Below are 110,872 nucleotides of genomic sequence, written 5' to 3'. Positions count from 1 at the left end.
CTCGACGGCGACCGGCTGGGGCTTCGTATAGGTGGAAACCGGAACGGCGACGGCCGGCTCGCGGCGCACGGGCGTTTCGAAAGCGACCGGCTGCGGCACGACGGCGACCTTCTCCTCGACCGGCTTGACCGCCGGCGTCGCAGCGCCTTCATCCAGCGTGAAATCCGACAGATCGAGGTCGATATCGGAAAGGTCGAACTCCATGTTCTCGAAATCGAGTTCGGGTTCGGCGACCGGTGTTGCTGCCGCAACCGGCTCTCGGCGCGCTTCGACGACAGGCGTCTGCACGGCCTGCACCGGCGCGATCACGGGTTCGACGAAGGGCATCGCGACTTGCTCGACGGCCGGTTCGCGGTGGACCCGGGGCGTCGCGCGGCCGAAGATGGCCGAAATATTGGCCGGCGTGTTCCCGCGCACCGCCGCTGTGGCGGCCGCCGCAACCGTTGCGACCGCGAGCGGAGAGCGGGTCTCCGGCATGGGGAAGCTCTCGATTTCTGCAAGCAGGTCGTCGTGATCGTAGCTTTCGCCCTTTTCGATGGACTCGACCTGATAGACCGGCTCCGCCTCAAAGACGGGTTCGCTCGCCTGAACCTGCCAGGCGGCCTCGGCTTCGGCCGCGGAGCGGGCGCGCTCTTCCCGCGTCTCGTGCGGAAGGTCCGCTACGAATTGCGGCTCCTCTCCCGCATAAGCAGCAGGCTCGGCATGAAAAGGTTCCGCCTGTCCGATGCTGGCCGCGGCAGGAGTCCAGCTATCGAAACCCGGCTCGATGTGCGTCTCGACGGCCGCAACGGCAATCGGCAGCGGCTCGACGAAGGATGCGTCGGCCGGCAGATCGTCGGCAAAGCCGTCGCCGATGGAAAGTTCAAGCTCACGTTCCAGATCGAGGCCGATCTCGTCCGCAAAGCCTTCGTCCGCCGAAAGCGGCTGGAGACCGAGGAACGTCGGCTGCGGTTCGGCGGCATGGACGGGCTCGGCAAAATGCGGCTCGACGGCTGCGTCCTGGCGCACCGGCTCCTCGAAACGCGGCTCGAACCGGTCGGCGAAGACTTGGCCGGCATGGATGGCCGGCTCGACCTCGACCGAAGGAACATCGTGGATGGACGTTTCCAGCTCGTCGGCGAGAAGCAGCGCCGGATCGGCAACCGTTTCCGGCGCGGGATCAAAGGACGGTGCATCGGCGAAAGCCGGCTCGCGATGATACGGGCGGTCGGCGGAGAAATCCCGCGTCGGCGCCTCATCGATGACGAATGCCTGCTCCTGTACGACCGGCACCGGCGCCGGCGCTTCGAAGACCGGCTCGACATGAAGCGGCGCGGCCCTTTCGGCAACGACAGGCTCGACGGCGACGTAGCTCGAAGGCGCATCGTACTGTTCGAAGGCGCGGAGAAGTTCGTCCTCAAGGGCGAGGACGGGGTTCTCATGCCGGGGCGCAGGCTGCGCGCCCTCGGCAAAGGACCGGTCGACGCCCTGGACCGGGCGAGGCTCGAAGTTGACGAGACGGGCAAGCTCGCTCAACGGATCGTCGTCTGCCAAGAGATCCGTGTCAGCGGTTCCGCTTCGCGCGAAGTTCTTGTCTGCCATATTGCTTCCCACTCACAAGCTACAAAAACGCATTTGCCAGCTTATTGTGGGTAAATGGTGACGTTATCGCATTTCGTCCGGTGCTGCGGTGCCTGTAATGGACAGGCCCGACTTAAGAACAGACGCGACAGCGTGCACCAGCCCAAGTCTGGCGATACTCAATTCTCTATTTTTATCGTTAACAAACCGTAATTCCGGCTGCTCTTTACCCTTGTTCCAGTGTCCATGGAACGCGCTGGCAAGATCATAGAGATAAAACGCGATGCGATGAGGCTCCTGAGCCAGTGCAGCGCCTTCGACGACACGCGGATATTCTGCGAGCTTCGCCAGAAGCTGCAACTCGCTCGGATCCGAGATGTTTCCGGCGATCGCACCGGCAAGATCGAGCGAGGCGATATCAAGACCCGGGAAGGCTTCCGCGGCTTGACGGAACACCGACATGCAGCGCGCATGGGCATATTGCACGTAGAAGACCGGATTGTCCTTGGACTGCTCGGTTACCTTGGCGAAGTCGAAGTCGAGCGGCTCGCTGTTCTTGCGGTAGAGCATCATGAAGCGCACCGAATCGCGGCCGACTTCCTCGACTACGTCGCGCAGCGTGACGAAATCGCCGGAACGCTTCGACATCTTCACCGGCTCGCCGTTGCGGTAGAGCTTGACGAGCTGGCACAGCAGCACGGTCAGCTTCGCCTTCCCCTCGGAGACGGCGCGGGCGACGGCCTCCAGGCGCTTGACGTAACCGCCATGGTCCGCGCCGAGCACATAGATCATCTCGTCGAAGCCACGGTCGAACTTGTCCTTGAAGTAGGCGACGTCGGCGGCGAAGTACGTATAGGAACCGTCCGACTTGATCAGCGGGCGGTCGATATCGTCGCCCACCTCCGTCGAGCGGAAGAGCGTCTGCTCGCGGTCTTCCCAGTCTTCCGGAAGCTGCCCCTTCGGCGGCGGCAGCACGCCCTTGTAGACATGGCCCTTGAAGGTGAGGTCGTTGATGGCGGTGCGGATCGGCGCGCCGTTGCCGGCGTGCAGCGAGCGCTCAGAGAAGAAGATATCGTGGTGGACGTTGAGGGCGGCGAGATCCTCGCGGATCATCGCCATCATCATCGCGATGGTCTTTTCCTTGACGATCGGCATCCACTGCTGCTCGGGCATGGCGCGCAGCGACGTGCCATGCTCAGCCGCCAGCGCCTCGCCCACCGGGACCAGATAGTCGCCCGGATAGAGGCCCGACGGGATTTCGCCGATGGTCTCGCCCAGCGCCTCGCGGTAACGCAGGAAGGCGGAGCGGGCCAGCACGTCGATCTGCGAGCCGGCGTCGTTGATGTAGTATTCCTTCGTCACGTCATAGCCGGCGAAGGCGAGCAGGTTGGCAAGCGCATCGCCCACCACCGCGCCGCGGCAATGGCCGACATGCATCGGACCTGTCGGATTGGCCGAGACATATTCGACATTGACCTTGCGGCCTGCGCCGAGCGAGCCGCGCCCGTAGTCCGCGCCGGCCTTGACGACGGCGGCAAGCAGCTTCTGCCAGTAGGCGACCGAAAGACGGACATTGATGAAGCCCGGCCCGGCAACGCTCACGTCGGCGACTTCCGGGTCGTTCTTCAGTTCGGCGACGATGAGATCGGCGAGCGCGCGCGGGTTGAGGCCGAGGGGCTTTGCAAGAACCATCGCCGCATTGGTCGCGACGTCGCCATGGCTCTGGTCGCGCGGCGGTTCGACGCTGATGCGGCCGAAGTCGAGTTCGGATCGCTTTTCACGCACGATCTCGAGACTTTCGAGTACGGTTTTGATTCTGCTGTCGAAATCTGTAAAAAGGTTCATCTCATCCATCCGCGCGCAGCGGCCCCTTTGGGGGCCAGGCCTGCGAAGAAGTTCAGGTGGGCGGGTGACTATCGCAATTCGGGGGTATGGTCAAACAGACGGCGATGTGTGTTGATCGCGTAGTTGTCGGTCATTCCCGCAAGATAATCGCCGACATGGCGCGCGCGCGCCGATTCCGGCATGGTCGCGATGCGGTCCACCCAGTAGTGCCCCTGCATGAGCTGCGGGTCGTCCATATAGGCGTGATAGAGGTCCGTGAGGATCGAGGCGGCATTCGCCCTCACCCGCATCACCTCCGGGTGGCGATAGATGCGCGAGAACAACAGCTTCTTGATCTGCCTGTCCGTCACCGACATTTCCTCGGAAAACGTGGCAAGGCAGCGATGGGCCTTGCGCACGTCCTCGGCGCTTTCGGGACGCTCCTCACGGATCGCCTGCTGTGCATAGCTGATGACGTCCTCGACCATGGCCGTGATCTGCCGGCGCATGATCTCGTGGGTGAAGCGTGCATCCTCAAGCCCCGGATAGCGGTCGCGCACTTCCTTCATCAGCCTGGCGAGGAACGGCACTTCCTCCAGCATCTCGAAATCGAGGAAGCCGGAGCGCAGACCGTCGTCGATATCGTGCGTGTTGTAGGCAATATCGTCGGCGATGGCCGCCACCTGCGCCTCCAGGCTGGCAAAGCTGCCAAGCTCCAGGTCGTGCACAGCGCAATATTCGAGGATCGGCCGCGGCACGTCTTCCCCGTGCGTGCATTTTCCGGTCGGGCCGATCAGCGGTCCGTTGTGCTTGACGAGGCCTTCGAGACTTTCCCAGGTGAGGTTCAGCCCGTCGAAATCGGCGTAACGCCGCTCCAGCTTGGTGACGATGCGCAGCGATTGCGCATTGTGGTCGAAGCCGCCGAAGGGCTCCAGCACCTCATGCAGCGCATCCTCGCCGGTATGGCCGAAGGGCGTGTGGCCGAAATCGTGCACCAGCGCGACGCCCTCGGCCAGGTCCTCGTCGAGCTTCAGGGCGCGGGCCAGCGCGCGGGCGATCTGCGCCACCTCGATCGTATGGGTCAGGCGCGTGCGGTAATGATCGCCGTCGGCGGCGATGAAGACCTGCGTCTTGTGCTTGAGGCGGCGGAAGGCGGTGGTATGGACGATGCGATCGCGGTCGCGCTGGAAGTCCGAGCGCGTCGGGCTCTCCCCCTCCGGGAAAAGCCGACCGCGGGTCGCCCAGGGGTCGGAAGCATAGAGGGCGCGTTGTCCGGCGCCGAAGCCCAGCGCATGTCTGTCAAACGTCATTCGTCACCTGCATTCACGCCGCCCATTGACGCGGCCTCAATGCCTTCATACCTATAGTGTGCATAGCGGCAAGCCCGCCTGCAAGCTGCGCATGAAATGCAAGCCTTTTCAAGGTTTTGCCGGAAGCGTTTCGAGCAGAGCCGGGTTTGGGGCGCAAGGCTGGCCCACCGCAACAGGCAAGCGATTCTCTCCGGATCTTGACCCCGGCAGGAGGCAGACATGACCGACAAGTCCGTAACCATCTCCGACGCCGCCGCACGGCGCATCGCGTCCATCCTCGGCGCCGCGCCGGAAAAGCAGGCGCTGCGCGTTTCCGTCGAGGGCGGCGGCTGCTCCGGCTTTTCCTACAAGTTCGACCTCGTCGAAGACCGGCAGGACGACGACCTGCTTCTCGAAAAGGACGATGCCCGGGTGCTGATCGACCAGCTTTCCCTCGTCTACATGGACGGCTCGGAGATCGACTTCGTCGATAACCTGCTCGGCCAGTCCTTCCAGATCAGGAATCCGAACGCCGTCGCGAGCTGCGGCTGCGGCACCAGCTTCTCGATCTGACCGCAACCATCAGGAAGAAAACCCGCATGCCGATCAAGATCGCCACCTGGAACATCAACGGCGTGCGGGCACGCCTCGACAATCTGGTCGCCTGGCTGAAGGAATCCAATCCCGACATCGTCGGGCTGCAGGAGATCAAGACCGTCGACGAGGGCTTTCCGCGCGCCGAGATCGAAGCGCTCGGCTACCATGTCGAGACCCATGGCCAGAAAGGCTTCAACGGCGTCGCGCTCCTTTCGAAAATCCGCCCCGACGAGGTGAACCGCGGCCTTCCCGGCGGCGACGGCGACGAGCAGTCCCGCTTCATCGAGGGCGTTTTCTCCGTCGAGGGCGGCGTCATCCGTTTCTGCTGCCTCTATCTTCCGAACGGCAACCCGCCGGACGATCCGGTGAAATATCCCTACAAGCTCTCGTGGATGGACCGACTCGCCGCCTTCGCCGAGGACCGGCTCGCGCTGGAGGAACCGCTGATTCTCGCAGGCGACTACAATGTCATTCCCGAGCCGCACGACTGCTGGGACGTGAAGGTGTGGGAGAAGGACGCGCTCTACCTGCCGCCGACCCGCCAGGCCTTCCGCCGCCTCGAAAATCTCGGTTTCACCGATGCCGTGCGCGCTTCCACGGATGCCGCGCCGCTTTATACGTTCTGGGATTACCAGGCGGGGTGCTGGCCGAAGAACAACGGCATCCGCATCGACCATCTGATGCTGTCGGCCGAGGCCTCCGACCGCCTCGTCTCGACGGGCATCGAGAAGCATGTGCGCAACTGGGAAAAGCCGTCGGACCACGTTCCGGTGGTGGCGGTGCTGGATTTCGCGGCCTGAGGCCGGACAGGTCTTACAGAGCGCCGCCATCCTCGGCCTTGTGCAGGGTATCTATCGATACAGCGAAGAGCTGAGATGTTGCAGATGTTCGGGGCAGCCTCTCGACATGACGAAAGAGCCGACTGAAGCCCTGCCGCTCCACCGGCCGCCTGCGGGCAGGCTCTTTATTCCTCGGGATTGGCCCGGATATTCTGCGCGAGCGCGACGCCCTTGCGGCGATCCGCCTCGCTGGCGACGGAGAAGGCTTCTTCCTGATTGGCCTGCAGCCAGCCACAGTCCTTCGGCGGGCAATGGTCGAGAGCGGCCGTCATGAAAGCGAGGCCCCGGGCGGCGTCGCCCTCCTGGAAGATGATGTTGCCGAAGAGGCCCATCGCACCGGCATGGCCCTTGCTGCGCGCGCGGTTCAGCCACTTCTTGGCCTGATGCACGCTGACGGAGCCGCCCTCGCCCGTCAGCATCATGCGGCCGAGCTGGAATTGGGCTTCAGGAATGCCGAAGGCGGAGGCCGCCTGGAAATAGAGTTGGCGCGCCTGCGCAAGGTCGATCTTGACGGGGCTGTCGGGAATGCCGCGACGGTAGTAGCTGGCGAGAGCGATCAGCGCATTGGCGAAGTAGCCCGTATCCTCGGAACCCGGCTCGACGCCGGCCTGGGCGATCTCGCTGTAGATCTTGAAGGCCTCCAGATCGTTCTCCGGCACACCGTCGCCATCGGCATACATGTTGGCGAGCGCCCAGCGCGAGCCGGTATGGCCCTTTTCCGCCGCGTAGCGATAGGCCTCGACGGCATCGTCCTTGCGCCCCTCCTTGTAGGAGAAGAACCCAAACTTGAAGAGGTCGAACGGACCGCTCTCCTTGCTGACGCCGGACTGCGGATCGAATGCGAGGGCCTGGGGCGCCATCCAGGAGGACAGCGAAAGGCAAAGGCCCATTACCACTACTTTCATCGGCATCAACTCGGACTTGGGCATCAGGTCTACAATTCCGCGCCTTGCTTTCTTCCTTGCGCCGGGCCGGAAGCGCACGGGTCTCGTGCGATCGTCCGACAGTTCCGGCGGCAATGACATCGGCTGGCTCATCGTTTCCTTGGCGTGGCTCCACGCGTCTACATGTCCCTATCGCTGCGCCCCGTTTGTGGCGGGAAATGGACATTTGGACGCGCGCCCATGGGTGTAGCAAACTCTGGAAAACAATGTGTTGCGATTCCGTCACATATTTTCAGGCATCGCTGTGATTTCCCCATTCAAGGGGCCGGAAGGCAAGAAAACATTAACCAAGAAAAAGGGCCTGGCGATGACGCCAGGCCCGATTCCAATCCTTGTCAGCCTGTGCCGTTGATCAGAACTTGATCTTCAGCGAGGTCGAGATTGCGGTCACGAGGTCGTTGTCGAAGTCGTAGGACGCGCGCTGACCGTATGTACGACCGTCCCTGGTGGTCGCGCCGGACGAACCGCTCGTCAGCAGGCCGAGAGCACCGGCAAGGCGCAGTTCGATATTCTCGGTCGCGGCATAGGACACGCCGGCGCCAACGGTCCAGGTATCCGTATGCGTGCCGACACCCGTGCTCACGCCACGGTCCCAGGTGAGGCTGAGAGCGCCGCTCCACTGGTCGTTGAACTTGTGGCCAACGCCACCGCTAACCGTCCAGCCGTCACGATAGAGGAGGTCGATCGAGGTGAGTTCAGGATTCGATGAACCCGTTGGGAGGCCTGGAACGCAAGGCCCCGTTCCCTTGGCACAGAAGGGTATGCTCTGAAGCTGACTCCAATCAGTCCACTTGACCGAGCCGAAAGCCAGCCAATTGGGAGCGATACCAGTCTGGAACTTGAACTCAAGCGAATCCGGCAGGCTGACGGAACCGTAGACCGGAGTAATCTTGCCCGTAATAGGAGTCACCCCTGCCGGAAGCTGCGTCAAATTCAGGGTGCCGCTGAGATTATCCAGATCGACGGCGCTGTTATAGACGAGGCTTGTACGCAGCGCATATTCCTCGATTTCATAGGCTACGCCCGCACGCCAGCCCCAGCCATCACCTTTCATATCAAGGCGGCCAACGCCCGTGAGCGGACCAAGGCCAAGACCAATGGGATCAGCCACGAGGCGCTCTTGGAAGCCAGATACCTCCTGATAGAAACCACCACCGATCAGGCGCAATTGTCCTGGCCCGACATCGAAGGAGTAGGAGCAAGTCGCCGCATAGTTTTCGGTATCAATCTTGATTTCGATATTCTCGTTTGCGCCGGCCCAATTGGCTCCTTGGTTCAAGTGAGCGCCCCAAGGCTCGGAATAATCAGCCATGCAGTTGACGGCATCGCCGATCGAAGCCTTGAAACCGACCCGCGGAACCCAGTAACCTTCTGTCGCGCCAATGCCGTTGTTCGGGCGATTATTCAAGTTACCGCCACCTATGGGATTTAAACCGGTATCGCTGTCGCGAACGTTATTAAGCTTGCGCTGCGGATTAACATAGGTAACTGCCGCTTCCGCCGCATAGTCCGAGGGATCGAACAACAGATCGATATTGTAGCCGCCACGCTCCAGACCGCCGGCATGAGCGGACGTGGCCGCGAGCAGCGAGATCGCCGCCATCGCGCCGAGGCCAAGTTTATTCTTACGCATGAAATCCTCCCCTGCGAAATCCCGGCACAAACTACAGTTTCCTCGTCCTGCGCCTATCCGAAAAGGACTATCGAAGACCCGCGCCGCCTTGGCAAACCCCACTTCCCATCGATGATTTGCGGGAAGCAGTCATTAAATTACGTAAGATTTTTCTGAAGCCCCTCAACACTCAAGGCAACTGAAATAAAATTCCACGCAAGAACTACAAACAGGGAAAATTTAGAATTTTCTCGCGCACGGATACAATCGTGTCACATTTTGAACACAACCGAAATTTTGCATTCCCCTCCGCGAATAGAAAACCGCGCCGGGGCTTCCGGCGCGGTTTTCAGGTCTTCCAGTGGTGGGAGTGGAGAATCAACCCGCTTCGCTGACGCGGGCGAGCGCTACCGAGAGGCTTGCGAGCTGCTGGTCAAGCTCGGCCATGCGCTCACGCTCGGTCTCGACCACTTCAGGCTTGGCGTTGGCGACGAACTTTTCGTTCGACAGCTTGCCTTCGATGCGCGCGGCCTCCGCCTTCGCCTTGTCGATCGCCTTTTCGAGACGGGCCTTTTCGGCGGCAAGGTCGATCAGGCTGCCGAGCGGCAGGCAGGCGGTCGCCTCGCCGACGACGATCTGCGCAGCGCCCTTCGGGGCGGTATCCTCGAGACGAATGTCCTCGACGCGGGCAAGACGGCGGATCGCCGAATCGTGCGTGGCGAGCCGCGCCTTCGTCAGCGCGTTGGCGCCCACGACGACGAGGGGAGCCGTCGCGCTCGGCGGCACGTTCATCTCGGCGCGGACGGAACGGATGCCGGTGACAAGATCGACCAGCCAGTTGATCTCGTCGGCCGCCGCGTCGTCCGCATAGGCCGGCGTCGGCCAGGAAGCGTGGCAGATCATGCTGTCGCGCGTCACGCCCTCGCCCGCGGTATGCGCCCACAGCTCTTCCGTCATGAAGGGCATGAAGGGGTGGAGGAGCTTGTAGGTCTCTTCCAGCACATAGGCGGCGCAGGCCTGCGATTCCGCCTTGGCGGCCTCGTCCTCGCCGATGAACACCGGCTTCAGGAGTTCCAGGTACCAGTCGCAGAACTGGTTCCAGATGAAGCGGTAGAGCGTACCGGCCGCATCGTTGAAGCGGTAGGTCTCGATGGCCTCGGTGACGTCGCGCGCCGTGCGGGCAAGCTCGGTCAGGATCCAGCGGTTGATTGTCAGCGACGCCGTCTCCGGCACGAACTTCGGATCGGCCTTCACGCCGTTCATCTCGGCAAAGCGCGTGGCGTTCCACAGCTTGGTGCCGAAGTTGCGGTAGCCGGCGATGCGGGCCGGATCGAGCTTAACGTCGCGACCCTGCGCGGCCATGATGGCCAGCGTGAAGCGCAGCGCGTCCGCACCGTATTCGTCGATCAGCTCGAGCGGGTCGATGACGTTGCCCTTCGACTTCGACATCTTCTGCCCGTTCTTGTCGCGCACCAGCGCGTGAACATAGACAGTGTGGAACGGTTCGACCGGATTGCCGAACTCGTCCTTCATGAAGTGCAGGCCCATCATCATCATGCGGGCGACCCAGAAGAAGATGATGTCGAAGCCGGTGACGAGAACGTCGGTCTGGTAATATCTCTCCAGCTCCCTGGTCTGTTCCGGCCAGCCGAGCGTCGAGAACGGCCAGAGGGCCGAGGAAAACCAGGTGTCGAGCACGTCCTCGTCGCGCGTCAGGATCTCGCCCGGCGCAAAATTCTCCAGCTTCTCCTCGACCCAGGCCTTCCACGGGCCTTCATGGGCAATGTAGTGCTGGATGGCGGCGTGCAGCGCCTCCTCCTCGGTCTTCTCCACGAAGACCTGACCGTCCGGGCCGTACCAGGCAGGAATCTGGTGACCCCACCAGAGCTGGCGGGAGACGCACCACGGCTGGATGTTCTCCATCCACTCGTAATAGGTCTTTTCCCAGTTCTTCGGCACGAAGTTGGTGCGGCCCTCACGGACGGAGGCGATGGCCGGCTGGGCGAGCGTCTTGGCGTCGACATACCATTGCTCGGTCAGGCGCGGCTCGATCGGCACGCCACCGCGGTCGCCGTGGGGAACCGTATGCTTGTGCGGCTCGATCTTGTCGAGAAGGCCGGCCTCCTCGAAGATCGTGACGATGATCTTGCGCGCTTCGAAGCGGTCCTTGCCTTCAAGCTCGTCCCATGCGCCGTGCAGCGCTGCGGGATGATCGAGGCCTTCCAGGAAATCCTCGTTGTCCTTGATCGTGATCCTGCCGTCGATGGTCAGGACGTTGACCTGACGCAGATCGTGGCGCTTGCCGACGTCGAAGTCGTTGAAGTCGTGCGCGGGCGTCATCTTGACGGCGCCGGTGCCGGCGGTCGGATCCGGATACTCATCCGCGACGATCGGGATCTTGCGGCCGACGATGGGCAGGATGACATGCTTGCCGACGATGGACTTGTAGCGTTCGTCCTCCGGGTTCACCGCGATACCGGTGTCGCCCAGCATGGTTTCCGGACGGGTCGTGGCGACGACGAGATAATCGCGCGTCTCGAATTCCGTCGGCTTGCCGTCCTCGTCGAAGGCGACGGGATGCTGGTAGGTGACGCCCGGCTCCAGCGGGTAGCGCAAGTGCCATAGATTGCCGTTGACCTCGACCTGCTCGACTTCGAGGTCGGAGATCGCGGTCAGGAGCTTCGGGTCCCAGTTCACAAGACGCTTGTCCTTGTAGATCAGGCCTTCCTTGTAAAGCGAGACGAAGACTTCGAGAACGGCCTCGGAAAGCCCCTCATCCATGGTGAAGCGCTCGCGCGACCAGTCGCAGGAGGCGCCGAGGCGCTTCAGCTGGTTGAAGATCAGGCCGCCCGATTCCGCCTTCCACTCCCAGACCTTCTCGACGAAGGCCTCGCGGCCCATCTCGCGGCGGCCGGGAAGCTTTTCGGCGGCAAGCTTGCGCTCTACGACCATCTGGGTCGCGATGCCGGCATGGTCCATGCCCGGCTGCCACAGCACGTCCTTGCCGCGCATGCGCTCGAAGCGGACCATGATGTCCTGCAGTGTGTTGTTGAGCGCGTGGCCCATATGCAGGGAGCCGGTCACGTTCGGCGGCGGGATGACGATGGTGAAGGTCTCGGCGCCGGGCTTTGCCCCCTCGCCGGCGCGGAAGGCGTCCGCGTCGTCCCACATCTTGGCAATTCGCGGCTCGACCGCTGCGGAATCATAATTTTTTTCAAGCATTTTCGTGCGTGGCCTGCTGTTTGTCGGTGGGATTTGTAAACCGGATGGCCGGCGTGGAGTCAACAATACCAGAAGAAAAGCCGCGCCGGGGGTTCCGGCGCGGCTCAATTCATTTTTCCTTGAAGAACGGCGGCGTCGGTCAGCGGCGCGGGCCGCGCGCCACCCGTTCGATCTCTTCGCGCACCAGCCGCTCTACGAGCGTCGGCAAGTTATCATCGAGCCATTCCTGCAGCATCGGACGCAGCATGTCCTCGGCGATCTCGTCGAAGGAGCGGCGCGGGCCGGCGTCGATGGCCTCGGCCAGCGCGCCGAAGGACTGCGCGACACGCTCGCCGACCGCGGGCGAAACGAGGGCGGCGATATCGCGGCTCGGAGCCGCAGGCTCGGCAATCGCCAGAACAGGCTCGATGGTCACCGTCTCTTCCATGACAGGCTCCACCTTTTCGGCGGGAACAGGACGGCTCGCCTCGGTCAGGCCGGCGGCGACAAGCGGGCTTTCCTCGCGCACCGGTTCCGGCTCGATGGCGGCCGGCTCTGCATTTTCCCGGTTGGCGGCGACATGGCGCTCGGATGCAGCCCGCACGCGCGCGGCGACGTCGGCCAGCGACAGGGCCGGCTGACTGCCCTGCCCCGGCTCGCTCCGCTGGAACGGCTGCACCACGGTGCGCTGCTCCTCTTCCGAATGGAAGCGGTCGACCACGGCGGGATGATCCATGAGGCTCGCATGGCTCTCAGTGGTGATCGCAAAACCCTCGTCCTCGTCGGCATCCGCGGCAAGGTCGGGCTGTGCTTCGTTGTTTTCGATGATCTTGCGGATCGACGCCAGGATCTCATCCATGGACGGTTCACGCGCTACATTCGGCTGAGCCATTTCTATCCCCGTTCTCTGCGGCGTCCGCAGCCGGCCCCTCGTTCAGCGCATTCCGACTGCAAAACCGCAATGCGCTTTTGCTGGAATTGCTCCGGAGCCATACCCGACATCCCGAAAACCCTAGGCGAGTTCGTCGGCGAACTAAATCGCTGCGAATCACAATGCCATGAGTGATGCACAGATTTGTTTGCGCTGCCAAGGGAAACGAAAAAGGCCCGCCGCGCACGAGCGGACGGGCCTTTGGATTTCACGCTGCATGCAGCAGTGTCAGAAGACGAACTCCTTCGCCTTGCGGAAGCCCGGCAGCGGCTTGACAGCCGTATTGAAGGCGTTGCGCTCGGCCACGCGGCCGCTCTCCTTGATATAGAGGCGCGCCTGGGAGGCATTGCCGTAGCCCTCGACCACGACGAGGCGGCCGCCATCGCGAAGCTGCGCGAACAGCGCCTCCGGCACGAACTCGACCGCACCGTGCACGAAGACGGCGTCGTAAGGGGCCTCCGGGGCATATCCGCCCTCAAGGTCGCCGGAAACGACGGCGACATTGTCATAGCCGAGGCGGGCGAGGGTTTCCGTCGCGCTCGCGGCAAGTTCGGCCTCGCTTTCCAGCGCCACGACCGAGCTGCCGAGCTTCGACAGGAGCGCCGAGGCGTAGCCGGTGCCGCAACCGACTTCCAGCACGATATCGTTCGGGGCAATATCGGCGAGCTGGATCAGCTTGGCGAGCGGCGATGGCTCCATGAGGAAGCGGCCGGGCGCAAGCTGGATATCGTTGTCGATATAGGCGAGCGGCTTTACAGCCGCGGGCACGAATTCTTCGCGCGGAACCGTCAGGAAGGCGTCGAGCACCTCATGCGACGTCACATCCGTCGTACGGATCTGGTTGTCCACCATCTTCGTGCGCGCTGCTTTGTAGTCAATCATCTCTGGCCCTTAGAATAAAACGGCGAAGACCGGCGCAAAGGCCCGGCCCGTGCCGGATGCGTTGCAATTCTCTTAGTGCGGTTTCGGGGCGGGTGTCCATAGGCGGCAGGCGGTTGCGCGCAAAAAGCGCGACCTGTGATTTCCCAACTTATCATGAATAAATTACTCAACATATTATTGCCTGCGCCGGGCATAATGTCGTATTGAGCACGGAGGTTTCAGGGTGCCGCACACCCTGTCTTTCAAACGGGCGTCGCCCGAACTGCGCCATGCAAGAGGAATATGCCGTGCTGAAACGGTCTCGACTGTACTTTGCGATCATCCTGATGGGGCTTGCCGCTCCGCACGCCGTTTCGGCGCAGACGCAGGAGACCCCCGCGGTCCAGACGGACAGCCAGCCGGAAGCCGGACAATCCGCAAGCACGGCGGCAAGCGGCAGCGCGACGACGGATACGACGTCGCGTCCGACGGCCGTCGAAAACGCGGCCGGCGCATCAACCACTACCGAAACCGACATGACGGCCCCGGCCGATGACGAGGAGACGGCAACGCTCGACATCGCCGGCGAGCGGCAGGCTGGCCTGCCGCACGATCTTTCCCCCTGGGGCATGTTCATGGCGGCCGATATCGTCGTCAAGGGCGTGATGATCGGCCTCGCCTTCGCCTCGGTCGTCACCTGGACGGTCCTGCTCGTCAAGCTCGCCGAACTTGGCGGCGCACAGCGCTCGGCCAGCCGGGCCGTGCGCCAGCTCACCGCCGCCCGCGGCCTGGAGGACGGCGAGGAAGCCGTCGGCGGCAACCGCGGCGTCGTCGGCCGCATGACGCGTGCCGCGCGCGACGAGATGGACGCTTCGGAGGCCGTCCTCGACCACGTCTCCGACGGCGGCGTGAAGGAGCGCATCGCCTCGCGCCTCACCCGCATGGAAGTCCATGCGGGGCGCCGCATCGCCAAGGGCACGGGCCTTCTCGCCACCATCGGCTCGACCGCGCCCTTCGTGGGCCTGTTCGGCACCGTCTGGGGCATCATGAATTCGTTCATCGGCATCTCGAAGGCGCAGACCACCAATCTCGCCATCGTCGCTCCCGGCATCGCCGAAGCCCTTCTTGCGACGGCCATCGGCCTTGTCGCCGCCATTCCCGCCGTGGTGATCTACAACTTCCTGGCCCGCGCCATCACCGGCTACCGCCAGAACCTCGCCGACGCCTCCGCCGCCATCGAGCGGCTTGCGAGCCGCGACCTCGACGTGCGCCGCGCGATGCGCCATCCCGCGCAGCGCGCCGAGCGCGTCGCCAAGGCCGGGTGACGCCATGGCCGGCAAGATCAAGGAAGGCATCGGCGACGACCTCGAGGAAAACAGCGAAATCAACGTGACGCCGTTCATCGACGTCATGCTGGTGCTGCTGATCATCTTCATGGTGGCCGCGCCGCTCGCCACCGTCGATATCAATGTCGACCTGCCCTCCTCCGTCGCCCAGCCGACGCCGCGTGAGGACAAGCCGGTATTCATGACGCTGAAGAAGGACCTGACGGTCTCCATCGGCAATGGCGAGATCGCGCGCGACAATTTCGGCCCTGCGCTCGACGCCGTGACGGAAGGCAACAAGGACGCCCGTATCCTGCTGCGCGCCGACAAGGCCGTCGACTACGGCAGCGTCATGGACGTGATGAACCTCCTGCGCGCCGCCGGCTACGGCAAGATTGCCCTCGTCGGCCTCGAAGGCGCTCCGGCGCAGTAACGCCGCAAGGCGCGCCGACGGGCGCGCCACCTGCCCTCAAAAAAGCTTGGCATTCGTGTTGAATGCCCCTTGCGCCCTCTCTAAATTCGTTCTAAACGCCCGTCACCACACGCTTTATAGCAAACGGACGGCCTCGTGGCGGAGTGGTGACGCAGAGGACTGCAAATCCTTGCACCCGAGTTCGATTCTCGGCGAGGCCTCCAATTTCCCCCAGCAATATCAGTAAGCTAGCCCCTAAAGGGCGACACCTCGCGGTATTTTCATGTTGCGCTGTGTTGCCACTCACCCCAGCGTCCCGTAGTGGTGAATCCGATCAGGATATTTATGCCACCGCTTGCCAGGGCACCGTCACATTGACTCGGATAAATTGTGTCCCGCCGGAAGAACTTACCTCGGCTCATCTCATCGCCGAATACCGTGAACTTCCGCGGATATTCGGCCTGGTGCGAGCCGCAATCCTACGCGGCGAGAGGCCTGATGATCCGCGCAATCCTACCGAATACCGGCTTGGGTCCGGGCATGTCCGATTCTTCTATGCACGCCTCGGCTATCTAGCCAGACGCCAGGAAGCCTTGATCGCGGAAATGCAGAGGCGTGGCTATTCGCCAAGCTTTACGGACCCGACCGGCTTGCTTGCAGGCATACCGGAAGAGTGGTGCGGTAACTGGGCGCCGACGGAAGCAGCCGTCACCATCAACAGGCAGCGGATTTCCGAGAGGCTTCCGCCGGCAAAGGTCAAATCACCTTAACGACATCCGCCAGACGTGGAATGCCCTCGATCTCCCCGCTCCGGATCCCGGTCGCCGCGAACTGTTCGCGCAGCCACAGGGCGGCGGGGCCGGCGGGGCGCTGCTTGTTCCAGATGAGTTCGAGCGCGACGGGATGGGCCCCGCCGTCAAATTGCAGCGAGGGTGTCGCAAGTTCGGGTGCGAGCGGGGAATTGGCGAGGATATGCGCGGGAATCAGCGCCCAGCCGATGCCCCGCTGCAATATCTGCAGGATGACCCAGTGACTGCCGACCCACCAGACCTCCGCCGCCACGCGCAGACGGTGGGTCTCGGCCCCGCCACTGCGCGTCGTCACCATGATCTGGCGGTGGCGGCGCAGTTCCTCCCAGGTGACGGGCGCGGTGGCCAGCGGATGGCCGCGCCCGCAGACGAGAATGAGCGGCACCCAGCCGATGGTGTGGAAACCGAACGCCGGCGGCAGGTCCTCCTCCCGCCATTTCACACCGAGGTCCGCTTTCCCTTCGAGCACCAGCCCCGCGATATCCCGCGTGGAGGGAAAGGAAAGCTCCAGCTCGACATGGGGGAATCGCTCGGCGAAAGCCGCAAACAGCGCGCCGACGGCAGGTTCGGGATAGAGTTCGTCCACAGCCACGGAAAGCCGTGTCTCCACACGCCTCTCGAAGCTCCTGGCGACGCCGATCAGGTGCTCGCGACGGTCGAGGATGAGGCTCGCTTCGGCCAGCAGCCGCTTGCCGGCCTCCGTCAGCGTCGGGTTCCGTGTGGCGCGGCTGAACAGCTTGACGCCGAGATCGTCTTCCAGCGAGGAGACGAGCAGGCTCACGGCCGACTGGGCCTTGCGCAGATGCCGCGCGGCGGCCGAGAAAGAACCATGTTCCGCGGCGGCGACGAACGCCTCCAGTTGATCGAGTGACACCGACATCTATCGGAATTCCAGATAGTATCTAACTTTTCTCGACCAGAATATCAGATAGAAGTGTCGCCAACAACGTCGAGGAAAACCCATGCGTACCTTCAGCGATCGTGTTCGTCATGCGATCATGTTCGAAATCATCGGCCTTGCGGTCTTCACGCCGGGCGCCGCCTTCCTGTTCGACCAGCCCATGGGGCATATGGGCGTCATCGGCATCGTTTCCGCCACGGCGGCGACGGTATGGAATTTCGTCTTCAACCTGGGATTCGACCGGGCGATGCTGCGCCTTCGCGGCAGCGTGATAAAGACGATGCCGATCCGCGTGCTCCATACGGTGCTGTTCGAACTTGGCCTGATCGCCCTCCTCATCCCGTTCATGGCCTGGTATCTCGGCATCGGGCTGCTGACAGCGCTCATTCTGGACCTGACCGTGGTCGCCTTCTATCTGGCCTATGCCTTCGTCTTCAACATCGTCTACGACTGGGCATTCCCGATTCCGCAGGCGCCCCTGCCTCACACGGCGTCGTAAGGCAGTTGCCACAAAGCGGACACAGGAGTTAATGGCATGTTTTCATTACAGAATTGTAATGTTGCGTTCAGTTTTCATTCATCGGATCGGTCCTAGGTTCCTCTCATCGACAACGAGGAACCGACCATGAAAGTCCTGACCCGAACCCTTCTTGCAGCCGTCGCACTCTCCTTTGCCGCCGCGCCGATGGCGCAGGCCCAGCAGCATTACGGCCACGACCGCAAGCCCGGCTATTCCTCCTCCTGGGACAAGCACGGCGCCAGAAAGCGCCATGACTGGCGCAAGGGCGAGCGCTATTCCGACTGGAAGCGCCGTCCGCCCGTCCGCGACTACCATCGCCACGGCCTGCGCAAGCCCGCTCGCGGCCAGCAATGGGTAAAGGTGGACGACAGCTACCTGCTGATGAGTGTCGCCACGGGCCTCATCCTCGGCATCGCCGCGGCCCGCTAAACGGAAAACGCCACCGCTGCTTGCGCCGCGGTGGCGTTTTTTCTCAGGCAACGCAGGCGATCAGCAGCGCCGTGCCATAGAGTCCCAGCGCGAAGACCGTGTGGGAGACGAGGTTGAACAGCCTCACCTTGTTGGCGTTCGGCAGCTTCGAGGCAGCAATGCCGAGACCGAGACCGGGTTGCAGCAGGAACCAGCCGGCGCCCACCGTCACCATGCCGAGAATCCAGGCCGGCAGGAAGGTGGGCGATGCAAACCAGGCCGCGCCCGCAAGCAGCGCCAGAACGACGCCATAGAGAATGCCCACCGCATAATGGCCGATCCAGCCGAGCGCGCGCTCATGCGCATAGGGTTCTGCCCTGGCGATGTCGTCATGAAAGACGGTGCCGTTCTTCAGGTGCCAGAACCAGCGCCCCACGGGCGCCCAGTTGGGTCGCGCCTGGCCGCAAACCTTCCAGAGAAATACCGCCCACAGGTCCATGAGCGCCGTCGCGCCGATCCCGATACCAAAGCCCTTCAGCAGCAGTTCCATGCAGGTCCCCTCACCCGAAATTCGCTGCGAGGGGTTAGAGCAGGTCCGCTGGCGCGAGGCAACGGGACTCAGCGCCCATTGCGCCGGGCCTTGCGCGTCGCCCACCAGACGGCGAGGCGGCGGCGCTGGCGGCGCACATAGGGAGAATCGTGCGAAAGCACGAGGAGACCGAGCGGCACCATCCAGAATCCGAGCACCGGCAGGAAGCCGAGCAGGCCGCCGCAGACGAGAAGCACGCCGATAACAGTGCGCGACCAGCGCGATTCCGGCAGTTTCATGCGGAACGAACCGATGACGATCTCCCGCGTGCGGGGATCGATCCCGAAATGCATATTTGTTTTCCGCGCCGTCATTTACCGCTCACCTGGCTGCAAAGCCCGGTTTTCCAAGGCTCTTCCTTCTCCCAGTTGGAGACTTCTCCACAATCAATCAAGGCCGGTGCATTTTTTTGTCAAAAAGCGCTTGGCAAATCGATCAAGCATTTGTATTACGCGCTCACTCCGCAGCGAGCGGATGATCCCTGGTAGCTCAGCGGTAGAGCATTCGACTGTTAATCGACAGGTCGCCGGTTCGAATCCGGCCCGGGGAGCCATTTCGGATTGAAACTGCGAAAGCCGATTCCCGCAGTTTCCACTCTACGGTTTCCTCCAGACGCTACGAGCGTCTGGAGGAGCGTGGGTTTCGAGCCTTTGATCCTTATTTCGTCAGCTCCGACCTCGACACGCTGGACAAGCGTCTGAACGTGGTGCCGTCGGAAGCTCCCATCTTTCGTCCTGATCTGACGCCGGGCCTCGCTTGCGAAGGCTTCCAATAGCTCAGGTGTGATCTGGTTCGTCTTTCCTTCGCCGCGATCCTCAGCCCGGTCGGCGTCGGCGCGCGCCGAGTCTCGCATCCGCTTCAATTCCGCGATTCGTCCCTTGAGGTTGGAATCATCCAGTTCCGCGAGTCCGTTCTCGATGGCCTCGTATAGACGGGTCAGCTTGGCCTCAGCGTCCGCAGCCTGCTTACGAAGGGCGACGATTCGATCCTTGAGATTGTCGGCGTGCGCCTCCCGACGCTCCAGCACGCCAGCGAGCAGCTCTTCGAGGTGCCCCTTTTCAAGAAGCAACTCCTCCAGGCAGCCCACAACTTTGTCATCTAGGACGTCCATCGGGATGGTTCGGCCCTTGCAGCCCGTCTTCCCCTGTCGGGCGGTCGTGCAGCACGTGTAGTAGCGGTATTGATTCCCCTTGCCTGACGTCCGCAGTGTCATCGCTCCACCGCAGTCGGCGCAATAGCAAACGCCGCCCAGGAGCGTGCCGGCCGCTACAAAGCGCGGAGCCTTCAGTTGGGGGCTGCGAGACCGCATGATCGCCTGAACTTCGGCAAATTCGTCGGCATCGATGATCGGATCGACCTCGACATCGACGATCTCGTCCTCCGACTTGCGCTCTCCCCGACGCTTTCCGGATACATTGAAGCGGTGCCGACCGATGTAGGTCTCGCGCGTCAGGATCTGGTGAACTGCGCCAACACCCCAGCGGCCTCCCGTCTGGGTGCGTATCCCTCGAATGTTGAGATAGTCCGCAATCTGCCGGGACCCCATGGGTCCGTCTTCTCCCCCGAGGCGCGCCAGCCGGAACATGAGCCGCACCGTCTCCAACTGCATGGGATCGGGCTCGATGCGCTTCTTGACCCTGATGCCTCTCTGTTCCGCGGAGACAATACGATATCCGAACGGAGGACGTGAGCCGTTCCAAAAGCCTTGCCGCGCATTCTCACGCATCGCCCGCAGCGTATGCTTCGCGTTCTCTTTCGACTGATATTCGTCAAAGAGCGCCATGATCTGGCGCATCATCACGCTCATCGGATCGTCGCCGAGATCCTGCGTGATCGAAACGAGGCGGACACCGTTCTTCGCCAAACGGCGGAAATAGAATTCCAGTTGGAACTGATCGCGAAAAAAGCGGGAGAAGGAGTGGACGATGATCGTATCGAACAGCGCCGGCTTTTGCGTGGCTGCGTCCATCATCTTTTGGAACTCGGGACGGCGGTCGTCGGTGGCGGAGGCCCCCGGCTCCACGAACTCCGCCGCGACAGCCAGACCCTTCGCCTGACAATACGACTGAAGCTGCCGGCGCTGGTCCGGGATCGAAAGGTCATTCTCGGCCTGCCGCCCCGTCGAAACCCTCAGATACAAGGCGGCGCGTCCTGTCGACGCCAAGGCAGGTGTCGCGTTGGCGTTCATGACAATCCTCCGTTCAAGATTTCAGTCTTGCGGCCCCAGCAGCTCATCAAGGAACGGGCCGAAATGCGCTTCGAACACATCCAGTTCGGCCTCCGTGACCTGCATCCCTGCGGTCCAGTCGTGGGTGACTTTCGTATTCCGCTCCAGAGCGCGCGGGCGGCGAACAGCGGCGGCCGACGAACGGCGCCGCTTCCTGGGCTCGACGTCGTCAGAACCAACAGGATAGTAGTCGTGGAGACTGACGATGATGGCCGATGCCAGATGTTCTCTTTCGTTTGACATAAGCGCATAATCGCATACTCCTATCTAAACTTCACTGATATCAATGATTTACTGGCATTCTTTGCATCGGGAATTTGGATACTCCGGACGCCATGCGGTTACGCCTGCCGTCGTTTTCGGGCTCTGGAATAGTGCAAATTCCAAGAATCGGCGACGTTTGGCTTCGGTCTGCGCGGGTGATTGAAGTTTCCATTTTCATGAGCTATATATAGCAGGACAATTGAACATTCTCAAGGGATCTCATCTCATGACGCCTCCCGCTTCAGCCGGTACTCAGCGTCGTCGCAGCCGCGCAACGAACTTCACCGGCGAACCAACCTCTGCCGCGTCGACGCGTGTCCGGCGCCCCGAACCCGGATCAAGCGAGGATCTCGTAGCGGCTTTCGTGCTGCGTAGCGGCAGGGCCCTCGCGCGCATCGCCGAGCGCATGCCGCGTGATCGGCTCCTGGCGGCGGTCGGCGCGTCAACGGACACTGACGTTCTCTTCAGCTCACTTCACGAGGCGGCAGCCATCGGCGCCGAGATTCTGCCCGATCGGCCCGACCCATTGACCGAAGCGCTATTGCGCGGCTCCGAAATGAAGCGGGAAATGCTCAAAGCCGAAGGCGGTGTTCTTTCCGCGCAGCAGCTCGCTGAGCACCTTGGCATCACGCCGCAGGGTCTCGGCCGTAAACGCGAGCGCAGCCAAGTGTTCTGGCTCGATGTAGGCGACGGCTATGTCTACCCCGCGTTTCAGATCGGCAAGAATGGGCTATTGCGGGGCATCCGCGACGTGCTGGACGCCTTCACCGTCGAAGATGCCTGGATGCGAGTCAACTTCATGCTGACTGGCGACGCCAGGCTCGAAGGCCAGCGACCGATCGATCTGCTCCGCAAAGGTCAGACAGATGAGGTTGTCAGGGCGGCAGCGGCTTACGGCGAACATGGCGCCGCCTGATCCGAGACCGCTGCCGCCCGCCGATTTCGCCGCCCGCGATCTGCCCATAGAGATCATCGATAAAGGCGCTCGGCTGGTCCGCATCCATCGCACGGAACTTAGCCCGATCTTTTTCGGGTCCTCTGGCGGCAACCGCTTTGATGATCCGACACGCCAGTATGGCGTCTCCTACCTCTCACAAACGATTGAAGGCGCGTTCGCCGAAACGTGCCTTCGCTCTATCGGCGCCCGTTTCGTTGCACTAAGCTTTCTTGAGGCCCGATCATTCTGCGAGATCGAGGTCACATCGCCTTTGCGGCTCGTCTCGGTTCACGGCCCTGGCTTGGCTCGCATCGGTGCTACAGGCATTGTAACCAGCGGTCCGCACTCGGTTGCGCAGGAGTGGTCGCGCGCCATCCATGATCATTCGGCTGGCGCCGATGGCGTCGTTTACCGCTCCAACCACGACAACGGGGAACTCTGCGTCGCGCTGTTCGAGCGGGCGCACGACCGTCTGGCTGTGATCGCTTCCACGCCCATACTATCAAACCGCGACCGTCTCGGCGAACTGTTTGCCCGATATAAGGTCGGTCTGGGATAGCTCCCTCACCCGTGATCGGAAACGTGATCGAATCCGCGACCACCTTGACTCTTCCAATCGAAAAGTAGAACAAATAGCGAACATGCTTGTCAACCCGCCCTTGGAGGTCAGGAACGAACTTGCGGCCCGAGCCCGCCATAGAATCCTTGCGCGCGCAGATCGAGAAGATCGAAGGCAAAAGCCGGCGCGTCAAATCGGTGCTTCCCTTTGGAATTGCCGAGGTGGATTCACGACTCCCCGGCGAAGGCCTGGCGCTCGGCGCGCTGCACGAGATCGCGGGCGGCGGTAACGGCGCGATCGACGGTGCCGCCGCCGCGCTCTTTGCCGCCGGGATTGCTGCGCGCACCAAGGGCAAGGTGCTGTGGTGCATCACCCGTCCCGACCTCTTCGCACCGGCGTTGGCCCAAGCCGGTCTCCCGCCAGATCGCGTGATCTATGTTGAGGCCGGGGACGACAAGACCGTCCTGGCCTGTGTCGAGGAAGGCCTGCGTCATGGCGGACTCGGCGCCGTCGTCGCAGAAATCGGCCGCCTGTCGATGACCGCCTCGCGTCGCCTTCAACTCGCCGCCGAGGGCACCGGTGCAATCGGCCTGGCGCTACGCCGCTGGCGGCGACAAACGGAGGCCACGGACTTCGGCCAGCCAACCGCCGCCATGACCCGCTGGCGGGTCTCGGCCCTGCCTTCACCCACTTTGCCCGTTCCGGGAGTCGGCCGACACCGCTGGCTTGTCGAGCTGATCCGCGCTCGCGCGGGCGAGAGTGCTGATTTCGAATTGGAGGCGTGCGATGACACGGGTCGTCTCGCTCTTCCTGCCCACATGGTCAACAGATCGCGTGCGCAGGACGGCCGGCGACGCGGCGCCTCCGGCTGAGGCGCCGCTCGTCCTGATCGGCCATGACGGGAGAAGGCGGGTGGTGGTCGCGGCGGATGCCGCGGCCCAGTCCGCCGGCCTGCGCGTGGGGATGCCGGCGACCAGGGCCCAGGTCCTCGTCCCGGGCCTCCTCGTTCAGGACGCCGCTCCCACGGCCGACGCCGAGGCACTCGACCGCCTCGCGCTCTGGGTCCTGCAACGCTACGCCCCGATCGTCGCCGCCTGCCTGCCTGACGGCATCGTCATCGACACGACCGGCGCCGATCATCTGCACGGCGGCGAACACGCCATGCTGTCGGGCATGGTCGACCGCCTGGCGGGCTCGGGGATCGTCGCCCGCGCCGCCGTCGCCGACACCTGGGGCGCGGCGCACGCCCTCGCGCGATACGCCGGCCGGTCGCCCCTGATCTCCCCGCCGAGAGCCGTCGAAGCCGCGATCGCGCCGCTGCCGATCAAGGCGCTCCGGCTGCCGCCGGCCCTGGTCCACAATCTGCGGACGCTGGGCTTCGACCGCATTGGCGATCTAGTCGCGCAGCCGCGCGCCCCGCTCACGCTTCGCTTCGGACCCGAGCTAGGCCGCCGGATCGACCAGGCGCTCGGCCTCGCGCCCGAACTCATCGACCCGATCCGGCCGGACGACCTGATCGAGGTCCGCCGTAGCTTTCCTGAACCGATCGGCGCGGCCGAGACCATCGCCCGCTATATCGGCAAGCTGGTGGTCCAGCTCTGCGCGGCGCTCGAAGAACGCGGCCTCGGCGCGCGGCGCCTCGACCTGCTCTGCCATCGCGTCGACAACATCATGCAGGCGGTCCGCGTCGGCACGGCCTTGCCGGTGCGCGACGTCAAGCGCCTGACCCGGCTTCTGTGCGACAAGATCGAGACCATCGAACCCGGCTTCGGTATCGAAATCCTGACGCTCACAGCGACAATCGCCGAACCGATCGACGGCAAGCAGACCATCACCTCCCTTATCGACGACACCGTGCCGGACGTCTCCGATCTCGTCGATACGCTCGCCAACCGGGTTGGCGGCAGTCGCATCTATCGCGCCGCGCCGGTCGCCAGCGACGTCCCCGAGCGCTCCGTCTGTCGCGTGCCCGCCATGTCGCCCGAGACCGGGGCGACATGGTCCGGCGACTGGCCGCGACCGCCGCGTCTGCTCGATCGTCCCGAATTGATCGAGACCGTCGCGCTGCTGCCCGATCATCCTCCGGTGTCCTTCACCTGGCGCGGTGTCCGGCGACGCGTGAAGCGCGCCGACGGCCCCGAGCGCTTGTTCGGAGAATGGTGGAAGCGCGACGCCGAACTGGTCGCCGTGCGGGACTATTTCCGGATCGAGGATGACGCCGGCGAACGCTACTGGATCTACCGCGCCGGCGATGGTGAGGATGCGGCCACTGGATCGCACCGCTGGTTCCTGCATGGGGTGTTCGGATGATCGGCCCCCGCTATGCCGAACTCCAGGTCACCTCCCATTTCAGCTTCCTGCGGGGCGCGAGCGGCTGCGACGAGCTGTTCGCCACCGCAGCCCTGCTCGGCATCGAGGCGCTGGCCATCGTCGACCGCAACTCGCTGGCCGGCATCGTCCGCGCCCATGAGGCGGCAAAGACGACGGGCGTACGCCTCGTCGTCGGCTGCCGTCTCGACCTCGCCGACGGCATGTCGGTGCTGGTCTATCCGACCGACCGACCAGCCTATTCGCGGCTCTGCCGTCTGCTGTCGCTCGGCAAGAAGCGCGGCGGCAAGGCGAAATGTCATCTCGAATGGGCTGATCTCGTCGCCTATCGCGAGGGCCTACTTGCCGTTCTCTTGCCGGACCACGCCGACGACGGATGCGGCCTGCGCCTGCGGCGGTTGCGCGAGGCCTTTGGCGACCGCGCCTATATGGCACTGTCGCTGCGCCGCCGGCCGAACGACCAGCTCCGTCTGCACGAACTGTCCAACCTCGCGACCCGGATGCGGGTGCCGACCATCGTCACCAACGACGTGCTGTTCCACGCGCCCGACCGCCGCATCCTTCAGGACGTCGTCACCTGTATCCGTCACAACGTCACCATCGATGCGCTGGGCGAACGGCGTGAGCGGCACGCCGATCGCTACCTCAAACCGCCGGAGGAGATGCACCGGCTGTTCGGCCGCTATCCCGAGGCCCTGGCCCGCACGTTGCAGATCGCGGAGCGTTGCCGCTTCTCGCTCGACGAGCTGGCCTACCAATACCCCGAGGAACGCGACGACCCGGCGCTGACGCCACAAGAGACGCTGGCCAAGCTGACCTGGGAAGGTGCCGCAGAACGCTACCCCGAGGGCCTGCCGGACAGCGTCCGCGCCGCGCTCGAGCACGAGCTGAGGCTTATCGAGAAGCTGCAATACGCCCCTTATTTCCTGACGGTGAACAGCATCGTGCGGTTCGCGCGCTCCAAGGACATCCTGTGCCAGGGCCGCGGCTCGGCCGCGAATTCGGCCGTCTGCTATGTGCTCGGCATCACCTCGATCGATCCCGGCCGTAACGACCTCCTGTTCGAGCGCTTTGTCAGCGAGGAGCGGCGCGAACCGCCCGACATCGACGTCGACTTCGAACATGAGCGGCGCGAGATCGTTATGCAGTGGGTCTTCGAGACCTATGGCCGCGACCATGCCGCGCTCTGCTCGACCGTCATCCGCTACCGCTCAAAGGGCGCGCTGCGTGACGTCGGCAAGGCGCTCGGCCTCACCGAGGACCTGATCAAGACCCTGTCCTCGCAGGTCTGGGGCTGGTCGGAGGAAGGCGTCGAGCCCAAGCAGGTCGAAGAGCTGAACCTCAACCTCGGCGATCGCCGGCTTCGCCTCGCTCTCGATCTCGCCCGCCAGCTCATGGGCGCGCCACGCCATCTCTCCCAGCATCCCGGCGGCTTCGTGCTGACCCATGACCGGCTCGATGAGCTGGTGCCGATCGAACCCGCCGCCATGGTCGATCGCCAGGTTATCGAGTGGGACAAGGACGACATCGATGCGCTGAAATTCATGAAGGTCGACGTCTTGGCCTTGGGCATGCTGACCTGCATGAAGCGCGGCCTCGACCTCCTGGCCGACCACAAGGGGGTCCAACTCGATCTTGCGACCATCCCGGCTGAGGACCCGCGCACCTATGCGATGATCAGGAAGGCGGACACCCTCGGCACCTTCCAGATCGAGTCCCGCGCGCAGATGTCGATGTTGCCGCGCCTCAGGCCGCGGACCTTTTACGATCTCGTCGTACAGGTCGCCATCGTCCGGCCCGGCCCAATCCAGGGCGACATGGTGCATCCCTATCTGCGCCGCCGCGAGGGGCTGGAGCCGGTCCACTATCCCAAGCCCGAACTGGAGAGGGTGCTCGGCAAGACGCTCGGCGTCCCGCTGTTTCAGGAACAGGCGATGCGCGTCGCGATCGAATGCGCCGGCTTCACGCCCGGCGAGGCCGACATGCTGCGCAAGTCGATGGCGACCTTCAAGTTCACCGGCGGCGTCTCCCACTTCCGGGACAAGCTCATCAACGGCATGGTCGACAACGGCTATGAACCGGAGTTCGCCGAACACACCTTCAAGCAGCTCGAAGGCTTCGGCAGTTACGGGTTTCCGGAAAGCCACGCAGCCTCTTTTGCGCTAATCGCCTACGCCTCGGCGTGGCTCAAATGCTGGCACCCCGACATCTTCTGCGCGGCGCTGCTCAATTCCCAGCCGATGGGCTTCTATGCCCCCGCTCAAATCGTGCGCGACGCCCAGGACCATCACGTCGAGGTCCGGCCGGTCTGCATCAACGCCTCGCGCTGGGACTGCACCTTGGAGCCGACCGGCGACGATGGCCGCTTCGCGGTCCGTCTCGGCCTGCGCATGGTCAAGGGGCTGGCGAACGCCAACGCCGCCGCCATCGTCAGCGCGCGGGCTGATACGCCCTTTGCCTCGATCGACGATCTATGGCGCCGCGCCGGCGTGCCGGTCGCCGCCCTGGTGCAGATCGCCGAGGGCGACGGCTTCCGCCCGTCACTCAGCATGGCGCGGCGTGAGGCGCTCTGGGCAATAAAAGCGCTACGCGATGAACCCTTGCCCCTCTTCGCGGCCGCCACCGCCCATGAACAGCAGTTCGTGCCCGAGATCAGTGAGGCCGCCGTCAGCCTTCGGCCCATGACGGCAGGCTCGGAGGTGGTGGAGGACTACGGCCATATCGGGCTGTCGCTGCGCAGCCACCCGGTCGCCTTCCTGCGCGACGATCTGCGCCGACGGCGAATCTTCACCTGTCAGCAGGCGATGGATGCCCGCGACGGCCGTTGGCTGGAGGCCGCCGGCATCGTGCTGGTCCGGCAGCGGCCCGGCAGCGCGAAGGGCGTGATGTTCATAACCCTCGAAGACGAAACCGGCATCGCCAACCTCGTCGTCTGGCCGCAGGTCTTCGAGAAGAACCGCCGTATCATCCTGTCGGCCGGAATGTTCGCCGTGCGCGGACGCATCCAGCGCGAGGGCGAAGTCGTGCATCTGGTCGCACAGCGCCTCACCGATCTCTCGGCCGACCTGGCCAGCGTCGGTGATCGGGATGCGGCCTTTCCGCTGCCGCACGGACGCGGCGATGAATTCCATCACGGCTCGCCGACGCCCGATCCGCGTGGACTGGCGCCAAAGGGCCTGCGCACGCGCGACATCTACATTCCCGACCTCCACATCGACTCGATCAAAGTGAAGACACGGGATTTCCGGTAGAACGCGTCATCCAACCTGCTCCACTTGCAGCGTGCCGGCCGCCAACGGACGGATCAGTGATTGAGCCGGAACCGAGGGGTCAAGCCAATCGGCCCAGGCGTCGCGTTCGAGGATGACGATCTGCCGATCATGGTAGGGCGCGATGTCGGGTCCGGGCTCCATCGTGAGCATGGTGAAGGCCTCGCCGACATCCTTCGTGGCGCGCCAGATGCCGGCGATGCAGATGATCGGCTGGCCGCGCTTGGTGAACAGCCACTTGTCCTTCCGCTTCTTTCCCTTCTCGGCGGGGTCCGTGAACTCGTAGAAGCCATCAGCCACGATCAGGCAGCGGTTCGAGGTGAATTCGCGGCCATCGGAGCGGAAATTGTAGACCGGGCGCTTGTTCTGGCCTGGCCAGCTCCATCGCCGCTGCAGCATGTCGCCGTCGCCGCGAACGCCCTCGACCGTTCGGACGATCGGACCCATGTCGGTGATCTTGATGTCCTCGCGCGCTTCAATGTTCGGCGTGCCTTCGCCGAAGCGGATCTTGATCTTGAGGTCGGCGAAGTCCTCAACGATCGACGCCACGTCCACCATAAGTCGGTAGTCATTGCACATGTGTCCTCCGCTTCGACCGCTCTTGTCCGGCCGCTGTGTTCTGGCTATGTTCACAGATCATGAGCGCGACGGTATTCGATTCCGAAGCATCCCTCAGCGAACGCCGGGTAATCATAAGGCGCAACGGCGGCGATGTTGAGATGGTGGAGCTGCCGTGGGGACTTCAGCCCCGCGAGAATGGCGGGCGGCCGTTCACCGTCACCCGGGCGGAGGGTCGGACTTTCCCGAGCCATCGCTGCCTCATCCCTGCGTCCGAATTCCGCCATCGCAGCCGGGATAAGCACTACAGTTTCTCGCTGACGAGTGGCGACTGGTTCTATTTCGCGGGCATCTGGCGGCCGGTGACGCAGGATTGGCCGGAGGCCTATGCGATCCTGACGACCACGGCGAACGACGATGTCGCGCCCTATCATGATCGGCAGATGGCCGTCCTACGACGCGATCAGCGCTTGGCCTGGCTCGATCTCACCACGCGCGAAGAGGACTTGCTGAAGCCGCTGCCGGCAGGGGCTTTCGCCGTTTCGCGGCTGCGGGAAAAATCGGCGCAAGCCACCTTTGCAATCTGAACGATCAGCTTTTCGAAGCGGCCGAAGGGGAAAGCCTTCCCCTGCGTCCGAGCCCTCGGTCTCGGCCGACCCCTTCTGCGGGGCGGCTGCCCCGCAACGCCCCGCTGAGAGTGAGAGAGTGGACCGGTTTTCCGTGACGGGTTGAAGGTTGGAGAAGAGGTCTCCGACGCCCGTCATGGAGATTGATCCCATGAACATGCAGGTCCTCGACGCTCGCCGCGACTCGAACGGCGGTTACAAGGTCGATGTCAGCCGGGGGGAGCGGATCGGCCGCGTCTCGTCGGAGTGGTTCTCGCGTCCGGCCGACGAGCGCTACCTCTCCCTGTCGGAGCTGGCCCATACGGTTCGCGACCGTACCGAACGCAGCCGGACGCGGGTGGTGGAGAGCGCGCTCATCCACGTCGAGGCGAACCGCAACGATTCAGAGCGGCTGGCGCTGATCCTGCCGGGCACCGATGCGGCAATCGCGCCTACACACTGGTCCTTCGGCCAGCTCGCCAGCCTAGTCGGTGCGCCCGCCGCCTATTTGCGACAGCTCCCTGCCGCACTTGCCGCCATCAACCTGCAGTATGGCCTCACCTCCAATCGGGCCGAGCAGATCAAGACACTCGAAACCGACAACGGCCGGGTCGAGCTGCGCGCCGTCACCGGGCCGGATTATGGGCGCATCTTCGACCACGAGCTGGTCGAGGCCGTGCAGCGCATCGCCGGCAACGGCACGGGCGACACCCGCTGGAAAGTGCCGGGCGTGCTCGACTGGTCGACCGGCATCTACAATCCGCGCGTGGACATCACCAAGGATACGACGACGCTCTATGCCTCCGACCGCGACGTCTTCCTGTTCCTGGTCGACGACTTGAATCCGATCGAGGCCGGGCGCCTGCCAGACGGCTCGCCGGATTTCTACTTCCGGGGTTTCTACTGCTGGAACTCCGAGGTCGGCGCCAAGACGCTCGGCATGGCGAGCTTCTATCTCCGCGCGGTCTGCCAGAATCGGAATTTGTGGGGCGTGGAGGACTTCGAGGAGATCAGCATCCGCCACAGCAAATATGCAGCCAACCGTTTCGCCCATGAGGCGGCGCCAGCGCTGGCGAACTTCGCCAATTCCTCACCCCTGCCTTTCGTCAATGGCATCAAGGCCGCCCGCGAGCGGATCGTCGCCAGGACGGACGAAGACCGCACCGACTTCCTGCGCCGACGCGGCTTCTCCAAGGCCGAGACCGGCACGATCATCGACACAGTCCTGGCAGAGGAAGGCCGTCCGCCCGAGAGCATCTTCGATTTCGTGCAGGGCATCACTGCCGTCGCGCGCGACAAGCCGCATCAGGACGCCCGCCTCGACATGGAAGGCAAGGCCAAGAAGCTGCTCGATCGAGCGGCCTGATTTCCGCGAAGTCGGGGATGCGGTTTTCCGTGTCTCCGGCTTTGCGCTTCCGTCTCTTTCCGGTTTGCCGGTCCGTGGCGCTGCCCCCTTTAGAGGAAGAGGGCGGCGCTTCGCTTCGTGACGGGTTGGAGGCTGAGAGAGAGTCTTTCGGCCGCCCGTCGTGGAGTATCCCGACATGGCAACCGCCGTTCAGAAGATCGCGTCCCTTGGCGAGCGTCGCGACATCCCCTTCAACAAGCTCATCCTGAGCCAGGCCAACGTCCGCAAGACCAAGGCCGGCGTCTCGATCTCCGAACTGGCCGAGGATATCGGCCACCGTGGTCTTCTTCAAAACCTCAACGTCCGCCCTGTGCTCGACGGCGAGGGTGTGGAAACCGGCATCTTCGAGGTCCCAGCGGGCGGTCGCCGATTCCGGGCGCTCGAACTGCTGGTCAAGGCCAAGCGTCTCGCAAAGACCGCACCGGTCCCCTGCAACGTCCGCGACGCGGCCTCCGCGATCCCGGCTGAGGAAGACAGCCTTGCCGAGAACGTCCACCGCGAGGCGCTCCATCCGCTCGATCAGTTCAAGGCCTTCCAGGCGCTGATCGGGCGCGGCATGGGCGAGGAGGATATCGCCGCCCGCTTCTACGTCACCCCGGCCGTGGTCCGTCAGCGACTGCGGCTCGCCTCGGTCGCTCCGGCGCTGCTTGACGTCTATGCCGAGGACGGCATCGCACTTGACCAGCTCATGGCCTTCACGGTGTCGCATGACCATGCCCGGCAGATGGAGGTGTGGGAGACCATCCAGCGATCCTACAGCCGCCAGCCCTATGAGATCCGGCGCATGCTGACCGAGGGCGCGGTGCGCGCCTCTGATCGTCGTGCGCAATTCGTCGGGATCGAGGCCTATGAGGCAGCGGGCGGCGCAACGCTGCGCGACCTGTTCCAGGCCGACGACGGCGGATGGCTGCAGGATCCGGCGTTGCTCGACACCCTCGCCACCGCGAAGATCGGCGCCGCTGCCGAGGAACTCGCGGCTGAGGGCTGGCGCTGGATCGATGCCGCGCTGGACTTCCCCTACGGCCACACCACCGGTTTGCGCCGGATCGCGGGCGAACGCTCCGAACTCTCCGCCGACGAACAGGCCGCATACGAGGCCCTGACCGAGGAACTGGACCGGCTCTACGCCGAGCATGACGATGGCGAGGACCTGCCGGAGGCGGTCGATCTGCGGCTCGAGGAGATCGAGACGGCGATCGCCGCCTTCCAGAACCGGCCGACCCTCTACGATCCGGCCGAGATCGCGCGCGCTGGCGCCTTTGTCAGCATCGACAGCTCGGGCCGACTGACCGTCGAGCGCGGCTATGTCCGTCCCGAGGACGAGGCGCCCATCGAGCGTGAGACCAACGGCGACGGCGAAACCGAAGGCCCCGCACCGAACGCGCAGCCGATGCGGGCGGTCATCACCATCGGCGGCCAGCCCGAACCGGAGGACGAGGAGGACGACGTCGTCAAGCCGTTGCCCGAACGCCTGGTCAGTGAGCTGACGGCCCACCGCACCCTCGCGCTGCGGGATGCGCTGGCAGGCAACCCGCACGTCGCCATCACGGCGCTGCTGCACAAGCTGGTGCTCGACACCTTCCACCGCACCTCGTCTTCCGGCGGGTGCCTGGAGATCTCGGTCCGTCACGTCTTCTTCTCTGTCCAGGCCGCCGACCTGAAGGACAGCACGTCCGCCAAGTCGGTGGCGGAACGGCAGGAAGGCTGGGAGGCCGACATCCCGCAGGATGAGGATGCCTTGTGGAACTGGCTGGTCGATCTTGACGACGCCAGCCGGACGGCCCTGCTGGCGCATTGCGTCTCTTACGGCGTCAATGCCCTCTCCGAGAAGGTCGACCGCTACGGCGGCTCCGGCATCTCTCAGCACGGGTTGGAGCGCCGGCTGAAGCAGGCCGATCGGATCGCACGCGCTGTCGGTCTCGACATGGCGGAAGCGGGATGGCGCCCGACCGTCGACAACTATCTCAGCCGGGTGACCAAGCCGCGCATTCTCGAAGCGGTGCGTGAAGCCAAGGGCGACGCGTCAGCGCAGCTTATCGATCATCTGAAGAAGGGCGACATGGCCAAGGAGGCCGAGCGGCTGTTGGTCGACACCGGCTGGCTGCCCGAACCGCTTCGACTCGCTGATCTCGCAGCCGATCCTGCATCGGACGCTCAGAGCGGCGGGGAAGCCGAGGCGGCCGAGCTGCCCGACTTCCTGAGCACTGACGAAGATCCGGAAACGCCGGCCAACGGCGACGACGACGAACGTCACCTTGTCGCCGCCGAATGATGGGCTCGCGGGGCGGTTTCGGCCGCTCCGCACCTTCCTCCAATTGAAGGACCTTCCGCATGGCGCAATCCAGCCCTACGCCAACCCGGCACGTCGTCTTCCAGTACCTCGTGCCGGTCCATGTCGAGGTCGAGGATGACCTCGTTGTCCGAGTGACCGTCATCGACGAGACGCCTGTCCGCGACCCCACCGTGGTCGAGGGCAATCCCGAGTACCTGGCTCAAGCCGTGGCGGCCACCGATGACGGCCAATCCTGGCCGTCCTGGCAGTTCGGCTACTGACCCTTCCAACCACCATCCCGACCCATCCGAGCCCGGCCCAGCGCCGGGCTCTTTTCGTTTCAGGAGCCCGACATGCCCGATTTTCTCACCCGCTTCTCCTGCCTGCTCGACGTCGGCTCGGTCGCCAATGTCGCGCGGGCCTTCGACCTCTACATCGCGCTGATGGCCGAGAACGGTCGCGAGGACCCGCCCGCCGAGCCGTTCCTGCTCTCCCTGACACCCAAGCACGGCGCGACGCGCCTCTGGCTTCGCGACCCCGGAACCGCCGATCCGCAATTGCTGATCACCTTCGTCACCCGCTGCGCGGAGACGTTCGGGCTCACCGGCACCTGGGGCTTTCAGTGGGCCGGCGTCGCCTCGGAACCTGTCGTCGACGGTTTCTCCGGCGGCGCCCATCTGCTCGATCTCTCCACCGGCCGCACGATCGAGTGGATCAGCACCGGCCGCTGGCTCGCCGAAGGAGATGCGCGATGATCCCCGACCATGCGCGCGCCAATTTCCAAACCCTGCTGCGCGCCGCGGAAAGTGGCGATCTGGCGTTGATGGAATGCACGGACGCCGCGACCGGCGAGCCGCGCTATGTCATCTGTGCGGTCGGCCGTGACGGTGGCGACTATATGTTCACGCCGTTCGGCCATCTGGCTGATGGCAATCCCTACGACGCCTACCTTCCGCCCAATACGGGCGGCGAAATAGCTGCCTGAATTCTACCAGACAGCCACTTCCCATTGCCCGTTGACGCGCGCGAAGCCGACTGGCCGGTTCTGCGGCGTAGCGTTCGCCCGCGTGGAATCCATCGTGAGCTGCGTCATGCACGTCACGCCAGGACCAACACCGCCCGGCGAACATTCCCCGAGCTTGAGCGTCGCATTGGCCAGCGACGTCCCCGTGAAAAGGCGATGGCGACGGACGGCCGCGATGGCCTCGTCCTCGGTCGGCTGTGCGACACCAGCGACAGCGGCGGCTGATGCGCCGCCGGGCGTGATCACCGGGCGGAGCGCGAAGCCTGCGCCAAAGCCCACTACGAGGCATCCTCCGGCCACCATGCCGATCACACTTCCCTTCATCACCGTCTCCCTTCGGGGCCTCGCTCGGTCGGGCGGACATGCGTCCCCGATCGCCGGGGCCGAGTTTCGCCATGTGCTGGATGGAGGAGTGTAGCGCCGCACGGCCCACCTCGGAAGGCCGCGCGGTCAGGCGGTCATACCGCGCGCCAGAGTGAGAGGTTGGCCGGGACGGGTTCGAGCCGGTCCGGTCGAGAGAGAGCGCCGCCGGTTCGTCCCAATCCGCTCTCCGAGGTTCTTCCCATGACGATGATCCCTGCATCAGCGGCAGCTCCGCTGGCAGCGCCGCTTCCCCTCAGCGGTCTCCCTGATCCTTCTGCTGCTATTTTCCGAGCCGCACAGCTCTTGCTTCCCCATCTCGAACGCGGTCAGCGCGTCGATGCGCAGATCCTGCGCGCCGCCATGGAAGCGGCGTTCGGTGCCTCCGATACCACGGGCGCCTGGGACTGGAAGTCAGCCTACGAGGCCTGCGAGGTCGCGACGGTCCTCTTCCTCCGCAAGTACGGCAATGCGCTTTTCCGCAAAGCCGGCTCTCCGGCCGCCGCGCTGCCGATGCTGGCGAAGATCGCCACCCTTCTTCCCACCCACACACGGCGATCGGAGGAGAGCCAGTCATTCCAGCAGTTCTCGACGCCGCTTCCTCTCGGCGTCGCCGCGCTAACCGCTGCGGCGATCACGCCTGCTGATCGCGTGCTGGAGCCCTCTGCCGGCACGGGACTCCTTGCCGCCTTGGCGGAGATTACCGGCGGCGCGCTCATGCTGAACGAGCTGGCCGACACTCGCGCCGACCTCCTGGCATCCCTCTTTCCGGCCATCGCCGTCACCCGCTTCGACGCGGCCCAGATCGACGATCATCTCGCGCCGGACAGCGTGCCCAGCATCATCCTGATGAACCCGCCGTTCTCGGTGATGGCGAACGTGACGGGCCGGATGGCCAACGCCGCCTATCGCCATATCGCCTCCGCGCTGGCGCGACTGGCCAATGGCGGGCGGCTGGTGACGATCACCGGATCGAGCTTCTCACCGGATGCGCCCGCCTGGCGCGACGCCTTCGTCCGACTTCAGGAACATGGCCGCGTGGTATTCACCGCCGCGATCGACGGTGCGGTCTATGCCAAGCATGGCACGACCATCGACACTCGCCTGACCGTGATCGACAAGGCCCCGGCGGAAAACGCCGTCGCATTCCCGGCATCACCAGGCGTTGCACCCGACGTCGCCACCCTGATCGGCTGGATCGGCGAGCATGTTCCGGGACGTTTGCCGGTCGATACCGGCATCTCGGTTCCCGCCGCCGTCCCGGCAGCCGCGCCGAGTACCGTTCGCGGCTATCTCGCGCGCGCCGCCACATCTTCTCCCCTCCGCACTGTTAGCGAACCCGAAGGCGTCGAACTCGCCTATGAGATCGTGGACTGGACGCCTGCCGAAGATGGCCGGATCACCGACGCGATCTATGAAGACTACGGGTTGCAGGCGATCCGTATCCCCGGTGCTCAGCCCCATCCGACCAAGCTGGTGCAATCCGTGGCGATGGCCTCGGTCGCGCCGCCCAAGCCGAGCTATCGGCCCCGGCTGCCGGCGAACATCGTCAATGATGGGCTCCTCTCCGACGCCCAGCTCGAAACCCTCATCTACGCCGGCGAGGCGCATGCCGACTTCCTCGCCGGTTCGTGGACGCTCGATGAGACCTTCGACGTCGTCTCGGCCGCGCCCGACGATGCGCCGAACGCCGTGCGCTTCCGCCGAGGCTTCATGCTCGGTGACGGCACCGGTGCCGGCAAAGGCCGCCAGTCTGCCGGCATCATCCTCGACAACTGGATGCAGGGGCGCCGCAAGGCGGTGTGGATCTCCAAATCCGACAAGCTGCTGGAGGACGCGCAACGTGACTGGTCGGCGCTCGGCATGGAACGGCTGCTGATCACGCCGCTATCGCGTTTCCCGCAGGGCAAGGACATCACGCTCTCGCAAGCCGTCCTATTCACCACCTATGCCACGCTACGGTCCGACGACCGCGGCGAGAAGCTTTCCCGCGTCAAGCAGATCGTCGAATGGTTGGGCTCCGACTTCAATGGAGTGATCATCTTCGACGAGAGCCACGCCATGCAGAACGCCGCTGGCGGCAAGGGCGAACGCGGTGACGTCGCCGCCTCGCAGCAGGGCCGCGCGGGCCTCCGGCTCCAGCACGCGCTGCCGAATGCGCGCGTCGTCTATGTCTCGGCGACCGGCGCGACCACCGTCCACAATCTCGCCTACGCCCAGCGCCTTGGTCTCTGGGGCGGCGAGGACTTCCCGTTCTCGACCCGTGCTGAATTCGTCGAGGCGATCGAGGATGGCGGCGTCGCGGCGATGGAAGTGCTGGCCCGCGACCTGCGCTCGCTCGGTCTCTACACTGCCCGCTCACTCTCCTATGACGGCGTCGAATACGAGCTGGTCGAGCACCAGCTCACGCCTGAGCAGACTGGCATCTACGACGCCTATGCCGGGGCATTCGCCGTCATCCATAACAATCTCGACGCGGCGATGCAGGCAGCGAACATTACCGGCGACGGCGGCACGCTGAACCGGCAGGCCAAGTCCGCCGCCCGCTCGGCCTTCGAATCCGCCAAGCAGCGATTCTTCGGCCATCTGCTGACGTCGATGAAGACCCCGACCTTGATCCGGTCGATCGAGCAGGACCTGGCCGACGGCCATGCCGCCGTGATCCAGATCGTGTCGACCGGCGAAGCCTTGATGGAGCGCCGTCTCGCTGAGATCCCGACGGAGGAATGGAACGACGTCCGGGTAGACATCACTCCGCGCGAGTATGTTCTGGATTATCTCGCCCACTCCTTCCCGGTGCAGCTCTACGAGCCATTCACCGACAGCGAGGGCAATCTGTCGTCGCGGCCGGTGTTTCGCGACGGCCAGCCGGTCGAGAGCCGCGACGCCATCGCCCGCCGTGACCGTCTGATCGAACGGCTCGCTTCGCTGCCGCCGGTCCCCGGCGCGCTCGATCAGATCGTCCAACGTTTCGGCACCGATGTCGTGGCGGAGGTGACGGGACGTTCGCGCCGGATTGTCCGCAAGTCCAGCCCCGGCGGAATCGATCGCCTCGCCGTGGAGAACCGCGCCGCCTCGGCCAATCTCGCCGAGACGCAAGGCTTCATGGACGATCAGAAGCGCATCCTGATCTTCTCCGACGCCGGCGGCACCGGCCGCAGCTATCACGCCGACCTATCGGCGCGGAACCAGCGGCTGCGCGTCCACTATCTGCTGGAGCCGGGCTGGAAGGCCGACGCCGCCATACAGGGTCTCGGACGCACCAACCGGACCAACCAGGCGCAGCCGCCGCTGTTCCGGCCGATCTCGACCGACGTGAAGGCAGAAAAGCGCTTTCTCTCGACCATCGCCCGTCGCCTCGACACGCTGGGCGCGATCACGCGCGGACAGCGCCAGACCGGCGGCCAGGGCCTGTTCCGACCCGAAGACAATCTGGAGAGCTACTACGCCCGCGACGCCCTGCGGCAGCTCTACCTGCTGCTGGTGCGCGGCAAGGTCGAGGGGTGCTCGCTCCAGATGTTCGAGGACGCCACTGGTCTTTCGTTGATGGATTCCACCGGCATCAAGGACGAACTGCCGCCGATCACCACCTTTCTCAACCGGCTGCTGGCCCTGACCATCGAACTTCAGGGCGTCCTGTTCACGGCGTTCGAGCGGCTGTTGAACGCCAAGATCGAAGGCGCCATCGCGTCGGGGAGCTACGATGTCGGGCTGGAGACGCTGCAGGCCGAGAGTTTCATCGTCACCGATCGCCGGACGATACACGTTCATCCCGGCACTGGGGCCGAGGCTCGGCTGCTGACCATCACCCAGCGCCAGCGCAACCGGCCGGTAACGCTGGTCGAGGCGCTCGATTGTCTCGATGGCCCCGGCGCGAGACTGCTGATCAACGAGCGCTCGGGCCGCGCAGCCGTGCAGATACCGACCACCAGCATCATGCTGGACGATGGCGAGATCGAACGTCGCGTGCGGCTGATCCGGCCGATGGAGGCGCAGAACGTCCCCATTAAGATGATGGGCGAGACCCACTGGGTCGACGCCGATCAGGCCGGTTTCACCGCGGCATGGAACGCTGAGGTGGCCGAGGTGCCGGAATATGCCGACAGCACCATCCATGTCGTCAGCGGGCTGTTGTTGCCGATCTGGAAGCGGCTGCCGAATGAGTCGACACGGGTCTATCGGCTCCAGACCGACGACGGCGAGCGTATCGTCGGCCGCCGCGTCTCTCCCGCCTGGGTGGCCGGCGCGCTTGCCGCCAGCACATCGACCCTGACGCCGGACGACGCCTTCATGGCGCTGATGGACGGCAAGACCGTGCTCGATCTCACCGAGGGTCTTCAGCTTCGCCGCGTCCGGGTCATGGGCGCCAATCGAATCGAGCTGTCCGGTTTCACCGACGCCATGCGTGACCGCCTGCGCGCCTACGGCCTGTTCCACGAAATCATCTCGTGGACGCTGCGGATGTTCGTGCCGACCGATGCGACCGGCGCTGCGATCCTGGCGAAGGTGCTGGAGCGCTATCCGGTCGAGCGCATCGGTGAGCGGGAGGCTGCGTGATGGCACGACAGGACGCTTCCGAACTGGCAATCCGTCTCGGCCGACAGGCAGAGGCGGTGTGCCGCCATTATCTCTCCGCCGGGCATCGCGAAGGCCGCTATTGGCTGGTCGGCGACGCACGCAATACCCCCGGCCGCTCGATGTTCGTGCGGCTGAAGGGCGGCGAAAACGGCAAGGGCGCTGCCGGAAAATGGACCGACGCCGCCACTGGCGAGCATGGCGACCTGCTCGACGTCATCCGCGAGAGCTGCGGCCTGGTCGACTTCAAGGACGTCGCCGATGAGGCGCGCACCTTCTTGTCAATGCCGCATCCCGAACCGGACCGTCCGCATGGCGGCGAGCGCAAATCACCAGCGCCGACCGGATCACTGGAAGCGGCACGGCGGCTCTTTGCCATGGCGCAGCCGATTTCGGGCACGCTCGTAAAGACGTATCTGCGCACACGCGGCATTGCGGATTTGCACGGAACCGGAAGCCTTCGCTTTCATCCCCGGTGCTATTACCGGCCCGACGAGCATTCCCCGACCGAGACCTGGCCGGCGATGATCGCATCGGTCACCGATCTCGCCGAGCATCAGACCGGCGCGCATCGCACCTGGCTCGCCCCTGACGGCTCGGACAAGGCCCCGATCGACACACCGAGACGGGCGATGGGCGACCTCCTGGGACACGCCGTTCGCTTCGGTGTGGCGGGCGAAGTGATGGCGGCGGGCGAAGGCATAGAGACGATGCTGTCGCTCAGAATGGCGTTGCCCACCATGCCGATGGCGGCGGCGCTCTCGGCGGCGCATCTCTCGGCCATCCTGTTCCCCGACACGCTGCGCCGGCTCTACATCGCCCGCGACAATGATCCGGCCGGCGACGGTGCGATGACGACCTTGATCGAACGGGCGAACGCCGCCGGGATCGAGGCGGTCGTGGTATCTCCGCGCCTGGGCGACTTCAACGAGGATCTCCGCCTGGCTGGTCTGGACAGCCTCCGGGCAGCGGCCCGGGTGCAGATCGCGCCCCAGGACGTCGCACGCTTCATGGCGCTGGCGGCATAGGCCGACAGGAGAATGCAGACGGCGGGAGCGCCGTCGTCGGCGTCGCTCGGATGATCTTGATGTCGGAGAGAACCGCGCCCCGGCCTTCGAGAGGGCGATCGGCCAGCAAACGGCCCGGACCCGCAATGCCTGCGGCGGACTATTTTCCGGCGGCCCTGCGGGCCTTTCCATCGCGAGGCAAAATAGCCCGCCTTCGTCATCCTCCGCTGTGCTCCGGCCCTCCGCCTCGCTGCGGGTGCAGGTCCGGCCCGCCCGCCGGCTTTCGTCGCCATGAAGGCCGCGAGGGTCGCGGTCGAACCGACGGAGCATCCCGATGAGCGAGCACGACGACTACGAACCGCACCACGCCTCTTCACCCACCGACCATGTCCTCAGCGAACTCCAGCTTTACGGCTACCGTCCCTTCACGGATGAACCCGATCCCCGACCGCTTCCGGAAGGCGACCATGTCGCCGGCGCCATCGCCGACATCTTTGACGCCCTGATCGTCACCTTTGAGGACACCCGCCTCGAGCCCGACCTCGACGATCTCCTCTGGTCGACGGTCAACGTCTTCCACCGAGCCACCGACCGGATCGAGCGCGAGCTGGACGACAACGAGCAGGCGCAGCGCCGCGGCCAGCGCGAACAGGACGGCAGCGAAGTGAAGGCCGTCGAGCTGGAACGCCTGACGGCCGAGGGCCAGACCATGATCGAACGCCGCAACGCCTTCGAGCTGATGCGCGACCAGGCCGCCGAGCACTACGAGCGCCACACCGGATCGAACTGGCGACCGCGCAGCGGATCGATGGTCAACCACCGCAACCTGACCTCGGCGATGATTGACAGCCGCGACTTCCTCGCCGCGAAGAAGCGGGCCGACAATCAGGTGCTACTACCTGCCGGTGCAAAGATCGCCTTTACCGGTGGGCTCGACTTCAACGATCACCACCTGATCTGGGCCAAGCTCGATCAGGTCCACGCCAAGCACCCCGACATGGTGCTGCTGCACGGCAAGTCGCCGAAGGGCGCCGAGAAGATCGCGGCCAAATGGGCCGACGCCCGCAAGGTGCCGCAGGTCGGCTTCGCCCCCGACTGGACGAAACACGCCAAGGCCGCACCGTTCAAGCGCAACGATCAGATGCTGGACGTCCTGCCGATCGGGGTCATCGTCTTCCCTGGCACCGGCATTCAGGACAATCTCGCCGACAAGGCGAGGAAGCTCGGCATCCCGCTGTTCGACTTCCGCCCGAAGGGAGGTGGCGCGTGAGCGCCGCCTCTCACAGCATCTCGGGTCGAAACAGCGATCTGCGGCTGATGACCTTGCCGGACACCACGAACACGCCATCGCCGGTGTAATGCAGCGTCTCAGGATGCTTTGGCGACGTGGCGACATGCACCTTCACCACCTCGAAGATGAAGAAATTGTACTTGTCGACCAGCGCGTCGTCGTGAAGGCGGCATTCGAAGCTGGCATGGCATTCGCCGATCAACGGCGCATCGACCTTGCTCGCCTCTTGCCGCGTGAGATTGAACTTGGCGAACTTGTCGATCTCGGCCCCCGACGTGTTGCCGATCCCGACCACGGTATCGGTCAGCGCCGTCGTCGGCAGGTTGATCACGCACTCCCGGCTCTCGCGGATCATGCGGTAACTGTGATTGCCGCCGGAGATCATCAGGCCGACCAGAGACGGCGAGAATTCCAGGATCGTGTGCCAGCCGAGCGTCATAATGTTGGTCGCGCCCTGCCACTTCGACGACAGCAGCACGATCGGGCCGGGCTCCAGATAGCGCCGCACCTGGCTCACCGGGAAATCGCTCTTCTTGGGAAGCTTCGGCACGGGCGTTCTCTTCGGCTGTTGCGCTTTGCATGACCATACCGGCCCGTTTCGGCAGCATCACGACTGGGAGCACGGCGGCGATGCTATGGAGTGAAAGCATTGAGCGGGAAATCCCATTGTGGCCCCGGTCAAGGCGGAAAACCATCTGCCGCTTCCATTGCGCTAATCCTTGGTCCAGCCGCTGGCCTGACGCCATCAACCCGTAAAGGGTCGGCTATGCGAGCATGCCGCCGCTCCAGCTTCGCCTACGCGGTGATTGCGGCCATCGGCCGGACACATCGGGCGCCTGTCGCGCGGGAGATGGTCTCCCGCCTCCAAGACAGGAGCCGGTCACATGTCCCTCAATCAAGCTCACGCCTTCGCCTTCAGCCTCGCCACCACCCTCATGGTCTCGATCGTCATCTTCCAGGCCGGCGACGGCACCATGGGCGTCATGCCCGCCGGCGAATATGACGGCGAATTCGCCGCCATCGTTCACGAGATCGATCCCTTCGCCCGCTGACCGCGGGCAAGGCGTCGCGACTGCAAGCGGGAATCCTACGGGATTTCCGCTCCCGTCCCGCCTTCTCTTCGGCTATACTGGCAACGCGCCGTGGTGGTGGTGGAGGCGCGACCGTCAGACCTCTATCTCACGGAGAACACCACCATGGTTTTCATCGGCATCCTCTCCAGCATCGTGGCGATCGGCGCCCTGTGCTGGCTTCTATTCACACTGGCTGTCTTCGCGCTTCCGTTCTTCGCGGGCGTCAGTGCCGGGACTTGGGCCTTCCAGACCGGCGCCGGTTGGCTCGGGGCAATCCTCGTCGGCCTCGCCGCCGCCGCGCTGACGCTCGGCCTCGGGCAGTTCCTGCTCGCCTTCATTCGTCCGCTCTGGATACGGCTCGCGATCGCACTCGCCTTCGTCGCACCCGCGGCGCTCGCCGGCTACCATGCGACACATGGCATCGTGAAACACACCATGCCCTCCGACACCTGGCGGATCATCTTCTCCGTCATCGGCGCAGTCGCCGTTGGTGTCACGGCGCTGATTCGGGTGACAGCAATGGCCGCGCCCGGGCCAACCGGGCAGAACGTCGCGCGCGCCTGACATCGTTGCCGGCGGCGGCAGGACGGTGGGTTGATGTCTTACGTGTCGCGCTCTTCGTCGGCAGGGTCGTTCGCAATCGCGTTGATCGGATCAACGGCTAACCCAACTGACGCGCCATGCCCTCGGTGACGGTGCTGGGGGCAATGCCCTGACGGCGCGTCCAACGACGGTGCGAGTGCTGAGAGGGGGCGATCGCGTGGGCGACGGGCAGGAGCCGGCGGAACGGAGCGTCCGCCGGAGCTGGTTTGAACCGCGGTGTCAGGCGTCGTCACGGTCCATCGGTTCGGGGTGGTCGCCGCGTTCTCCTGTGATGCGTCTCTGTCAGGTCGACCGCTCCAAAACGGCCTCTTCAATGGGCTGATCTGGCCGAAGGTCGGCTGCGCCTCGATCGCCTATGCCGCAACAGCGGCGTCGAAACTTTCTTCCCCTGCCGGCTGCGCCGTCATTCCTCGCGAGCCAAGAAAGCCCCTCCTTTGCTGTCAGGCCCCTGCGGGGTGCGCCGTCAATCGCCTCCGGCCTGTCGATCGCCATCGAGGCCGCAATGGTGCGGGCTCGGAACAGAGTTCAAGGAGAACTACCATGGCGACCATCGGCACCTTCAAGAAGACCGGCAACAACGAGTACACCGTAAGCGGTTAGGCAAACCCACGTAGCGCGTTTGTCGGTGGAAGCTCATTTTCTGCATGAGTCATGCGGAGAGTCATATGAGCGACAAGGTGAATCAGGTTCGGACCTTCGAAGTTTTGACGGCGACGCCGTCGCGACGTTCGCCGCGGCATTGGTCTGATGACGAGAAGGCGCGGCTTGTGGCGGAAGCGTTTTCGCCGGGAGGGACGGTGGCGGAGGTTGCACGCGCCTATGAACTGGACGTGTCGCAACTCTACGCATGGCGCAGGAAGGCACTTTCCTCGGGGGCGCTGGCGCCATTGACGGCGCCATTGGGCGATCGAACCATGTCGGAAAGCGAGCCGGTGAAGTTCGCGCGCTTTGAGACGGGCGGCAGCGCGACCGTAGAGATCGTTCTGGGTGATGTCGTTGTTCGGGTGCGCGGGGATATTGATCCGGATCAGTTGGCGGGAATTATCGGCGCGGTGCGCAAGGCATGATCGCTTCCGGCGTTGTGGTTTACGTGTCGTGCCAGCCGGTCGACTTCCGCAAGGGGGCCGCATCCTTGATGGCGCTGGTGCGGGAAGGCGGCCTCGACCCGTTCAATGGCGCGCTTTACGTGTTCAGATCGAAACGGGCGGACCGTGTCCGGATCGTCTGGTGGGACGGCAGCGGGGTCTGTCTCTATTCGAAAACCCTGGAAGAGAACAGCTTCTGCTGGCCGGGCATATCGGCGGCGCGGGTGCGTCTCGACCATTCGCAACTAATGGCGCTGCTGGCTGGAATGGATTGGAAGAAGATCCGTCCGGCCAAGGTTCGGCGACCGCTGCTGACGGGCTGATATCGGCCTGCGGCAAGATGAATCATGTCGCTGTAATGGTTGGGAAAACGGCTGCTTTTGTGCTCTATTGCCTCCCATGGTTTTGCCCATTCCCGACCTGCCGGACGACGTCGATGCGCTGAAAGCGATGATATCAGCGATGGCCGAGGAACGGGCTGCGAACGAGGCTCGGCTTGTCGCGGCACAAGCCGAGATCACCCGACTGGAAGCGGTCGAGAAAAGCGCCAACGAGCGGATTGCCAACCTCACATCGATCCTGAAGGTTCTGCAGCGCACCCAACATGGCACGCGTTCCGAGCGGCTGCGCCTGGCCGTCAACGACGAGCAAGTGTCCTTTGCCTTCGAGGAGATCGAGACCGGCCTTTCGGCGATCCAGAGCGAACTTGATCGCGCTTCCGGTGACAAGCCGAAACGCGCCCCGCGTCCGCGCAAGGGCTTTGCCGCTCATCTCGAACGCATCGAGGAGGTGATCGAACCGGACGTCCCCGCCGAGTGCGCGGGGCTGGAGAAGGTTCTGATCGGGGAAGACCGCTCAGAACGGCTGGATGTCGTGCCGCCGAAGTTCCGGGTCATCGTGACGCGCCGCCCCAAATACGCTTTCCGGGCACGCGACGGCGTGATCCAGGCCCTGGCGCCGGCACACATCATCGAAAGCGGCCTGCCGACGGAGCGGCTGCTCGCCTATATCGCCGTCTCCAAATACGCCGACGGTCTTCCACTTTACCGCCAGGAGGCGATCTATTTGCGCGACGGCGTCGAGATCAGCCGGAATTTGATGGCCCAATGGATGGGGCATCTGGGCTTCGAGCTTCAGATCTGCGCCGATTATATCCTCGAGCGGGTCAAAGAGGGCGAAAGGGTCTTTGCCGACGAAACGACCTTGCCCACCTTGGCGCCCGGCTCAGGGAAAACGACGAAAGCCTGGCTTTGGGCTTACGCGCGCGATGATCGACCCTACGGCGGAACCAGCCCGCCGATGGTTGCTTATCGGTTTGAAGACAGCCGAGGCGCCGAGTGCGTGGCGCGGCATCTCTCCGGCTTTAGCGGCATCCTGCAGGTCGACGGTTACTCGGCCTATAGCAACCTGGCCAAGGCGCGGGCCAAGACCGGGAGCAACGAGACGATCCAGCTGGCGGGCTGTTGGGCTCATCTTCGGCGCAAGTTTTACGACCTGCACATCAGCGGGGTCTCGCAGACGGCGACAGACACCATCGTCGCCATGACCGAACTGTGGAAGGTCGAGGACGAGGTTCGCGGCAAGGACGCCGGCACCCGAGCCCGCCGCCGTCAGGAAACGTCCTCGGTCATCGTCACCAGCCTCTTCGAGCTGTGGGAAAAGGAGCTGGGTAAGGTCTCGGGAAAATCCAAAACTGCTGAGGCGATCCGCTACGCGCTCACGCGGCGTGAGGCCCTCGAACGCTTCCTGATGGACGGCCGTATCGAAATCGACTCCAACATAGTCGAACGCGCGATCAGGCCCCAAACAATTACGAGAAAGAACAGTCTGTTCGCCGGAAGTGAGGGCGGTGGACGGACATGGGCCACGCTGGCCACCTTGCTGCAGACCTGCAGAATGAACAGCGTCGATCCGCTGAACTGGCTATCCCAGACCTTGACCCGCATCGCTCAAGGCTGGCCGGTAGCGGATATCGAGGCGCTTATGCCATGGAACTTCAAGCCTGACGCCATCGGCTGACCGCTTACAGTACACCGGCGAAATCGTCACCCTCAGCCTGCAGACCAAGAACGTCCGCATCGTCTCCGAGGCCCGCGCTACCGGAGAGAACGCCCCCAGCCACCGCGTCTTCGTCGGCCGCGCCGAGATCGGCGCCGCCTGGTCCAAGACCTCCAACGAGGGGCGCGCCTATCTGGGCCTGAAGCTCGACGATCCCAGCTTCAATGCCCCGATCTACGCCAACCTCTTCGACGACGATGAAGGCGAAGGCTTCAGCCTCATCTGGTCCCGCCCGAACGGCCGCCGCAACGGCGAGTAGGACCAGCGCGACGCCCCGCCCGGACAATCCGGGCGGGGCCAAACGCCTGACGGTGGAGCGAATCACCTCTGGTTCTGGACACCAGAATCGCGCCCGCTAAAGCCAGAACCGCTGGTCTTTTCTAGCAAGAGCGACTATTATAGATGGGGTATTCGGGCACTCCCTAGCCAACAAAGTCGTGGATGTTCCTGAATTCCTCAGCGATTCAGGGGGCATCATGCGAGTTGGGTGAGTCAGCTAAAACTTCTATGATCCGGCACGATGCGACTTTCCCATTGTCGCACGATTTGATCATCCGAGTGAGCTCGCTCTTAAGTCCGAGAAGGCGTCGGATCCGCACCTCGACGGCTTCGAGCTGATCGGTGGCAATTCGGCTCACCTGCTCACAAGAGGACTCTGGCCTTTCCTGCAGAGCGAGCATCGTCTTAATAGCCGGGATGTCGAAGCCGAGATCCCTGGAATGGCGTATGAACGTCAGTCGCCGAACATCCTCTGCTTCATAGAGGCGCCGCCTGCTCTCTGTGCGGGGCGGCGGCGGGATGAGATTGATCCGCTCGTAGTAGCGGATTGTCTCGATATTGACGCCTGTCCGTTGTGACAAGGCTCCGATGGTGATCATGGCGAATTCATTCCGTAACGGTGGTTCGAGTAGGGATAACAACTGGGCGGAAGCGTCATCGGCATCCGTGCGCCGATTGCCGTTGGCCGCTGAGCGCCAACCCTCAGGGCACGTTCATTCCGACGGCGTGTGAGCGCGCAACTCCTCCAACCAGAGGCGGGCGTTGCCATCCGACGGAGCGCGCCAATCGCCGCGCGGCGACAGCGAGCCGCCAGCAGTGACTTTGGGGCCGTTCGGCGACGCCGAGCGCTTGAACTGGCTGATCGTGAAGAAGCGATAGAGGAACACCTCCATCCACGATCTGATTGTGGGCAGATCATATGCGCGACGGCGCTCTTCCGGATACTGTGGAGGCCAAGCTCCGGCGGTGGCGTCACGCCAGGCATGGAAGGCCAGGAAAGCGATCTTCGACGGCTTCAGGCCATAGCGCGTCAAATAAAACAGGGTAAAATCCTGCAGTTCATAAGGCCCAATCTTCTCCTCCGTACTTTGTAAGGCGCCGCCTTCGCCGGCCGGCACGAGTTCTGGCGAAATCACAGTGTCAAGAATGGAGAGCAACGTGCCGTTCGTTGCCTCATCGAAGGCGGCTGACTGTGCCACCCAGCGGATCAAATGCTGGATGAGTGTTTTCGGCACCGACGCGTTGACGTTGTAGTGGCTCATATGGTCGCCGACACCGTAGGTCGACCAGCCGAGCGCGATTTCGGACAGATCGCCAGTGCCAAGCACCATGGCGCCTCGCTGGTTGGCTGCACGGAACAAGATGTCCGTGCGCAGGCCCGCCTGCACGTTCTCGAACGTCACGTCGTAAACCGGCTCGCCTTGCGCGAACGGATGCTGAAGTGACGCCAGCATCTGCTGCGCCAACGGCTTGATGTCGATCTCCTCGGCGGTGACGCCGAGACTACGCATCAGCGTCCAGGCATTTGCCTTGGTGGCCTCCCCCGTCGCGAAGCCCGGCATCGTGAAGCCGAGAATGTCGGACCGGGGCCAGCCTAGCCGGTCGAACGCTTTCGCCGCCACGATCAGCGCGTGAGTGGAGTCCAGACCACCGGAGACCCCGATGCAGACGCGGCGGATGCCCGTCGCCTGAAGGCGCTTCATCAACCCCTGGACCTGGATGCTGTAGGCCTCATAACAGTCCTGGTCGAGGCGTGCCGGATCGGCTGGAGCATAGGGGAAGCGCGCGACGGCCCTGCGCAGCCCGAGGTCCGTCATCGACGGCTCGAACCGGAAGCCGATACGCCGGAACCTGTCTTCAGGCATAGCTTGTGCGATGGCCGCCTCGTTGAAGGTGCCGGTGCGCAGGCGCTCCAGTCTGAGCCTATCAACGTCGACATCGGCGATGGCCATTTGCGAGTCCTGCGGGAACCGTTCGGTCTCTGCCAGCAGCTGCCCGAGTTCATAAATGCAGGCTTGACCGTCCCAAGCGAGGTCCGTCGTCGACTCGCCCGGACCGGCCGCGGAATAGATGTATGCAGCCCAGCACCGCGCCGATTGGGTTGCGCAGAGCAGCCGGCGGGTTTCGGCCTTGCCGACAGTGATGTTGCTGGCCGAGAGGTTGGTAAGGATGAGAGCGCCAGCGAGCGCGGCAAAGTCGCTGGGCGGAGCCGGTCCCCATACGTCCTCGCACAGCTCGACGTGGAAGACGAAGCCTGGCAAATCCTCGGCCGCTAAAATCATATCCATTCCGAAGGGGACGGACTGACCAGCGATCTCGATGGTAGCGCCTTTCAAGTTTCGGCCCGAAGCGAACCAACGCTTTTCGTAGAATTCCCGATAATTCGGCAGATGTCCTTTGGGAACAACACCCAAAATGCGCCCACGATGGACGGCGACAGCGCAATTGTAGAGTCGTCCTTCCCGCACCAGCGGCGCGCCGATGAGCAGAACCGGCGAAAGCTCGCGGCTCGCGGCCGCGACTTCCTCGATCGCTTGTTCCACCCGCTGCAGCAACGCGGCTTGGCCGAGAAGATCGTCAATCGCGTAACCGCAGAGGCCCAATTCCGGGAACACCATCAGCGCAACACCCTGGCGCGCACCGTCGCGGGCGAGCGCGAGCGTCTCAGCGACATTGTAGCTGGGATCGGCGACTTCGCATTTCGGTGTACAGGCAGCCACGCGAACGAAACCCTGCTGATAAATCGAATAGAAGCTCATCCGCCGGTCTCATCTCGTGTTCTTGCGGTGCCCGATCTCGGCACCAAGTGGCCGTGACCGCTGTTACGGCGACCGGGTTCAGTCACGGCCTCGACCCCTCGCAAGGGTTGATTCTGTAGTTACTACAGGATTTATATACCTATGATCGGGGCGTGTGAACCCACGCGCGATGAGTGGTCGCCCCCGGTCTTTCATCACCACAGGCAGGCGGCGGAGGACGACAAGGAGCAAGGACAGTGTTCAAGAGGCTCAGTTCTGACCAGGTGGGCATTGTCCGAGCCTCAGCCGTCGCGCTCGCCTTCGCGGCGGTCGTCCTTGTGGTTGGCTATGCCTGGCTGCCTCCTGAATTGTTCGGCCTCAGCCCAGAGATGGACTTCGGTGAGCGGATCGCGTTCACGTTGAAGGCGAGTATTCTCATGTTTCTCTGGCTGGCCGGCTGCGTCGGCGCGGTGAGCAGAGGCAGGTTCTATTCGCCGGCGGATATACGGGGCTCGGCGTTCGGCAAACCCAGCCCGGCAATCGCCGTGCGTGCCGCGGTGCTGCAGAATTCATTGGAGCAGACAGTACTGGCTTTTGGCGCACATCTGACCCTAGCAGCGCTTCTGCGAGAAACCGAACTGGTGCTCATACCGCTGCTGGTTGCTCTGTTTCTGGTTGGCCGCATCACCTTTGCATTCGGCTACGCCAAACGAGTCTCAGGCCGGGCTTTTGGCATGGCGCTCACCGGCGCCTCAATAATCGCGAGCTATGGAATTGTGGTCGGGCTGATAGCCGCCGGACGCTGACGTCTGTCGCTCGCTTGGACGGCAAAAAACGATTGAAAGGCCTCTTGCTCCTGTAGCCACTACAGAATGTATGGTGCGTGAAAGGATTCGAGCCGGGCTCGAGAGAATAAGCAAATTTAGGAGACCGCAATGACTATTGAAGCCGAGGCTAGAAGCACCTTAGGCACGTTACGCTTCAAGGTTGAGGGCTTGGATTGTCAGAACGAAGTTCGGATGCTTCGTGCCGCGGTCGGTCCCGTCGTCGGTGGCGAGGACAAGTTGTCGTTCGACACCAAGGGCGGTGTCATGGAGGTCGCGGGCCTGACCGCTCCGGCACTCGATACCATTGAGCAGGCGGTCGCTACCACTGGAATGAGGGCACAATTGCTGGCTGAGCTGGATAAGTCCTCCGCGTCGGCGTGGCTGTTCAAGGTCGAGGGCCTCGATTGCAAAAACGAGGTCGCGATGCTCAAGCGCGAAATCGGCCCTCTGGTTGGCGGTGAGGACTGGCTCGCCTTCGACACAGCAAAGGGGTTGATGACGGTCGCGCCTCAGCACCGTGCCTCGATCGACGAACTCGTGAGCGGCATCTCAAGAACCGGGATGTCAGGCTCTCTCATCCAGGATGGTTCGGCCGAAACCATGCTCCTGCGTGTGCGCGGCCTCGACTGCAAGAATGAGGTGGCTGCTCTGACCAGGGAACTGGGACCGCTCGTTGGCGAGGATAAGCTCGCCTTCGACACTTCGCAGGGTGCGATGACCATTGCACCTCAGAGCGGGACAACCCTCCAAGAGATCGAACAGGCGGTCGCGCGAACCGGGATGCGGGCTGAGCTGTGGACAGCGCCGGCCGTTGCTGAGCAGGCAACCTGCGATGCCGCAGGATCCGCGTGCGGTTGCGCGACCAACGTGAAGGAAGCCCTCAGCCCGCCGCCGATCAATCTGCCTGGCGGCGTTGTCTATCGAATCCATGGCATGGATTGTGCCGACGAGATCGCCGCCCTGAAGCGCGAAGTCGGCCCGCTCGTTGGTGAGGACAAGCTCGCTTTCGACCTTCTTAACGGCCGCATGTCGATCGACATGGCGCCTGACGCCGCCTTGGAGGCCAAGATCGAGAAGGCCGTTGTACGCGCCGGCCTGCAGGCGGAGCCCTGGACCGAGGGCGCCACCAGCGAAGGGGCACGGGCAGAAGAGCGGCGCAGACGCATTCAATCATGGCTGACTGCTGCGAGCGGCCTGTTCGTCGCGATCGGATTTGCGGTTCACGCCTGGGTCGGAGGTGGAATCATCGCGGCCTTCGAGGCAGGCGAACATGGTGCAGGTGCAACGCCGCTGCTAAGCGTCATTCTCTATACGCTCGCCGCGCTTTGTGCTGTGCGTTACGTGGCCCCGAAGGCTTGGCTCGCGGCCAGGCGCCTGCGTCCCGACATGAACCTCCTGATGGTGATCGCCGTCGTGGGTGCGATCGGAATTGGCGCTTGGTTCGAAGCCGCAACGGTTTCGTTCTTCTTCGCGCTCGCCCTTGCTCTCGAGGCCTGGAGCCTCGGCCGAGCGCGGCGGGCCGTGGCGGCCCTGATGGAGCTCGCGCCGCCGACCGCGCGCATCATGCTTGAAGACGGCACGGAGAGAGACGTGCCGGCAGCCGAAGTCCGTGTCGGTTCGCACATCATTATTCGACCTGGCGATAAAGTACCGCTCGACGGCCGTGTGGCCGCCGGAGAGAGTGAGGTCAACCAGGCACCGATCACCGGCGAAAGCGTCCCGGTCTTCAAATCGGAAGGAGACGACGTTTTTGCAGGCACCATCAACGGCGAAGGCGCGCTGGACGTCGTGACCACCAAGGCGTCAAGCGATACCACGCTCGCGCAGATCATCCGCATGGTCGGCTCCGCGCAGGGCCGGCGGGCTCCCAGCGAGCAGTGGGTCGAGAAATTTGCACGCGTCTATACGCCCGTCGTTATGGCGCTCGCGATAGCCGTTTTTTTGGTGCCGCCGCTGTTGCTCGGTGGTGGCTGGGAGGTTTGGTTCTATCGCGCCCTCGTATTGCTCGTGATCGCCTGCCCCTGCGCCCTTGTCATCTCGACGCCCGTGACCATTGTGGCTGCCCTTGCGGGAGCTGCGAAGCAGGGCGTGTTGGTGAAAGGCGGCGTCCATCTCGAGACGCCGGCGCGCTTGAAAGCAATCGCCATGGACAAGACGGGGACGCTCACCGAAGGACGTCCTCAGGTCGTGGAGATCTTGGCGCTCGGCAGCCGAAACGAGGATGACCTTCTTCGGTTAGCAGCAGCCCTCGAGGCGCGCAGCGAGCACCCCATCGCCCGCGCTATTTTGGCGAGGGCAACAGAAAACGGCATTGCCGCACAACCGGCCGAGGCCGTCCAGGCCATCACGGGTCGCGGCATGACCGGCCGCGTCTCCGGTCGCGAAGTCTGGCTTGGGTCACGCCGCTACCTCGATGAACGCGCGGTCGGCTCACCGGCCATCCTGGAACGCGCCGACACACTTTCCGGCGCTGGCCGGACCATTGTCGCCGTTGGCGACGGCCAGGAAGTCTGGGGACTGATCGCTGTTGCCGATGCTGTGAGGGCTGAAGCCAAGGATATCGTCACCGCGCTGCATCGGGCGGGCGTGGAAAAAGTGGTGATGCTGACAGGCGACAATCGGGCCACCGCCGAGGCGATTGCCAAGCAGACCGGCATTGATGAAGTTCGCGCGGAACTTCTGCCCGGCGACAAGGTCACGGCCGTCGAGGACCTGGTTCGGCGCTATGGCGTCGTCGCCATGGTGGGTGACGGGGTCAATGACGCCCCTGCCATGGGCCGCGCCAATCTCGGCATTGCCATGGGCGCAATGGGGAGCGACGCAGCCATCGAAACGGCAGACGTCGCCCTGATGTCGGACGACCTCTCCAGACTTCCCTGGCTCGTGCGCCATTCACGAGCCACGCTCGCCGTCATTCGGCAGAATATCGCCTTCTCGATCGCCGTGAAGCTGTTGTTCACAGTGCTGACGGTGATCGGTCTCGCATCCCTTTGGGGCGCGATCGCCGCCGATGTTGGGGCCTCCCTGCTGGTCGTTCTCAACGGTTTGCGGCTCCTCAATCGGGAACAGCGCCAGAGAGATGGTGGCCCAGTCGGCGGCGCAAAGGTTCGAGCACAGGAGCGCCAGCATTCCACTGTGGCTCGCCCTGCAACTGCGCATTGAGCCAATAGCGGCCGCCCTGTATTGGGGCGGCCGCTGACGACAGAAATGCCGATCAGAACCCGAAGAACACAAGGAATCATCGTGGCCGAACGTCCCGCTAGAAATATCGCGATATGGGTTGGCGGCGCATTTGTGGCCGCGCTTCTTTTCGACGTTGCTACGAAGTGGTTGATCATAAATGCCGTCATGGTCCCGCCACGCGTGATCGAGGTTGTGCCCTTTTTCAACCTGACGCTCGGCTTCAACACCGGAGTCAGCTTCGGGATGTTCCAAGATGTCTTCCTCGAGCATCCGTTGGTGTTGGCCGGGATCAAAGTGGCGATCACGGTCGGTCTTCTCGTTTGGGCAATGCGGACCCGCAGGACCATTGAAGCAACGGCTCTCGGTTTGATCGCCGGCGGCGCCGCCGGCAACATCGTTGACCGCGTGCATCAAGGCGCGGTGACAGACTTTCTCGATTTTCACATAGGCAACTGGCATTGGCCGACCTTCAACATGGCGGATGTTGCAATCAGCATTGGCGTCGCGCTGCTCCTGGCTGGATCGCTTTTTTCGACCCAACCGGTGCTTCGCACGCAGGAGCCGCTTAGCAACGGGAAGCGCTGAGCATGGCGGCGCTGGAAATATCGTTGCTCGGGCTGGCGACAGCGGCCGCTGCCGGCGCTATCTCCTTCCTTTCACCCTGCGTCCTGCCGCTCGTGCCGGGCTACCTGTCCTATGTCGCTGGTGGCGCCGGCACGACCGGCAGCAGTGATGCGGTATCCCGGCTTCACATCTTCCGCCCTGCGCTGCTGTTCGTGCTCGGGTTCACGACCATATTCGTGCTGCTTGGAGTCAGCGCGATGGCCCTCGGCGGCCTTCTCCAACGCTTCCAGATGGAAACCAACCTGATCGGCGGAGCTCTGGTCATTGTCTTCGGTTTGGCGATGACGGGGCTCCTTCGCCTCCCGATACTCATGACCGACCGCCGATGGAACGGACCGCGCCAGGTCAATGGACCGGTCGGCGCCTTCCTGCTGGGTGTCGCCTTTGCCTTCGGCTGGACGCCCTGCATTGGCCCGGTATTGGGCTCCATCCTCACGGTAACCGCGACGTCATCAGGCAACGGCGCGATTCTTCTCGGAACTTACGGCCTCGGCCTCGGTGTGCCGTTTCTCCTCACGGCCCTCTTCATGGGAAACGCGGCAGCCGCATTGAAGCGCATGCGCCGCGTCGGTGCCGCGCTGAACATCGGCGGTGGTGCGGTCATGATCGGCGTCGGCGTTTTGATGATGACCGGGAGGTTGCAGGAGATCGCCATTTGGATGCTGATGACGTTTCCGATGCTGGGAGCGATCGGTTGAGGGACTCGCTGGCTGCCGCGAATTGCTGCGACTCGTCAGTCGGCTTCAGAACCCCCGCCGAACTTTGGCGCGTGATTCATCGGGGCGCGCCCGCGCCGCGCAACAACCGGGAGCCAGAATGACGGGAGCGTGTACTCAAGGCGTCGACACCGGATTCGTGGCGCTAGGCTATGGCAAGGTCGCCCTGCTCGGACTTGTCCAAGGCATCACCGAGTTGCTACCGATCTCTTCGACCGCCCATATGCGGATCGTGCCTGCGCTGCTCGGTTGGCAGGATCCTGGCTCAGCCTTTTCAGCCGCCATGCAGCTTGCAGCGCTTACTGCAGTCGTCAGTTATTTCTGGAGCGACGTGAGCCAACTAGCCACCAATTCGCTGCGTGCCGTCGCAAATCGGGATTTCCGAGATCGACACTTCCGCTTCTCGGTCGGAATTCTCCTTGCCACGATCCCGATCGGTATTGCCGGCCTTTCCTTGTCTGGAGCGTTGAACGCGTGCGGCTCGCCGCTTCGTACTCTCGAAGTCATCGGCTGGGCGTGCATCGTCATGGCTGTCCTCCTGGCGCTCGCGGAGATTTTTGCCCGGCACCGACGAACGCTTGAGAACACATCGGCCATCGATGCAATGATCGTGGGAATTGCTCAAATCGGAGCGCTGATTCCTGGCGTTTCGCGTTCAGGCTCGACTTTGACTGCGGCGCTCGCCCTCGGCCTGAAGCGAGATGAGGCGGCGCGGTTCTCATTCCTTCTTGGCCTGCCGGCAATCGCCCTGGCTGGCTTCAAGGAGCTCTGGGAACTCCACAAAGTGCAGCTTTCCGCCGACGGCTGGTCACTACTTCTTGTCGGGCTCGTCGTGGCTTCTATTTCCGCGTTCTGTGCGATTTGGGGGCTGATGCGCGTTCTCGAGCGTTTTTCCGCCTGGCCGTTTGTTATTTACCGAGGTGTTCTCGGTATCGTACTCATCTGGGCGGTTGCTTTGGGCTATTTCACTTGAGATGCAAAATATCGGAAACGTGTATGAGTGAAAAACAACAAGAAGAAGGTGAAATCGAGCTTGACGCGAGCAATGCCGCCGAACGCAGGACTCTTATCTGGGTTCTTGCCATAAACTTCTTGCAGGTGATCGTGGCCGGTGTCGTCGGCGTTATCGCAGACTCGACAGGTCTCTTGGGTGCCGCCCTGGATAATTTGGGAGATGCCGGCGTTTATGCCGTCAGCCTTTATGCCGTCGGCCGGACGATCGTGGCAAAGGTGCGAGTGGCGCGTCTTTCGGGTTTGCTTCTGATCGCCTTTGGACTTGCATTGTTCGTGGAGGTGCTTCGCCGTTTCTTCGTGGGTGCCGAGCCAATCGGCCTCGCCATGATCGTCACGGCTCTCGCCAATGCCGCGCTTAATGTAGTTTGCTTAAAACTGCTGCGGTCGCATCGGGATCGAGGTGTGCATCTCAAAGCGTCCTGGATCTTTACGACGAACGATATGCTGGCGAACGCCGGCATTGTCGCGTCGGGTGCCGCGGTCATGTTCTTCGCGTCCCCGCTGCCTGACCTAATCATCGGGTTGCTGGTTGGCGGCATCGTGCTCAAGGGTGGCTGGAATATCCTGAAGGAGGCGCACGATGCAATAGGTGATGGCTCGTCGCGGCCCAAGGGCCAGTCTAGTCCCGAGAACGACTGAAATAGTCGTAGTTTACAAAATGGTCTGTAGATTGGTTATGAGACGTGTCGACTCTTGATTCGGAGGAGTTCGGCATGTCTCAAAGCTATTATATTGGGCTGGATGTTTCCGCCCGAACAATCAATCTCTGCGTTGTCAACGCCGATGGGCAGGTAGCGCATGAACGAAAGCTTTCATCCAATCCGGAAGAGATTGCGCAGCATATCCTGTCGCTCCCGCTTCCAGTCGTCCGCGTCGGTCTCGAAGCAGGGATGCTGTCTCAGCACATTTATGGGCATTTAGCCGAAGCCGGCATTCCCATCGTGTGTGTAGAGACCCGGCACATGAAGGCGGCTCTCTCCGCGCAACTCAACAAGACCGACCGGCATGATGCGCGCGGAATCGCGCAGATGATGCGCGTCGGCCTCTTCAAACCCGTCCACGTCAAGACGCCGACAAGCCAGCGCCTTCGGACCGTCCTGACGGCCCGCCAACTCCTGCGAAACAAGCTCCAGGATGTTGAAAATGAAATCCGTGGTCTCATCCGAAACTTCGGATATCACCTCGGCAAAGTCACGGCGCGCGATTTCGAGCCGCGAGTACGGGAACTGATCGCAGGAAGCGACCTACACATAGTCGCTGATACGCTCCTGTTGGCGCGGCGATCGCTGCGGGAGCAGTTCGGTCGGTTGGACGATTTGCTTGTCCGTCTCGCGCGGGACGACACTGTTTCGCGCCGGTTTATGACGGTGCCGGGGGTCGGCCCGCTCGTAGCGCTCATCTTCCGGGCAACGGTCGATGTCCCATCTCGCTTCACTCGGTCGCGAACCGTTGGTGCCCATTTTGGTCTGACGCCGCGCAAGCACCAATCCGGCGAAGTGGATCGCACCGGCCGCATTTCGAGATGGGGTGACGCCATGACGCGCAGCGCGCTCTACGAGGCAGCACAGGTGCTACTGACTCGCGTAAAACGCTGGTCCACCCTAAAGGCTTGGGCTGCTCAGGTCTCGCGACGTCGAGGCCACAAGAAGGCGATCGTCGCCCTCGCTCGCCGCATCGGTGTCATACTGCATCGCATGTGGGTGGATGGAACTGAGTTCGACTGGGGTAAGCGGCCAGAGGCCGCCGCTCCTCTGACATAGGTTCGGTCAGGCGCAAGTCTGACTGAGGCGTCTCCCTGCGAGGGGACGAGGGACGGTGAGTTCGCAAATACGACTTGGCAGCGTCGGCATGTCCAACGCGAAGCCGCATTATAGATTGCTCCGCCGGCTCTTCTGATCCCATCCTGTGGCGGCCTCGTGCCGACCACGAAGAGAAGCATGATCCTCGCGGGAATACGGCTCAAAGCTGATCGTCGGGCCGGACCAATTCCATGTGGCTGACGCCGAGGGCCTGAGCCAATTCATAAAGCGTGATCACGGTCGGGTTCCTCCGGCCGCGTTCAAGGCTGCTGAGATACTGTTGACTGAAACCGGAGCGCGCTTCGACCTCTTCCTGGGTCAGGCCTTTCTCCCGACGCAGGCGGGCGAAGTTCCGGCCGACCAATTTGCGCATATCCATGCGCAGGAGGATCGTGATTTACATACTTTGAGTTTATCAACTATAGTATGTAAATGAGCCAGCGGAGCGCGCGGGAAGCCTCGCTATCCGATTGGCCCGAATAGAGAAGCGTGATCACGGTCGGGTTCCTCCGGCCGCGTTCAAGGCTGCTGAGATACTGTTGACTGAAACCGGAGCGCGCTTCGACCTCTTCCTGGGTCAGGCCTTTCTCCCGACGCAGGCGGGCGAAGTTCCGGCCGACCAATTTGCGCATATCCATGCGCAGGAGGATCGTGATTTACATACTTTGAGTTTATCAACTATAGTATGTAAATGAGCCAGCGGAGCGCGCGGGAAGCCTCGCTATCCGATTGGCCCGAATAGAGAAGCCGTAGTTCTGGCGTACGCGTAGGTCCGAGTGGGAGGTGATCATGCATGATCACCGCCCGACAATCACGGGCCGCACGCGCGTTGCTCGGCTGGACACAGGAGACGCTCGCTGACAAGGCCCGGGTATCACTGACCGCGTTGAAGCGCCTTGAATCCGACAGCGGGCTCGAGGTGTACGAATCAACACGCGATCAGGTCCGTCGAGCCTTTGAAGGCGGTGGCATCGTCCTGCTCAACTCCGGCCAAAGCGTGGGAGTGATGCTGGTTGGTGACAAGGACAACCCTTGACGACTTTTTCGGGCGAACTCGCCCGACCATCCTGATTTTGCGTCAAACCGCGGCGGTATGGCGCGGGATATCATTACAGTTAACAAACCGCTCCAAATTGGATACGAATGACTCGTGGGGCTCATCGTGACCAACGCAGAATATCTGGACGAACCGCCGCTCGGCGCGGCGCTCACCGCCTATGACCAGGCGCATCTGAAGTTGTACCTGAGGCTGCTCGACGCCGAGGCGGACGGCGCGACCTGGGAGGAAGTCGTCGAGCTTCTCTTCGGCCTCGATCCCGCAGCGGACCCCGACCGTGCAGCGAAAATTCATGCCGCACACCTCGCTCGCGCGAAATGGATGACCGAGAACGGCTTTTGCGAGCTTCTCGGCCCCCGCCTCCATTGAGGTGATGCAGAACCTGCATCACGTTGATCCGACTTCGTTCTTCACACGCCACGCTCAACTTGGGATCGTGATCGCTGCTTGACTCGCGTTGCGTCATAATTTCGCGGAGGCGGTGGAGGATGTCCGAAGATGAAAGTTGGCGGTCTGAGACCGCCTACAACTATATCGACAATCTAACTCCGGGTAACCTTGCCTGGGAATTTCTGCGCCGAAACCCCGACTACCGGAAAGCCTATCAGGAGCTTGTGTCCAGCGGCCGACTCTCACTCGAAACGGCCGAAGAATTTGCGAACCTATGGGGGTTGCGATTTCGGCGCCGACCCTCTCATCGCGGCTCATGCCCAGCAGATTTTTTGGACCCCTCAAGTCGATCCGTCGGCAATAATGTTCGCCGCAGGTCCGCGCCCTGAAGGGTTTTCCATCACTGCCGACGAGTTACGCCTCCGTACCATATTCCAGCACGACCCTGCTCATCTCAGGCTCGATATCTGCGGCGAGCAGTATGACGTCACGCTCGCGGACCCGCAGGACGAGAACCCGCTCGCGGCGATGGTCATGTTCGATGACCTCACACCGGATCGACAGACCGCGCTGACCCGGTTCTGGAGCGCGATCAAAGGCAAGCGCGTCCCGAACGACCCTCGAATGACGCCTCAGCGCCGCGAGCGCGCGCGCCAAATGCTGCGTGCGGTCGATGGACGTCGTGCCGGCGCGACATATCGATCGATCGGGGAGGTTCTGTTCCCTGGTCATAAAATCGACGCCGCCTCCTGGGCCGGGGACGCGCTGCGCGAAGTCACGATCCGGCTGGCGCGCGACGGCGTGAAACTCGTTGAAGGCGGCTACCGCTCCCTCCTGCGCCGACCCCGCCGATCATAGCCCGCCATCGACCGCCTGCGGCGTGTCGAAACTAGATTCCTATCTCCGACATCGTCCGACCCACCGTCTTCACGCCACCGTGCTCTCGAACCGCCGCCTGACGGCAGCGGCCCCCGATGAGACCACGGAGGCTCGACAATGGCCGATACGACCGCCGGCATCCCGCCACGCTACCTGCGCACGCAGGAGGCCGCTCGCTTCCTCGGACTGTCCGAGCGCACACTGGAGAAGCACCGCACCTACGGCACCGGCCCGGCTTACAGGAAGCTCGGCGGCCGAGTCGTCTACGCCATAGAGGATCTCCAGACGTGGGCCGATCGCGGCCTCGTCAGTTCGACCTCTGATCCGCGCGGCACGGTGCTCCCCGCCAAGCGGCAGGAGCCGTCGGATCGCCGCTTCGCCGGCCGCCAGCCGCGCTGAGACGACACGCCATGTCGTCCCGTCACACACAGCACGACGAGCGTGCGCAGCTCGATCTGTTCCGGGCGCTGTCCGGCGATCTCGCGCCGCGCGACGCGCAGGACCTCATGGCCTATCCGTTCTTCTCGCTTGCCAAGTCGAAGCGCCTGACGCCGATCGACTTCAAGGCGGGTTCGGTGAAAATCCGTGTCGAAGCCGTGCCCGAGCACGGCATGGCGACGATCTGGGACGCTGATGTTCTGATCTGGGCGGCCTCACAAATCGTCGAGGCCCGTGACGTCGGCCTGCGCCCGTCACGCCTGATGGCGACCACGCCTTACGAGATTCTGAACTTCATTGGACGCGGTGTCTCGCTGCGCGATTACGACCGGCTGAAGGCCGCGCTCGACCGCCTCCAGTCCACCACCATAGCGACCTCAATCCGCCAGCCGACCGAGCGGCGGATGCACCGCTTCTCCTGGATCAATGAATGGAAGGAGCGAGCCGATCACCGCGGCCGCCCGCTCGGGCTCGAACTGATCGTGCCGGACTGGTTCTACGGCGCGGTCCTTGACGACGCGCTCGTCCTGACGATCGACCGCAACTATTTCAGGCTGACCGGCGGTCTGGAGCGCTGGCTCTACCGCCTCGTGCGCAAGCACGGCGGCAAGCAGGAACACGGCTGGAGCTTCGACTTCCCGCATCTCCACGCCAAGTCCGGCAGTCTCTCGCCGCTCAAGCATTTCGCCTACGACCTGCGCGACATCGTGCGCCGCCAGCCGCTGCCGGGCTATCGCCTGACCATCGAGCAGTGCCTCGGCGGCCCCGAAATCCTGTTCTTCGTACCCACCGATCCCGACGCGCTCGGCATCCCGCGCCGCCGTCGCCGCTCGACAACTCGACCTGGGGATAAGCTGTGAATCATCTCGTGCTATCAGGGACCGGCGCTATCGTGCCATCGGGGACCGGACTCTCGTGCTATCGGGGACCGGAATCGTCGATTCATCGCGCTGAATCAGCCGCTTGCGAGCCCCGTAACTTATCTAACCTAGATTCCTACGGAATCTTTCTAACGCAAATGCGTTTTTCGACCGCTGTGGACGAGTCCCCGATCGCCGGGAGACCGTCATGATCGTCGCGTTCCTCAACCAGAAGGGCGGCGTCGGAAAGACGACGCTCGCCCTCCATCTCGCCGGTGAATGGGCTCGGCATGGGCAGCGCGTCACGCTGATCGACGCCGACCCACAGGGCTCGGCGCTCGACTGGTCACAGCAGCGCGGCCGTGAGGGATTGGAGCGGCTGTTCGGTGTTGTCGGCCTGGCCCGCGACACGCTCCACCGCGAAGCGCCGGAACTGGCGCGCGATGTCGATCATGTCGTCATCGACGGACCGCCGCGTGTCGCCGGTCTGATGCGTTCGGCGCTGCTGGCTGCCGATCTTGTACTGATCCCGGTGCAGCCGTCACCGCTCGACGGCTGGGCGTCTGCCGAGATGCTGACGCTGCTCAGCGAAGCGCGGATCTATCGACCGGACCTCAAGGCGCGGTTCGTACTGAACCGCTGTGCCGCCCGCACGATCCTCGCCCGCGAAACCGCTGAGACGCTCGCTGAACACGATCCCCCGCCGCTCCTCACCACCATCGGTCAGCGCATCGCCTTCGCCGATGTCGTGCAGACCGGACGGCTCGCGGCCGAGCAGGACGATACATCGCCCGCCGCGCGGGAGATTGCCGCGCTCGCCGCCGAAGTCACGAGGATCGCGACATGAGCGAGCGGTCCTCGAAACGCAGTTTTGCGACCCGGCCTGCCGATCCGGAAAGCTGGATCAAGGCGCCAGACCGTCCATCGCCGCGCGCGGACCCCGCCGCCGAATTTACCGCCAGGCTGACGATCGACGTCACCGCCGACATGCGCGGCCGGATCAAGATTGCCGCCTTCCAGCGCGGACAGACGGTCGCCGACATGCTGCGCGCGCTGTTCGAGCGCGAGTTCCCCACCAGCGAAGGAGAGCCGCGATGATCGGTGTCGCCGACCCGTCGCTGCGCACCGGCTTGCCGCCAGCGCCAGCGGCCGATGCACTGACCCATGTCGAGTTGACGTGGGTCGAGAAGAAGATCGAATTCTGGATCAGGTTCGGCCGCGAGATCGCCGAACAGATCCTCGACCGCCGCCGACGCGTCGTGTCGTTCGCACCGGACAGTGTTTTCGCCTTCGTTCGCTGGACCTCCAACGACTACGGCACCGCACTTTCTCGGCTCGACATCGTGCGCGCCGTCGCTGCGGGCGAGCGCTGCCAGACCCTGCCATTCGTGCGCCCCGGCGGCGACATCCTGTTGCGCGCCGATGGCTGGCCGAAGGTCGAGCGCGTGCTCCAGCTCATCGATGCGATCGAGGCGCGGGGCATCGAAGCGATCGACGTTTCGCCCGATCACTGGCGACACGTTCACAACCGTCTGACGGCCGGTGAAGCACCGCGCGCCTACGACGCGCAGCAGCATCGCGCCTTCCTCTTGCGCCGGAGGATCATGCCATGAGCCGCATTGGATACGTCATGACGACGTACTTCGCGGTGATGCTGATTGGCGTCCTGTCGATCATCTCCTTCGCGCCAAAGCTGATCTGGAATGCCTCCGCGAGCACGCCGATCGGCCTCTATGCGATCAGCGCCAGCGACGTATTGGAAGCGACCGACCTCGTCGCCGTAGCGGCACCGGAGCCGATCGCCACGTTCCTTGCCGATGGCGGATATTTGCCACGCGGCGTGCCGCTGCTGAAGCGGGTCGCGGGTCTGCCCGGTCAACGTGTGTGCCGATCGGGCCACACGATCACCGTCGACGGCCACGCCATCGGCGACGCGCTCGACCGTGATCGTCGGGGCCGCGAACTGCCGATCTGGCAGGGGTGTCGCGTCATCGCCGACGACGAGCTGTTCCTGATGAACTGGCAGGTCCGCGACAGCCTCGACGGCCGCTACTTCGGCCCGCTCCCCACCAGCTCGGTCATCGGCCGGGCCACCCCCCTCTACACCGACGAGGACGGCGATGACCGCTTCGTCTGGCGCGCGCCGACGCGGTGACGGCACGCCCATGACCCCGTCCACCGCACAGCCAAGGAGAAACCCATGTCCCTCATCGGTCAATTCACGAGCGAAAATGACGGCTTCATCGGCCACCTAATGACGCTGACATTGCACCAGGACATCATCATCGTTCCGGCCGAACCGTCCGATGCCGAGAACGCGCCAGACTTCCGCGTCCATGTTCTCGACAGCATGAACAACGAAACCGGCGCGGAGATCGGTGCGGGCTGGAAGCGCACTGGCGAGAAGGCCGGCGACTACGTCTCGCTGCAGATCGACGATCCGACCTTCGGTCATCCGATCCGCGCTAACCTCTTCCAGTCCGCCGACGACAAGTCCGCCTGGGGCTTGCACTGGAATCGTCCGCCCAAGCGCGCAGAGCGGGACTGAACGATGTCGGTCCCGCTCCCCAAAGCTGTCGCCGGGCGGTCAAACACCGCCCGGCGCACAGTCCTCCTTCTCCTTTCCGGCCTTCTGCTTTCCGCACCGCTTTGCGCCAATGCGAATGCGCAGACGGTGTCCGCCGAGCGCCCCTCTCGCGTCGCTCCCTACGCCACATTCATCACCGAGGCCGCGCAACGCTTCGGCATTCCCGAGCACTGGATACGCGCCGTCATGCGCGTCGAAAGCGCTGGGGACGTGCGGGCGATCTCGTCGGCCGGCGCGATGGGCCTGATGCAAGTCATGCCCGCCACATGGGCTGATCTGCGCGCCCGTCACCGGCTCGGCGCGAATCCTTACGATCCACGCGACAACATTCTGGCAGGCGCCGCCTACCTGCGCGAGATGCACGACCGCTACGGTTCGCCGGGCTTTCTCGCGGCCTATAATGCTGGTCCCGGCCGCTATGAAGAGTATCTTGCTGGCCGTCCGTTGCCCGCTGAAACCCGCGCCTATGTCGCCGCGCTCGCGCCCATTATCGGCGGCGCAGACGCGCTTGCTCCCGTCACGGTCGCGACCGCCGATCCCAACGCCTGGACGCGCTCGCCGCTGTTCATCGTGCAATCCGAGCGCGCCGCCACCGCTGTTTCGACGACCGGCGATAGCGCGTCGAATGAGACCCCGGCTGCAACTCCGGTGCGCGATGTCACAGCCATCGCTCCGCAATCCGCAGGCCTGTTTGTCGCCCGAAACGGCGATGGGGGGCCGCGATGACGGTGCTCGCAGTATTTCGTGGAATAGCGTGCTCTGGCGGAAGGATGGCGGTCCGAGGAGGGAGAGCAGGCAACACAACCGCACGATGGCGAGATAAAAGCGCGCGAGGTGCGGCTTGGTGCGGTCGTGTGTTTTCAGGGACTTATGGCGCATTGGCGCGAGGTGCGCCTGATCGGCGCAGCCTGCGCATCCGCCATTTCGCCAAGGATTACCGCGCGATTGCGCGATGTGCGGGGCCTCGGCCATGAGCAGCGAGGACGATTTCCGCATCCGGCCAGGCCGCATCCGCTCGACCCGCGCGCAGCAGGCGCGACCCTTCATCGCCCAAGCGCTGGCGGCTGCGCAGCGCGCCGGCGGCAGCGTCTCGCGGTCCGGCACGATCAGTTCGGGCAACCGCTCGCGTTTCGGGCGCGGCCAGCGCGCGACGGTGCAGGCCAACCGGCTGCTCACCAGCCGATCGCGCAACACCGTAATCAAGACGCGCGTCGTCCGTCATAGCGCGCGGGCCACGCCGCTTTCCGCCCACCTTAGCTACCTGCGGCGCGAGGGTGTCACCCGGGATGGGGAGAAGGCGCGGCTGTTCGGTCCCGAGACCGAGGACGCCGATCCCAAGGCCTTCGCCGAGCGGACCCAGGATGATCGGCATCATTTCCGGTTCATCGTCTCGCCCGAGGACGCGACGGAGATGTCCGACCTCAAGACCTATGCCCGCGACCTGATGGGGCAGATGGAAAAGGATCTCGGCACCAAGCTCGACTGGGTCGGTGTCGATCACTGGAACACGGATAATCCGCACGTCCACATCATCCTGCGCGGGCGCACCGATGACGGCCAGGACCTCGTCATCTCGCGCGACTACATCAAGGAAGGCATGCGCGCCCGCGCGCAGGATCTCGCCACCCAAGAGTTGGGGCCGCGCACCGATCACGAGATACGCCGCAATCTCGAACGCCAGATCGAGTCGGAACGCTGGACCAATCTCGACCGCCAGCTTTCGCGCGACGCCTATCGCACCGGCGTCGTCGATCTCGCCCCGCATCCCGATCGCCAGCCCGACGAGTTCCACGCGATGAAGGTCGGCCGGCTGCGGAAGCTGGAGACGCTCGGCCTTGCGGATCAGGTCGGCCCCGGCCAATGGGTCGTATCGGAGAATGCCGAGGCGACGCTGCGCGAACTGGGCGAGCGCGGCGACATCATCAAACGCATTCACCGCGGCCTGACGGAACGCGGTATCGAGCGCGGCGCCGCCAGCTATGTGCTCGCCGGCGAGAGCCTCAACGATCCTGTCGTTGGCCGGCTGGTCGATCGTGGTCTCGACGATGAGCTGAAGGGCACCGCCTACGCCGTGGTCGATGGCACGGACGGACGGACCCATCATATCAAGCTGCCCGACCTCGACGCGGCCGGCGATAGCGCGCCGGGCTCGATCGTCGAGCTGCGCAAATTCGACGACGCGCAGGGACGCAGACGGGTCGCGCTCGCCATCCGCTCCGATCTCGACATCGAGAGGCAAGTCCATGCAACCGGCGCGACCTGGCTCGACCGGCAGGCGATCGCCCGTGAGCCCGTTCCGCTCGGCGGCGGCGGCTTCGGCGCCGAGGTGCGCCAGGCTATGGACCGCCGTGCCGACCATCTCGTTGGTCAAGGTCTCGCCGAGCGACAAACACGGGGCGTCAGCTTCTCACCCGGGCTGATCGACATGCTGCGGCAGCGCGAGGTCGACGCCCTTGGCGAGAAGCTCGCGGCCGAGACCGGCCGACAATTCTCGAAGGCCGCAACGGGCGAGTATGTGGCGGGCACCTACCGGCAGCGCTTCGCGCTCGCGTCTGGCCGCTTCGCCATGATCGATGACGGCCTCGGATTCCAGCTCGTGCCCTGGTCGCCGTCCCTCGAACGCCAGGTCGGTCAGCACGTCTCCGGCGTGTCGCACGGCGCCGGTGGCGTCGACTGGAGCTTCGGCCGCAACCGCGGCCTCGGCATGTAGCCCAATCAAGAAAGGAGTGCCCGCCATGTCGGCGACCAAAATCCTCTGGGGCCAGATCCTCACCGTCGTCCTGATCGTGCTGATGACAACCTGGGCGGCGACGCAATGGACGGCCTATCGGCTCGGCTTCCAGCCACAGCTTGGACTTCCGTGGTTCGAACTGGCCGGTTGGCCGATCTACTATCCGCCAGCCTTTTTCTGGTGGTGGTATTTCTACGATGCCTATGCTCCGCCGATCTTCATCGAAGGCGCCTATATCGCCGCGTCGGGCGGTTTCATTTCCATCGCCGTCGCGATCGGCATGTCCGTGTGGCGGGCGCGCGAAGCCAAGAACGCCGAGACCTTCGGCTCCGCCCGATGGGCCGATGCTCGCGAAGTGAGTGCCGCGGGCCTCCTGGGCGCGGATGGCGTGATCCTGGGCAAGTTCGAGCGCGACTACCTCCGTCACGATGGTCCCGAGCATGTGCTGTGCTTCGCTCCCACGCGATCCGGCAAGGGCGTCGGCCTGGTCGTGCCGTCACTGCTGACCTGGCCGGGCTCGGCCATCGTCCACGACATCAAGGGGGAGAACTGGACGCTGACGGCGGGCTTTCGATCCCGGCACGGCCGCGTGCTGCTGTTCGATCCGACGAACACGAAGTCGGCCGCCTACAATCCTCTGCTCGAGGTCCGCCGCGGCGAGTGGGAGGTCCGCGACGTCCAGAACATCGCCGATATCCTGGTCGACCCAGAAGGCTCGCTGGAGAAGCGGAACCACTGGGAAAAAACCAGCCACGCGCTGCTGGTCGGCGCCATCCTGCACGTCCTCTACGCCGAGGCCGACAAGACCCTGGCTGGCGTCGCCGCCTTCCTCTCCGACCCGAAGCGGCCGATCGACTCGACGCTCGCCGCCATGATGAGGACCGCCCATCTCGGCGAGGCTGGCCCGCATCCGGTGATCGCTAGCGCCGCTCGCGAGCTGCTGAACAAATCCGACAACGAGCGGTCCGGCGTGCTGTCCACCGCGATGTCGTTCCTCGGCCTCTATCGCGATCCTGTCGTCGCCGAGGTCACACGCCGCTGTGACTGGCGCATCGTCGATATCGTCGGCGGCAAGCATCCGACCACCCTCTACCTCGTTGTGCCGCCATCCGACATCAACCGGACCAAGCCGCTGATCCGTCTGATCCTCAATCAGATCGGCCGGCGGCTCACGGAGGATCTGAACGCGAAGGGCAACCGCCACCGGCTTCTCCTGATGCTCGACGAATTCCCGGCCCTCGGCCGCCTCGACTTCTTTGAGAGCGCGCTTGCCTTCATGGCCGGCTACGGTCTCAAAGCCTTCCTCATCGCCCAGTCGCTGAACCAGATCGAGAAGGCCTACGGACCGAACAACTCGATCCTCGACAACTGCCATGTCCGCGTCAGCTTCGCGACCAATGACGAGCGGACCGCCAAGCGTGTCTCCGACGCGCTCGGCACCGCGACCGAGATGCGCGCGATGAAGAACTATGCCGGTCATCGCCTGTCGCCCTGGCTCGGTCACATGATGGTCTCGCGCTCGGAGACAGCCCGGCAACTGATGACGCCCGGCGAGATCATGCAGCTTCCGCCATCCGACGAAATCGTCATGGTGGCGGGCACCCCGCCGATCCGCGCGAAGAAGGCGCGATATTATGAGGATCGCCGGTTTCAGGAGCGCATCCTGCCGCCGCCGAATCTCGTCAAGCCGACCACTGCACGACCGGACGACTGGAGCACGCTGCCTCTTCCGGCGACACCGGTGATGGCAGCGGCCGCTAGCGGCGACGGATCGGAGGACGAGGATACGACCGACTCCGAGCGCCGGCACCAGCCGGAGTTGAGTCGCTCAAAACCCGTCGAGCCAAAGCAACCCATCGAAAACGAGTTTGAGATCGATCCCCGCGACGACGCCGACGAGGACGCCGCGCGCCTCTCGCGCATGAACCAGACGATGCGCCAGGTGGCGCGGCAGGCGTCGCTTGATCCCGGCGACGGCATCGATCTTTAGGAGGCACAATGGCGAAGCCCCCCAAAAAGCAGCGCCTGTCTGTATATCTCGAACCGGAGGTCATGAAGGCGCTCGCCGCGCACGCGGGCCGTCGTGATCAATCCCTCTCGCTGATCGCGGAAGCCGGCATCGCCTCCTTTCTGTCGCCTGATGCTGCCGAACGGCAGGAGGCTGCGACGACGAAGCGGCTCGACCAGATCGACCGGCGAATGGCGCGGATGGAGCGCGATCTCGGAATCAGCGTCGAAACGCTGGCCGTGTTCATCCGCTTCTGGCTGACGACAAACCCGCCGCTGCCGGAGCCCGCACAGGCTGCGGCGCGCTCGAAAGCAGGCGAGCGCTACGAGGCGTTCGTCACCGCTCTCGGCCGGCGACTCGCTCACGGGCCGAAGCTTCGCCAGGAGATTTCGGAAGACATCGCGCCCGCGCGCGACGCGGATTAATTACGACCGCGCCTACCACAAGTATTCCTGCGTTCCGCCGTTTCCCTGTATTTGTACGCCACAGTACGACGACCACAGCACGGTTGTTGTCAGGCCCTAATTTCTGCCTCTTCTACTCATCCCCGATCCAGGGCCGCGTGTCGCGGTCCCGCAAGAGAACGGGGACGACGTGGCGGCAACTCACCAGAAATCGGAAGCGCTCCTTCGCGGTGCCCGCATGCTGCGCACGGCCCTCGGGCCGGCGATCGCCCGCTTTCTGGAAGATCCTGCGATCGTCGAGGTGATGCTCAATCCCGATGGGCGGCTCTGGGTCGACCGGCTTTCCGAAGGGCTTTCCGATACGGGTGAGCTGCTGTCGCCTTCGGACGGCGAGCGGATCATCCGTCTCGTCGCGCACCATGTCGGCGCCGAGGTTCATCCCGGCGCCCCGCGCGTCTCGGCCGAGCTGCCCGAAACGGGAGAGCGGTTCGAGGGGCTGCTGCCGCCCGTTGTGTCCGCGCCCGCCTTCGCGATCCGCAAACCCGCCGTCGCCGTGTTCACGCTCGACGACTATGTTGCCGCCGGCATCATGGCCGCAGGTCAGGCTGAGACGCTACGCCAGGCTGTCGCAGACCGCCGCAACATCCTCGTCGCCGGCGGCACATCCACCGGTAAGACGACCCTTACCAACGCGCTGCTCGCCGAGGTCGCCAAGACCTCGGATCGCGTCGTCCTGATCGAGGATACGCGCGAACTGCAATGCGCCGCGCCGAACCTCGTCGCCATGCGGACAAAGGACGGCGTCGCTTCGCTCTCCGATCTCGTCCGCTCCTCGCTCCGCCTGCGCCCCGACCGCATTCCGATCGGCGAGGTCCGAGGTGCCGAGGCGCTCGATCTGCTGAAGGCCTGGGGCACCGGCCATCCCGGCGGCGTCGGCACCATCCACGCCGGCACCGCCATCGGCGCGCTCCGCCGCATGGAGCAGCTCATTCAGGAAGCCGTCGTCACCGTCCCGCGCGCCCTGATCGCGGAGACGATTGATCTCATCGCCGTGCTCTCCGGCCGCGGCGCATCGCGCCGCCTCGCCGAACTCGCCCGCATTGAGGGCCTCGGCTCCGACGGCGACTACCGCGTCACCCCCGCAACCCAGCCCCTCACAGGAGACCCGTCATGATCAAGCACGCCCTGCGCATCCGCCGCCATATCGCGACAGCGGTATCCGTCACATTCGTCTCATTGGCGATGGCGCCCGCCGCGCACGCGTCCGGTTCCTCCATGCCGTGGGAAGCGCCGCTGCAGTCCATCCTCGAATCGATCGAGGGGCCCGTCGCCAAGATCATCGCCGTGATGATCATCATCATCACCGGCCTGACGCTCGCCTTCGGCGACACGTCCGGCGGTGCCCGCAAGCTGATCCAGATCGTCTTCGGCCTGTCGATCGCCTTCGCCGCGTCCAGCTTCTTCCTGTCGTTCTTCTCGTTCGGCGGCGGGGCGCTCGTCTGATGGCCAACGGCGCTGACCATGGCGGCGAACTGCCGGGTTTCTCGGTTCCAGTTCACCGGGCGCTGACCGAGCACATCCTGCTCGGCGGCGCGCCGCGCTCGCTCGCCATTCTCAACGGCACGCTTGCGGCAGCCCTCGGCCTTGGTCTTCGCCTCTGGCTGGTCGGCCTGGGCCTCTGGGCTCTTGGCCACTTCGCGGCCGTCTGGGCCGCCAAGCGCGATCCGCAGTTCGTCGACGTCGTGCGCAAGCATCTGCGCATCCCCGGCCACCTGTCGGTCTGAGGAGGAACGACGATGATGAACCTCGCCGAATATCGCAACCGCAACACCCGGCTCGCCGACTTCCTTCCCTGGGTCGCACTGGTTGGCGAAGGGATCGTGCTGAACAAGGACGGCAGCCTGCAGCGCACCGCGCGCTTCCGCGGCCCGGACCTCGACAGCGCCGTGCCGGCCGAGCTGGTCGCCGTCGCCGCCCGGCTCAACAACGCCTTTCGTCGCCTCGGCTCCGGCTGGGCGATCTTCGTCGAGGCGCAGCGCCATGGCGCCGCCACCTATCCGGCAAGCATGTTCGCCGACAGCGCATCCGCCCTCGTCGACGCCGAACGCAAGGCCGACTTCGAGGAAGCCGGCGCGCATTTCGAGTCCAGCTATTTCCTCACCTTCCTCTATCTGCCGCCGGCCGAAGACGCGGCGCGGGCCGAGACCTGGCTCTATGAGGGTCGCGATCACGCCGGCGTCGATGCGCACGAGATCCTGCGCGGCTTCGCAGACCGCACCGATCGCATCCTTCAGCTCATCGACGCCTTCATGCCGGAATGCGCCTGGCTCGATGACGGCGAGACGCTGACCTATCTGCATTCGACCGTCTCGACGAAGCGGCACCGCGTCCGCGTGCCCGAGACGCCGATGTATCTCGATGCGCTGCTGGCCGATCAGCCCCTGACCGGCGGGCTCGAACCCCGGCTCGGCGACGCACATGTCCGCATCCTCACCATTGTCGGCTTCCCGACCGCGACCACGCCCGGCATCCTCGACGAGCTGAACCGGCTGGCCTTTCCCTATCGCTGGTCAACACGCGCCGTCCTGCTCGACAAGACCGACGCCACCAAGCTGCTGACGAAGATCAGGCGTCAGTGGTTCGCCAAGCGCAAGTCGATCGCCGCCATCCTCAAGGAGGTGATGACCAACGAGGCCTCTGCGCTGGTCGATACCGATGCGGCCAACAAGGCCGCCGACGCCGACATGGCATTGCAGGAGCTGGGTGCCGACTATGCGGGCCAGGCCTATGTGACGGCGACTATCACCGTCTGGGACGAGGACCCGCGCATCGCAGCTGAAAAGCTGCGGATGGTCGAGAAGGTCATCCAGGGCCGCGACTTCACCGCCATGCCCGAGACGATCAACGCGGTCGACGCCTGGCTCGGCTCGCTGCCCGGCCATGTCTACGCCAATGTCCGGCAGCCGCCGATCAACACCTTGAATCTCGCCCACATGATCCCGCTGTCGGCGGTGTGGGCGGGACCGGAACGGGACGAGCACTTCGATGCACCCCCACTGCTTTACGGCAGAACCGAAGGCTCGACCCCGTTCCGGCTTTCCATCCATGTCGGCGATGTCGGCCACACGCTGATCGTCGGGCCAACGGGCGCCGGCAAGTCGGTGCTGCTGGCGCTGATGGCGCTGCAGTTCCGGCGCTATCCGCAGTCGCAGGTTTTCGCCTTTGACTTTGGCGGATCGATCCGCGCTGCCGCGCTCGCCATGCGCGGAGACTGGCACGATCTTGGCGGTGGCCTCACCGAAGGCTCAGACGACAGCGTTTCGCTTCAACCGCTCGCGTGCATCGACGATGTCGCCGAGCGCGCCTGGGCCTCCGATTGGCTGGTCGCGATCCTGATGCGCGAGAGCGTGCCGGTCACGCCCGAGGTGAAGGAGCATCTCTGGTCAGCACTCTCCTCGCTAGCGTCCGCGCCGGTCACCGAGCGAACGCTGACAGGCCTGTCGGTTCTCCTTCAGTCCAACGACCTGAAACAGGCGCTGCGGCCCTATTGCGTCGGCGGTCCTTATGGTCGGCTGCTCGACGCCGAGGCCGAGCATCTGGGCGAAGCCAATGTTCAGGTCTTCGAGACCGAAGGGCTGATCGGCACTGGCGCCGCTGCCGCCGTGCTTGCCTATCTCTTCCATCGCATCGAGGACCGCCTCGACGGTCGGCCGACGCTGCTGATCGTCGATGAAGGCTGGCTCGCGCTCGACGACGAGGGCTTCGCCGGCCAGCTCCGTGAGTGGCTCAAGACGCTGCGCAAGAAGAACGCCAGCGTCATCTTCGCTACGCAGTCGCTCTCGGATATCGACGGCTCAGCGATCGCGCCGGCTATCATCGAGAGCTGCCAGACCCGCATCCTGCTCCCCAACGAACGCGCGATCGAGCCGCAGATTACAGCGATCTATCGCCGCTTCGGGCTGAACGATCGTCAGATCGAGATCCTCGCCCGGGCGATGCCCAAACGCGATTACTACTGCCAGTCCCGCCGCGGCAACCGGCTCTTCGAGCTGGGCCTGTCGGACGTGGCGCTGGCGCTCTGCGCCGCCTCGTCGAAGCAGCACCAGGCGCTGATCGCCGCGATCCACGCCCGCAGCGGCACGGATGGTTTCCTTGCCGAATGGCTTGCCGAGAACCGGCTCGCCTGGGCCGCAGACCTCGTCGCCGACCTTCCCAACGTCATCCCCCAAACCGATCCGGAGACACGCCCATGACCCGTTCTACTCAATCCCGCTCGCTTGCACTGCGTATCACCGCAGCGCTCCTTGCCGCGCCGATCGCGCTTTCGCCGATCCTCAGCACTCCCGCCGCTGCGCAATGGATCGTCTACGATCCGACCAACTATGCGCAGAACGTCCTGACGGCGGCGCGCACCCTCCAGCAGGTCAATCAGCAGATCACCCAGCTTCAGAACGAAGCGACGATGCTGATCAACCAGGCCCGCAACCTCGCCAGCCTGCCATATTCCTCGCTCCAACAGCTTCAGCAGTCGGTGCAGCGCACGCAGCAGCTCCTGCAAGAGGCGCAGGGCATCGCCCTCAACGTCCAGCAGATCGACCGCGCGTTCCAGACCACCTACGGCAACGCGTCGATGTCGGCCTCCGATCAGGCGCTCGTCGCGGGAGCGCGCGAGCGCTGGCAGAACACGGTTGGCGGCTTGCAGGACGCGATGCGTGTCCAGGCCGGCGTCGTCGGCAACATCGACACCAATCGCAGCGAGATGTCGGCGCTGGTCGGCCAGAGCCAGGGCGCGACCGGCGCGTTGCAGGCGACCCAAGCCGGCAATCAGCTTCTCGCCCTGCAAGCACAGCAGCTCGCTGATCTCACCGCCGTCGTCGCCGCCAATGGCCGCGCACAGAGCCTCTCCGAGGCCGAACGGGCGGCAGCGGCCGAACAGGGCCGCGAACAGCGCCGGCGCTTCCTGACGCCGGGCACCGGCTATCAGCCCGGCAACGCCCGCATGTTCCCGAACGGCAACTGAGGGCGCAGCCATGGACGGCAAGATGCTCGCCCGGCTTGGCGCTGTCGTGTTTGTGGCCGTCGCGATCACCGCGACCGCGATCGAGATGAACCGGACAGAGGAAGTGCGGGAGGCGTGGCCGTCCGGCCGGACCACCCAAGCGCAGGGCGATCCGTTGCGCGACGAACTGATCCGCTGCCAGGTGCTCGGCGAAGCGGGGCCGCGCGATCCGGCGTGCCTGCGGGCCTGGGCCGAAAACCGCAACCGCTTCCTCGCGCCCGGCGCGCGACCTGCCGAGCGCTTGCCGGACATCCCGCCAGCGCCGCGAGACACTCTCACACCCCAATCGGACCGCACCGATCAGCCGGCCATCGAGCCCGCCGCACCGATCGCGCCGCCGCAGCTCGACGAGGCGAGATAAGATCATGGGCGGCACCGGCGTCATTGACCATTTTCTTGAGGTCTTCACCCGCTACATCGACAGCGGATTCGGGCTACTCAGCGGCGAAGTCGCCTTCATCGCCACCACCCTGATCGTCATCGACGTGACGCTGGCGGCGCTGTTCTGGAGCTGGGGCGCCGACGACGACATCATGGCCCGCCTGGTGAAGAAGACGCTGTTCGTCGGAGTGTTCGCCTACATCATCGGCAATTGGAACAACCTCGCCCGTATCATTTTCGAGAGCTTCGCCGGCCTCGGCCTGAAGGCTAGCGGCACCGGGTTCACCACGGCCGACCTCTTGCGCCCTGGCAAGGTCGCTCAGACCGGGCTCGACGCCGGACGGCCGCTGCTCGATTCCATCTCCAGCCTCATGGGCTACTGGTCGTTCTTCGAGAACTTCATCCAGATCGCCTGCATGTTCCTGGCCTGGGCGCTGGTGCTGCTCGCTTTTTTCATCCTCGCCATTCAGCTCTTCGTCACGCTCATCGAGTTCAAGCTGACGACGCTCGCCGGCTTCGTGCTGATCCCGTTCGGCCTGTTCGGCAAGTCGGCCTTCATGGCCGAACGCGTGCTCGGCAACGTCATCTCCTCCGGCATCAAGGTGCTGGTGCTGGCCGTCATCATCGGCATCGGCTCGACGCTCTTCTCAGAATTCACATCCGGTTTCGGCGGCCAGAATCCGACAATCGACGAAGCGATGGCGATCGTGCTCGCCGCGCTGTCGCTGCTCGGCCTCGGCATCTTCGGTCCCGGTATTGCAAGCGGCATCGTCTCCGGTGGTCCCCAGCTCAGCGCCGGCGCAGCGGTCGGCACGGGCATCGCCGCGGGCGGCATGGTCGCGCTCGGCGCTGGCGCCGTCGGCGCCGCCGCGTCGGGTGGCGCTGCGCTGGCCGGTGGTGCGGCCGCCGCCGCTCGTGGCGGTGCTGCGATCGCTGGCGGCGCGTCCACCGCTTACAGCCTTGGCGCAGCCGGGCAGTCCGGCGCGGCCGGCGTCGCTTCCGGTCTCGGCGGGGTCGCCCGTGCCGGCGGCAGCGCCGCCGTCTCGCCCCTGCGCCGCGCCGCATCGCGTGCCGCCGAAAGCATGCGCTCAAGCTTCAACACTGGCGGCAAGGCCGCCTTCGAGGCGACAGGCGGCACTTCCACCATGGGCTCGATCGGCGGTGACGCGGCCGGTGATGGCGCCGCTGCCGCGGGTTCCACAAACGCAGGCGGTCCGCCGGCCTGGGCGCAGCGGATGCGCCGATCCCAGCACATGACCCATGCCGTCCAGGCCACGGCCCATGCCGTCCGCTCAGGTGATGCCCACGGCGGCGGCTCTTCCATCAATCTTTCCGAAGGCGATCGCTGATGTTCAAACGACCCTCTACCCATTATGGCAAGGCCCCCGAGCCGGAGACGCCCTATCAACGCGCCACCCAGGTCTGGGATGAGCGCATCGGCGCCTCGCGCGTGCAGGCCAAGAACTGGCGGCTCATGGCATTCGGCTCGCTGATCCTGTCGGCCGGGTTCGCCACCGCGCTCGTCGTGCAGTCAGCACGCGGGACGATCGTACCCTGGGTGGTGCAGGTCGATCGCATCGGTCAGGCGCAGGCCGTCGCGCCCGCCGAGGCCGACTATCGTCCGACCGATCCGCAGATTGCCTTCCACCTGGCGCGCTTCATCGAGCAGGTCCGGAGCATTCCGGCCGATGCGATCATCGTCCGGCAGAACTGGCTGCGCGCCTACGACTTCACGACTGACCGCGGCGCCATGGCGCTCAATGACTACGCCCGCTCCAACGACCCCTTTACACGGGTCGGCCGGCAGCAGGTCGCTGTCGACGTCTCCAGCGTCATCCGCGCGTCCCCGGACAGCTTCCGCGTCGCGTGGGTCGAGCGCCGATACGAAAATGGCCAGCTCGCCGAGACCACGCGCTGGACCGCGATCCTGACGATCGTCGTGCAGATCCCCCGAAACGCCGACCGGCTCAGAGCGAACCCGCTCGGCATCTACGTCAACGCCATCAACTGGTCACGGGAGCTTGGGCAATGAAGCCGTATTTCCGTAAAGCCGGAAACCCGGCTTCACACACACTCGTACTCCCGGCTCTCCGTAGAGCCGCATTCCCGGTCGTTCTGCTAGCGGCGACCGCGCTCGCGGGCTGCGCGACCACCAATCCGCCGCCGGAGATTTCCTACGACAATGCGGCTCCGGCGGTGCAGACCGTCGATCCACCCGCGCCGGTCACCGTGGTCGAGCTGCCCCGGCCGCTGCCGCTGCCTGGCCAATTGCAGCGTGTGGAGGAGACGCGGCGTGCCCCGGAGCCTTCTAATCCGACCGCTCGCGTCAACCAAGCAAACGAGGCGGCACGAGTCCAGCCGGTGCGCGACGGCTTCATTAACTCGATGCAGGTCTACCCGTGGACCCAAGGGGCGCTTTATCAAGTCTATACCGCCGTCGGGCAGATCACCGACATCGCGCTCCAACCCGGGGAGCAGCTTGTCGGCGCAGGCCCGGTGGCCGCCGGCGACACAGTGCGCTGGATCATCGGCGACACCGAGAGCGGATCGGGGGCAACGCGCCAGATCCACATCCTGGTAAAGCCCACCCGCGCCGACCTGATGACCAACCTCGTCATCAACACCAACATGCGCACCTATCACATGGAACTGCGCTCGACAGAGCGCACCTATATGGCGTCGGTCTCATGGCAGTATCCGCAAGACCAGCTCATTGCGCTGCGCCGCCAGAACGCCGAGGCGCAGGCGGCCCAGCCGGTGGCGAGCGGCGTCGATCTCGCGAACGTCAACTTCCGCTATGCGATCGAGGGCGACCGTGCGCCGTGGCGGCCGCTGCGCGCCTTCGACGACGGACGCCAGGTCTTTATCGAGTTTCCGCGCGGCATCGGTCAGGGCGAGATGCCGCCACTCTTCGTCGTCGGCCCCGAGGGCAACACCTCCGAGCTGGTGAACTATCGCGTTCGCGGCCACCACATGATCGTTGATCGTCTGTTCGCGGCTGCCGAACTTCGCTTCGGCTCCGGCCGCGAGCAGAAGCGCGTCAGGATCGTCCGCACAGACGGGAGGCCGACCTCGTGAGCGAGAACCCGCCCCGGAATGAGGAAGTGCCGGACGACGATGCGCAGCCCCTGACCGGCGAGCCGGTCGGGCCTGCGCCGATGCGGCTGCGGGCCGAACCGCCCCGCGTCACCCGGTTATCGCGGAAGGTTCTCGCCGGCCTCGGTCTTGTCGCCAGCGTCGGGCTCGGAGGTGCGCTGATCTACGCGCTTCAGACCCGTGACGCCGGTCGGCCGAACGACGAACTCTATTCGACCGAGAACCGCTCGACCGCTGACGGACTGGCCGGCCTGCCGCGAGATTACAGTGGCGTGCCGCAGCTCGGTCCCCCTCTTCCCGGTGACCTCGGCCGGCCGATCCTCAGTACCCAGGATCGCGGACAGCCGGTGCCAACACCCGGGACGGCCGCGCCCAATCCCGGCATCAGCCCGGAAGAGCAGCGCCGCCTTCAGGAAATCGAGACCGCGCGCACCAGCCGTCTCTTCTCCGGATCGGAAAGCCGGGGCGCCCCCGCTGCTGCGGGAGTTGCCCCAGCGCTCGCGCCGGGGCCGGATTTGGCGAGCATTGGCCTCGCTCCGCCGCCCGCCACGCCCTCGGCGCAGGACCGGCAGAACGCGTTTCTGAACGTGGCGGCCGATCGCAGGACGGTTGCGCCCGATCGCGTCGCTGCGCCAGTATCGCCGAACGTCCTTCAGGCGGGAGCAGTGATATCCGCGGCGCTGATCACCGGCATCCGATCCGATCTACCCGGCCAGATCACCGCGCAGGTCACCGAGAACATCTACGACAGCCCGACCGGCCGTATCTTGCTTGTGCCGCAAGGCACTCGTGTGGTCGGGCAGTACGACAACAACGTGCAGTTCGGCCAGAGCCGCGTCCTGCTCGTCTGGACTCGGCTCGTCTTCCCGAACGGGCGCTCGATCGTTCTCGAGCGCCAGCCTGGCGCTGACGCTGAAGGGTTCGCAGGGCTTCAGGATGGCGTCGATTACCATTGGTGGGATCTGGCCAAGGCTGCGGGATTGTCGACACTGCTGAGCGTCGGCGCCGAACTCGCGGTCGACAACGACGATCGGCTCGCTCAGGCGATCCGGAACGGTGGGCAGGACACCATCAACGACGCAGGGCAGCAGATTGTAAGGCGTCAGCTCAACGTCGCGCCCACAATCACTATTCGGCCCGGATTTCCCGTGCGCGTTATCGTGACGCGAGACTTGGTGCTGGAGCCATATGGAGGGTGATGATGTCGAAGCTTAAGCTAGGCCCCATCGCGGACGAAAAGCCACTTAAGGTACAGGTCGAGCTACCCGCAGCTCTCCACCAGGACCTTATTGACTACGCCCACCTATTGGGCCGAGAGCAAGGTCAGTCCGCTGTTGACCCAGCTCGGTTAATCGTCCCGATGTTACAACGGTTCATCGCGACAGACCGTGGCTTCGCCAAAGCCAGGCGAACGTTGACGCCGGGGAGCGTCGATTAGTCCGTGGTCCCCGCTCTAATGCTAGAGGGGGTGTCGAAACACTTCAGCAGCAGCGGCAGAGTCGGGTTGTCGTTGTCTCTGGACGAAATTATAGCGGCCGTCGGCGCCCGAGCCGATGGGAGCGGGATCAACGCGATATCCGGCCGGTATATCACGCTGGTGATGGTCAAGCCGAAGCCCTGTTCGACCATCGTCAGCAGGGTTTCTCGGCTGACTTGTTGGATCGAGAGTTGAACCGCTCCGTCTCCGGCGCCCACCATGCGCCGGAGTATGCCAGCAAGCTCACGCCCAGCACCATCCGAGCGAACGAGGAAGACTTCGTCACAAATGTCCTCCCACGACAGCTGTGGCCGTGCTGCCAACTCGTGAAGCGGGGACAATGCCACGAACAGATCTGGTTCGCAGAGACGTCGAACTTGGAACTGAGGGCTTTTGCTCGCACTCAGGCTGATTGCTGCGTCCAGTAACCCGCGGTTCACCCCCAAAGAGTTTTCTTCTGAAGTGCCTTCCTCAAGCTTTACCTCGATCGTCGGATGTCGATTTCTGAATGCCGCGAGAATGTCGATGATCGGGCACGCCGGAAACGCTTCAAGCATTCCAAACCTCACTAGCCCGGTTATGAGTTTTCGCGCGGAACGGATCTCCGTTGCGGCGTTACGAAGGTAGCGCGCTCCCACCACCGCTTGTTGAAGGAAGCGTTCACCTTCTGGAGTCAGCCCTGCCCCCGCTCGCGTACGCTTGAAGAGAGAAAAGCCAAGCTGGCGCTCAAACAGCTGCACACGTCGGCTGACGGTGGATTGCGATACCGATAGGCGTTCCGCCGCTCGGCGGAAGCTGCCGGCCTCGGCGACCTGAACGGCGTATTTCAGGTATCGGAGATCAAGAGTCAGATCGGGCATGAGACCCGTCCGATCATACCGGCGATCTCATTGGCGAACCGCCTGCGCCCGGTGAGAGGCATCCATGCGCGTCCACTTTCATCGAGCCCACCCCCGCTAGCGCCTGGGGTACAAGCACGTCCGTTGATCTCAGATGTGGAATCCGAGCTGAGCCCCTCAATGAGCATGACCATGTCCGAATCTGCCATAGATGCATGCGGCGGTCATACATTTTCGCACACTTGATGTCTATGCGCGATGCATATATTATTGCGGCATGGAGCCTGAGGTCGCCAAATACCATTTTGGTGCACTGGCGCTGGCGGTTGCTGACAGCATCGCCAGTGTCTCGGCCTCCTTTTCACCAAGCGGCCCGGCGACCGCGGTGATGGTGTTTCTCAGCATGGAGCCCGGCCTGCCGATCAGCGTATTGGCAAGCCGGATCAGGCTTTCTCATGCCGGAACGGTGCGATTGATCGATAGGCTCGAGCACGAACAGTTGGTGGAACGACGAAGACATATCGCCGACAGGCGCGCGCGCTTCATTCACCTCACCAATTCAGGGAAGAAGATAACGGAAGCCTTGCTCAAGGCACGGGAGCAGGTGATCTCCGAATGTGTTTCGCCCCTTTCGCCCAATGACCTCGACATTCTAGGCGTGCTGTCGGAGCGGCTCTTTGTGGCAAACGGCTTCGACAAGGATGGTTCGATCAGCCTTTGCCATCTGTGCGGCTACAGCAGGATCGCGCCTTCCCGTAGTAAAGCAAAGCCGGGCGCTCACGACGCCGGAACGTCGCACCAAACGGCTGACGATATGATCAGGCAGGCTTGATATAGTGGGATCGTTTGCGCTCGAACTTCTTCTATGCGTACTTGCCTTCGGGTTCGGATATGCCGCGAACCAAGGCGGAACCTGTTTAGTGGTGGCCGCTCATGAGTTACACAGACGACAGCCGCCGAGAATGTTCGTCGGATTTCTCGCAGCGTCGGCAGCGGCAGGCCTGGTTGCGGTCCCGATAGTCTGGACGGGAACACTGGGCGCAACACTCGCACCCTCGACCAGCATCAATTTCTTCCTGCTCATCGGCGCTATAGCCTTCGGCCTCGGCGCACTCATTAATGACACATGCCTGCTCGGATCGCTGGCGCGGCTTGGGGATGGGGAGATGCGACTTCTAGCTCTACCCTTGGGATTGGCGATTGGTATCTTGGCTGCCGACCATGGCAGGTTCGACTACGACGCAACATGGCCAAGCTTGATCTCCAGACCAAGCGTAACAGGCCTCGTTACTCTCCTAGCCTTCCTTGCTGTGCTCGTGCTGGCACTCGTTTTCGTTTCCATGAAGAGCGTTCTGCGAACAAAGCCGGGTTGGTCGTTCGGCGCTTCGATGATTGGACTCGGTATCACTGGTGGACTTCTATATGCACTCTCGCCGGCCTGGACCTTCGCAGACCTGATTCAACGTGGCCTTCCTCTCAGAATGTCGCCGGCCGGCGAGGTCGCGCTCACTGCGGTGATCTCTTCGATCGCAGGCGCCCTCACCGCCTCCTTTCGCCAAGGGAATCTGCGTCTCCAACTGCCGACAGCCAATGGCATTCTGCGATCTGTCGTCGGCGGCACATTGATGGGTATCGGCATTGCGCTCATACCCGGCGGGAATGATGGATTGATCCTCGCAGCGGTTCCGACTCTTTCACCTGGTGGGATAGTCGCCTACGTTCTGATGACGATGACAATCGTCTTCGGATTTGCAGCGCGTGGTAAGTTATTCCAGCGCCGCCTTTGAAGACCATGATAAGGGCAACAGAGGATTCTCCCACCTGACATGAGCATTTATCCCGACCGGGAGTATCGGCTGACTAGCTCGTATGCCTTTGCAGGCCCTTGGACCATGATGACCACTTCAAAGGCCGCCGGCCCCAGCATCCTGCAGGTTGCATGGTCGGTGTCATCTCCGCAGGCATGGACGTCACTCGCTTTCAACCCGCTTTCCGTCCGTGCGAAACTCAAGCTGAGGAACTGCGTCCCGATATGAGGTCCGTCTGCGAACTCGACGACAACAATGTCTTCGCTCAAGCGATAGCAATACTGCCGGTATGCGGAGAATTCACTGCCATCTGCCAGCGTGAGAATGCCGCTCTCTCGACAAGCGAGCGCGCCTTCGCCGACGGGAGCGAAGACCGCGTCGCCATGCAGCTGAGCGCCTCCGGGCTGGATATCACGACGGAGCATCCATGCCCCACGGAAGTTCTGCAGGATTTGCGCGCCCGCCTTCACGAAATGACCCCGGTCACGAGGGCACAAGCGCGCCTCTGTGGCGGACCGAAGCAAGCAGCAGCACGAGGGACGCCGCCAGCAGAACTGCGTCCTTCAGTAGAAACTGCCCTGGTGCAGCCGAAATCGCAGGAAAGCCGCCGGCGGTCGGCTCCGCTACACCGGGGGTGGTGATGAAAAAGGTCAGCGTGATCAGATATGTCGCCGCTGACATCAGTGCGCCGAGCGCAGAGAAGAGTGGACGAAATGCACCAAGGATCAGAACGAGACCGGTCGATAACTCGATAACGCCGATGAAATAGCTTTGCCCCTGCATCCCGAACATGCCCAGCCAATTCATGATCGGGCTGTGTTCGATAAACGGGGCGATACCATAGGCCTCGTACGCTGTGAACTTCATCGCGCCGAACCACAGAAATACGATCACGAGAGACCATCTAAGCAGGCCAAGATCCCTCCGACCGTGCTCGGGGACAAGAAATTCATAACGGTCGAAAATGCTCATCTAAAATTCCTCAACAGTGGTCCCGTGGGAACGTCACGAACGTCGTCTACGTGCTTCGGGCAGGCGTTGCAGTATATGCGCGACGCATATACTAATAAGCGAGATATGTCGAGCGGCTGGCTCGCGCTTCGCTGCCTCACGAAGCCATCCTCATCGGCGATGCCTTTACCCAGCAAACGCGCGACCTTGCGGGATTTTGACTTGATAGGGCTGGCGCTCCGGGTGGGCCTATAGCCCGTTGGCAAACGTCCAGCCTGTACGGATGGACGCGGCCCTGGACGAGATAACCGTGCCGACCGAAATCGTAGCAGCGATCGCCGCAATCCCCGACGTCGTGGAGCACGGACTGTTCCTCAATGGGATCGATACAATCGTGATCGCGCGCGGTGACACGATGGAAGTGCGACGCCGGGGACAAGCCAGGTCTCGCTGATCTGCACCTGCGCGGCCTGGATGACAGCGCTGACGCGGAGTGATTCTCGGGCGCGACCTACGGCGATTCCGAGCGAAAAGGCTTGCCCTATAGCCGCCAGGTATCAAAGGTTCCGCGGCCTTAATGAGCCGGACCCGTTTTTTTCGGCGCGCTCGATCAGTCGAAATCCTCCGAAACCCTTTTAAAACAGGACATTTTCCACAAGCCGCGCGGAGGAAGAGGACCACGGTATGGCTTGCTGTCTATGCTCCGCGCACATATAGATGTGGCAATGGATGGACCTCGAGATCGAAACATTTTCGGGGCGTTCGCACTCATGATCAGCGACGACATCGTTCGCGCTAGTTCATCGCGGGCGCCGGAAGCTGGACCCGCCGCCTCAGCGCTGGCGTTGCTCGCGCACAAGCCCGGGCTCTCGATCCGTATGCTTGCGATCGGGGTGGGCCTTTCACATGCTGGAACTGTTCGCCTGGTGGATAGATTGGTAAGCGAGGGATTGATCGAGCGCAGGGAGCATTCGACAGACGGGCGCGCGCGATCCCTCTATCTTACTCCAACTGGCAAGGTCGCGAGCGACGAGGTCCTGGCCTCGCGCGATCAAGTGATTGCCGAAGGGCTATCGATCCTTAATCCAGACGAACTGAAAACCTTATCGGACATCGCTGAACGCGTTCTCCGAAATCGCTTGGAAAACCTCGAGCAGTCATACCGCATCTGCCGCTTGTGCTGCTACGAGGGCTGCACGAACTGCCCCGTCGATGCCGAATTGCATGAGCGAGGTGTGGACCGCGAGAAGAACGACGACGCGTAGGAGACTCGCAATTGCGGCAGCTCAACGCTGCTCAGATAGCGGGCTTCATAATGTCAGCGAGCCTACCATCAGCCGCATTCTTTTGGCTACGCGTCAAGCCGGCCGATCGGGCATGGCGGTCTCATTCTAATATGTCGGTGATCGCCCCACTTTTAGCCGCTCAATTGATCGGAACGCGGTTTCGGAAGCGGCCGTTCAAACCACTCGCTGCATTCCCATTTCTCTATGTCCGATAGGTAGTTTCGGGGAAAAGCAGTCGGGAACAGGTTTCGGGAACGCATGCTCCGGCAGGAGCGCAGCGCGCGTCCCAAGCGCGTTTTCCCGGTAGAGCTTCCCAATCGGCAAAGTGCGGGCCACCTCAGACTGCGAACGCGAAAAACCGCCTGGCTGGTCACTCAAGGCAGGGTAACGACGATTTTCGTTGCGGATACACCCGCCTTCAGGGCTTCCAAGGCAGCCTGGAGCATTTCAAGGCCCTGGCCCACGACCTTCGCCGGAGGGGCGGGGACGAACGTGCGCGCCGCGAGAGCCTGCGGCAGGAATTCGCGGTAGATCATTGGACCAACCTCGTCATCCTTGAGGCTCGTCCCGGAGATGTGCGTCGCCTCGACTCCAAATGGACGCTCGTCGGGCGGGGCCAGCGTCGCTGCCACCCGGCGCGAGCCCTCGCATCTCGCAATTGCGGCAAAACAGTCTTTCATGTGACCGGTCGCGTGAAGCGTTCCAGCGAGACTGCGCCCGCGCATTGCCTCAATCACGTCTTCCACGATGGCTGGACTCGAGTGGTCAAGAACCTCGCTTGCACCCAGCTCCTTCAACAGGCCGGCGTTGCGCGCCGAAGCGGTGGCGACGCACCTGTAGCCCGACGCCACCGCGAGCTGGATGGCGTTGCAGCCAACGCTCGACGATCCACCCCAGACCAGAACGACCTCTGGACGCGCGGTCGGCGAGTGTAACGGTGGCGCGAGAGCCAACTGTGTCCGTTCCGTAGAGCCCGCTTGCGGCGGTGCCAAGGCCAAGCGGGAGGACTGCCGCATCAGCGAAGGCCATGTTGTTGGGGATCGGCGCCGCCATGTGGTCCAGCACGATCGTGTGGTGCTGGAACGCACCCTGCGCAGGTTGATTTACGGTTGTCCCGACCGCCTGTCCGATGACTCGATCGCCGACCTTGAACCGCGCCACCGACCGCCGCGACCTCACCGGAGACGTCGCTGCCGAGAATCGCGGGATAGTCGAGCCATGGCAAAAGCGCGACGTCCTGCAGAATCCAGTCGAGTGGGTTGATCGCGATGGCCGCGTTGCGGATCAATATCTCGTTCGCCGCCAGATGCGGCAGAGCGGTGACACCGATCCTCAGTGGCTGCCCCGGCGCTTTCTGCCAGGCGGCCTGATTAGTCACGGTTTCGGTCATCATCAACTCTTTCTGTCAAGTATACAGCTGGGCGTTCGTCTGAGCGGTCCAACCGCCAGGTCGGGCGCACGAAGTGGCAGCTATAGCCCCCAGGATAGCGCACCAGGTATTCTTGGTGCTCTGGCTCCGCCTCCCAAAAGGGTTCTTCTGGGTTGATCTCCGACACGACCGGGCCAGGCCAGCTTCCTGATGCCTCGATTTCCGCGATAGTTGTGAGGGCGACTTCCTTCTGCACTTCGGTGGTGTAGAAAATCGCCGATCGATAGCTCGGACCGACATCGCTGCCTTGTTGCTCGTAGGTCGTGGGGTCATGGATCTGGAAGAAGAGTTCCAAGAGCGAGCGATAGGCGAGAACGGAAGGGTCGAAGGTCACTTCCACTGCTTCCGCATGGCCGTAATGTCTCGCGTAGGTCGGATCAGGCATTTCTCCACCCGTGTAACCGACACGCGTCGAAATGACTCCCCTGGCTCGGCGCAGCAAATCCTCCATGCCCCAGAAGCAGCCGCCTGCGAGAATTGCTCGCTCTGTCGCGGCCGCCCTATTGCCGGTAGGCGATTGGCTCACAGTCCGTTCGCCCTCCTCCGTGTGCGCCACGGTCAAGCCAGCCTCGCGGGATCCGCAGCCTGACTGGCGCTCAAGAGTTCGGTCTGCACGTCCGAACCCCGGATGAGACTCAGATCGACGGGACACCGATCAGCGATCGCGAGGATCCGAGCGCGCTGATCATCACTCAGCGGCCCATCGAGGACAATGGTGCGGGTGAACCGGTCGGGTGGCATCATGTCCGGCACCTTCTCGTGCTGCACGGTCGTGCTCGCCCGTTCGAGCGGAAAGCCCTTGCGGTTCGCATAGAGACGCATCGTCATCACCGTGCAGGCTGCGAGGCCGGCAGATACGAGTTCATAGGGAGATAGTCCGGTCCCGAGGCCACCGACCGATGCTGGCTCGTCGGCGAACAGAGTGTGCTCGCCGCTGCGGACCTTGAGCTGGAACGTCCCTGCAAGAGTTTCGGTGGCGACGACGCCCTCCGCAACCTCGACCTGCGGAAGATCCGCGCTGAGTGGTGGGAGAAAGCGGCTCGCCCAAACCGCCACCATGGCCGCGGCGTAGTTCGCGTCCGCGACGTCGGTGAGAAGGTGATCCGCGTTGTCGAGCGAGATGAAGCTTTTAGGGTGCCTGGACGCGACGAAGATGCGCGACGCGTGGTCGATGCCGACCACCTGATCCAGCGGAGAGTGCATGACCAGCACCGGCCGTCGCAGGGAGGCAATGGCCTTCTCGACGTCGATCCCCTCAACCGCCTCAAGGAACCCTCGGCGAATGAGGAACGGCCTACCGGCAATCTCCACCGAGGCCTCGCCCTCGCTCGCGATGGTGTTCAGATCATTCGGTCCGAAGAGGCGCAAGATATGCTGAAGGTCGGCCGGCGCACCAATCGTCGCGACCGCCGCAACATCAGGCATGTCGGCGGCGGCTACGATCGCAGCGGTGCCACCCAGGCTGTGCCCGACGAGGAGGGACGGTGACATGCCCGCCGCCGCCATCGCCTTTGCGGCGGCCCGAAGGTCCTCGACGTCCGACGCGAAGTTCACAGGTTCTCCCGTCCCACCGCCGATCCCGGTCCCGGCGAAATCGAACCTCAAGACCCCGATGCCCGCACGCGACAGCGCGCGCGAGATGTGAACAGCGGCGCGACTGTCTTTCCCGCACGTGAAGCAGTGGGCGAAGATCGCCCAGCCCCGCGGCGTCCCTTCCGGCGGTTCGAGGTGCCCGGAAAGCGGAGAGCCAGCCCCACTGACAAACGTAAATGATCTTCCTGCCATGTCCATCAAACCTCCAGCACGCGGCTCGGCGGTTGCGCTCTCAGAACCTTCGACGGAGCTGAGCGGAGCGCACCGCCAACCGCTAATCGTCATCTCAGGCTATCATTTATATGTCTGGCGCATATAGACAAGCCCCTATACCATGATTATATGCGCCAAGCATACTTCTGCGACCTGCTTTCCAAAGGCGGTCTCACGGAAGAGGTATCAGTCAGGCGCGTGGGCCAAAGGACTATGGAACTCAATCAAGTCAGCTATTTCATCAACTTGGCCGAGACGCTGAATTTCACAGCGGCCGCTCGCTTGAGCGGTGTGTCACAGCCAAGTCTGACCCGCGCGATCCGCCGCTTGGAAGATGAGCTTGGCGGGCCGCTGATCTATCGCGACGGGAAGAACAGCCGCCTGACTGGCCTTGGCCATGACGTCGAGGCAGAATTCCGGCGTATGGTGGTCGCGATGAAGAGCGTTCGCAATCACTCGGAGCACTGGGCGATGGGGGGGCACCGCGTGCTGGATGTCGCCGTCGCGCCCACCGTCGGACCAAAGGAATTTACGGCATTCTTCGAGAGCGCATTGGCGGAGATGCCATCCATCGAAATCAAGCTGCACTCGCTCCAGTCGAACGAGGACACATCGGAGGTGCTTTCAGGAAAATACCACGCGTGCATCATGCCGCGTGAAACAAGACCGGAACGCAAGCTGGATGTGCATCCTCTATTTCGGGAGCGCTTCGTGCTCGGCTGTTCTGCAAACCATCCCTTGGCTGCCAACGAGATCGTGCGCGGCGAAGACCTGCTCGAGTTTCCTTTCGTCGATCGCCTGAAATGCGAGTTTCGCGATCGGATCCTCGATCACTTCGCGCGACGGGACTTGCTCATGCGACCTCGCTTTCGATCAGATCGCGAGGACTGGGTGCAACGGGTCGTCGCTGACGGCCACGCCATATGCATTCTTCCGGAACGATCGCCGACCGTGCAAGGCCTCGTCACTCGGCCGATCGACGGATTTGTCTTGGAGCGCGAAGTCGTGATCGCGACCGTATCCGGCTCCACGGCAACGGTCGAGATACGGAACATCGCGCAGCTGGCAGCCCGGTATGAGTGGAACTGAATCACGACGTGAAGAGCTTCGGCGCTATGGAAACTATACGCGCAGCGTATTGGATAAATCTGGGGCGCACTGCGATAGTCGGTGCAATGACTGCAAAGATAAATGACAGTGTGTCGAGCTCTCTAGATTAAATATTGGAGACTATCATGAAGTTTGAGAAGTCACAGGCAGCAGTTGACCGCCTGACCCCCGAGCAACGCCGGATTACCCAGGATTCGGGGACCGAAAGGCCCTTCACGGGTGAGCACAACGACAACAAGGAGCCTGGCATCTACGTCGACATAGTGTCGGGAGAGCCGCTGTTCGCTTCAACGGACAAGTTCGATTCGGGTACTGGCTGGCCCAGCTTCACCAAGCCGATCGTTCCGGCAAACGTGAACGAGGTGCGGGACAGTGCACACGGCATGGTCCGGACGGAGGTCAGGTCGGTACACGCCGACAGCCATCTGGGCCACGTGTTCCCGGACGGTCCTTCCGACCGCGGCGGTCTGCGCTACTGCATCAACTCTGCGTCCCTTCGCTTCATCCCGCGCGACGAGATGGAGTCCGAGGGATATGGTGAATATCTCGATCAAGTAGAGGAGGCTTAACATGCATCAGCGCGCTGTTCTCGCAGGAGGATGTTTCTGGGGCATGCAGGATCTGATCCGCAAGCGGCCCGGCATCATCTCGACCCGTGTGGGTTACACGGGCGGCGATATTCCGAACGCCACGTATCGTAATCACGGCACGCATGCCGAGGGGATCGAGATTGTCTTCGACCCGACAGTGACGAGCTACCGGCACATCCTGGAATTCTTCTTCCAGATCCACGATCCGACGACGCTGAACCGCCAGGGCAATGATCGTGGGCTCTCCTATCGGTCGGGCATCTATTATGTCGACGAGGAGCAGAAGCGCGTCGCCGAGGATACGATTGCCGATGTGGATGCCTCGGGGCTGTGGGATGGCAAAGTGGTGACCGAGGTCCAGCCGGTCGGCGAGTTCTGGGAGGCCGAGCCCGATCACCAGGATTATCTGGAGAAGCGGCCGGGCGGCTACACCTGCCACTTCGTCCGTCCCGACTGGGTTCTTCCAAAGCGGCATGAGGCCGGCGATGTGAGCCCTGCGGCCGGGGCTGCAGCGGAATAGGCTTCGCTGCCGTCAGTGCCGCGCCGATCCGGTTCGCAACCTCCGACGACCGCGTCAATCGACGCGGTCGTCGGACCCGGCCTTGAAGCAGATCATTCCATTCAGCCGCCGTCGCAGTGCCAGGATCCAGATATGACAGACCTCTCCTCCTTTCCCATCACGCAGCGCTGGCCAGCATCTTATCCGGATCGCTTGCAACTATACGCGGCCCCCACGCCCAACGGCGTCAAGGTCTCGATGATGCTGGAGGAGACTGGCCTGCCGTATGAGCCCCACTTCGTCGACATCTCGAACAACGAGTCGAAGGATCCAGCGTTCGTGTCGTTGAATCCCAACGGCCGCATACCCGCGATCATCGATCCGGCTGGCCCTGACGGCCAGCCCATTGGCATATGGGAAACCGGTGCGATCCTCATCTATCTGGCCGACAAGACGGGGCAGCTCATCTCAACAACACCCGCCCAGCGGTACGAGACTCTGGCCTGGGTGTTCTTTCAGGTGTCGGGCGTTGGGCCGACCTTCGGACAGCTAGGCTTTTTCCTGCGATTTGCCGGCAAGGACTATGAGGACAAGCGACCTCGGCAGCGCTTTGTTGATGAATCCAGGCGTCTTCTCGGGGTCCTGGATCACCGGCTGGAGGGCCGCGAATGGATTGTCGATGATTACTCGATCGCGGACATTGCGACGTTTGGCTGGGTGAATGCGCTGGTCGAATTCTACGCAGCGGGCGACATCCTCGGCCTAAGCAGCTATTCGAACGTGCAGGCATGGCTCGAACGCGGGCTGGCGCGACCGGCTGTACAGCGTGGCCTGCGAATTCCTGCGAGGCCTGCATGACCATTATCGCCGCATATTATTACAACGAAGGTAAGCGAGTCCGTGAAATCAGGCTCGATGAGCACGTCGAACTAAACGAGAATCGCTCGGGCTTCTGCTGGATCGCGCTTAGCGAGCCCACCGCAGACGAACTCAGCGCGATCCAGACGACGTATAACCTCCATCCTTTGGCGATCGACAACGCCATGCACCCGCTGTGCCCGCCCAAGCTCGAGGTCTACAACGATGAGTTGTACGTCGTCGCCCAGACCGCCGAGCTGGTCGGCGACCGGATCAGCTACGGCAAGATGGCGATCTTCACCGGTCACAATCACCTTATCACCGTGCGGCACGGCAATGCCGGAGCGCTGGGCAAACTTCGGGAGCAACTCGAGGCATCGCCGACGCAGTTCGGCAAGGGTGTCGACTATGTGCTGCACGCGATCTTGCACCGAGTGGTCGACCAGTATCTGCCCATCTTCGAAATGATCGAGGACGACGTCCTGGCGATGGAGCGACGGTCGCTGCACGATTTCCTCGGGCCAGAAGAGGTGGCGCGAATCTTCGAACTAAGGTCCGAACTCACGCGGTTCCAGCGCACGCTCGGGGCTATGGCCGAGCTGGTGCGAAAGCTCGTTCGCGGCCACTTTCCCTGCATCAGCTCCGAAATGACACCATATTTCCACGACGTCGCGGACCATGTCCACCGAGTGCAGTCCATGGTCGACGGCCTCCTGCATGTCCTGTCCACGGTCTTCGAGGCCAGCAGCCTTCTGGAAGCGCAAAGGATCGGTGTGGTCACTCGCCAGCTCGCGGCCTGGGCGGCGATCTTGACGGTCCCGACGGCGATCGCCGGAATATATGGCATGAACTTCAAGCACATGCCGGAACTGGACACGCCATATGGCTACTTCGTCGTGCTCGGAGTGATAGCGGTGTTCTGCCTTCTCCTGTTCATGCGCTTCAAGAAGGCCAAGTGGCTATGAGTAACGCACTTCGCGAGCTTCTCCGTCCGCCGCCGAGTCACAGCGCGCTTTGTGCGCGAGCGTGTCCAATCCAGTTCAAGATGAAGGTGCTTCCATGACCTCCCAGGTGACCGATGTTCTAGAAGCAGTCCAGTCATTCATCGCCAAAGGCTATGACCGCGAATACCGCGTCAAGGACGGCAATCTCGTCGATCTCGAACTAGGGTCAACCCTCGATGCATGCAGCATTCGCGTCGATGCGGCGTTGCGCCTCGAGAGCGGGGACGACGGCGAAGATGCCTCCAACATCTACGCGATCACCGATCCGGCGACAGAGCATAAAGGCCTGTTGATCGACGCCTTCGACGTGTTCCACGAAATCTGCCCCCGCGACTTGTCCGAGCGCCTTGTGGCGCATCGGGAAACAGCACCGGCAGGTGACCAGGACGCGCCGAGCAAGCACGGACTACGGAAAGTCTACAAGAGCGAGTTTCACAGCGATCCCGAGCGTTACGTTCTGCGCGAAGGCTTTCCAGACTTCCCGCCATGCCCTTTCGGCCAATCCTTCAGCATCCTCGGCTTCGATACCGCCGAGCAGGAATATGTCTGGCTCGTCACGAGCATCATTCGAGATGCTCGGCTGATCAGGGTTCCATACCAGGGCGAAGACGTCATCAGCGACGAATAGCGGTGTCGCTTAGCCGGAAAGGCTGACCTTCCTGGCCCACACATCTGCAGGCTGAACTTTAAGAACATCGAAAATTAGGAGGTGATTATGGACTGGAACAAGGACCACATACGAGAAACTATGCTCTTGCTGGAGACAGCAGCGTTGCACAGCGCTCGCGAAAACTACCTGGACTATGTCTCTACCGCTCGGCTCGATCGGAGCGAACCGATCGAAAACGACGAACTAGCTCAGGCCGAGGTCGCGAGCGACTTCGCTGAAGCGCTCGATGACACGCTCCATGACTACGCGGATAAACTCGAAAAGCTCAGGACAATCGATTTCGGCCCCAAGTTGGCCGTCAACGAAGGCGCTGTCGTCAAGCTGTCCGGCCGCCACTTTGTGATCGCGGTGTCAACGAGCAAGTTTACCTGTCAGGGGCGTGAGCTCATGGGCATTTCCACGATGGCGCCGATCTTCGAAGCGATCGAGGGTGCCCGAGCCGGGGAGACCGTGCAGTTCAACGGCCGGGACCTCACCGTAGAAGACGTGGAATAAAGCCCTCCACCGCAGCCGGCGCGCTAGTGCCGAACGCCCTGCATCTCTTTCTGCATGCATACGGTCACTTGCAGCCGCATTGACCTGGCTCATCAAAGGCAAACTCATGACAACACCTTCATTCTTCATCACCCCCGGATACGGGACGCGCCTGCATGACGCGCTTCATTATTCTCAGGCAATGCGCATTGGTGACCGCGTGGAGATCTCCGGACAGGGCGGATGGAACGACGATCTCGTCATTCCGGAGTCGATTGAGGAAGAGATCGAGCAGGCGTTCAAGAACGTGGAACGGACGCTCGCGACCGCCGGAGCACGCTGGCCGCATGTGGTCCACGTCAATTCCTATCACGTCGGTGGATTCCCTCCCGTGATCAACGAAACAATGGCCAAGCTGTATCGCCACTACATGCCCGACCGCGCTCCAATCTGGACGCAGTTGGGAATCGAAGCGCTGGGGCTTCCAACCATGCGTATCGAAATTCGCGTAACAGCTATCATCGCCTGACCCCGCGGTTCGTGCAGGCGCCGTGCCGCGCTAATCCCGCACGCCCTGCGCCCGCTTCTCCATGCATATCATCGTATCGAGAGATCCGGTTATCATCGGCGTGCTCGGAGAACGGGGGGCCGCCTTGGCCTGGTTGGCGCGCCTCGGCTGCCTGCGGGCGATGGCCAGCACTGCCAGGAGCGTGAGCAACGCCGCCGCATAAAGGAACAGGCCGCCAGGGCCGACGATATTCATTGCAGCTGCTCCTATTAGGGGGCCAGCGGCTGTCCCGATCCCGTTGAGCAACAGAAGCCCGCGCGCGGTGCCGAGTAGCCGACCGGCCGGAAGATCGTCGTTTGCGACGGCGAGACACAACGAATAAATCGGGATGCCAAAGCCGCCGAACAGCGCACCCGCCGCAAGGAGCAGCGGCAGAGGCGCTTCCACCGCCAACGCTACGCCGATGGCAGACGCTGCGGACGCCAGCGCCGCACCGGCGATGACAAGATTCCGGGGCACTCGATCCGAAAGCCAACCGAGTGGCCAATGGAAGGCAAGCGTTCCACCAAGAACCGCAGCCATGAAGGCGGAGATACCGCCCACATCGAGGCCGATGCTCTGGGCGAAGTTCGCGCCCATGCCCCAGAAACCACCGATAGCCAGGCCGGCCAGGAAAGCGCCAGCCGCAGCGAGAGGTGATACGAGGACGAGGTCCCTGAACGCGACCCATTCCTGTTCCACCTGGGCCGGCGGATGACTGGGCAGCAAGGTGATCGGAACCACCGCCGCTGATATCAGCAGCGACACGATGAGGAACAATGTCACGTCGGCGGGCGGTGCGATGTTGAGTAACGCCTGCCCGATTGCCCATGAGCCCATAGAGACAACTCCGAATATCGACAGGAGCTGCCCGCGCGTGGATGGCAATGCGTGGGCGTTGAGCCAACTCTCCGTTGCGAGGATCATGCCCGCGTAGGCGAAGCCGGTAGTCAGGCGAAGCGGCATCCAGGCGACCGGCTCCACGAACGCCACATGGAGAAGGGCGGTCATCGAGGCAATGGCCGCGAAGCCGGCGAAGGTTCTGACATGTCCCACGGAGACGATGATCGGTGGCAACACGAGCGCGCCGATCGTGAAACCCGCGAAGTAGAAGGACATCATCGCGCTGATCGCGCCGGTCGAGAACCCCTCATGGCCGGCTCTCACGATCAGGAGCGTGCTCAGCAGGCCATTGCCCAGCAGCAGAGCGGCGACGCTCAGCAGCAGCGCCGCCACCGGCGCGAGAACGAGGCCGCGCTTGCCCGCCGACCTCATGGTATCCATCGCCGGGCTCATTCTCGGGCCTGACTTGAGGGTTGATACTCTGCCGCACTGATGAACTGGTCGAATGCTTCACACCAGATGACGACCGTGTTGTAGGCACGGACATCGATGCCGGCAGGCACCTCGACGATGAAGCCGTTGAACGTCTTCACGTCGCCCACGCGGACTGATCTGTCCTTGATCAGGAGAAAGGCCTCCTTCGTGTCGACGAAACGTGGTGCGAGGTAGAGCTTGTAGTCAGGACCAGGGGCGAGGCGCCCGATATGGGCGATACGGTCGCGCGAGACCCGGATCTCGCCTTCCCCCCAGTGAAGCAGGTCGCTGCCTTTGAGATCGCGGGCCAGACGCCCTGCGTAGAGCGTCTCGGCTGAGATGGTCCGCAAGTCCGCCGCGTCCGGGGCCTGGGGGGCGGTCAGGATCGGCAGCGTGTAGACACCGCCCGCGAAGCCCATGGCGAGCATCGCAAGATGGGTGGCAATCAGGATGACCCAGCGCCGCATCGGTTACACCAGATCCAGTCCCTTCACGAGCTGATCGGCGTCGAGATGGAAGTCCGAGAATACGATGCGGCCGCCAGCGTCCATCACGGAGAACCAGGGCGTTCCCCGCGTGCGGTAGTCCTCCATGAAGGTGGGAAGCGTCGCGCCGGCAGGTGGCTCGTCGTGACCGAACGCGACAGGAAGCGCATACTTGAGCTGGTTCACGCGCAGCTTCTCGAAGGTGTTCTCATCCGCTCCTTCGAAGACGGTCTGGACCACCGCGAAGCCCACGCCCTTGGCGCTCAATGCACCATGCAACCTTTGTAGCGTCGGAAATCCATGCAAATGGCAGCCACGGCACCAGTGCTGGAAGGCGAAGAGGACTTTCGGGCCGGTGCCGAGATCCGATAGCTTGAGCGGCGCGATGCTTTCTCCACCCACGCCAATCCATCTCTGCACCCGCAGCTCGGGGGCTTGTCGTTCGTCGACGCTCATCTGATCCTCCAATTCCGATGCAGAAGTCCGATGAGTGGTCGCGTGTGGCGATGGCACACGAACCTCACCGCCTTGATCCCCTACAGGTTGTAGGATGCGAGTTCGCCGACAGATACCTCGTGGCCAGCGCCACCGTTCTTCCGTCGGCGTGTCACCGCCGCCCCTCAATGACAAAGGCGCGATAGCGGGAACCGGCGAAACGGTGCGCAGCGATGGTTTGGTAGGCGGGGCTATGATACCAATCACGGGCGGCCTGCATCGTCGGGAACCGCAAAATTACGGCCCCTTCGACGGGCGGCCCCTCCAAATGCTCCATCGCGCCATAAGCGGCGAGAAAGGTTACGTCGTGGCCATCGAACGATGGGCCGACGCCTGAAGAATAGGTTGCGAGTTCTTCCGGATCGGTGGTTTCTTCGCGGGTGAAGACGACGAACGCTTCCATCTTAAAGTCTTTCATAAGGTCGGATCTGCAGGCCACCGCCGCTGGCGATGGCCTTAAAGTCGTCAGGCTGGCAGCTCGAACCCGATTTTCGTGAGTGCCTCGACGCACGCATCCTGATCCTGCTGATAGTTGCCTCCGGAGATGCCGATCCCGCCGATCAACTTCCCGTCATCCAGGATCGGATAGCCTCCGCCGACAGCGACCATCCGGGGGCGATAGGCTAGCGGCGCCACTTTCGGATCGTTCGAAACATAGTCGTTCCAGACATGGGTCGGATACCCAAACGAGGCGGAACTCCAAGCCTTGTCGATGGCAACATCGACGGTGAGAAACGGCGCGTCATCAGTGCGCTCGAACGCGCGCAGGTTACCGGTGGCGTCGACGACGGCGACCGCAGCCGGGATGCCGATTGTACGTGCCGCGGCGATCGCCGCGTCGATGAGGGCGACGGCGGTTTCGCGGTTGATCGAGGCGGTGGCAATGGATTTCGTCATGGAATTTCCTTCGCCGTGGCGTAATCCGTCCGGCGTTCTTGAGGTTAGAAAAGACGTTCGGCGGTGGCAGTCATCAGAAGCCTTCGAGGACAATCTTGCCTCTTGCTGCGCCACTTTCGATCAGTGCGTGCACCGTCTTCAGATTGGCGGCATTAATTGGCGACAATTTTTCGGTTAGCGTCGTGCGAATTTTGCCGTCGTCCACCAGCACCGCCAGCGAATTGAGGATCTTGCCCTGCTCATCCATGTCGGGCGTGCCGTAGAGCGACCGTGTGAACATCAGCTCGTGGTGGATCGACACTGCCTTGCGCTTGAACAGCATGACGGCGAGCGCCTTGGGATCGTCGATGAATCCGAACCGTCCTTGCGGGGCGATCAGTTCGGCGATGTCGGATGCATGCTGCTCGGTATGCGTGGTCGAGAACACGAAAGCGGGAGCGCCGATGTTGAGCTCGGCAATCTGTGGCGCGAGCGGCCGAGAGTGGTCGATGACATGATGAGCCCCAAGCCCTTTAACCCACTCCTGGGTTTCCGGCCGAGAGGCGGTGGAGATGACGATGAGATCCGTGCGCTGTCGAGCGATCTGGATGGCGATCGACCCGACCCCACCCGCACCACCGATGATGAGGATCGCCGGCGCCGCCCCGGGAACGGGCTTCGTCACGTCCAGGCGATCGAACATGGCTTCCCAGGCCGTCAACGTCGTGAGTGGCAGCGCCGCCGCTTCCGCCCAGTCGAGCGACGCGGGTTTACGACCGACGATCCGGGCGTCGACGAGATGGAACTCCGCATTGGTGCCCGGCCTTATGAGCGATCCGGCATAATAGACCTCGTCGCCTACCGCGAACTGCGTCACTTCGGGGCCGACCTCTTGCACGATCCCGGCCGCATCCCATCCCAGCACTTTCCAATCGCCATCAGCGGGCGGCGTGCTGCTGCGGATTTTGTAGTCGACCGGGTTGACCGAGACAGCCTTCACCTCAACCAGGATATCGCCTCCTTCAGCGACAGGCCGAGGCAGATCAATGTCGACCAGAGAGGCGTCCTCGGCGATGGGTCCCGGAACCTTGTAACCAACGGCTTTCATCGGTGTCTCCAGCTTGCTGTATCCTGAAGTCTTATCGATCAGATCGAAATTTCCTCCGAAATATACTCAGGATGCAAAGATTTCGCGTGTCAGACTATGAAGGTATGCGCGCAACATATCCAATAGCGGTACGACATAGTTTCCATACCTCGGAGCCGGATTCAGAACTTTATCGAAAATAGCGGTTTATTGCTGTTCGGCGGGTGAGCATCCGGATGGAGGCGATAAGCGCCCAAGCGGTTGAGGAGTCGACCTCTCAGCGGTCGCGTTGGCAGGGGCGATCTCGCCCGCCGGTCTCACACCAACGTTGGCAAGCGACGGCGTCCGCTCGAAATCCGCTGACGGGGATACGCCTGCAATGCCGGTTCGAAGCTATCGAAACTATAGCGACAGGGTATTGGGAAATCATACTGGACTGACGCTATAGTCTTCACGCATAACCACGACTCAAAATGGTCCAACACTTTTCTCTACGCTAATAGAGAATCCGGTATTCTGATTTTCAGTGAATTGGCTCGTTCGGCGGTTGTGCGCGCAAAGATCTTTTACAGAATTCTGAACTGAATCCGGTTCTGGTCTGTCGTGACAAGCAAGGGGGTTTCGCTATGGTCACCAGAGGTTTCACAGGCCGCGGTCCAGGCGGCGACCGGTCCGATCGGATTCCGCCGGGTCAGCATCTCGTGGAGAATTTCCCTGTTCTGACGGCCGGGCCAACGCCGAACGTGGAGCCCTCCGATTGGAAATTCACCGTCAAGATCGGTCCGAAGCCGGTCAAAGTGTGGAATTGGAGCGAGTTCAACGCTCTACCGAAGACCAAGGTGACCCGAGACATTCACTGCGTCACGTCCTGGTCCAAGCTGGATACCGCGTGGGAGGGCGTACTCGTAGAAGACATCCTTGCAGATGCAGGGCTCGATCGGCCCACCGATTTCGTCTTGGCGCACTGCTACGATAACTACTCGACAAACATCCCGCTGGCGGATCTTCTCTCCGGGAAAGCGATGGTCGCCCTCAACTATGCGGGCAAGCCGCTTCCCCGCGATCATGGAGGGCCGGCGCGTCTTCTGGTTCCGCACCTTTACTTCTGGAAGTCCGCCAAATGGGTGAACGCGCTGCAATTCACAACGCGTGACGAGGCCGGATTTTGGGAGCTGCGCGGCTATCACATCTACGGCGATCCGTGGCGCGAGCAACGATACACCAATGACTGAAAACGGCGCGCAAATCGCGTGGCAGCCATGCGTAATCGACGAAATCGTCCAACAGACCCCGAGTATCAAGAGCTTCTTCCTTCGGTTGAGCAAACCGTTCGCGCACATCGCAGGGCAGCATGTCGATGTCCGGCTGACCGCGCCCGGTGGCTACAGTGCGATGCGGAGTTACTCGATCGCGTCTTCGGCAATCTCGTCTCCGATCGTCGAGCTCGCTATCGAGCGCCTACCGGATGGCGAAGTTTCGCCGTTCTTTCACGATGTCGCAGCGATCGGCGACGAAATCGAGCTTCGTGGTCCGCTCGGCGGCCATTTTCTATGGCCTGAACCTGCCATAGACCCAGTGCTGTTGATCGGGGCAGGCTCGGGCCTCGTGCCGTTGATGGCAATGATCCGGCAGCGCCGCGCACTAGCCCAGGTCGTGCCGACAGCGCTGCTCCTGTCCGCACGAACCGCTGAAGACGTTCTCTTCTCAAAAGAGCTTCATTCCATCGAAGTCAGCGATCCGGCATTCGTCTTGGCGCTGGCAATTACGCGCGAGAACCCGGTCCGCGCATCGGACTTTGCGCGACGGATCGACGGCGTGATGGTCCAAGAAATTCTGGCCCGGCTTCACCGAAAGCCCACACAAGTATTCGTTTGCGGGTCCAACGGTTTCGTCAACATCGCGACCGAGGGCGCGCTGCTGGCCGGCCTGGACCCCACCATTATCAAAACCGAGCGCTACGGTGGTTAGCGGCCCAAGCGACTGCGCGTTCCGCCGTCGCGGAAGTGCAGCCCAGAAATAGTTTGGAGATCATAATGAGCCGCTTTGCCAAACCCGTCTTCGTTGCAGCCGGCCTTCGGACCCCTTTCGGCCGCGGTGGAGGCGCGTTGGCGGCTTACGACGCCATCTCTCTGTCCGTGCCTGTCGTACAGGCGATGGCGGCGCAGGCGGAGCCCGATCTCCTCGTCTGGGGAACCGTGATTCCGAATTTGGGCTGGAGCAATATTGCTCGCGAAACCTGGCTTGATGCCAAGCTCAATCCGACTGTTCCGGCGTTCTCCGTCGTCCTGGCATGCTCGACCAGCATGACGGCGACCTTCGCTGCGGCAGGGATGCTGGGCGGAGGAACCCACCTCACCATGGTCGGCGGATCCGAAGTCATGAGCCGGCCGTCAATCGCCCTGACGGCCGATGCATCGAAGCGGCTCACCGACCTCTTTGCGCAGGATGCGACCGCCGCGCTTGCCGCCCTCCAGTCTCTGACGCCACGAGACTACGTGCTCCCCACAAAGGGCTGGGCCAACCGGATCACCGGAAGGACGATGGGTGATCATATGGAGGAGACCGCCAAGGCTTGGCGGGTCTCGCGCGTCGCGCAGGATGATTGGGCGCTCAAGAGCCACCAGCGGGCAGTCGCTGGTTGGGAACGTGGCTTCTTCGACGATCTCGTGATTTCGCTGCCTGAGCTGGCGCGCGATGCGAACCCGCGCGCCGATACGTCGCCCGAACGGCTGGCCGCACTCAAGCCCGCCTTCGATCGCGACAGCGGGAGGGGAACCCTGACCGCCGGCAACAGCTCACCGATTACGGATGGAGCCGCCGGGTGTTGGGTCGCTACCGAAGCCGGTGTGGCGAGACTCCCGGCGGGCACCCCCTACGCGCGGCTCGTCGACTACGAGATCTCTGCCGTCGATCTCCACACTGAGGGCCTGCTGATGGCGCCCTCCTATGGCATTCCGCGCCTGCTCGCGCGGCATCAACTCAGCTTCTCCGACATCGCACTCTGGGAAATCCACGAAGCCTTCGCAGCCCAGGTCCTGGCGAACGTCGCGGCCATCACCGATCGGGAGTGGGTGCGCGCGACAGCCGGTGTCCAGGCGGCTATGGGCGATTTCGACTGGGACCGCGTCAATCCCAATGGAGGCTCGGTCGCCCTGGGTCATCCGTTCGGCGCTACAGGCGCGCGCGACCTCAGCCAAGCGGTGAAGGAACTTTGGGCCATGCCGCCCGGATCGCGCGCAATCGTCAGCATCTGCGCCGACGGCGGTCAAGGCACAGTCGCCCTCCTCGAACGCGGCTGACGGTAGATCAACGCCATGACAGCGATCCGCTTCCAACTGTCGGAGACGCGATATGACAACTGATGTGCTGCTGTACATCACGAACTGGTGCCCGTTCTGCCGCCGGGCGAAGACGCTCCTCAAGGAGAAGGGCGTGCAATGGAAGGAACTCGATATCGAGGCGGATCCGGTTCACCGGCAGGCCATGACGGAAGCGTCGGGTCGAAACACCGTGCCGCAGATCTTCATCAACGGCACGCATGTCGGTGGCTCCGACGAGCTTTTCGAGCTCGATGTCAGAGGCGAACTCGACAAACTCCTCGGGCGCACGCCGCGCGCCAACTGAGGGGGCGCGGCCCGGGCAGACACCCCATGACCTCGTGCCGGTTTTTGAATGGGAAAGGAGAGTCCGTTGGTCTCAGCTATCTGGAATGACGCCACCATCGCCACAAGCAACGAGACGGTCGTCGTCGAGGGAAACCACTACTTCCCACCGTCGGCGGTCGATTTTAGCCTGCTTGAGATGAGCCCGCACACGTCCGTCTGTCCGATCAAGGGCACCGCGCGCTACTTCCATGTTCGTGTGGGCGATGCGCTCAACGCGAACGCGGCCTGGACCTATCCCGATCCGACGCCGGAAGCCGAGGGCATTCGGGATCACGTCGCTTTCTGGAAGGGCGTGGACGTTGCATAGCAGACTGGTCAGGCGGCGGCTTCGCTGATGGCCCTGTGCAAGCGCCGGCATCTCAGATCTTCCGCCCATCCCGAAGCGGCTCGGCTGAAGGACACTGCCCCGGGCCGTTCGGCGCCAACAGCGTCGAATCCTTGCGTCTCTGCCGGATCAAGACGGGTGGATTGAGATGGAGCATGCCGGGTTCGATGCCGCTTTCGCCAAGCTTGCGGAGGGATACAGCGAAGGCGCCTACGAAGGCCGGCGTTTCGGCCTGACTGTCCGGCGATCCGGGGATGGGCGCCGCAACAGCCTGTTCGCCAGGGAGTTGGCCGGGACCGACATTGTCAGCTTCAACCTCTACCGCGTTACGTCAGACAAAACCTTGCTGAAGCCGTGCGAGATGTCCGCCGAAAAGGTCGTGGCGTTCGTGCTGGATTTCCGACCGGACCCCTGACGGGCAGGTGGAGGTCCAGGCCGACCGGTCCGCCTGCGACACCCGCCCCCCAACGATTGCGCATGTCGCTCAAAGGCATCGAAACTATAGCCGCTGATCATTGGACTTCGTCTGGCGATGAATTCATCTTCTATACATCGCCATCCGTGGGGGAATCGGCGCTGGATCCCGTGTAAGCCAGATTGAGAAAGTCTAATCGATGACGAACAATAATGACGCCACCCTTCCAACACCTTCTGATCTTGACGGATGCGCGGCGATGACTGTCGCCGACGCTCTGAAGATTATTTTGGCGAACAGCTACGCGATCTACCTGAAGACAAAAAATTTCCACTGGCACGTCTCCGGACCCTACTTCAGGGACTATCACCTGCTTCTTGATGAGCAGGCCGCAGAGATCCTCGCCGCCACCGATGCGATCGCCGAGCGCGCCCGAAAAACGGGCAACACCACCATACGATCGATCGGCGATATCGCGCGCCACCAGACCATCAAGGACAATGATGCTGAGTTCGTGACGCCGCAGGACATGCTGGGTGAGCTCCGCGCCGACAATCTCCACATGGTCGAGTCGTTTCGCCGCGCAAAGGACGTCGCGGACAAGGCGAAGGATAATGCGACGTCCGGCCTGATCGATGCTTGGACGGACGAGGCTGAGCGCCGTGCCTGGTTCCTCTTCGAAATCAGCCGCTAGCGCTTTACCGGGCAAACCTACGTCAGGAATGACGCCTGGGCGTGCGAGGTGATGATGGCGAAGGCCGGCTTTGGAGGGGGATGCCATTGGTGCACAGAGGGAGTGTTCCAGGCGTTGCGCGGCGTCGACCAGGTCGACCAGGGCTTTGTCCGGTCGGACGCGCCGGCAGATAGGCCTTGTCGGCGGGATCGCGGATCGCTGCTGCCCTCTCAGCGATACCGACCGCGGCAGGCGCAGGCCGACATGAACGTGATGCCGGCGCGGGCGAGAACGGCGAAGACCTCGTAGGCATGGGCGGTGTGGTCGGGCAGAGGCAGTCTGCCCTATCTCGGTGGGAGCGGTGTCGCCTTGGCAAGGTTCGCAATCAGCGCGGGACGCGTTTGATGGTCGTGCGCGTGCCATGCGGGCTGACCCGGAGCGCTCCGCCAGGACTCGCTAAGCGGGCTGTTGTCCGCCGTGTCGAAGCCGAACTGGTCGTACAGTCGCGTGACCAGCGCCACCGCTTCGGGATAGTCGCTCGACACCGACAGCGCGTGCCGCCCCGGCGTGCCAGCGGGCCGCGCCGACAGCAACAGGCGCGGTGCCTGGATATGCGTGAACGCCTTCGCGACCTTGGACGTTGGCAGCTGATCCTGCCGCAGTTCGTGCTCGGTCTTCGCGCCGGTATCGACGAGGGCATAGCGCCCGTCGCGCCACGGCATATAGTTGTTGGTGTCGAGCACGATCTTGTTCGCCAGTTGCGCCACGGGCATGTCGTTGACCAGCTTGAGCGGGACCGCGATCACGACGAATTCTCCCGCCTCCGCCGCACCGGCAGCGGTCGCGGCGCGGGCAGGCGGCCCGAGCTCCGCGACCAGCCCGGCCAGGGTTTCGGGCCCCCGCGAGTTGGCGATGACAACCCGATAGCCGTTGGCGATGGCGGCGCGGGCAATCTGGCTGCCGACCTCGCCCGCGCCGATGATGCCGATGGTGGTCATCGGCGCGGGCGAGGTCGGATCAGGCACCGAACGCGCCGTCGATGGTGTGCATGGCGCCCGTAACGAACCCCGCCTCCGGGCCGGCGAGGTACGCCACCATGCCCGCGACTTCCTCTGGCCGCCCGTGGCGCTTGATCGCCATGAAGCTGTGCAGCAGCTCCTTCATCGGTCCGTCCGCCGGATTGGCGTCGGTGTCGATCGGGCCGGGCTGCACCACATTAATCGTGATCCCGCGGGACCCGAAGTCGCGTGCCAGCCCGCGCGCCATCCCTTGCAGCGCAGACTTGCTGAGCGCGTAGGAGGACATGCCTGGAACGGGCATCCGGTCGCCGTTCACCGATCCGATGACGATGATCCGGCCACCCTGGGGCATCTGGCGCGCGGCCTCGACCGAGGCATGATAGGGCGCGTGGATATTGATCCGGAACAGCCGGTCGATTGCGTCCGGATCCTGCTCCAGAGAATCGCCGAAAACACCGATTCCGGCATTGACGACCAGCACGTCGAGCGCGCCACTGTCCTTCACGCGCGCGATCACCGCGTCGCGATCCGCGCTGTCCGTCTCGACAGCGGTGCTGCCCGTTTCGGCCGCCAGCGCGTGGGCCGCGTCAGGCGAACCGGAATAGGTAAAGGTCACCTTCGCGCCATCTGCCACAAAACGCCGAACGATCGCCGCGCCGATCCCCCGACTGCCACCCAGCACGAGAACGGATTTCGCCTCAAACACACCCATCGGACTTTCCTTGATCAATAACTTACGACTCGCTACATAAACGACTTGAAAGACCCGTCAAGGTATTTGTAGTGGTTCATACAAAATTATCCCGCGCACGCGGCAGACCGCGCCTGTTCGACCCGGACGAAGCGGTCGCGACCGCCCAGCGGCTGTTCCATTCGCGTGGCTATGATGCCGTCAGCATCGCGCACCTGACTCAGGCGATCGGGATAAACCCGCCCAGCTTCTATGCCGCCTTCGGCAGCAAGGCCGAGCTCTACAGCCGCATTCTCGATCGCTATGCCGGTACCGGCGCGATCCCGCTGTTCGATCTGCTGAACGCCGATCGCCCGGTCGCGGAATGCCTCGTCGCGGTGCTGGAAGCGGCGGCGCGGCGCTATGCCGCCGATCCGGACGCGGCGGGGTGCCTCGTTATCGAGGGTGTGCGCTGCACCGACCGCGAGGCACGCGAGGCGGCCGGAACGTTCCTTGCGGCGGCGGAGGAGGCGATCCATCGCTTCGTCGCCGCGCGCCATCCCGAACAGGCCGAGCGCGTGACCGACTATATGAGCACCGTCATGGCCGGCCTGTCCGCCAGCGCTCGCAACGGGCACGATCTCGATCGCCTGCTCGCCGCCGCCCGGCTCGCCGGGGCTGGTCTTGAGCAGGTGGTTCGCGGCTAATCCGCAAGCTCGGCAAAATGACCAGGACGTTATCGACCGGAAAGGTTGGTCGCGAACACCGCGTCGCGCTGCCGCTTCAGCGTTTGCGTGCCATCGGAGTTGGACACCTGGATATGGCCGATGGGCAATGCGCACTCCGCCAGAAAAGACTGAAGCTCCCGGGCATGTCAGCTTATCGTGCGGACGCGAAGCTGACATGCTGAAGGTCCGAAACGAGTCACTAGCGGAACTTGGGTTCAGTGCCGGAAGCGGACACTCCACGCGAGTCGGTCACAAGTACAAGCCGCCGGCTCCAGAGGCTATCGTGCCTCTGCTTCCGGCCTTATCAGACCAGGCCCAAAGGCCGACAATGCATTAGACTGAACCCGGACCACTCAATAGGGGCAGGCCAACCTTCGATCCGAACAACGAAGCGATCCGTGTGCCGAATGCGGCGAACCGGGATAGGCGCTAACGACATAGGCTGAGAAGTTCGTGGGCGCGTCGCCAGAAACGGCGTGCCCATGAACGATCCTGGCTCTGGCTCCGTTTCTTTCGTAGGCTTCGTCGGGATCAAAGGCCGATGAGGTCAGGAGGATCATCCATGCAAGCAGGAACCATAGCTGACACCGCCGTCTTGGCTGAGGCCTTCACCCGCGGTTCGGCTATGAAGCGCGGCATGCTCGTCATGGAAGGCGGGGTTCTGTCCCGCGATGAGTTCGCAGGTCGGATCGGCCTGACGCCCGAGGAACTTGAGGCCCAGCCCCTCCTTTGGCTCGATGTCGATGGCGAGCGCGCCTATCCCGCCTTCCAGATCACCGGCACCGGACTGCTTCCCGGTATGAGCGCCGTGGTCGAGGCGTTCACGATCGAGGAGCCCTGGATGCGGGTCAACTTCATGCTGACCGACGACGCTCGCCTCGGCGGCCAGCGCCCGATCGATGCGTTGCGCGAAGGCCGGATTGTCGATGTCGTCAAAGCCGCTCGGGCCCACGGCGAACACGGCGCGGCCTGACATTTCCGCGGACGAAGCTTCCATCAGGCAGCTTCTCGCTCGGCTGCGCGATAGAGGCCGTAGCCTTCCCTCACCAGCCAGCCCTCCTCGCACATCCAGGCGAGATAGTGCCGCGGGATACCGATGGCGGTAAAATCGCTTGTCCTCACGATCGTACGCTGGCGGGCGAATGCGTAGGCTTTCTCCCGCAGCGACGGCATCGGACCGCCCGCCAGACGCATGCGCTCAGCACGGTCACGATCGCGCTTCCTCTGCTGGGGCGGGTTTTTCGGGGTCGCGGCGGGAATCTGAAAGAGATAGTTCGCATCTTCGTCGACCCCGGCGAGCCAGATTTTGAAGGGCTGCGCTGACTAGCGCGGCCCTTCTGCTTTTCGGCCGGAGGCGCGAAAAGCAGATCTCCCGATCATTCATTGACGGTAAGCGCGCTTCAGTCGGACAAGCACGCCGAGACGTTTCGGTCCCGGCGCGCGCCGACTTCAGGGAATCATGCCCGCGCCGGTCTGGGCGGCGGCGCGCCTCGTGCCGTAGTCCCGCTCATGGGCGGTGCGGCGAAAGGCCTGGCTGCGATCGCGCAGGCGGCCGGAGGCATCGCTCAGCGGCGTTCCGACAACCCCGTCCGCATAGGTGCCAGTGGCAATGTCATCGTCGTCGGTAGGGGTGGCGTGAAAAAGTCCGAAAAGCATCGTGGCGTCTCCAGTTTCCGTCCAAACGGGCGCGCAGGCATTCCGTTCCGCAACGCACCGGATAGACGCAAAATTAACCATGCTTGCTAACAGTTCGTTAAAGGCCCGCCCCTTTGTCGACCGATCCGGCCGTTTTTTTGATCCGGCCTGTCACGATTCACGACTTGGCGTTCCGATCTATTGCGGCTAGCCTTCCCTTGCGTCGGGTTGACAGAGGGGCAATCGATGACGACTGAAATGATTTCAGGAACGGTATTTTCGGGCCATGAGCCGCTGACGGCCGATAATTTCTCGGCGCGCACGAAGGGATTGCCCTTTCGCGCCCAGATGGTTCTTCGCGGGTTGCTCGGCCTCGAAGCCGGCACGCTGGCAATGACGATACCGGGCGGACAGACCTTCGTGATCGCCGGGAGCGCTCCCGGCCCGCATGCCGCGGTAACGCTCCATAACTGGAACCTCATGCACCGCGCCGTCAGCGGCGGCACAATCGGCGTCGCGGAAACCTATATGGACGGCGACTGGGAAAGCCCGGATGCCGGCGCCTTCCTCGAACTGGTCCTCATCAACACGAAGGTCGTGCGCGACTATACGAACGGCCCGCGCGGCCTTTTCCTGTTGCTCGAGAAATTCCGCCACTGGCTGAACGCCAACACCCGCCGCGGCTCGCAGCGCAACATCGCCGCACACTACGACCTTGGCAACGCCTTCTATTCCCAATGGCTCGACCCGACGATGACCTATTCCTCCGCGCTCTATTCGCGCGGCGCGAACGACCTCACCTCCGCGCAGCTCGCAAAATATCGCGCGCTGGCGGAGGCGACCGGAATCGGACCGGGTGACCACGTTCTGGAAATCGGCTGCGGCTGGGGCGGCTTTGCGGAATTTGCGGCCGGCGAGATCGGTTGCAAGGTCACGGGCCTGACGATCAGCCGGGAACAGCTCGCCTTTGCCCGCGAGCGCATGGCGAAGGCCGGCCTTGCCGACCGCGTCGAACTGAAATTCCAGGATTACCGCGACGAGACCGGCACCTACGACCGCATCGTTTCCATCGAAATGTTCGAGGCGGTGGGCGAAAAATACTGGCCGGCCTATTTCTCCAAGCTGCACGAATGCCTGAAGCCGGGCGGACGGGCGGGCCTGCAGATCATCACCATCCTGCAGGAGGCCTATGCGGAATACCGGGCCAATCCGGACTTCATCCAGAAATACGTCTTTCCCGGCGGCATGCTGCCGACCCGCGAGCACCTCTCCTCGCTGGGGCGGCAGTTCGGTCTGTCGACGGCCTCCGATATCGGCTTCGGTCACGACTATGCCCGCACGCTCGCCGAATGGCGGGACCGCTTCCGCGCCGCTTGGGAGCGCATCGTGCCGCTCGGCTTCGACGAGCGCTTCCGCAAGCTCTGGGAATTCTATTTCTATTATTGCGAGGCCGGGTTTCGGGCGCAAAACATCGATGTGCGGCAGGTGGTCTATACGCGACCCCTCGCCTGAGGCGTCGGGTGGAAAAAATGGCTCTGGAAGCCCTTTCACAAGAAACAGGATTTCTTGCAAAGCGGCGCTTGCGGGCGGAAAAGACGTTTTCAGTCCAGATACATAATGCGAGGCCCGTCTGCCATGTCCATTCTTCCATCCGTCCTCGATGCAATTGGCAACACGCCGCTGATCCGCCTCAAGGGCGCATCGGAGGCGACGGGCTGCGAAATCCTCGGCAAGGCGGAGTTTCTCAATCCCGGCCAGTCGGTGAAGGACCGTGCGGCGCTCTCCATCATCCGCGCGGCGGAACGCTCCGGCGCACTGCGCTCCGGCGGCGTCATCGTCGAGGGCACGGCTGGTAATACGGGCATCGGCCTTGCGCTGGTGGCGCAGGCGCTCGGCTATCGCACCGTCATCGTCATTCCCGAGACGCAGAGCCAGGAAAAGAAGGACGCCCTGCGCCTGCTCGGTGCGGAACTCGTCGAGGTGCCGGCCGTCCCCTACAAGAACCCGAACAACTATGTGAAGCTTTCCGGCCGCCTCGCCGAACAGCTTGCGAAGACCGAGCCGAACGGCGCGATCTGGGCCAACCAGTTCGACAACGTCGCCAACCGCAACGCCCATATCGAGACGACCGCGCCGGAAATCTGGCGCGACACGAACGGCAAGGTCGACGGCTTCGTCTCGGCCGTCGGCTCGGGCGGTACGCTTGCCGGCGTCGCCGCCGGCCTTCGCGCGAAGAACCCGAACATCAAGATCGCGCTTGCCGATCCGGATGGTGCGGCGCTCTACAGCTATTATGAGAGCGGCGAACTGAAATCCTCCGGCAGCTCGATCACCGAGGGCATCGGCCAGGGCCGCATCACGGCCAATCTCGAAGGCTTCACGCCGGATTACTCCTACAACATCCCGGATTCCGAGGCCGTTCCGCTGGTCTTCGACCTCATCGAGAATGAAGGCATCGCCGTCGGCGGCTCCTCAGGCATCAATATCGCGGGCGCAATCCGCCTCGCGAAGGACCTCGGTCCCGGCCACACGATCGTGACGATCCTCTGCGACTATGCTAACCGCTATCAGTCCAAACTCTTCAACCCGGACTTCCTCGATTCGAAGGGCCTGCCGGTTCCAGGCTGGCTGAAGGCGAAATCGGGGATCAAGGTCCCTTATCAGCCGGTCGAATAGGTCTCATGTCCCTTCCCACCACCGCTCTCTTTCGCGACGATTTCTATCTTTCGACAAACGAGGCGGTGGTGACGGCGGTGCACGAGGACGGCGGCATCGAGCTGGACCAGACCTGCTTCTATGCGACCTCCGGCGGCCAGCCGGGCGATACGGGCTTTCTGGAGCGCGCCGACGGCAGCCGCATCGCGCTCGGACCGGCCGTGACGGGCGCGACCAAGGAAATCATCATTCACCGGCCCCTTGAGGGCGAGACCTTTCCCATCGTCGGCGAGACGGTCGTCGCCCATATAGACTGGGCGCGCCGCTACCGGCTGATGCGCATGCACACGGCCTGCCATCTCCTTTCCGTCGTCTGCCCCTTCCCGATCACCGGCGCGGCGGTCGGCGAGGAGGACAGCCGCGTCGATTTCGACATGACGGAAACCATCGACAGGGACGAGGTGACGGCGAAGCTGATGAAGCTCGTGGAGGAGAATCACCCGATTTTCGTTCAGTGGATCACCGACGAGGAACTGGCGGCCAATCCAGGCATCGTGAAATCCAAGAACGTGCGCCCGCCGATGGGCCTCGGCCGCGTCAGCCTCGTGTGCATCGGCGAGAACTCCTCCGTCGACAGCCAGCCCTGCGGCGGCACCCATGTTTCCGAAACGCAGGAAGTCGGCGCGATCCACATCGCCAAGATCGAAAAGAAGGGCAAGGAGAACCGCCGGTTCCGCATCCGCTTCGGTGCGCCGGGTTCCGAGGCTTGAAGGGAGCAAGACATGTCCAACGAAAAGAGCAGGTTCGTCGTTTCGGCGGATTGGGTGGAGAAGCAGCTCGGCGCGCCGGAATTCCGCATCGTCGACGCGTCGTGGTATCTTCCTGCGCAGAACAGAAACGGCGCGGTCGAATATGCCGAAGGCCACATTCCCGGCGCGGTCTTCTTCGACCAGGATGCGATCCACGACCATTCCAGCACGCTGCCGCACACCATCCCCTCGCCGGACGTCTTCGCCGTCGAGGTCGGGAAGCTCGGTATTTCGGATACGGACACCATCGTCGTCTATGACGGCCCCGGCATCTTCACCGCGCCGCGCGTCTGGTGGCTGTTCCGCACCATGGGCGCGAAGAACGTCTTCGTCATGGATGGCGGCATCGACGGCTGGAAGAAGGAAGGACGGCCGCTGGAAACCGACCTGCCGGAGCCGGCCCCCGCCACCTTCCAAACCAGCTTTAACCCCTATGCCGTGACCTCCTTCGAGGAGATGCGCGGCATCGTGACGACAGGATCCAGGCAGATCGCCGACGCGCGCGGCGCCGGCCGCTTCACCGGCGAGGAGGCGGAGCCGCGCGCCGGCATGCGTTCCGGCCATATGCCGGGCGCGAAAAGCATGCCCTCCGGCACCTTCTCCGAAGGCGGCAGGTTCAAGGACCTCGAAAGCCTGCGCCGGCATTTCGAGGCATCGGGCATCGACCTTTCCAGGCCGGTCGTCACGAGCTGCGGCTCCGGCATCACGGCGGCGATCATCACGCTGGCCCTGCACTCGCTCGGCCACGAGAACAACACGCTTTACGACGGCTCCTGGACGGAATGGGGCGGACGCGAGGATACGCCCGTCGTGACAGGTCCCGCGGCGGGCAAGGACTGATCCATGGCGAAGAAGGTCCAGTCCGCGCCGATAGCCGTCACCATCACGTCGCTGGAGATGACCGCGCCGCCGAAGCAGAGCCTGCCGGTGCCGGTCAATGTGCAGACCGCGATCCTCGGCGCGCCGGAAATCCCGCTGGCCTTCTATCGCTTCCTCTACCGGCAGGTCGGCAGCCGCTGGCATTGGGTCGACCGGCTGCGCATGGACGACGAGGCGTTGGCCGCGACGCTCCATGACAAGCGCAATAGCGTCACCGTGCTCTATGTCGACGGCGCGCCAGCCGGCTTCTTCGAACTGCTGCAAGTCGACGACGACACGATCGAGCTTTCGCATTTCGGCCTCTTCGAGCGAGCGCTCGGGCTTGGCATCGGCAAATGGTTCCTGCTCCAGGCGCTTTACGCCGCCTGGGCGAGCGGGCCGAAACGCGTGACCGTCACCACCAACAGCCTCGATCATCCGCGCGCGCTGCAGCTCTACCAGATGTTCGGCTTTTCACCGGTCGGCATGCTGGAGGCCGAGGTTATGCCGCTTTCGGACGCGGAACTGCTGGCGTTCGCCAAGCGCGACTGCCTGCCCCCGGCCGAGCGGCGTTAAGCATTATGAACGAAGCCTAACAGGCGGTTCAGCCTCCCTTCAGG

Annotated in this window: 122 protein-coding genes and 2 tRNA genes (1 of these 124 only partly in view); 88 read left to right on the top strand and 36 right to left on the bottom strand. The window is 63.5% G+C overall.

Annotated features, from left to right (window positions below; all coding sequences use genetic code 11):
* From MOE34_RS08065 to MOE34_RS08055, 3 genes are all read right to left on the bottom strand, one after another.
* Positions 1-1,581, bottom strand: the 5' portion of a protein-coding gene (locus tag MOE34_RS08065) for an SPOR domain-containing protein (RefSeq protein WP_242222710.1). It extends 1,563 nt beyond the left edge of the window; the window shows 1,581 of its 3,144 coding nt (coding positions 1-1,581); the start codon lies at positions 1,579-1,581; its stop codon lies off the left edge, out of view.
* A gap of 63 nt (positions 1,582-1,644) precedes the next feature.
* Positions 1,645-3,405, bottom strand: coding sequence for an arginine--tRNA ligase (gene argS / locus MOE34_RS08060; RefSeq protein ID WP_242222709.1), 1,761 nt, complete (start codon positions 3,403-3,405; stop codon positions 1,645-1,647).
* Positions 3,406-3,473: 68 nt separating this feature from the next.
* A complete protein-coding gene (locus tag MOE34_RS08055; protein ID WP_242222707.1) occupies positions 3,474-4,694 on the bottom strand; it encodes a deoxyguanosinetriphosphate triphosphohydrolase in 1,221 nt (406 codons plus the stop codon).
* 219 nt (positions 4,695-4,913) lie between these two features.
* Between MOE34_RS08055 and erpA the strand changes: the two genes are divergently transcribed.
* Together erpA and xth are read left to right on the top strand one after the other, a co-directional pair.
* Positions 4,914-5,246: an iron-sulfur cluster insertion protein ErpA gene (gene erpA, locus MOE34_RS08050; protein ID WP_242222705.1), complete on the top strand. Its 333-nt coding sequence runs from the start codon at positions 4,914-4,916 to the stop codon at positions 5,244-5,246.
* A 32-nt stretch (positions 5,247-5,278) separates the two neighbouring features.
* Positions 5,279-6,070: an exodeoxyribonuclease III gene (gene xth / locus MOE34_RS08045; protein WP_242223843.1), complete on the top strand. Its 792-nt coding sequence runs from the start codon at positions 5,279-5,281 to the stop codon at positions 6,068-6,070.
* A gap of 164 nt (positions 6,071-6,234) precedes the next feature.
* On the opposite strand, the gene exoR is transcribed toward xth, so the two are convergent.
* From exoR to MOE34_RS08020, 5 genes are all read right to left on the bottom strand, one after another.
* Positions 6,235-7,014, bottom strand: a complete 780-nt coding sequence (exoR, locus tag MOE34_RS08040; protein WP_431522432.1) for an exopolysaccharide production regulator ExoR — start codon at positions 7,012-7,014, stop codon at positions 6,235-6,237.
* 391 nt (positions 7,015-7,405) lie between these two features.
* On the bottom strand, positions 7,406-8,686 hold the full coding sequence (locus MOE34_RS08035; protein ID WP_242222702.1) for an OmpP1/FadL family transporter: 1,281 nt from the start codon (positions 8,684-8,686) through the stop codon (positions 7,406-7,408).
* A gap of 357 nt (positions 8,687-9,043) precedes the next feature.
* Positions 9,044-11,887 carry a valine--tRNA ligase gene (locus MOE34_RS08030; protein WP_242222700.1) on the bottom strand — a complete coding sequence of 948 codons (2,844 nt, stop codon included), beginning with the start codon at positions 11,885-11,887 and terminating at the stop codon, positions 9,044-9,046.
* Between the two features lie 139 nt (positions 11,888-12,026).
* The gene (locus MOE34_RS08025) at positions 12,027-12,758 is read right to left on the bottom strand and encodes a PopZ family protein (RefSeq protein WP_242222698.1); all 732 of its coding nucleotides are present in this window, start codon (positions 12,756-12,758) and stop codon (positions 12,027-12,029) included.
* Between the two features lie 267 nt (positions 12,759-13,025).
* On the bottom strand, positions 13,026-13,676 hold the full coding sequence (locus MOE34_RS08020; protein WP_242223842.1) for a protein-L-isoaspartate O-methyltransferase family protein: 651 nt from the start codon (positions 13,674-13,676) through the stop codon (positions 13,026-13,028).
* A gap of 290 nt (positions 13,677-13,966) precedes the next feature.
* Here MOE34_RS08020 and exbB point away from each other — a divergent pair, with 290 nt between their 5' ends.
* The 4 genes from exbB (at position 13,967) to MOE34_RS08000 (ending at position 16,165) form a co-directional block, all read left to right on the top strand.
* On the top strand, positions 13,967-14,983 hold the full coding sequence (gene exbB, locus MOE34_RS08015) for a tonB-system energizer ExbB (protein ID WP_242222696.1): 1,017 nt from the start codon (positions 13,967-13,969) through the stop codon (positions 14,981-14,983).
* A gap of 4 nt (positions 14,984-14,987) precedes the next feature.
* Positions 14,988-15,416 carry a TonB system transport protein ExbD gene (gene exbD / locus MOE34_RS08010; RefSeq protein WP_242222694.1) on the top strand — a complete coding sequence of 143 codons (429 nt, stop codon included), beginning with the start codon at positions 14,988-14,990 and terminating at the stop codon, positions 15,414-15,416.
* 129 nt (positions 15,417-15,545) lie between these two features.
* Positions 15,546-15,619, top strand: a tRNA-Cys gene (locus tag MOE34_RS08005).
* A gap of 150 nt (positions 15,620-15,769) precedes the next feature.
* Positions 15,770-16,165 (top strand): pyrimidine dimer DNA glycosylase/endonuclease V, encoded by a 396-nt coding sequence (locus MOE34_RS08000; protein WP_242223841.1) that lies wholly within the window; start codon positions 15,770-15,772, stop codon positions 16,163-16,165.
* Here the strand turns inward: MOE34_RS08000 and MOE34_RS07995 are convergent.
* The gene (locus tag MOE34_RS07995) at positions 16,152-17,084 is read right to left on the bottom strand and encodes a LysR family transcriptional regulator (RefSeq protein WP_242222692.1); all 933 of its coding nucleotides are present in this window, start codon (positions 17,082-17,084) and stop codon (positions 16,152-16,154) included. The genes MOE34_RS08000 and MOE34_RS07995 overlap by 14 nt on opposite strands.
* A gap of 82 nt (positions 17,085-17,166) precedes the next feature.
* Between MOE34_RS07995 and MOE34_RS07990 the strand changes: the two genes are divergently transcribed.
* Both MOE34_RS07990 and MOE34_RS07985 read left to right on the top strand, forming a co-directional pair.
* Entirely contained in the window at positions 17,167-17,604 is a 438-nt protein-coding gene (locus MOE34_RS07990; RefSeq protein WP_242222689.1) for a PACE efflux transporter, read from the top strand.
* Positions 17,605-17,730: 126 nt separating this feature from the next.
* Positions 17,731-18,054: an RcnB family protein gene (locus MOE34_RS07985; RefSeq protein WP_242222688.1), complete on the top strand. Its 324-nt coding sequence runs from the start codon at positions 17,731-17,733 to the stop codon at positions 18,052-18,054.
* A gap of 43 nt (positions 18,055-18,097) precedes the next feature.
* Here the strand turns inward: MOE34_RS07985 and MOE34_RS07980 are convergent, their stop codons facing one another.
* Positions 18,098-18,583, bottom strand: coding sequence for a DUF2938 domain-containing protein (locus MOE34_RS07980; RefSeq protein ID WP_242222686.1), 486 nt, complete (start codon positions 18,581-18,583; stop codon positions 18,098-18,100).
* A gap of 68 nt (positions 18,584-18,651) precedes the next feature.
* A complete protein-coding gene (locus MOE34_RS07975) occupies positions 18,652-18,936 on the bottom strand; it encodes a hypothetical protein (RefSeq protein ID WP_431522419.1) in 285 nt (94 codons plus the stop codon).
* Positions 18,937-19,100: 164 nt separating this feature from the next.
* On the opposite strand from MOE34_RS07975, the gene MOE34_RS07970 reads away from it, so the two are divergent.
* Positions 19,101-19,175 (top strand) — tRNA-Asn (locus tag MOE34_RS07970).
* Here MOE34_RS07970 and MOE34_RS07965 read toward each other — a convergent pair.
* A complete protein-coding gene (locus MOE34_RS07965; RefSeq protein ID WP_242223840.1) occupies positions 19,134-20,810 on the bottom strand; it encodes a recombinase family protein in 1,677 nt (558 codons plus the stop codon). The two genes, MOE34_RS07970 and MOE34_RS07965, sit on opposite strands and share 42 nt — an antisense overlap.
* A 502-nt stretch (positions 20,811-21,312) precedes the next feature.
* Here MOE34_RS07965 and MOE34_RS07960 point away from each other — a divergent pair.
* The 5 genes from MOE34_RS07960 to MOE34_RS07940 all read left to right on the top strand — a co-directional run bounded on the left by MOE34_RS07960 (position 21,313) and on the right by MOE34_RS07940 (position 28,188).
* Positions 21,313-22,029 (top strand): Rv2175c family DNA-binding protein, encoded by a 717-nt coding sequence (locus tag MOE34_RS07960; RefSeq protein ID WP_142172103.1) that lies wholly within the window; start codon positions 21,313-21,315, stop codon positions 22,027-22,029.
* Positions 22,016-22,609 (top strand): RES family NAD+ phosphorylase, encoded by a 594-nt coding sequence (locus tag MOE34_RS07955; protein WP_242222681.1) that lies wholly within the window; start codon positions 22,016-22,018, stop codon positions 22,607-22,609. The genes MOE34_RS07960 and MOE34_RS07955 overlap by 14 nt, the downstream gene beginning before the upstream one ends.
* 119 nt (positions 22,610-22,728) lie before the next feature.
* Positions 22,729-23,481 (top strand): ImuA family protein, encoded by a 753-nt coding sequence (locus MOE34_RS07950; protein ID WP_242222679.1) that lies wholly within the window; start codon positions 22,729-22,731, stop codon positions 23,479-23,481.
* A complete protein-coding gene (locus tag MOE34_RS07945; RefSeq protein ID WP_242222677.1) occupies positions 23,396-24,919 on the top strand; it encodes a DNA polymerase Y family protein in 1,524 nt (507 codons plus the stop codon). Before MOE34_RS07950 ends, MOE34_RS07945 begins: the two co-directional genes overlap by 86 nt.
* Positions 24,916-28,188, top strand: a complete 3,273-nt coding sequence (locus tag MOE34_RS07940) for an error-prone DNA polymerase (RefSeq protein ID WP_242222675.1) — start codon at positions 24,916-24,918, stop codon at positions 28,186-28,188. The genes MOE34_RS07945 and MOE34_RS07940 overlap by 4 nt, the downstream gene beginning before the upstream one ends.
* A 6-nt stretch (positions 28,189-28,194) precedes the next feature.
* Here the strand turns inward: MOE34_RS07940 and MOE34_RS25580 are convergent, their stop codons facing one another.
* Positions 28,195-28,785, bottom strand: a complete 591-nt coding sequence (locus tag MOE34_RS25580; RefSeq protein WP_428833431.1) for an SOS response-associated peptidase — start codon at positions 28,783-28,785, stop codon at positions 28,195-28,197.
* 56 nt (positions 28,786-28,841) lie between these two features.
* Between MOE34_RS25580 and MOE34_RS07930 the strand changes: the two genes are divergently transcribed.
* The 6 genes from MOE34_RS07930 to MOE34_RS07905 all read left to right on the top strand — a co-directional run bounded on the left by MOE34_RS07930 (position 28,842) and on the right by MOE34_RS07905 (position 34,031).
* The gene (locus MOE34_RS07930) at positions 28,842-29,351 is read left to right on the top strand and encodes an SOS response-associated peptidase family protein (RefSeq protein ID WP_242223839.1); all 510 of its coding nucleotides are present in this window, start codon (positions 28,842-28,844) and stop codon (positions 29,349-29,351) included.
* 190 nt (positions 29,352-29,541) lie between these two features.
* A complete protein-coding gene (locus tag MOE34_RS07925) occupies positions 29,542-30,735 on the top strand; it encodes a DUF932 domain-containing protein (protein WP_242222672.1) in 1,194 nt (397 codons plus the stop codon).
* 175 nt (positions 30,736-30,910) lie between these two features.
* Positions 30,911-33,046 (top strand): ParB/RepB/Spo0J family partition protein, encoded by a 2,136-nt coding sequence (locus tag MOE34_RS07920; protein ID WP_242222670.1) that lies wholly within the window; start codon positions 30,911-30,913, stop codon positions 33,044-33,046.
* A gap of 59 nt (positions 33,047-33,105) precedes the next feature.
* Positions 33,106-33,327: a hypothetical protein gene (locus tag MOE34_RS07915; RefSeq protein ID WP_242222664.1), complete on the top strand. Its 222-nt coding sequence runs from the start codon at positions 33,106-33,108 to the stop codon at positions 33,325-33,327.
* Positions 33,328-33,399: 72 nt separating this feature from the next.
* Positions 33,400-33,801 carry a hypothetical protein gene (locus MOE34_RS07910; protein WP_242222663.1) on the top strand — a complete coding sequence of 134 codons (402 nt, stop codon included), beginning with the start codon at positions 33,400-33,402 and terminating at the stop codon, positions 33,799-33,801.
* On the top strand, positions 33,798-34,031 hold the full coding sequence (locus MOE34_RS07905) for a DUF6117 family protein (RefSeq protein ID WP_052819637.1): 234 nt from the start codon (positions 33,798-33,800) through the stop codon (positions 34,029-34,031). The genes MOE34_RS07910 and MOE34_RS07905 overlap by 4 nt, the downstream gene beginning before the upstream one ends.
* Before the next feature lie 3 nt (positions 34,032-34,034).
* Here MOE34_RS07905 and MOE34_RS07900 read toward each other — a convergent pair whose 3' ends face one another.
* The gene (locus MOE34_RS07900) at positions 34,035-34,394 is read right to left on the bottom strand and encodes a hypothetical protein (RefSeq protein WP_242222660.1); all 360 of its coding nucleotides are present in this window, start codon (positions 34,392-34,394) and stop codon (positions 34,035-34,037) included.
* A gap of 240 nt (positions 34,395-34,634) precedes the next feature.
* Between MOE34_RS07900 and MOE34_RS07895 the strand changes: the two genes are divergently transcribed.
* The 3 genes from MOE34_RS07895 to MOE34_RS07885 all read left to right on the top strand — a co-directional run bounded on the left by MOE34_RS07895 (position 34,635) and on the right by MOE34_RS07885 (position 41,282).
* Positions 34,635-38,987 (top strand): strawberry notch-like NTP hydrolase domain-containing protein, encoded by a 4,353-nt coding sequence (locus MOE34_RS07895; RefSeq protein ID WP_242222659.1) that lies wholly within the window; start codon positions 34,635-34,637, stop codon positions 38,985-38,987.
* The gene (locus tag MOE34_RS07890) at positions 38,987-40,033 is read left to right on the top strand and encodes a DUF7146 domain-containing protein (RefSeq protein ID WP_242222657.1); all 1,047 of its coding nucleotides are present in this window, start codon (positions 38,987-38,989) and stop codon (positions 40,031-40,033) included. The genes MOE34_RS07895 and MOE34_RS07890 overlap by 1 nt, the downstream gene beginning before the upstream one ends.
* Before the next feature lie 313 nt (positions 40,034-40,346).
* The gene (locus tag MOE34_RS07885; RefSeq protein ID WP_242222655.1) at positions 40,347-41,282 is read left to right on the top strand and encodes a DUF2493 domain-containing protein; all 936 of its coding nucleotides are present in this window, start codon (positions 40,347-40,349) and stop codon (positions 41,280-41,282) included.
* Between the two features lie 10 nt (positions 41,283-41,292).
* Here MOE34_RS07885 and MOE34_RS07880 read toward each other — a convergent pair whose 3' ends face one another.
* Complete coding sequence (locus tag MOE34_RS07880; RefSeq protein WP_242222653.1) at positions 41,293-41,853, bottom strand: flavin reductase family protein; 561 nt, start codon at positions 41,851-41,853, stop codon at positions 41,293-41,295.
* Between the two features lie 334 nt (positions 41,854-42,187).
* Between MOE34_RS07880 and MOE34_RS07875 the strand changes: the two genes are divergently transcribed.
* The 6 genes from MOE34_RS07875 to MOE34_RS07850 all read left to right on the top strand — a co-directional run bounded on the left by MOE34_RS07875 (position 42,188) and on the right by MOE34_RS07850 (position 46,381).
* Complete coding sequence (locus MOE34_RS07875) at positions 42,188-42,355, top strand: hypothetical protein (RefSeq protein ID WP_242222651.1); 168 nt, start codon at positions 42,188-42,190, stop codon at positions 42,353-42,355.
* Between the two features lie 144 nt (positions 42,356-42,499).
* The gene (locus MOE34_RS07870; RefSeq protein WP_242222649.1) at positions 42,500-42,940 is read left to right on the top strand and encodes a hypothetical protein; all 441 of its coding nucleotides are present in this window, start codon (positions 42,500-42,502) and stop codon (positions 42,938-42,940) included.
* Between the two features lie 704 nt (positions 42,941-43,644).
* Positions 43,645-44,046, top strand: a complete 402-nt coding sequence (locus MOE34_RS07865) for a transposase (RefSeq protein WP_242220761.1) — start codon at positions 43,645-43,647, stop codon at positions 44,044-44,046.
* The gene (tnpB, locus tag MOE34_RS07860) at positions 44,043-44,387 is read left to right on the top strand and encodes an IS66 family insertion sequence element accessory protein TnpB (RefSeq protein WP_112700979.1); all 345 of its coding nucleotides are present in this window, start codon (positions 44,043-44,045) and stop codon (positions 44,385-44,387) included. Before MOE34_RS07865 ends, tnpB begins: the two co-directional genes overlap by 4 nt.
* Before the next feature lie 76 nt (positions 44,388-44,463).
* On the top strand, positions 44,464-46,083 hold the full coding sequence (gene tnpC, locus MOE34_RS07855) for an IS66 family transposase (protein ID WP_242220763.1): 1,620 nt from the start codon (positions 44,464-44,466) through the stop codon (positions 46,081-46,083).
* The gene (locus MOE34_RS07850) at positions 46,067-46,381 is read left to right on the top strand and encodes a DUF736 domain-containing protein (RefSeq protein ID WP_242223838.1); all 315 of its coding nucleotides are present in this window, start codon (positions 46,067-46,069) and stop codon (positions 46,379-46,381) included. Before tnpC ends, MOE34_RS07850 begins: the two co-directional genes overlap by 17 nt.
* 205 nt (positions 46,382-46,586) lie before the next feature.
* Here the strand turns inward: MOE34_RS07850 and MOE34_RS07845 are convergent, their stop codons facing one another.
* On the bottom strand, positions 46,587-47,000 hold the full coding sequence (locus MOE34_RS07845; protein ID WP_024338473.1) for a MerR family transcriptional regulator: 414 nt from the start codon (positions 46,998-47,000) through the stop codon (positions 46,587-46,589).
* Positions 47,001-47,114: 114 nt separating this feature from the next.
* Positions 47,115-49,160, bottom strand: coding sequence for an NAD(+) synthase (locus tag MOE34_RS07840; RefSeq protein WP_024338472.1), 2,046 nt, complete (start codon positions 49,158-49,160; stop codon positions 47,115-47,117).
* Between the two features lie 236 nt (positions 49,161-49,396).
* On the opposite strand from MOE34_RS07840, the gene MOE34_RS07835 reads away from it, so the two are divergent.
* From MOE34_RS07835 to MOE34_RS07805, 7 genes are all read left to right on the top strand, one after another.
* On the top strand, positions 49,397-49,945 hold the full coding sequence (locus MOE34_RS07835; RefSeq protein ID WP_024338471.1) for an MAPEG family protein: 549 nt from the start codon (positions 49,397-49,399) through the stop codon (positions 49,943-49,945).
* A gap of 129 nt (positions 49,946-50,074) precedes the next feature.
* Complete coding sequence (locus MOE34_RS07830; RefSeq protein WP_097142796.1) at positions 50,075-53,128, top strand: heavy metal translocating P-type ATPase; 3,054 nt, start codon at positions 50,075-50,077, stop codon at positions 53,126-53,128.
* Between the two features lie 81 nt (positions 53,129-53,209).
* Entirely contained in the window at positions 53,210-53,734 is a 525-nt protein-coding gene (gene lspA / locus MOE34_RS07825; RefSeq protein WP_044411231.1) for a signal peptidase II, read from the top strand.
* 2 nt (positions 53,735-53,736) lie between these two features.
* On the top strand, positions 53,737-54,471 hold the full coding sequence (locus tag MOE34_RS07820; RefSeq protein WP_024343497.1) for a cytochrome c biogenesis CcdA family protein: 735 nt from the start codon (positions 53,737-53,739) through the stop codon (positions 54,469-54,471).
* Between the two features lie 118 nt (positions 54,472-54,589).
* Positions 54,590-55,462 (top strand): undecaprenyl-diphosphatase UppP, encoded by an 873-nt coding sequence (gene uppP, locus MOE34_RS07815; RefSeq protein ID WP_024343496.1) that lies wholly within the window; start codon positions 54,590-54,592, stop codon positions 55,460-55,462.
* Positions 55,463-55,485: 23 nt separating this feature from the next.
* Complete coding sequence (locus tag MOE34_RS07810) at positions 55,486-56,142, top strand: cation transporter (RefSeq protein WP_024343495.1); 657 nt, start codon at positions 55,486-55,488, stop codon at positions 56,140-56,142.
* A 74-nt stretch (positions 56,143-56,216) separates the two neighbouring features.
* Positions 56,217-57,263: an IS110 family transposase gene (locus tag MOE34_RS07805; protein WP_024343494.1), complete on the top strand. Its 1,047-nt coding sequence runs from the start codon at positions 56,217-56,219 to the stop codon at positions 57,261-57,263.
* 199 nt (positions 57,264-57,462) lie between these two features.
* Here MOE34_RS07805 and MOE34_RS07800 read toward each other — a convergent pair whose 3' ends face one another.
* Both MOE34_RS07800 and MOE34_RS07795 read right to left on the bottom strand, forming a co-directional pair.
* Positions 57,463-57,681 (bottom strand): helix-turn-helix domain-containing protein, encoded by a 219-nt coding sequence (locus MOE34_RS07800; protein WP_024343470.1) that lies wholly within the window; start codon positions 57,679-57,681, stop codon positions 57,463-57,465.
* 40 nt (positions 57,682-57,721) lie between these two features.
* Positions 57,722-57,940 (bottom strand): helix-turn-helix domain-containing protein, encoded by a 219-nt coding sequence (locus tag MOE34_RS07795; protein ID WP_242222648.1) that lies wholly within the window; start codon positions 57,938-57,940, stop codon positions 57,722-57,724.
* A gap of 155 nt (positions 57,941-58,095) precedes the next feature.
* Here MOE34_RS07795 and MOE34_RS07790 point away from each other — a divergent pair, with 155 nt between their 5' ends.
* The 26 genes from MOE34_RS07790 to MOE34_RS07670 all read left to right on the top strand — a co-directional run bounded on the left by MOE34_RS07790 (position 58,096) and on the right by MOE34_RS07670 (position 78,630).
* On the top strand, positions 58,096-58,338 hold the full coding sequence (locus MOE34_RS07790; protein ID WP_026227536.1) for a helix-turn-helix domain-containing protein: 243 nt from the start codon (positions 58,096-58,098) through the stop codon (positions 58,336-58,338).
* 126 nt (positions 58,339-58,464) lie between these two features.
* Complete coding sequence (locus tag MOE34_RS07785; protein ID WP_242222647.1) at positions 58,465-58,728, top strand: DNA -binding domain-containing protein; 264 nt, start codon at positions 58,465-58,467, stop codon at positions 58,726-58,728.
* 119 nt (positions 58,729-58,847) lie between these two features.
* Positions 58,848-59,138, top strand: coding sequence for a transcriptional regulator domain-containing protein (locus tag MOE34_RS25575; protein ID WP_376717665.1), 291 nt, complete (start codon positions 58,848-58,850; stop codon positions 59,136-59,138).
* Complete coding sequence (locus tag MOE34_RS07780; RefSeq protein WP_242222645.1) at positions 59,113-59,607, top strand: DUF2285 domain-containing protein; 495 nt, start codon at positions 59,113-59,115, stop codon at positions 59,605-59,607. Before MOE34_RS25575 ends, MOE34_RS07780 begins: the two co-directional genes overlap by 26 nt.
* A gap of 138 nt (positions 59,608-59,745) precedes the next feature.
* Positions 59,746-60,027, top strand: coding sequence for a helix-turn-helix transcriptional regulator (locus MOE34_RS07775; RefSeq protein ID WP_066115913.1), 282 nt, complete (start codon positions 59,746-59,748; stop codon positions 60,025-60,027).
* An 11-nt stretch (positions 60,028-60,038) separates the two neighbouring features.
* Positions 60,039-60,926: a replication initiator protein A gene (locus MOE34_RS07770; RefSeq protein WP_242222643.1), complete on the top strand. Its 888-nt coding sequence runs from the start codon at positions 60,039-60,041 to the stop codon at positions 60,924-60,926.
* Positions 60,927-61,134: 208 nt separating this feature from the next.
* The gene (gene parA / locus MOE34_RS07765; protein ID WP_242222641.1) at positions 61,135-61,773 is read left to right on the top strand and encodes a ParA family partition ATPase; all 639 of its coding nucleotides are present in this window, start codon (positions 61,135-61,137) and stop codon (positions 61,771-61,773) included.
* Positions 61,770-62,024 (top strand): ribbon-helix-helix protein, encoded by a 255-nt coding sequence (locus tag MOE34_RS07760; RefSeq protein WP_242222639.1) that lies wholly within the window; start codon positions 61,770-61,772, stop codon positions 62,022-62,024. The genes parA and MOE34_RS07760 overlap by 4 nt, the downstream gene beginning before the upstream one ends.
* Positions 62,021-62,539, top strand: coding sequence for a DUF2840 domain-containing protein (locus MOE34_RS07755; RefSeq protein WP_242222638.1), 519 nt, complete (start codon positions 62,021-62,023; stop codon positions 62,537-62,539). Before MOE34_RS07760 ends, MOE34_RS07755 begins: the two co-directional genes overlap by 4 nt.
* Positions 62,536-63,081, top strand: coding sequence for a S26 family signal peptidase (locus MOE34_RS07750; protein WP_242222636.1), 546 nt, complete (start codon positions 62,536-62,538; stop codon positions 63,079-63,081). The genes MOE34_RS07755 and MOE34_RS07750 overlap by 4 nt, the downstream gene beginning before the upstream one ends.
* A 45-nt stretch (positions 63,082-63,126) precedes the next feature.
* Entirely contained in the window at positions 63,127-63,474 is a 348-nt protein-coding gene (locus MOE34_RS07745) for a DUF736 domain-containing protein (RefSeq protein WP_066115925.1), read from the top strand.
* Positions 63,475-63,477: 3 nt separating this feature from the next.
* Positions 63,478-64,239 carry a lytic transglycosylase domain-containing protein gene (locus tag MOE34_RS07740; protein ID WP_242222634.1) on the top strand — a complete coding sequence of 254 codons (762 nt, stop codon included), beginning with the start codon at positions 63,478-63,480 and terminating at the stop codon, positions 64,237-64,239.
* Between the two features lie 244 nt (positions 64,240-64,483).
* Positions 64,484-66,223, top strand: a complete 1,740-nt coding sequence (locus MOE34_RS07735; RefSeq protein ID WP_242222632.1) for a relaxase/mobilization nuclease domain-containing protein — start codon at positions 64,484-64,486, stop codon at positions 66,221-66,223.
* Between the two features lie 25 nt (positions 66,224-66,248).
* A complete protein-coding gene (locus MOE34_RS07730; RefSeq protein WP_242222629.1) occupies positions 66,249-68,234 on the top strand; it encodes a conjugal transfer protein TraG in 1,986 nt (661 codons plus the stop codon).
* Positions 68,235-68,242: 8 nt separating this feature from the next.
* Positions 68,243-68,677 (top strand): CopG family transcriptional regulator, encoded by a 435-nt coding sequence (locus tag MOE34_RS07725; RefSeq protein ID WP_242222627.1) that lies wholly within the window; start codon positions 68,243-68,245, stop codon positions 68,675-68,677.
* Between the two features lie 169 nt (positions 68,678-68,846).
* Positions 68,847-69,830, top strand: a complete 984-nt coding sequence (gene trbB / locus MOE34_RS07720; RefSeq protein ID WP_242222625.1) for a P-type conjugative transfer ATPase TrbB — start codon at positions 68,847-68,849, stop codon at positions 69,828-69,830.
* A complete protein-coding gene (locus tag MOE34_RS07715; RefSeq protein ID WP_242222623.1) occupies positions 69,827-70,159 on the top strand; it encodes a TrbC/VirB2 family protein in 333 nt (110 codons plus the stop codon). The genes trbB and MOE34_RS07715 overlap by 4 nt, the downstream gene beginning before the upstream one ends.
* Positions 70,159-70,440 carry a VirB3 family type IV secretion system protein gene (locus MOE34_RS07710; protein WP_242222621.1) on the top strand — a complete coding sequence of 94 codons (282 nt, stop codon included), beginning with the start codon at positions 70,159-70,161 and terminating at the stop codon, positions 70,438-70,440. The genes MOE34_RS07715 and MOE34_RS07710 overlap by 1 nt, the downstream gene beginning before the upstream one ends.
* Before the next feature lie 12 nt (positions 70,441-70,452).
* Entirely contained in the window at positions 70,453-72,909 is a 2,457-nt protein-coding gene (gene trbE, locus MOE34_RS07705; protein ID WP_242222618.1) for a conjugal transfer protein TrbE, read from the top strand.
* Positions 72,906-73,676 carry a P-type conjugative transfer protein TrbJ gene (trbJ, locus tag MOE34_RS07700; protein ID WP_242222616.1) on the top strand — a complete coding sequence of 257 codons (771 nt, stop codon included), beginning with the start codon at positions 72,906-72,908 and terminating at the stop codon, positions 73,674-73,676. Before trbE ends, trbJ begins: the two co-directional genes overlap by 4 nt.
* Positions 73,677-73,686: 10 nt before the next feature.
* Complete coding sequence (trbK-alt, locus tag MOE34_RS07695; RefSeq protein WP_242222614.1) at positions 73,687-74,076, top strand: putative entry exclusion protein TrbK-alt; 390 nt, start codon at positions 73,687-73,689, stop codon at positions 74,074-74,076.
* A 4-nt stretch (positions 74,077-74,080) separates the two neighbouring features.
* Positions 74,081-75,445: a P-type conjugative transfer protein TrbL gene (gene trbL / locus MOE34_RS07690; RefSeq protein ID WP_242222613.1), complete on the top strand. Its 1,365-nt coding sequence runs from the start codon at positions 74,081-74,083 to the stop codon at positions 75,443-75,445.
* Positions 75,445-76,128, top strand: a complete 684-nt coding sequence (trbF, locus tag MOE34_RS07685) for a conjugal transfer protein TrbF (protein WP_018429608.1) — start codon at positions 75,445-75,447, stop codon at positions 76,126-76,128. The genes trbL and trbF overlap by 1 nt, the downstream gene beginning before the upstream one ends.
* On the top strand, positions 76,125-77,174 hold the full coding sequence (trbG, locus tag MOE34_RS07680) for a P-type conjugative transfer protein TrbG (RefSeq protein ID WP_242222611.1): 1,050 nt from the start codon (positions 76,125-76,127) through the stop codon (positions 77,172-77,174). Before trbF ends, trbG begins: the two co-directional genes overlap by 4 nt.
* The gene (locus tag MOE34_RS07675) at positions 77,171-78,391 is read left to right on the top strand and encodes a TrbI/VirB10 family protein (protein ID WP_242222609.1); all 1,221 of its coding nucleotides are present in this window, start codon (positions 77,171-77,173) and stop codon (positions 78,389-78,391) included. Before trbG ends, MOE34_RS07675 begins: the two co-directional genes overlap by 4 nt.
* Before the next feature lie 2 nt (positions 78,392-78,393).
* Entirely contained in the window at positions 78,394-78,630 is a 237-nt protein-coding gene (locus MOE34_RS07670) for a DUF2274 domain-containing protein (RefSeq protein WP_242223836.1), read from the top strand.
* On the opposite strand, the gene MOE34_RS07665 is transcribed toward MOE34_RS07670, so the two are convergent.
* Positions 78,627-79,529 carry a LysR family transcriptional regulator gene (locus MOE34_RS07665; protein WP_242222607.1) on the bottom strand — a complete coding sequence of 301 codons (903 nt, stop codon included), beginning with the start codon at positions 79,527-79,529 and terminating at the stop codon, positions 78,627-78,629. The two genes, MOE34_RS07670 and MOE34_RS07665, sit on opposite strands and share 4 nt — an antisense overlap.
* 256 nt (positions 79,530-79,785) lie before the next feature.
* On the opposite strand from MOE34_RS07665, the gene MOE34_RS07660 reads away from it, so the two are divergent.
* Positions 79,786-80,340, top strand: coding sequence for a MarR family winged helix-turn-helix transcriptional regulator (locus MOE34_RS07660; protein WP_242222605.1), 555 nt, complete (start codon positions 79,786-79,788; stop codon positions 80,338-80,340).
* Positions 80,341-80,470: 130 nt separating this feature from the next.
* Entirely contained in the window at positions 80,471-81,295 is an 825-nt protein-coding gene (locus tag MOE34_RS07655; protein WP_242222602.1) for a YeeE/YedE thiosulfate transporter family protein, read from the top strand.
* Positions 81,296-81,342: 47 nt separating this feature from the next.
* On the opposite strand, the gene MOE34_RS07650 is transcribed toward MOE34_RS07655, so the two are convergent.
* A complete protein-coding gene (locus MOE34_RS07650; protein WP_242222600.1) occupies positions 81,343-81,786 on the bottom strand; it encodes a DUF6314 family protein in 444 nt (147 codons plus the stop codon).
* A 13-nt stretch (positions 81,787-81,799) separates the two neighbouring features.
* Positions 81,800-82,288 (bottom strand): YkgB family protein, encoded by a 489-nt coding sequence (locus MOE34_RS07645; protein WP_242222598.1) that lies wholly within the window; start codon positions 82,286-82,288, stop codon positions 81,800-81,802.
* Between the two features lie 749 nt (positions 82,289-83,037).
* On the opposite strand from MOE34_RS07645, the gene MOE34_RS07640 reads away from it, so the two are divergent.
* Positions 83,038-83,532: a MarR family winged helix-turn-helix transcriptional regulator gene (locus MOE34_RS07640; RefSeq protein ID WP_004099028.1), complete on the top strand. Its 495-nt coding sequence runs from the start codon at positions 83,038-83,040 to the stop codon at positions 83,530-83,532.
* A 395-nt stretch (positions 83,533-83,927) separates the two neighbouring features.
* Here the strand turns inward: MOE34_RS07640 and MOE34_RS07635 are convergent, their stop codons facing one another.
* The 4 genes from MOE34_RS07635 to MOE34_RS07620 form a co-directional block, all read right to left on the bottom strand.
* Positions 83,928-84,506, bottom strand: a complete 579-nt coding sequence (locus MOE34_RS07635) for a hypothetical protein (protein ID WP_242222596.1) — start codon at positions 84,504-84,506, stop codon at positions 83,928-83,930.
* A gap of 62 nt (positions 84,507-84,568) precedes the next feature.
* A complete protein-coding gene (locus MOE34_RS07630) occupies positions 84,569-84,946 on the bottom strand; it encodes an alcohol dehydrogenase catalytic domain-containing protein (RefSeq protein ID WP_242222594.1) in 378 nt (125 codons plus the stop codon).
* Positions 84,924-85,433 (bottom strand): peptide-methionine (S)-S-oxide reductase MsrA, encoded by a 510-nt coding sequence (gene msrA, locus MOE34_RS07625; RefSeq protein ID WP_018429617.1) that lies wholly within the window; start codon positions 85,431-85,433, stop codon positions 84,924-84,926. Before msrA (MOE34_RS07625) ends, MOE34_RS07630 begins: the two co-directional genes overlap by 23 nt.
* A 107-nt stretch (positions 85,434-85,540) precedes the next feature.
* Positions 85,541-86,773 carry a bifunctional alpha/beta hydrolase/OsmC family protein gene (locus MOE34_RS07620; RefSeq protein ID WP_242222592.1) on the bottom strand — a complete coding sequence of 411 codons (1,233 nt, stop codon included), beginning with the start codon at positions 86,771-86,773 and terminating at the stop codon, positions 85,541-85,543.
* Between the two features lie 228 nt (positions 86,774-87,001).
* Between MOE34_RS07620 and MOE34_RS07615 the strand changes: the two genes are divergently transcribed.
* The 8 genes from MOE34_RS07615 to MOE34_RS07580 all read left to right on the top strand — a co-directional run bounded on the left by MOE34_RS07615 (position 87,002) and on the right by MOE34_RS07580 (position 92,522).
* The gene (locus tag MOE34_RS07615; RefSeq protein ID WP_011191349.1) at positions 87,002-87,877 is read left to right on the top strand and encodes a LysR family transcriptional regulator; all 876 of its coding nucleotides are present in this window, start codon (positions 87,002-87,004) and stop codon (positions 87,875-87,877) included.
* A 146-nt stretch (positions 87,878-88,023) separates the two neighbouring features.
* Positions 88,024-88,467, top strand: a complete 444-nt coding sequence (gene msrB / locus MOE34_RS07610; protein ID WP_004099035.1) for a peptide-methionine (R)-S-oxide reductase MsrB — start codon at positions 88,024-88,026, stop codon at positions 88,465-88,467.
* A 1-nt stretch (position 88,468) separates the two neighbouring features.
* On the top strand, positions 88,469-89,008 hold the full coding sequence (gene msrA / locus MOE34_RS07605) for a peptide-methionine (S)-S-oxide reductase MsrA (protein ID WP_004099036.1): 540 nt from the start codon (positions 88,469-88,471) through the stop codon (positions 89,006-89,008).
* Positions 89,009-89,140: 132 nt separating this feature from the next.
* Complete coding sequence (locus MOE34_RS07600; RefSeq protein WP_004099038.1) at positions 89,141-89,845, top strand: glutathione S-transferase N-terminal domain-containing protein; 705 nt, start codon at positions 89,141-89,143, stop codon at positions 89,843-89,845.
* Positions 89,842-90,810 carry a magnesium and cobalt transport protein CorA gene (locus MOE34_RS07595; RefSeq protein WP_242222589.1) on the top strand — a complete coding sequence of 323 codons (969 nt, stop codon included), beginning with the start codon at positions 89,842-89,844 and terminating at the stop codon, positions 90,808-90,810. The genes MOE34_RS07600 and MOE34_RS07595 overlap by 4 nt, the downstream gene beginning before the upstream one ends.
* A gap of 94 nt (positions 90,811-90,904) precedes the next feature.
* Entirely contained in the window at positions 90,905-91,477 is a 573-nt protein-coding gene (locus MOE34_RS07590) for a hypothetical protein (protein ID WP_018429623.1), read from the top strand.
* Positions 91,478-91,564: 87 nt separating this feature from the next.
* On the top strand, positions 91,565-92,014 hold the full coding sequence (locus tag MOE34_RS07585; protein ID WP_018429624.1) for a hypothetical protein: 450 nt from the start codon (positions 91,565-91,567) through the stop codon (positions 92,012-92,014).
* Positions 92,015-92,093: 79 nt separating this feature from the next.
* The gene (locus MOE34_RS07580) at positions 92,094-92,522 is read left to right on the top strand and encodes a RidA family protein (RefSeq protein WP_018429625.1); all 429 of its coding nucleotides are present in this window, start codon (positions 92,094-92,096) and stop codon (positions 92,520-92,522) included.
* Between the two features lie 30 nt (positions 92,523-92,552).
* On the opposite strand, the gene MOE34_RS07575 is transcribed toward MOE34_RS07580, so the two are convergent.
* The 6 genes from MOE34_RS07575 to MOE34_RS07550 form a co-directional block, all read right to left on the bottom strand.
* Positions 92,553-93,824 carry an MFS transporter gene (locus tag MOE34_RS07575; protein WP_242222587.1) on the bottom strand — a complete coding sequence of 424 codons (1,272 nt, stop codon included), beginning with the start codon at positions 93,822-93,824 and terminating at the stop codon, positions 92,553-92,555.
* 8 nt (positions 93,825-93,832) lie between these two features.
* Complete coding sequence (locus tag MOE34_RS07570; RefSeq protein ID WP_018429627.1) at positions 93,833-94,324, bottom strand: DM13 domain-containing protein; 492 nt, start codon at positions 94,322-94,324, stop codon at positions 93,833-93,835.
* Between the two features lie 3 nt (positions 94,325-94,327).
* Positions 94,328-94,798 carry a TlpA family protein disulfide reductase gene (locus tag MOE34_RS07565; RefSeq protein ID WP_242222584.1) on the bottom strand — a complete coding sequence of 157 codons (471 nt, stop codon included), beginning with the start codon at positions 94,796-94,798 and terminating at the stop codon, positions 94,328-94,330.
* 151 nt (positions 94,799-94,949) lie between these two features.
* The gene (locus MOE34_RS07560; protein ID WP_242222580.1) at positions 94,950-95,255 is read right to left on the bottom strand and encodes a DUF1330 domain-containing protein; all 306 of its coding nucleotides are present in this window, start codon (positions 95,253-95,255) and stop codon (positions 94,950-94,952) included.
* A 47-nt stretch (positions 95,256-95,302) separates the two neighbouring features.
* Positions 95,303-95,734: a GlcG/HbpS family heme-binding protein gene (locus tag MOE34_RS07555; RefSeq protein WP_242222578.1), complete on the bottom strand. Its 432-nt coding sequence runs from the start codon at positions 95,732-95,734 to the stop codon at positions 95,303-95,305.
* A 73-nt stretch (positions 95,735-95,807) separates the two neighbouring features.
* A complete protein-coding gene (locus MOE34_RS07550; protein WP_242222576.1) occupies positions 95,808-96,821 on the bottom strand; it encodes a zinc-binding alcohol dehydrogenase family protein in 1,014 nt (337 codons plus the stop codon).
* 605 nt (positions 96,822-97,426) lie between these two features.
* On the opposite strand from MOE34_RS07550, the gene MOE34_RS07545 reads away from it, so the two are divergent.
* The 8 genes from MOE34_RS07545 (at position 97,427) to MOE34_RS25485 (ending at position 102,187) form a co-directional block, all read left to right on the top strand.
* Positions 97,427-98,032, top strand: a complete 606-nt coding sequence (locus MOE34_RS07545; protein WP_242222574.1) for a sulfite oxidase-like oxidoreductase — start codon at positions 97,427-97,429, stop codon at positions 98,030-98,032.
* Positions 98,025-98,768, top strand: coding sequence for a ferredoxin reductase (locus MOE34_RS07540; RefSeq protein WP_242222572.1), 744 nt, complete (start codon positions 98,025-98,027; stop codon positions 98,766-98,768). The genes MOE34_RS07545 and MOE34_RS07540 overlap by 8 nt, the downstream gene beginning before the upstream one ends.
* A 65-nt stretch (positions 98,769-98,833) precedes the next feature.
* Positions 98,834-100,099, top strand: a complete 1,266-nt coding sequence (locus MOE34_RS07535) for a thiolase family protein (protein ID WP_242222570.1) — start codon at positions 98,834-98,836, stop codon at positions 100,097-100,099.
* Positions 100,100-100,151: 52 nt separating this feature from the next.
* Positions 100,152-100,424: a glutaredoxin 3 gene (gene grxC, locus MOE34_RS07530; protein WP_242222568.1), complete on the top strand. Its 273-nt coding sequence runs from the start codon at positions 100,152-100,154 to the stop codon at positions 100,422-100,424.
* A gap of 66 nt (positions 100,425-100,490) precedes the next feature.
* Complete coding sequence (locus MOE34_RS07525; protein ID WP_242222566.1) at positions 100,491-100,772, top strand: DUF427 domain-containing protein; 282 nt, start codon at positions 100,491-100,493, stop codon at positions 100,770-100,772.
* 166 nt (positions 100,773-100,938) lie between these two features.
* Positions 100,939-101,205, top strand: a complete 267-nt coding sequence (locus MOE34_RS07520) for a hypothetical protein (protein WP_242222565.1) — start codon at positions 100,939-100,941, stop codon at positions 101,203-101,205.
* 259 nt (positions 101,206-101,464) lie between these two features.
* A complete protein-coding gene (locus MOE34_RS07515) occupies positions 101,465-101,899 on the top strand; it encodes a Dps family protein (RefSeq protein ID WP_142172135.1) in 435 nt (144 codons plus the stop codon).
* A gap of 51 nt (positions 101,900-101,950) precedes the next feature.
* Positions 101,951-102,187, top strand: coding sequence for a peptide-methionine (S)-S-oxide reductase (locus tag MOE34_RS25485; protein WP_347342754.1), 237 nt, complete (start codon positions 101,951-101,953; stop codon positions 102,185-102,187).
* A 35-nt stretch (positions 102,188-102,222) separates the two neighbouring features.
* Here MOE34_RS25485 and MOE34_RS07510 read toward each other — a convergent pair whose 3' ends face one another.
* Complete coding sequence (locus MOE34_RS07510; RefSeq protein WP_026227544.1) at positions 102,223-102,876, bottom strand: NADPH-dependent F420 reductase; 654 nt, start codon at positions 102,874-102,876, stop codon at positions 102,223-102,225.
* Between the two features lie 19 nt (positions 102,877-102,895).
* The gene (gene bdcA, locus MOE34_RS07505; protein WP_026227545.1) at positions 102,896-103,609 is read right to left on the bottom strand and encodes an SDR family oxidoreductase; all 714 of its coding nucleotides are present in this window, start codon (positions 103,607-103,609) and stop codon (positions 102,896-102,898) included.
* 71 nt (positions 103,610-103,680) lie between these two features.
* Here bdcA and MOE34_RS07500 point away from each other — a divergent pair, with 71 nt between their 5' ends.
* A complete protein-coding gene (locus MOE34_RS07500) occupies positions 103,681-104,274 on the top strand; it encodes a TetR/AcrR family transcriptional regulator (RefSeq protein WP_018429645.1) in 594 nt (197 codons plus the stop codon).
* A gap of 583 nt (positions 104,275-104,857) precedes the next feature.
* Positions 104,858-105,268: an Rv2175c family DNA-binding protein gene (locus MOE34_RS07495; protein WP_242222563.1), complete on the top strand. Its 411-nt coding sequence runs from the start codon at positions 104,858-104,860 to the stop codon at positions 105,266-105,268.
* Positions 105,269-105,291: 23 nt separating this feature from the next.
* Here MOE34_RS07495 and MOE34_RS07490 read toward each other — a convergent pair whose 3' ends face one another.
* Together MOE34_RS07490 and MOE34_RS07485 are read right to left on the bottom strand one after the other, a co-directional pair.
* On the bottom strand, positions 105,292-105,468 hold the full coding sequence (locus tag MOE34_RS07490; protein WP_242222561.1) for a type IV toxin-antitoxin system AbiEi family antitoxin domain-containing protein: 177 nt from the start codon (positions 105,466-105,468) through the stop codon (positions 105,292-105,294).
* A gap of 276 nt (positions 105,469-105,744) precedes the next feature.
* Positions 105,745-105,951 (bottom strand): hypothetical protein, encoded by a 207-nt coding sequence (locus MOE34_RS07485; RefSeq protein ID WP_242222559.1) that lies wholly within the window; start codon positions 105,949-105,951, stop codon positions 105,745-105,747.
* Between the two features lie 225 nt (positions 105,952-106,176).
* Between MOE34_RS07485 and MOE34_RS07480 the strand changes: the two genes are divergently transcribed.
* The 5 genes from MOE34_RS07480 (at position 106,177) to MOE34_RS07460 (ending at position 110,828) form a co-directional block, all read left to right on the top strand.
* Positions 106,177-107,442 (top strand): SAM-dependent methyltransferase, encoded by a 1,266-nt coding sequence (locus tag MOE34_RS07480; protein WP_242222557.1) that lies wholly within the window; start codon positions 106,177-106,179, stop codon positions 107,440-107,442.
* Between the two features lie 123 nt (positions 107,443-107,565).
* Positions 107,566-108,606: a cysteine synthase A gene (locus tag MOE34_RS07475; protein ID WP_242222555.1), complete on the top strand. Its 1,041-nt coding sequence runs from the start codon at positions 107,566-107,568 to the stop codon at positions 108,604-108,606.
* Positions 108,607-108,611: 5 nt separating this feature from the next.
* Complete coding sequence (locus MOE34_RS07470; RefSeq protein WP_242222553.1) at positions 108,612-109,355, top strand: alanyl-tRNA editing protein; 744 nt, start codon at positions 108,612-108,614, stop codon at positions 109,353-109,355.
* 12 nt (positions 109,356-109,367) lie between these two features.
* Positions 109,368-110,234: a 3-mercaptopyruvate sulfurtransferase gene (sseA, locus tag MOE34_RS07465; protein ID WP_242222552.1), complete on the top strand. Its 867-nt coding sequence runs from the start codon at positions 109,368-109,370 to the stop codon at positions 110,232-110,234.
* A 3-nt stretch (positions 110,235-110,237) separates the two neighbouring features.
* Positions 110,238-110,828 carry a GNAT family N-acetyltransferase gene (locus MOE34_RS07460; protein WP_242222550.1) on the top strand — a complete coding sequence of 197 codons (591 nt, stop codon included), beginning with the start codon at positions 110,238-110,240 and terminating at the stop codon, positions 110,826-110,828.
* Positions 110,829-110,872: the final 44 nt, after the last annotated feature.

It is taken from the genome of Shinella zoogloeoides (assembly GCF_022682305.1).
Classification (GTDB): Bacteria; Pseudomonadota; Alphaproteobacteria; order Rhizobiales; family Rhizobiaceae; genus Shinella; species Shinella zoogloeoides_B.
Note: the sequence above shows the minus strand (reverse complement) of the source record. Positions and strands in the feature narration are given on the sequence as shown.

Bases quoted from the DNA above. Each gene is read 5' to 3' on its own strand.
- argS (WP_242222709.1), bottom strand. From the start codon at position 3,405: ATGAACCTTTTTACAGATTTCGACAGCAGAATCAAAACCGTACTCGAA.
- MOE34_RS08055 (WP_242222707.1), bottom strand. From the start codon at position 4,694: ATGACGTTTGACAGACATGCGCTGGGCTTCGGCGCCGGACAACGCGCC.
- erpA (WP_242222705.1), top strand. From the start codon at position 4,914: ATGACCGACAAGTCCGTAACCATCTCCGACGCCGCCGCACGGCGCATC.
- exoR (WP_431522432.1), bottom strand. From the start codon at position 7,014: ATGAAAGTAGTGGTAATGGGCCTTTGCCTTTCGCTGTCCTCCTGGATG.
- MOE34_RS08035 (WP_242222702.1), bottom strand. From the start codon at position 8,686: ATGCGTAAGAATAAACTTGGCCTCGGCGCGATGGCGGCGATCTCGCTG.
- MOE34_RS08030 (WP_242222700.1), bottom strand. From the start codon at position 11,887: ATGCTTGAAAAAAATTATGATTCCGCAGCGGTCGAGCCGCGAATTGCC.
- MOE34_RS08025 (WP_242222698.1), bottom strand. From the start codon at position 12,758: ATGGCTCAGCCGAATGTAGCGCGTGAACCGTCCATGGATGAGATCCTG.
- exbD (WP_242222694.1), top strand. From the start codon at position 14,988: ATGGCCGGCAAGATCAAGGAAGGCATCGGCGACGACCTCGAGGAAAAC.
- MOE34_RS07995 (WP_242222692.1), bottom strand. From the start codon at position 17,084: ATGTCGGTGTCACTCGATCAACTGGAGGCGTTCGTCGCCGCCGCGGAA.
- MOE34_RS07990 (WP_242222689.1), top strand. From the start codon at position 17,167: ATGCGTACCTTCAGCGATCGTGTTCGTCATGCGATCATGTTCGAAATC.
- MOE34_RS07985 (WP_242222688.1), top strand. From the start codon at position 17,731: ATGAAAGTCCTGACCCGAACCCTTCTTGCAGCCGTCGCACTCTCCTTT.
- MOE34_RS07980 (WP_242222686.1), bottom strand. From the start codon at position 18,583: ATGGAACTGCTGCTGAAGGGCTTTGGTATCGGGATCGGCGCGACGGCG.
- MOE34_RS07975 (WP_431522419.1), bottom strand. From the start codon at position 18,936: ATGACGGCGCGGAAAACAAATATGCATTTCGGGATCGATCCCCGCACG.
- MOE34_RS07965 (WP_242223840.1), bottom strand. From the start codon at position 20,810: ATGAACGCCAACGCGACACCTGCCTTGGCGTCGACAGGACGCGCCGCC.
- MOE34_RS07955 (WP_242222681.1), top strand. From the start codon at position 22,016: ATGGCGCCGCCTGATCCGAGACCGCTGCCGCCCGCCGATTTCGCCGCC.
- MOE34_RS07945 (WP_242222677.1), top strand. From the start codon at position 23,396: ATGACACGGGTCGTCTCGCTCTTCCTGCCCACATGGTCAACAGATCGC.
- MOE34_RS07940 (WP_242222675.1), top strand. From the start codon at position 24,916: ATGATCGGCCCCCGCTATGCCGAACTCCAGGTCACCTCCCATTTCAGC.
- MOE34_RS25580 (WP_428833431.1), bottom strand. From the start codon at position 28,785: ATGTGCAATGACTACCGACTTATGGTGGACGTGGCGTCGATCGTTGAG.
- MOE34_RS07925 (WP_242222672.1), top strand. From the start codon at position 29,542: ATGAACATGCAGGTCCTCGACGCTCGCCGCGACTCGAACGGCGGTTAC.
- MOE34_RS07920 (WP_242222670.1), top strand. From the start codon at position 30,911: ATGGCAACCGCCGTTCAGAAGATCGCGTCCCTTGGCGAGCGTCGCGAC.
- MOE34_RS07915 (WP_242222664.1), top strand. From the start codon at position 33,106: ATGGCGCAATCCAGCCCTACGCCAACCCGGCACGTCGTCTTCCAGTAC.
- MOE34_RS07910 (WP_242222663.1), top strand. From the start codon at position 33,400: ATGCCCGATTTTCTCACCCGCTTCTCCTGCCTGCTCGACGTCGGCTCG.
- MOE34_RS07905 (WP_052819637.1), top strand. From the start codon at position 33,798: ATGATCCCCGACCATGCGCGCGCCAATTTCCAAACCCTGCTGCGCGCC.
- MOE34_RS07900 (WP_242222660.1), bottom strand. From the start codon at position 34,394: ATGAAGGGAAGTGTGATCGGCATGGTGGCCGGAGGATGCCTCGTAGTG.
- MOE34_RS07895 (WP_242222659.1), top strand. From the start codon at position 34,635: ATGACGATGATCCCTGCATCAGCGGCAGCTCCGCTGGCAGCGCCGCTT.
- MOE34_RS07890 (WP_242222657.1), top strand. From the start codon at position 38,987: ATGGCACGACAGGACGCTTCCGAACTGGCAATCCGTCTCGGCCGACAG.
- MOE34_RS07885 (WP_242222655.1), top strand. From the start codon at position 40,347: ATGAGCGAGCACGACGACTACGAACCGCACCACGCCTCTTCACCCACC.
- MOE34_RS07875 (WP_242222651.1), top strand. From the start codon at position 42,188: ATGTCCCTCAATCAAGCTCACGCCTTCGCCTTCAGCCTCGCCACCACC.
- MOE34_RS07870 (WP_242222649.1), top strand. From the start codon at position 42,500: ATGGTTTTCATCGGCATCCTCTCCAGCATCGTGGCGATCGGCGCCCTG.
- MOE34_RS07865 (WP_242220761.1), top strand. From the start codon at position 43,645: ATGAGCGACAAGGTGAATCAGGTTCGGACCTTCGAAGTTTTGACGGCG.
- tnpB (WP_112700979.1), top strand. From the start codon at position 44,043: ATGATCGCTTCCGGCGTTGTGGTTTACGTGTCGTGCCAGCCGGTCGAC.
- tnpC (WP_242220763.1), top strand. From the start codon at position 44,464: ATGGTTTTGCCCATTCCCGACCTGCCGGACGACGTCGATGCGCTGAAA.
- MOE34_RS07845 (WP_024338473.1), bottom strand. From the start codon at position 47,000: ATGATCACCATCGGAGCCTTGTCACAACGGACAGGCGTCAATATCGAG.
- MOE34_RS07840 (WP_024338472.1), bottom strand. From the start codon at position 49,160: ATGAGCTTCTATTCGATTTATCAGCAGGGTTTCGTTCGCGTGGCTGCC.
- MOE34_RS07830 (WP_097142796.1), top strand. From the start codon at position 50,075: ATGACTATTGAAGCCGAGGCTAGAAGCACCTTAGGCACGTTACGCTTC.
- MOE34_RS07820 (WP_024343497.1), top strand. From the start codon at position 53,737: ATGGCGGCGCTGGAAATATCGTTGCTCGGGCTGGCGACAGCGGCCGCT.
- uppP (WP_024343496.1), top strand. From the start codon at position 54,590: ATGACGGGAGCGTGTACTCAAGGCGTCGACACCGGATTCGTGGCGCTA.
- MOE34_RS07810 (WP_024343495.1), top strand. From the start codon at position 55,486: ATGAGTGAAAAACAACAAGAAGAAGGTGAAATCGAGCTTGACGCGAGC.
- MOE34_RS07805 (WP_024343494.1), top strand. From the start codon at position 56,217: ATGTCTCAAAGCTATTATATTGGGCTGGATGTTTCCGCCCGAACAATC.
- MOE34_RS07800 (WP_024343470.1), bottom strand. From the start codon at position 57,681: ATGGATATGCGCAAATTGGTCGGCCGGAACTTCGCCCGCCTGCGTCGG.
- MOE34_RS07795 (WP_242222648.1), bottom strand. From the start codon at position 57,940: ATGGATATGCGCAAATTGGTCGGCCGGAACTTCGCCCGCCTGCGTCGG.
- MOE34_RS07790 (WP_026227536.1), top strand. From the start codon at position 58,096: ATGATCACCGCCCGACAATCACGGGCCGCACGCGCGTTGCTCGGCTGG.
- MOE34_RS25575 (WP_376717665.1), top strand. From the start codon at position 58,848: ATGTCCGAAGATGAAAGTTGGCGGTCTGAGACCGCCTACAACTATATC.
- MOE34_RS07780 (WP_242222645.1), top strand. From the start codon at position 59,113: ATGTTCGCCGCAGGTCCGCGCCCTGAAGGGTTTTCCATCACTGCCGAC.
- MOE34_RS07775 (WP_066115913.1), top strand. From the start codon at position 59,746: ATGGCCGATACGACCGCCGGCATCCCGCCACGCTACCTGCGCACGCAG.
- MOE34_RS07770 (WP_242222643.1), top strand. From the start codon at position 60,039: ATGTCGTCCCGTCACACACAGCACGACGAGCGTGCGCAGCTCGATCTG.
- parA (WP_242222641.1), top strand. From the start codon at position 61,135: ATGATCGTCGCGTTCCTCAACCAGAAGGGCGGCGTCGGAAAGACGACG.
- MOE34_RS07760 (WP_242222639.1), top strand. From the start codon at position 61,770: ATGAGCGAGCGGTCCTCGAAACGCAGTTTTGCGACCCGGCCTGCCGAT.
- MOE34_RS07755 (WP_242222638.1), top strand. From the start codon at position 62,021: ATGATCGGTGTCGCCGACCCGTCGCTGCGCACCGGCTTGCCGCCAGCG.
- MOE34_RS07750 (WP_242222636.1), top strand. From the start codon at position 62,536: ATGAGCCGCATTGGATACGTCATGACGACGTACTTCGCGGTGATGCTG.
- MOE34_RS07745 (WP_066115925.1), top strand. From the start codon at position 63,127: ATGTCCCTCATCGGTCAATTCACGAGCGAAAATGACGGCTTCATCGGC.
- MOE34_RS07740 (WP_242222634.1), top strand. From the start codon at position 63,478: ATGTCGGTCCCGCTCCCCAAAGCTGTCGCCGGGCGGTCAAACACCGCC.
- MOE34_RS07735 (WP_242222632.1), top strand. From the start codon at position 64,484: ATGAGCAGCGAGGACGATTTCCGCATCCGGCCAGGCCGCATCCGCTCG.
- MOE34_RS07730 (WP_242222629.1), top strand. From the start codon at position 66,249: ATGTCGGCGACCAAAATCCTCTGGGGCCAGATCCTCACCGTCGTCCTG.
- MOE34_RS07725 (WP_242222627.1), top strand. From the start codon at position 68,243: ATGGCGAAGCCCCCCAAAAAGCAGCGCCTGTCTGTATATCTCGAACCG.
- MOE34_RS07715 (WP_242222623.1), top strand. From the start codon at position 69,827: ATGATCAAGCACGCCCTGCGCATCCGCCGCCATATCGCGACAGCGGTA.
- MOE34_RS07710 (WP_242222621.1), top strand. From the start codon at position 70,159: ATGGCCAACGGCGCTGACCATGGCGGCGAACTGCCGGGTTTCTCGGTT.
- trbE (WP_242222618.1), top strand. From the start codon at position 70,453: ATGATGAACCTCGCCGAATATCGCAACCGCAACACCCGGCTCGCCGAC.
- trbJ (WP_242222616.1), top strand. From the start codon at position 72,906: ATGACCCGTTCTACTCAATCCCGCTCGCTTGCACTGCGTATCACCGCA.
- trbK-alt (WP_242222614.1), top strand. From the start codon at position 73,687: ATGGACGGCAAGATGCTCGCCCGGCTTGGCGCTGTCGTGTTTGTGGCC.
- trbL (WP_242222613.1), top strand. From the start codon at position 74,081: ATGGGCGGCACCGGCGTCATTGACCATTTTCTTGAGGTCTTCACCCGC.
- trbF (WP_018429608.1), top strand. From the start codon at position 75,445: ATGTTCAAACGACCCTCTACCCATTATGGCAAGGCCCCCGAGCCGGAG.
- trbG (WP_242222611.1), top strand. From the start codon at position 76,125: ATGAAGCCGTATTTCCGTAAAGCCGGAAACCCGGCTTCACACACACTC.
- MOE34_RS07670 (WP_242223836.1), top strand. From the start codon at position 78,394: ATGTCGAAGCTTAAGCTAGGCCCCATCGCGGACGAAAAGCCACTTAAG.
- MOE34_RS07665 (WP_242222607.1), bottom strand. From the start codon at position 79,529: ATGCCCGATCTGACTCTTGATCTCCGATACCTGAAATACGCCGTTCAG.
- MOE34_RS07660 (WP_242222605.1), top strand. From the start codon at position 79,786: ATGGAGCCTGAGGTCGCCAAATACCATTTTGGTGCACTGGCGCTGGCG.
- MOE34_RS07655 (WP_242222602.1), top strand. From the start codon at position 80,471: ATGTTCGTCGGATTTCTCGCAGCGTCGGCAGCGGCAGGCCTGGTTGCG.
- MOE34_RS07645 (WP_242222598.1), bottom strand. From the start codon at position 82,288: ATGAGCATTTTCGACCGTTATGAATTTCTTGTCCCCGAGCACGGTCGG.
- MOE34_RS07640 (WP_004099028.1), top strand. From the start codon at position 83,038: ATGATCAGCGACGACATCGTTCGCGCTAGTTCATCGCGGGCGCCGGAA.
- MOE34_RS07630 (WP_242222594.1), bottom strand. From the start codon at position 84,946: ATGATGACCGAAACCGTGACTAATCAGGCCGCCTGGCAGAAAGCGCCG.
- msrA (WP_018429617.1), bottom strand. From the start codon at position 85,433: ATGGAGGATTTGCTGCGCCGAGCCAGGGGAGTCATTTCGACGCGTGTC.
- MOE34_RS07620 (WP_242222592.1), bottom strand. From the start codon at position 86,773: ATGGACATGGCAGGAAGATCATTTACGTTTGTCAGTGGGGCTGGCTCT.
- MOE34_RS07615 (WP_011191349.1), top strand. From the start codon at position 87,002: ATGGAACTCAATCAAGTCAGCTATTTCATCAACTTGGCCGAGACGCTG.
- msrB (WP_004099035.1), top strand. From the start codon at position 88,024: ATGAAGTTTGAGAAGTCACAGGCAGCAGTTGACCGCCTGACCCCCGAG.
- msrA (WP_004099036.1), top strand. From the start codon at position 88,469: ATGCATCAGCGCGCTGTTCTCGCAGGAGGATGTTTCTGGGGCATGCAG.
- MOE34_RS07600 (WP_004099038.1), top strand. From the start codon at position 89,141: ATGACAGACCTCTCCTCCTTTCCCATCACGCAGCGCTGGCCAGCATCT.
- MOE34_RS07595 (WP_242222589.1), top strand. From the start codon at position 89,842: ATGACCATTATCGCCGCATATTATTACAACGAAGGTAAGCGAGTCCGT.
- MOE34_RS07590 (WP_018429623.1), top strand. From the start codon at position 90,905: ATGACCTCCCAGGTGACCGATGTTCTAGAAGCAGTCCAGTCATTCATC.
- MOE34_RS07585 (WP_018429624.1), top strand. From the start codon at position 91,565: ATGGACTGGAACAAGGACCACATACGAGAAACTATGCTCTTGCTGGAG.
- MOE34_RS07575 (WP_242222587.1), bottom strand. From the start codon at position 93,824: ATGGATACCATGAGGTCGGCGGGCAAGCGCGGCCTCGTTCTCGCGCCG.
- MOE34_RS07570 (WP_018429627.1), bottom strand. From the start codon at position 94,324: ATGCGGCGCTGGGTCATCCTGATTGCCACCCATCTTGCGATGCTCGCC.
- MOE34_RS07565 (WP_242222584.1), bottom strand. From the start codon at position 94,798: ATGAGCGTCGACGAACGACAAGCCCCCGAGCTGCGGGTGCAGAGATGG.
- MOE34_RS07560 (WP_242222580.1), bottom strand. From the start codon at position 95,255: ATGAAAGACTTTAAGATGGAAGCGTTCGTCGTCTTCACCCGCGAAGAA.
- MOE34_RS07555 (WP_242222578.1), bottom strand. From the start codon at position 95,734: ATGACGAAATCCATTGCCACCGCCTCGATCAACCGCGAAACCGCCGTC.
- MOE34_RS07550 (WP_242222576.1), bottom strand. From the start codon at position 96,821: ATGAAAGCCGTTGGTTACAAGGTTCCGGGACCCATCGCCGAGGACGCC.
- MOE34_RS07545 (WP_242222574.1), top strand. From the start codon at position 97,427: ATGGTCACCAGAGGTTTCACAGGCCGCGGTCCAGGCGGCGACCGGTCC.
- MOE34_RS07540 (WP_242222572.1), top strand. From the start codon at position 98,025: ATGACTGAAAACGGCGCGCAAATCGCGTGGCAGCCATGCGTAATCGAC.
- MOE34_RS07535 (WP_242222570.1), top strand. From the start codon at position 98,834: ATGAGCCGCTTTGCCAAACCCGTCTTCGTTGCAGCCGGCCTTCGGACC.
- grxC (WP_242222568.1), top strand. From the start codon at position 100,152: ATGACAACTGATGTGCTGCTGTACATCACGAACTGGTGCCCGTTCTGC.
- MOE34_RS07520 (WP_242222565.1), top strand. From the start codon at position 100,939: ATGGAGCATGCCGGGTTCGATGCCGCTTTCGCCAAGCTTGCGGAGGGA.
- MOE34_RS07515 (WP_142172135.1), top strand. From the start codon at position 101,465: ATGACTGTCGCCGACGCTCTGAAGATTATTTTGGCGAACAGCTACGCG.
- MOE34_RS25485 (WP_347342754.1), top strand. From the start codon at position 101,951: ATGATGGCGAAGGCCGGCTTTGGAGGGGGATGCCATTGGTGCACAGAG.
- MOE34_RS07510 (WP_026227544.1), bottom strand. From the start codon at position 102,876: ATGACCACCATCGGCATCATCGGCGCGGGCGAGGTCGGCAGCCAGATT.
- bdcA (WP_026227545.1), bottom strand. From the start codon at position 103,609: ATGGGTGTGTTTGAGGCGAAATCCGTTCTCGTGCTGGGTGGCAGTCGG.
- MOE34_RS07495 (WP_242222563.1), top strand. From the start codon at position 104,858: ATGCAAGCAGGAACCATAGCTGACACCGCCGTCTTGGCTGAGGCCTTC.
- MOE34_RS07490 (WP_242222561.1), bottom strand. From the start codon at position 105,468: ATGCCGTCGCTGCGGGAGAAAGCCTACGCATTCGCCCGCCAGCGTACG.
- MOE34_RS07485 (WP_242222559.1), bottom strand. From the start codon at position 105,951: ATGCTTTTCGGACTTTTTCACGCCACCCCTACCGACGACGATGACATT.
- MOE34_RS07480 (WP_242222557.1), top strand. From the start codon at position 106,177: ATGACGACTGAAATGATTTCAGGAACGGTATTTTCGGGCCATGAGCCG.
- MOE34_RS07475 (WP_242222555.1), top strand. From the start codon at position 107,566: ATGTCCATTCTTCCATCCGTCCTCGATGCAATTGGCAACACGCCGCTG.
- MOE34_RS07470 (WP_242222553.1), top strand. From the start codon at position 108,612: ATGTCCCTTCCCACCACCGCTCTCTTTCGCGACGATTTCTATCTTTCG.
- sseA (WP_242222552.1), top strand. From the start codon at position 109,368: ATGTCCAACGAAAAGAGCAGGTTCGTCGTTTCGGCGGATTGGGTGGAG.
- MOE34_RS07460 (WP_242222550.1), top strand. From the start codon at position 110,238: ATGGCGAAGAAGGTCCAGTCCGCGCCGATAGCCGTCACCATCACGTCG.